The 102,821-nt window shown below is 53.2% G+C and carries 94 protein-coding genes, 1 tRNA gene and 1 riboswitch; of the genes, 60 read left to right on the forward strand and 35 right to left on the reverse strand.

The features are described 5' to 3' along the window. The first annotated feature begins 1 nt into the window (after position 1). Both BMY11_RS29390 and BMY11_RS29740 read left to right on the forward strand, forming a co-directional pair. A complete protein-coding gene (locus BMY11_RS29390) occupies positions 2-136 on the forward strand; it encodes a response regulator transcription factor (protein WP_177182695.1) in 135 nt (44 codons plus the stop codon). Further along, entirely contained in the window at positions 108-227 is a 120-nt protein-coding gene (locus BMY11_RS29740; RefSeq protein ID WP_090579613.1) for an RNA polymerase sigma factor, read from the forward strand. The genes BMY11_RS29390 and BMY11_RS29740 overlap by 29 nt, the downstream gene beginning before the upstream one ends. A 192-nt stretch (positions 228-419) precedes the next feature. Here the strand turns inward: BMY11_RS29740 and BMY11_RS18975 are convergent, their stop codons facing one another. From BMY11_RS18975 to BMY11_RS18990, 4 genes are all read right to left on the reverse strand, one after another. Continuing rightward, positions 420-1,130 (reverse strand): PspA/IM30 family protein, encoded by a 711-nt coding sequence (locus BMY11_RS18975; protein WP_090579615.1) that lies wholly within the window; start codon positions 1,128-1,130, stop codon positions 420-422. 281 nt (positions 1,131-1,411) lie between these two features. Then, the gene (locus BMY11_RS18980) at positions 1,412-1,645 is read right to left on the reverse strand and encodes a PspC domain-containing protein (RefSeq protein ID WP_090579618.1); all 234 of its coding nucleotides are present in this window, start codon (positions 1,643-1,645) and stop codon (positions 1,412-1,414) included. 678 nt (positions 1,646-2,323) lie between these two features. Beyond that, positions 2,324-3,613 (reverse strand): glycoside hydrolase family 18 protein, encoded by a 1,290-nt coding sequence (locus BMY11_RS18985; RefSeq protein WP_090579621.1) that lies wholly within the window; start codon positions 3,611-3,613, stop codon positions 2,324-2,326. Between the two features lie 125 nt (positions 3,614-3,738). Further along, positions 3,739-4,572, reverse strand: coding sequence for a hypothetical protein (locus tag BMY11_RS18990; RefSeq protein ID WP_090579623.1), 834 nt, complete (start codon positions 4,570-4,572; stop codon positions 3,739-3,741). 294 nt (positions 4,573-4,866) lie between these two features. Here BMY11_RS18990 and BMY11_RS18995 point away from each other — a divergent pair, with 294 nt between their 5' ends. After that, a complete protein-coding gene (locus tag BMY11_RS18995; RefSeq protein WP_090579626.1) occupies positions 4,867-5,454 on the forward strand; it encodes a guanylate kinase in 588 nt (195 codons plus the stop codon). 79 nt (positions 5,455-5,533) lie between these two features. Here the strand turns inward: BMY11_RS18995 and BMY11_RS19000 are convergent, their stop codons facing one another. Then, on the reverse strand, positions 5,534-6,391 hold the full coding sequence (locus tag BMY11_RS19000) for a helix-turn-helix domain-containing protein (protein WP_090579628.1): 858 nt from the start codon (positions 6,389-6,391) through the stop codon (positions 5,534-5,536). An 80-nt stretch (positions 6,392-6,471) separates the two neighbouring features. Here BMY11_RS19000 and BMY11_RS19005 point away from each other — a divergent pair, with 80 nt between their 5' ends. The 6 genes from BMY11_RS19005 to BMY11_RS19030 all read left to right on the forward strand — a co-directional run bounded on the left by BMY11_RS19005 (position 6,472) and on the right by BMY11_RS19030 (position 12,277). Then, a complete protein-coding gene (locus BMY11_RS19005; RefSeq protein ID WP_090579631.1) occupies positions 6,472-7,545 on the forward strand; it encodes a Gfo/Idh/MocA family protein in 1,074 nt (357 codons plus the stop codon). A gap of 15 nt (positions 7,546-7,560) precedes the next feature. Beyond that, positions 7,561-8,442, forward strand: coding sequence for a sugar phosphate isomerase/epimerase family protein (locus BMY11_RS19010; protein WP_090579633.1), 882 nt, complete (start codon positions 7,561-7,563; stop codon positions 8,440-8,442). A gap of 18 nt (positions 8,443-8,460) precedes the next feature. Beyond that, a complete protein-coding gene (locus tag BMY11_RS19015) occupies positions 8,461-9,303 on the forward strand; it encodes a sugar phosphate isomerase/epimerase family protein (protein ID WP_090579636.1) in 843 nt (280 codons plus the stop codon). Positions 9,304-9,433: 130 nt separating this feature from the next. After that, complete coding sequence (locus BMY11_RS19020) at positions 9,434-11,284, forward strand: stalk domain-containing protein (RefSeq protein WP_090579639.1); 1,851 nt, start codon at positions 9,434-9,436, stop codon at positions 11,282-11,284. Positions 11,285-11,479: 195 nt separating this feature from the next. Continuing rightward, the gene (locus tag BMY11_RS19025; protein ID WP_090579642.1) at positions 11,480-11,761 is read left to right on the forward strand and encodes a hypothetical protein; all 282 of its coding nucleotides are present in this window, start codon (positions 11,480-11,482) and stop codon (positions 11,759-11,761) included. Between the two features lie 30 nt (positions 11,762-11,791). Then, the gene (locus BMY11_RS19030) at positions 11,792-12,277 is read left to right on the forward strand and encodes a glutathione peroxidase (RefSeq protein WP_090579645.1); all 486 of its coding nucleotides are present in this window, start codon (positions 11,792-11,794) and stop codon (positions 12,275-12,277) included. Between the two features lie 57 nt (positions 12,278-12,334). Here BMY11_RS19030 and fdhD read toward each other — a convergent pair whose 3' ends face one another. The 4 genes from fdhD to BMY11_RS19050 all read right to left on the reverse strand — a co-directional run bounded on the left by fdhD (position 12,335) and on the right by BMY11_RS19050 (position 16,432). Then, a complete protein-coding gene (gene fdhD / locus BMY11_RS19035) occupies positions 12,335-13,144 on the reverse strand; it encodes a formate dehydrogenase accessory sulfurtransferase FdhD (protein WP_090579648.1) in 810 nt (269 codons plus the stop codon). A 15-nt stretch (positions 13,145-13,159) separates the two neighbouring features. Next, positions 13,160-15,523, reverse strand: a complete 2,364-nt coding sequence (locus tag BMY11_RS19040) for an FdhF/YdeP family oxidoreductase (RefSeq protein WP_090579651.1) — start codon at positions 15,521-15,523, stop codon at positions 13,160-13,162. A 154-nt stretch (positions 15,524-15,677) separates the two neighbouring features. Beyond that, entirely contained in the window at positions 15,678-16,043 is a 366-nt protein-coding gene (locus BMY11_RS19045) for a Na-translocating system protein MpsC family protein (protein ID WP_090579655.1), read from the reverse strand. A gap of 125 nt (positions 16,044-16,168) precedes the next feature. Beyond that, on the reverse strand, positions 16,169-16,432 hold the full coding sequence (locus tag BMY11_RS19050) for a hypothetical protein (protein ID WP_143069309.1): 264 nt from the start codon (positions 16,430-16,432) through the stop codon (positions 16,169-16,171). Between the two features lie 325 nt (positions 16,433-16,757). Here BMY11_RS19050 and BMY11_RS19055 point away from each other — a divergent pair, with 325 nt between their 5' ends. Further along, positions 16,758-17,294: a PadR family transcriptional regulator gene (locus tag BMY11_RS19055; RefSeq protein ID WP_090579661.1), complete on the forward strand. Its 537-nt coding sequence runs from the start codon at positions 16,758-16,760 to the stop codon at positions 17,292-17,294. A gap of 806 nt (positions 17,295-18,100) precedes the next feature. Here BMY11_RS19055 and BMY11_RS19060 read toward each other — a convergent pair. Beyond that, the gene (locus BMY11_RS19060) at positions 18,101-19,189 is read right to left on the reverse strand and encodes a M24 family metallopeptidase (RefSeq protein WP_090579664.1); all 1,089 of its coding nucleotides are present in this window, start codon (positions 19,187-19,189) and stop codon (positions 18,101-18,103) included. A gap of 219 nt (positions 19,190-19,408) precedes the next feature. Here BMY11_RS19060 and BMY11_RS19065 point away from each other — a divergent pair, with 219 nt between their 5' ends. The 12 genes from BMY11_RS19065 to BMY11_RS19120 all read left to right on the forward strand — a co-directional run bounded on the left by BMY11_RS19065 (position 19,409) and on the right by BMY11_RS19120 (position 31,168). After that, entirely contained in the window at positions 19,409-19,864 is a 456-nt protein-coding gene (locus BMY11_RS19065; RefSeq protein ID WP_090579667.1) for a DUF2269 family protein, read from the forward strand. Between the two features lie 113 nt (positions 19,865-19,977). After that, positions 19,978-20,907, forward strand: coding sequence for a DMT family transporter (locus tag BMY11_RS19070; RefSeq protein WP_090579670.1), 930 nt, complete (start codon positions 19,978-19,980; stop codon positions 20,905-20,907). A 514-nt stretch (positions 20,908-21,421) separates the two neighbouring features. After that, positions 21,422-22,315: an ABC transporter ATP-binding protein gene (locus tag BMY11_RS19075; protein ID WP_090579673.1), complete on the forward strand. Its 894-nt coding sequence runs from the start codon at positions 21,422-21,424 to the stop codon at positions 22,313-22,315. A 45-nt stretch (positions 22,316-22,360) separates the two neighbouring features. After that, positions 22,361-23,113, forward strand: a complete 753-nt coding sequence (locus tag BMY11_RS19080) for an ABC transporter permease (RefSeq protein WP_090579676.1) — start codon at positions 22,361-22,363, stop codon at positions 23,111-23,113. Positions 23,114-23,117: 4 nt separating this feature from the next. Beyond that, positions 23,118-24,296, forward strand: coding sequence for a sensor histidine kinase (locus BMY11_RS19085; RefSeq protein WP_090579678.1), 1,179 nt, complete (start codon positions 23,118-23,120; stop codon positions 24,294-24,296). Then, complete coding sequence (locus tag BMY11_RS19090; protein ID WP_090579681.1) at positions 24,293-24,895, forward strand: response regulator transcription factor; 603 nt, start codon at positions 24,293-24,295, stop codon at positions 24,893-24,895. The genes BMY11_RS19085 and BMY11_RS19090 overlap by 4 nt, the downstream gene beginning before the upstream one ends. A 209-nt stretch (positions 24,896-25,104) precedes the next feature. Further along, entirely contained in the window at positions 25,105-26,541 is a 1,437-nt protein-coding gene (locus BMY11_RS19095) for an S-layer homology domain-containing protein (RefSeq protein ID WP_090579684.1), read from the forward strand. A gap of 39 nt (positions 26,542-26,580) precedes the next feature. Beyond that, positions 26,581-27,540 (forward strand): magnesium/cobalt transporter CorA, encoded by a 960-nt coding sequence (gene corA, locus BMY11_RS19100; protein WP_090579687.1) that lies wholly within the window; start codon positions 26,581-26,583, stop codon positions 27,538-27,540. Between the two features lie 73 nt (positions 27,541-27,613). Continuing rightward, on the forward strand, positions 27,614-27,901 hold the full coding sequence (locus BMY11_RS19105; protein ID WP_090579690.1) for a small, acid-soluble spore protein, alpha/beta type: 288 nt from the start codon (positions 27,614-27,616) through the stop codon (positions 27,899-27,901). Positions 27,902-28,055: 154 nt separating this feature from the next. Further along, on the forward strand, positions 28,056-28,739 hold the full coding sequence (locus tag BMY11_RS19110; protein WP_090579693.1) for a response regulator transcription factor: 684 nt from the start codon (positions 28,056-28,058) through the stop codon (positions 28,737-28,739). Next, positions 28,736-30,241: a sensor histidine kinase gene (locus BMY11_RS19115; RefSeq protein WP_090579698.1), complete on the forward strand. Its 1,506-nt coding sequence runs from the start codon at positions 28,736-28,738 to the stop codon at positions 30,239-30,241. Before BMY11_RS19110 ends, BMY11_RS19115 begins: the two co-directional genes overlap by 4 nt. A 99-nt stretch (positions 30,242-30,340) precedes the next feature. Further along, positions 30,341-31,168: a hypothetical protein gene (locus tag BMY11_RS19120; RefSeq protein ID WP_090579700.1), complete on the forward strand. Its 828-nt coding sequence runs from the start codon at positions 30,341-30,343 to the stop codon at positions 31,166-31,168. 28 nt (positions 31,169-31,196) lie between these two features. On the opposite strand, the gene BMY11_RS19125 is transcribed toward BMY11_RS19120, so the two are convergent. The 4 genes from BMY11_RS19125 to BMY11_RS19140 form a co-directional block, all read right to left on the reverse strand. Next, positions 31,197-31,826: a cyclodeaminase/cyclohydrolase family protein gene (locus tag BMY11_RS19125; protein ID WP_090579715.1), complete on the reverse strand. Its 630-nt coding sequence runs from the start codon at positions 31,824-31,826 to the stop codon at positions 31,197-31,199. Continuing rightward, entirely contained in the window at positions 31,823-32,698 is an 876-nt protein-coding gene (locus BMY11_RS19130; protein ID WP_090579970.1) for a bifunctional 5,10-methylenetetrahydrofolate dehydrogenase/5,10-methenyltetrahydrofolate cyclohydrolase, read from the reverse strand. The genes BMY11_RS19125 and BMY11_RS19130 overlap by 4 nt, the downstream gene beginning before the upstream one ends. A gap of 95 nt (positions 32,699-32,793) precedes the next feature. Next, positions 32,794-32,882: riboswitch (ZMP/ZTP riboswitch) on the reverse strand. A gap of 26 nt (positions 32,883-32,908) precedes the next feature. Continuing rightward, positions 32,909-34,090 carry a copper amine oxidase N-terminal domain-containing protein gene (locus tag BMY11_RS19135; RefSeq protein WP_090579716.1) on the reverse strand — a complete coding sequence of 394 codons (1,182 nt, stop codon included), beginning with the start codon at positions 34,088-34,090 and terminating at the stop codon, positions 32,909-32,911. Between the two features lie 79 nt (positions 34,091-34,169). Continuing rightward, on the reverse strand, positions 34,170-34,610 hold the full coding sequence (locus BMY11_RS19140; RefSeq protein ID WP_090579719.1) for a VOC family protein: 441 nt from the start codon (positions 34,608-34,610) through the stop codon (positions 34,170-34,172). 199 nt (positions 34,611-34,809) lie between these two features. Here BMY11_RS19140 and BMY11_RS19145 point away from each other — a divergent pair, with 199 nt between their 5' ends. Next, positions 34,810-36,714 (forward strand): glycerol-3-phosphate dehydrogenase/oxidase, encoded by a 1,905-nt coding sequence (locus BMY11_RS19145; RefSeq protein ID WP_090579721.1) that lies wholly within the window; start codon positions 34,810-34,812, stop codon positions 36,712-36,714. Positions 36,715-36,746: 32 nt separating this feature from the next. After that, complete coding sequence (locus BMY11_RS29395) at positions 36,747-38,420, forward strand: FGGY family carbohydrate kinase (protein WP_256217653.1); 1,674 nt, start codon at positions 36,747-36,749, stop codon at positions 38,418-38,420. Between the two features lie 692 nt (positions 38,421-39,112). On the opposite strand, the gene BMY11_RS19155 is transcribed toward BMY11_RS29395, so the two are convergent. Further along, positions 39,113-40,627: an arabinosylfuranosidase ArfA gene (locus BMY11_RS19155; protein ID WP_090579727.1), complete on the reverse strand. Its 1,515-nt coding sequence runs from the start codon at positions 40,625-40,627 to the stop codon at positions 39,113-39,115. Between the two features lie 200 nt (positions 40,628-40,827). Here BMY11_RS19155 and BMY11_RS19160 point away from each other — a divergent pair, with 200 nt between their 5' ends. Next, positions 40,828-41,751 (forward strand): ArsR/SmtB family transcription factor, encoded by a 924-nt coding sequence (locus BMY11_RS19160; protein ID WP_090579729.1) that lies wholly within the window; start codon positions 40,828-40,830, stop codon positions 41,749-41,751. Between the two features lie 20 nt (positions 41,752-41,771). Next, positions 41,772-42,755: a TRM11 family SAM-dependent methyltransferase gene (locus tag BMY11_RS19165; RefSeq protein ID WP_090579734.1), complete on the forward strand. Its 984-nt coding sequence runs from the start codon at positions 41,772-41,774 to the stop codon at positions 42,753-42,755. Between the two features lie 288 nt (positions 42,756-43,043). Here BMY11_RS19165 and BMY11_RS19170 read toward each other — a convergent pair whose 3' ends face one another. Continuing rightward, the gene (locus BMY11_RS19170; protein ID WP_090579736.1) at positions 43,044-44,042 is read right to left on the reverse strand and encodes an aldo/keto reductase; all 999 of its coding nucleotides are present in this window, start codon (positions 44,040-44,042) and stop codon (positions 43,044-43,046) included. 133 nt (positions 44,043-44,175) lie between these two features. Beyond that, on the reverse strand, positions 44,176-45,042 hold the full coding sequence (locus BMY11_RS19175; protein ID WP_090579739.1) for an aldose epimerase family protein: 867 nt from the start codon (positions 45,040-45,042) through the stop codon (positions 44,176-44,178). A gap of 201 nt (positions 45,043-45,243) precedes the next feature. Between BMY11_RS19175 and BMY11_RS19180 the strand changes: the two genes are divergently transcribed. The 5 genes from BMY11_RS19180 to BMY11_RS19200 all read left to right on the forward strand — a co-directional run bounded on the left by BMY11_RS19180 (position 45,244) and on the right by BMY11_RS19200 (position 49,618). Next, positions 45,244-45,564, forward strand: a complete 321-nt coding sequence (locus BMY11_RS19180; protein WP_090579743.1) for a PadR family transcriptional regulator — start codon at positions 45,244-45,246, stop codon at positions 45,562-45,564. Beyond that, the gene (locus BMY11_RS19185; protein WP_090579745.1) at positions 45,561-46,118 is read left to right on the forward strand and encodes an HAAS signaling domain-containing protein; all 558 of its coding nucleotides are present in this window, start codon (positions 45,561-45,563) and stop codon (positions 46,116-46,118) included. Before BMY11_RS19180 ends, BMY11_RS19185 begins: the two co-directional genes overlap by 4 nt. Further along, positions 46,115-47,062, forward strand: a complete 948-nt coding sequence (locus BMY11_RS19190) for a DUF4097 family beta strand repeat-containing protein (protein WP_090579748.1) — start codon at positions 46,115-46,117, stop codon at positions 47,060-47,062. The genes BMY11_RS19185 and BMY11_RS19190 overlap by 4 nt, the downstream gene beginning before the upstream one ends. A 179-nt stretch (positions 47,063-47,241) precedes the next feature. Next, the gene (locus BMY11_RS19195; protein WP_090579751.1) at positions 47,242-48,132 is read left to right on the forward strand and encodes a multicopper oxidase family protein; all 891 of its coding nucleotides are present in this window, start codon (positions 47,242-47,244) and stop codon (positions 48,130-48,132) included. Between the two features lie 31 nt (positions 48,133-48,163). Continuing rightward, positions 48,164-49,618, forward strand: coding sequence for an HD-GYP domain-containing protein (locus tag BMY11_RS19200; RefSeq protein ID WP_090579754.1), 1,455 nt, complete (start codon positions 48,164-48,166; stop codon positions 49,616-49,618). Between the two features lie 1,215 nt (positions 49,619-50,833). Here BMY11_RS19200 and BMY11_RS19210 read toward each other — a convergent pair. Then, positions 50,834-51,718 carry a helix-turn-helix domain-containing protein gene (locus BMY11_RS19210; RefSeq protein ID WP_090579760.1) on the reverse strand — a complete coding sequence of 295 codons (885 nt, stop codon included), beginning with the start codon at positions 51,716-51,718 and terminating at the stop codon, positions 50,834-50,836. A gap of 289 nt (positions 51,719-52,007) precedes the next feature. Here BMY11_RS19210 and BMY11_RS19215 point away from each other — a divergent pair, with 289 nt between their 5' ends. The 4 genes from BMY11_RS19215 (at position 52,008) to BMY11_RS19230 (ending at position 58,600) form a co-directional block, all read left to right on the forward strand. Then, positions 52,008-52,250 (forward strand): hypothetical protein, encoded by a 243-nt coding sequence (locus BMY11_RS19215; protein ID WP_090579762.1) that lies wholly within the window; start codon positions 52,008-52,010, stop codon positions 52,248-52,250. 110 nt (positions 52,251-52,360) lie between these two features. Then, positions 52,361-56,248, forward strand: coding sequence for a response regulator (locus tag BMY11_RS19220; protein WP_090579765.1), 3,888 nt, complete (start codon positions 52,361-52,363; stop codon positions 56,246-56,248). 101 nt (positions 56,249-56,349) lie between these two features. Then, on the forward strand, positions 56,350-57,066 hold the full coding sequence (locus tag BMY11_RS19225) for a response regulator transcription factor (RefSeq protein ID WP_090579768.1): 717 nt from the start codon (positions 56,350-56,352) through the stop codon (positions 57,064-57,066). Positions 57,067-57,244: 178 nt separating this feature from the next. After that, positions 57,245-58,600, forward strand: coding sequence for a putative bifunctional diguanylate cyclase/phosphodiesterase (locus BMY11_RS19230; protein ID WP_090579771.1), 1,356 nt, complete (start codon positions 57,245-57,247; stop codon positions 58,598-58,600). A 115-nt stretch (positions 58,601-58,715) separates the two neighbouring features. Here BMY11_RS19230 and BMY11_RS19235 read toward each other — a convergent pair whose 3' ends face one another. Next, positions 58,716-58,934 (reverse strand): hypothetical protein, encoded by a 219-nt coding sequence (locus BMY11_RS19235; protein ID WP_090579775.1) that lies wholly within the window; start codon positions 58,932-58,934, stop codon positions 58,716-58,718. Positions 58,935-59,183: 249 nt separating this feature from the next. On the opposite strand from BMY11_RS19235, the gene BMY11_RS19240 reads away from it, so the two are divergent. The 7 genes from BMY11_RS19240 to BMY11_RS19275 all read left to right on the forward strand — a co-directional run bounded on the left by BMY11_RS19240 (position 59,184) and on the right by BMY11_RS19275 (position 63,750). Further along, positions 59,184-60,752, forward strand: a complete 1,569-nt coding sequence (locus BMY11_RS19240) for a sensor histidine kinase (protein ID WP_090579777.1) — start codon at positions 59,184-59,186, stop codon at positions 60,750-60,752. Positions 60,753-60,956: 204 nt separating this feature from the next. Next, a complete protein-coding gene (locus BMY11_RS19245; RefSeq protein ID WP_090579779.1) occupies positions 60,957-61,211 on the forward strand; it encodes a hypothetical protein in 255 nt (84 codons plus the stop codon). Positions 61,212-61,287: 76 nt separating this feature from the next. After that, positions 61,288-61,359: transfer RNA gene (locus tag BMY11_RS19250), tRNA-Thr, on the forward strand. 416 nt (positions 61,360-61,775) lie between these two features. Then, a complete protein-coding gene (locus BMY11_RS19260; protein WP_090579785.1) occupies positions 61,776-62,141 on the forward strand; it encodes a hypothetical protein in 366 nt (121 codons plus the stop codon). A 111-nt stretch (positions 62,142-62,252) separates the two neighbouring features. Beyond that, positions 62,253-62,720 (forward strand): Imm26 family immunity protein, encoded by a 468-nt coding sequence (locus BMY11_RS19265; protein ID WP_090579788.1) that lies wholly within the window; start codon positions 62,253-62,255, stop codon positions 62,718-62,720. A gap of 258 nt (positions 62,721-62,978) precedes the next feature. Then, positions 62,979-63,341, forward strand: coding sequence for a MarR family transcriptional regulator (locus tag BMY11_RS19270; RefSeq protein ID WP_090579790.1), 363 nt, complete (start codon positions 62,979-62,981; stop codon positions 63,339-63,341). A gap of 133 nt (positions 63,342-63,474) precedes the next feature. Continuing rightward, positions 63,475-63,750: a hypothetical protein gene (locus tag BMY11_RS19275; RefSeq protein ID WP_090579792.1), complete on the forward strand. Its 276-nt coding sequence runs from the start codon at positions 63,475-63,477 to the stop codon at positions 63,748-63,750. 176 nt (positions 63,751-63,926) lie between these two features. On the opposite strand, the gene BMY11_RS19280 is transcribed toward BMY11_RS19275, so the two are convergent. Next, entirely contained in the window at positions 63,927-64,673 is a 747-nt protein-coding gene (locus BMY11_RS19280) for a stalk domain-containing protein (protein ID WP_090579795.1), read from the reverse strand. A gap of 618 nt (positions 64,674-65,291) precedes the next feature. On the opposite strand from BMY11_RS19280, the gene BMY11_RS19285 reads away from it, so the two are divergent. After that, entirely contained in the window at positions 65,292-70,592 is a 5,301-nt protein-coding gene (locus tag BMY11_RS19285) for a fibronectin type III domain-containing protein (RefSeq protein ID WP_090579798.1), read from the forward strand. 189 nt (positions 70,593-70,781) lie between these two features. Here the strand turns inward: BMY11_RS19285 and BMY11_RS19290 are convergent, their stop codons facing one another. The 6 genes from BMY11_RS19290 to BMY11_RS19315 all read right to left on the reverse strand — a co-directional run bounded on the left by BMY11_RS19290 (position 70,782) and on the right by BMY11_RS19315 (position 74,988). Beyond that, complete coding sequence (locus BMY11_RS19290) at positions 70,782-71,174, reverse strand: hypothetical protein (RefSeq protein WP_090579800.1); 393 nt, start codon at positions 71,172-71,174, stop codon at positions 70,782-70,784. Positions 71,175-71,347: 173 nt separating this feature from the next. After that, positions 71,348-71,572: a hypothetical protein gene (locus tag BMY11_RS19295; RefSeq protein WP_090579803.1), complete on the reverse strand. Its 225-nt coding sequence runs from the start codon at positions 71,570-71,572 to the stop codon at positions 71,348-71,350. 655 nt (positions 71,573-72,227) lie between these two features. Beyond that, positions 72,228-72,770: a hypothetical protein gene (locus BMY11_RS19300; protein ID WP_090579806.1), complete on the reverse strand. Its 543-nt coding sequence runs from the start codon at positions 72,768-72,770 to the stop codon at positions 72,228-72,230. A 19-nt stretch (positions 72,771-72,789) separates the two neighbouring features. Then, complete coding sequence (locus BMY11_RS19305) at positions 72,790-73,479, reverse strand: NUDIX hydrolase (RefSeq protein WP_090579812.1); 690 nt, start codon at positions 73,477-73,479, stop codon at positions 72,790-72,792. Between the two features lie 3 nt (positions 73,480-73,482). Next, positions 73,483-73,980: a large conductance mechanosensitive channel protein MscL gene (mscL, locus tag BMY11_RS19310; RefSeq protein WP_090579815.1), complete on the reverse strand. Its 498-nt coding sequence runs from the start codon at positions 73,978-73,980 to the stop codon at positions 73,483-73,485. 54 nt (positions 73,981-74,034) lie between these two features. Then, positions 74,035-74,988, reverse strand: a complete 954-nt coding sequence (locus BMY11_RS19315) for a diacylglycerol/lipid kinase family protein (protein ID WP_177182716.1) — start codon at positions 74,986-74,988, stop codon at positions 74,035-74,037. Positions 74,989-75,098: 110 nt separating this feature from the next. Here BMY11_RS19315 and BMY11_RS19320 point away from each other — a divergent pair, with 110 nt between their 5' ends. Together BMY11_RS19320 and BMY11_RS19325 are read left to right on the forward strand one after the other, a co-directional pair. Beyond that, on the forward strand, positions 75,099-76,238 hold the full coding sequence (locus tag BMY11_RS19320; RefSeq protein ID WP_090579821.1) for a DNA alkylation repair protein: 1,140 nt from the start codon (positions 75,099-75,101) through the stop codon (positions 76,236-76,238). Next, a complete protein-coding gene (locus tag BMY11_RS19325; protein WP_090579824.1) occupies positions 76,235-77,275 on the forward strand; it encodes an aromatic acid exporter family protein in 1,041 nt (346 codons plus the stop codon). The genes BMY11_RS19320 and BMY11_RS19325 overlap by 4 nt, the downstream gene beginning before the upstream one ends. Positions 77,276-77,494: 219 nt before the next feature. Here the strand turns inward: BMY11_RS19325 and BMY11_RS19330 are convergent, their stop codons facing one another. The 6 genes from BMY11_RS19330 to ilvA all read right to left on the reverse strand — a co-directional run bounded on the left by BMY11_RS19330 (position 77,495) and on the right by ilvA (position 81,827). Further along, positions 77,495-77,782: a transposase gene (locus BMY11_RS19330; protein WP_090579827.1), complete on the reverse strand. Its 288-nt coding sequence runs from the start codon at positions 77,780-77,782 to the stop codon at positions 77,495-77,497. Between the two features lie 40 nt (positions 77,783-77,822). Further along, a complete protein-coding gene (locus tag BMY11_RS28955; protein ID WP_177182717.1) occupies positions 77,823-77,966 on the reverse strand; it encodes a hypothetical protein in 144 nt (47 codons plus the stop codon). Between the two features lie 125 nt (positions 77,967-78,091). After that, the gene (locus BMY11_RS19335) at positions 78,092-78,415 is read right to left on the reverse strand and encodes a zinc ribbon domain-containing protein (RefSeq protein ID WP_090579833.1); all 324 of its coding nucleotides are present in this window, start codon (positions 78,413-78,415) and stop codon (positions 78,092-78,094) included. Positions 78,416-78,458: 43 nt separating this feature from the next. Further along, positions 78,459-79,064 (reverse strand): TVP38/TMEM64 family protein, encoded by a 606-nt coding sequence (locus BMY11_RS19340; protein WP_090579836.1) that lies wholly within the window; start codon positions 79,062-79,064, stop codon positions 78,459-78,461. Positions 79,065-79,111: 47 nt separating this feature from the next. After that, complete coding sequence (locus tag BMY11_RS19345) at positions 79,112-80,290, reverse strand: MFS transporter (protein WP_090579839.1); 1,179 nt, start codon at positions 80,288-80,290, stop codon at positions 79,112-79,114. A gap of 262 nt (positions 80,291-80,552) precedes the next feature. Further along, positions 80,553-81,827 carry a threonine ammonia-lyase IlvA gene (gene ilvA / locus BMY11_RS19350; RefSeq protein WP_371262883.1) on the reverse strand — a complete coding sequence of 425 codons (1,275 nt, stop codon included), beginning with the start codon at positions 81,825-81,827 and terminating at the stop codon, positions 80,553-80,555. 418 nt (positions 81,828-82,245) lie between these two features. Between ilvA and BMY11_RS19355 the strand changes: the two genes are divergently transcribed. The 4 genes from BMY11_RS19355 to BMY11_RS19370 all read left to right on the forward strand — a co-directional run bounded on the left by BMY11_RS19355 (position 82,246) and on the right by BMY11_RS19370 (position 84,296). Then, the gene (locus BMY11_RS19355; RefSeq protein ID WP_090579846.1) at positions 82,246-82,890 is read left to right on the forward strand and encodes a DUF2238 domain-containing protein; all 645 of its coding nucleotides are present in this window, start codon (positions 82,246-82,248) and stop codon (positions 82,888-82,890) included. Between the two features lie 29 nt (positions 82,891-82,919). Further along, entirely contained in the window at positions 82,920-83,495 is a 576-nt protein-coding gene (locus BMY11_RS19360) for a histidine phosphatase family protein (protein ID WP_090579850.1), read from the forward strand. Next, on the forward strand, positions 83,486-83,905 hold the full coding sequence (locus tag BMY11_RS19365) for a GNAT family N-acetyltransferase (RefSeq protein ID WP_090579853.1): 420 nt from the start codon (positions 83,486-83,488) through the stop codon (positions 83,903-83,905). The genes BMY11_RS19360 and BMY11_RS19365 overlap by 10 nt, the downstream gene beginning before the upstream one ends. 79 nt (positions 83,906-83,984) lie before the next feature. Beyond that, positions 83,985-84,296 carry a Dabb family protein gene (locus BMY11_RS19370; protein ID WP_090579855.1) on the forward strand — a complete coding sequence of 104 codons (312 nt, stop codon included), beginning with the start codon at positions 83,985-83,987 and terminating at the stop codon, positions 84,294-84,296. A 710-nt stretch (positions 84,297-85,006) separates the two neighbouring features. Here BMY11_RS19370 and BMY11_RS19380 read toward each other — a convergent pair. Together BMY11_RS19380 and BMY11_RS19385 are read right to left on the reverse strand one after the other, a co-directional pair. Next, positions 85,007-86,032, reverse strand: a complete 1,026-nt coding sequence (locus tag BMY11_RS19380) for an electron transfer flavoprotein subunit alpha/FixB family protein (RefSeq protein WP_090579861.1) — start codon at positions 86,030-86,032, stop codon at positions 85,007-85,009. A gap of 20 nt (positions 86,033-86,052) precedes the next feature. Further along, positions 86,053-86,934 (reverse strand): electron transfer flavoprotein subunit beta/FixA family protein, encoded by an 882-nt coding sequence (locus BMY11_RS19385; protein ID WP_090579864.1) that lies wholly within the window; start codon positions 86,932-86,934, stop codon positions 86,053-86,055. A gap of 311 nt (positions 86,935-87,245) precedes the next feature. Here BMY11_RS19385 and BMY11_RS19390 point away from each other — a divergent pair, with 311 nt between their 5' ends. From BMY11_RS19390 to map, 10 genes are all read left to right on the forward strand, one after another. Continuing rightward, positions 87,246-89,540 carry a (Fe-S)-binding protein gene (locus tag BMY11_RS19390; protein ID WP_090579974.1) on the forward strand — a complete coding sequence of 765 codons (2,295 nt, stop codon included), beginning with the start codon at positions 87,246-87,248 and terminating at the stop codon, positions 89,538-89,540. Positions 89,541-90,149: 609 nt separating this feature from the next. Further along, positions 90,150-92,570, forward strand: a complete 2,421-nt coding sequence (locus tag BMY11_RS19395; protein ID WP_256217647.1) for a 3-hydroxyacyl-CoA dehydrogenase/enoyl-CoA hydratase family protein — start codon at positions 90,150-90,152, stop codon at positions 92,568-92,570. A 129-nt stretch (positions 92,571-92,699) separates the two neighbouring features. After that, positions 92,700-93,908 (forward strand): acetyl-CoA C-acyltransferase, encoded by a 1,209-nt coding sequence (locus BMY11_RS19400; protein WP_090579867.1) that lies wholly within the window; start codon positions 92,700-92,702, stop codon positions 93,906-93,908. Positions 93,909-94,686: 778 nt separating this feature from the next. Beyond that, a complete protein-coding gene (locus tag BMY11_RS19405) occupies positions 94,687-95,028 on the forward strand; it encodes a hypothetical protein (RefSeq protein WP_090579869.1) in 342 nt (113 codons plus the stop codon). A gap of 278 nt (positions 95,029-95,306) precedes the next feature. Continuing rightward, positions 95,307-97,100, forward strand: coding sequence for an acyl-CoA dehydrogenase family protein (locus BMY11_RS19410; protein WP_090579872.1), 1,794 nt, complete (start codon positions 95,307-95,309; stop codon positions 97,098-97,100). A 17-nt stretch (positions 97,101-97,117) separates the two neighbouring features. After that, positions 97,118-98,848 (forward strand): long-chain-fatty-acid--CoA ligase, encoded by a 1,731-nt coding sequence (locus tag BMY11_RS19415; RefSeq protein WP_090579875.1) that lies wholly within the window; start codon positions 97,118-97,120, stop codon positions 98,846-98,848. Next, complete coding sequence (locus BMY11_RS19420) at positions 98,811-99,248, forward strand: PaaI family thioesterase (RefSeq protein WP_090579878.1); 438 nt, start codon at positions 98,811-98,813, stop codon at positions 99,246-99,248. The genes BMY11_RS19415 and BMY11_RS19420 overlap by 38 nt, the downstream gene beginning before the upstream one ends. A 114-nt stretch (positions 99,249-99,362) precedes the next feature. Then, positions 99,363-99,587: a hypothetical protein gene (locus tag BMY11_RS19425; RefSeq protein WP_090579881.1), complete on the forward strand. Its 225-nt coding sequence runs from the start codon at positions 99,363-99,365 to the stop codon at positions 99,585-99,587. 287 nt (positions 99,588-99,874) lie between these two features. Then, entirely contained in the window at positions 99,875-100,063 is a 189-nt protein-coding gene (locus tag BMY11_RS19430) for a hypothetical protein (RefSeq protein WP_090579883.1), read from the forward strand. 91 nt (positions 100,064-100,154) lie between these two features. After that, positions 100,155-100,898: a type I methionyl aminopeptidase gene (map, locus tag BMY11_RS19435; RefSeq protein WP_090579886.1), complete on the forward strand. Its 744-nt coding sequence runs from the start codon at positions 100,155-100,157 to the stop codon at positions 100,896-100,898. On the opposite strand, the gene BMY11_RS19440 is transcribed toward map, so the two are convergent. Beyond that, positions 100,882-101,916: a helix-turn-helix domain-containing protein gene (locus BMY11_RS19440; RefSeq protein WP_090579889.1), complete on the reverse strand. Its 1,035-nt coding sequence runs from the start codon at positions 101,914-101,916 to the stop codon at positions 100,882-100,884. The two genes, map and BMY11_RS19440, sit on opposite strands and share 17 nt — an antisense overlap. Positions 101,917-102,042: 126 nt before the next feature. Between BMY11_RS19440 and BMY11_RS19445 the strand changes: the two genes are divergently transcribed. Next, entirely contained in the window at positions 102,043-102,690 is a 648-nt protein-coding gene (locus BMY11_RS19445) for an SOS response-associated peptidase family protein (RefSeq protein ID WP_177182718.1), read from the forward strand. Positions 102,691-102,821 lie beyond the last annotated feature (131 nt).

Genomic DNA, 102,821 nt, shown 5'->3' on the forward strand with positions numbered 1-102,821 from the left:
TTTGCGAATTTTAATTGTGGAAGATGACAGCCCGCTGCGCGATGCGATAGCGATGGTGTTAAGAGAAGAAGCGGCGTCTCAAGCCGCTTACTCGCGCTGCGCTCTATTTGCGAATATTCAAGCAATCAAGCTATAGTGAAATCGCCGGCCAGCTCGGCTGCAATGAGAACACCGTTAAGACGCAGATCAGGCGCGGCAGGGCGCAGCTGGCGGAGTGGATGGCTTAGTATTGGAAGAGCACCTGGAAGAGCACTGGAAGAAGCACTGGAAGAGCACTGGAAGAACACCGAAAGAACACCGAAAGAACACCGAAAGAACACTGGTACACTGGCGTAACACTGGTATAACAAGCAAACAACCTGACTTTCCGCTTTTTCAGCGAGAGGTCAGGTTGTTATTTTTTGCAAGGATGGCTATCATTATTCGTTTTCGTTTGGCAGCTTCTTGCGAAGTAACTCCATTTGCTCATCAACCAGCGATTGATTTGTGGTTTGCGGTGCTGCGCCGGACGGCGTGCCATATGCGCTCGCGCTTGAACCTGTGCCGTATGGGCCGCGGCGGTTTAGCTCCAGGTGAGCTTCCCATTGCGCGATCTTTTCTTCGATGCGCTGGAAGCCGCGCGATGCGAAGCCGCCTTCAAAGTCATTGCGGCCGAAGCTGAAGTTCGGCATCGCGGAGCGTGTTTTGGTTGCTGCCTGCTGAATCCGGGCTTGCAGTTCTTCGCGCTTCTTCAGCAACTTCTCATGCTCCTCATGTGCAAGCTCCAGTTGACGGGTCAGCTCGGCAACACGCTGTTTTGCACTCTCGTGCCACTGCGTATACTCCTTCGCTTTCTCCACATAATGGAGCTTGGCGGCTAGCGATTCGCGCGCCTGTCCTTCAAGCCCGGCTCTCATCGAATCCATCGCTTTGGCTTCGCAGTGCTCCGCCATCACGGACGCTTCCTGTGCTTGCTGCGCCATGTTCTTTGCAGTCGCTTCTTGCTTAACTAGTTCCTGTTCAGTCTTCGCAATATCATCATTCATGCCGCGAACGTATTGATTCAGCATCATCGCGGGACTTTCCAACTTATCGAGCAGCTCATTGGCAGCGGCCTGTGTAATATTGAACAAACGGTTTAACAAACTCATGTGAACATCTCCTAATTGATAAAGTAGTGGTGGTTCTGCTCAGGAGGGCATTGTCTGTCTACCCTACAGTGAGCGGATTTGTTGGTTTTATGCTCAAGAGGGGTAGTGAGAACCCCGCATGGAGCGAATTAGTTGTTCTTTTGCTCAAGAGGAGTAGAAGGTACCCTGCATGGAGCGAATTTGTTTGGTTTTTTGCTCGGGAGGTGTATTGCGTACCCTTCATGAGCTCATGTCGCTGATCTTTTCTCAAGTGGACTACCTACCGCTCTCATTAGTCTCGATTATCCAAAGTAACGGTACGAACCGCTTGGAGGCGGAGGAATAACCTCGAACTGCGCCTTTGGAACAAGTAAGCTGGTGATGATGTACAGCAGCAGCGTCGTGCCAAAGCTGAATACGCCAGAAACGATGAGCACGAGCCGGACGATCGTCGGATCAACGCCAAGCCAATCTCCAATCCCGCCGGCAAGACCAGTAATTTTGCGATCCAAGGTTGAACGGTAAAGCTTCTTCATGTGAATACATCTCCTTATTCGTTGTCGTTGTGTTCTTCTATAGTGAGTGTGCTGATTGATTTAAAGTGCGGTGTGTATTGCGTCAACCGATATCCTTAGTTTAAAGATCTGCGGCGTTCTTCGTAACCGTCCAGCGGCTGTTTCTGAAGCTGGCCTTAAGGCGGGGGACCACTCCGACCTAAGGCGGCTGTGCCGAGTAGGGACCTCGGCGGTTGAGAGATATGCTGAGAGATCATATGTGTGCTCTCAGCAGATTTTTAGCGCGATCTCGGAGCTGAGAGAACGTACTTGCTCTCTCAGCATCAGCGGAGTCGTTAGTTAGTGTGGTTTGGCGCTGAGAGATCATATGAGTGCTCTCAGCAGATTTTTAGGCGCGATTTCGGAGCTGAGAGAGCGTATTTGCTCTCTCAGCATCAGCGGAGTCGTTAGTTAGTGTGGTTTGGCAGCTGAGAGATCATATGAGTGCTCTCAGCAGATTTTTAGTTCGAATTGGAAGCTGAGAGAGCGTATTTGCTCTCTCAGCTCCGAACCCGCAGCGAATCGAGGGGCAGACTCAAGCTGAGAGAGGATATTGCTGCACTCAAGAGCCCGACCGGCAGTTTTATGGAGGTGACACAAGCAAAAAACCGCCACCTGAGCACACAATGCTCAAGCGGCGGTTTACATTCTAAGTTCCTATTAAAGCAGCTTCGTCACGTTGAAGTTATCCTCCAACAGCAGCCAGTTCTGCGGGAAGCTAAGACCGAGCTTCCAGTAGCTGATGCCGCGCAGATTGAGCTCTTTCAGCAGATTGAACTTTGCTTGGATGGAGCGCGCATCCTCGAACCAGACTCGATGTTCCTTGCGGTTGTCGTCCCAGTACGTAAAGTGCGGCGCCTGCGCGGTGTAATCGTACTGGATGTTCGCCCCGCGCTCCCTGGCGAGGGCAATCGCCGCCTGTGGGCTGATCGCTTTCGCATAAGCTCCGCCGGGCACGTAAGGGAGTGTCCAGTCGTAGCCGTACAGGTTCTGGCCCATCATGATCTTGTTCGCCGGAATTTCGGTGAGCGCATATTCAAGCACGGTGCGAACCGGTCCGATCGGCGAGACCGGCATCGGCGGCCCGCCGCTGTAGCCCCACTCGTAAGTCATAATGATGACGAAGTCGGCGATTTGCCCATGCGCCTTGTAGTCATGCGCGGTATACCACGCCCCTTGCTGGCTGGCGCTCGTCTTCGGCGCGAGTGCGGTGGACATCGAGAGCCCTGCTGCATGAATCGGAACGACCGCTTTGCGCAGGAAGCGGTTGTAGGCTTCCCGATCCTCCGGGCGAAGATGCTCGATGTCAAAATGGATATCGCGGTAACCAAGCCTCTTCGCCATTTCCAAAATATTCGCGATCAGCTTATCCTGCAGCGCCGTATCGTTCAGGATCAGCTCGCCAAGCTCCGCGCTAAACTGATCGTTCTCCGTATTCGTAACGGTCATCATCATCGCAACGCGCTGACTTCGAGCAATAGACGATAGATTATCAAGCGGCGGTGGTGCAAGCGTGCCGTCGCGCTTAATGCGGAAGTTCGCCGGGGCGAGGTAGGTCAAGTGAGGCGCAGCATCGCGGGCAGCCTGAAGGAGCGCATCTGATACGCTTCCGCCTCGCGGCTCGATGTACGCGTTCACGGCAGCGTTACGTTTAGGAGCCGGCGGAATATAAAGCCGAAGCCCCAACTTCAACGGCGCAGTCAGCGAGATTCGGTTCGCGGTCGCGATCGCAGACGCAGTCGTGCCGAATCTGCGAGCGATAGAAGTAAGGGTGTCGCCTTGCTGCACCCAATAATACTGCCCGACGATTGGGATAACTAATGCCTGTCCAATTACGAGTGCATTGCTGGCGGATATCTCATTCGTTTCGGTAATGGATTCTACCGGTACGCCGTACGTTTGGGCGATCCGGTAAAGCGTCTGTCCCACCTGAACAACATGAATCTGCAAGCTATCTCCTCCTTATGTACAACCAAGAATAGCCGTGCGTACGCAGTTCGCCTTCTACATGCTATTCATGACAATTGCCATACATGTCAGAGCGTTAGAGGTTACTGCTCAATCCTAGCAGCCAATTATGATTTGGCAGGAATTTGCGCATTCGTTGCAGTAATAATGCCGCTGATGCGGCTCTCAAAGCTACTAATCCGCTGCTTCTGTTCGACTATGGTTCGCGACAGTGAGACGAGCGTCGTCAGCGATTGCAGCGTCCCTTCAAAGGTACCGTTCTTCATTGACGCGTTCAGTGTCGTGACGACAGGCGAGATGTTCTTCTTCGTGCCGGAAATGACCGCATGCACCGAACTAATCTGATCGCGCAGCGGAGTGATCTCGGCGAGCATCGCGCGCAGATGCTTTACTTTACTAGCGACTGCTGCTTTGGCGACCCTCAGCGCATCATCTCGCGCGCGGATATCGGCGCGGGCAAGCGTCACGGCCAGCTTCAATCCGTCAGCCTGAGCCTGCAACAAGGAAGCGAGTGTCTTCAGCTTCAGAGACTTTGCGTCTTTGATCTGCGTATTGAGCGACGTATATAACGATAGCAAAGGCTTATATTTCTCGCGCGTAGAAGCAGCATCCTGAGCGAGCTTGCTCAGCCTATCGGCATCAATCCCTTTAATCCGTTCGCGAACGGCAGTAAGCGCATTGCCATTGTTGTCGTGCAGCGTCTTAATCTGCTTATCGAGCGTATCCTCGGACTGCTGCAGGACCGACAGGACCAGCGATTGTGCCTGCAGCTTGTCTCTCATCTGCGGGCTAGCCGCGGCGATCTGTTTCCCAAGCGAAGCTTGTGCCGCAGACGTTAGCTTGACAGATGAAGCTGCGGCCGCACCGGGCAATACCCCAATCACCGCAATAAGAATAATTAGCAAGGCTGAAAACGCTTTTCCCTTCATAACATGTAACATAGGACTCATTCCTCCTTGTGTGTAAATGCCCGGAAAACGCAAAAAACCCGCAAGAAAGGCTGCATAAAGAGCCTATGCTTACGGGTGCTTCCGACGTAAGAAAATCCGGTTTATATGATTTTTGTAAAATATATCCGATTTAATAGAAATAGTCAAGTATCGCGGCAATAGAACGATTGATGGATTAATTTGGTTTAAGTTATAATAGAAATGATATACCTTGCCATGCCTGACTCTGTAACACTTTGTTGCAAGAAACGTACCTAAAATCGGTAAGTTCAGGAGGTTGTGCGAATGGTTGAACAGCAAGAACGCGAGCTGATTTTTGTATTTACGGGACCTGACGGCTCCGGACGCAAGACGGTCGCAGACAGTGTAGGCGCAACGCTCGGCATTGCAAAGGTAATCTCTTTTGCAACGCGCAGGCCTCGGCTCGGAGAGATTAACGGCCAAGATTATCATTTCATCACACCTGAGCTTTATGAGCAATTTGACTCGGACGGCGATTTTATTGAAAGCGTATCCGTGAACGAGAACCGTTATGGCTTGCGGGCGAAGGATATTGCGTACCACCTGAAGAGGAACGGAAGCATTTATCTGATTCTTAACCCTGAAGGCGCCCATGCGCTGAAGGATACGTACGGCGATAGGGTCGTTCGCATCTTCATCTACGCTGACCGGCGGACGGTGCAGCAGCGCCAAAGCGAGGCGGGGATCGATCCTGCAATCATCGCATCTAATTTGAATCAATACGAAACCGCGATACGGTACCAGGCAAGCTGCGAGCATGCTTTTGAAAACTACGATTTGGCCCATACCGTCTTCGATATTTCGAACACGCTGGAGAGCTACCTGCAGCGTAACCTTGAAGAACGTGATTAGCAGATACGCTGTTCATCTTAGGCTCGCCCCTTCAACATAAGAAGAGGGCGGGCTTATTTGTTTGGTCGCCAGGCGCCAGTCAGCCCATGCGTCCCCGATACGTTCGCGGGGCAGTATCGGTCATCTTCTTGAACACGCGTGAAAAATAAAACATATCTGAATAGCCGAGCATCGACGCGATCTCATTCACGGTTTTGTCCGTGCTGACGAGCAGCTTCTTCGCTTCCGCTACCTTGAGTCGGTGAAGATATTCGCCAAGCGGATATCCAGTATACCCATGCACGATGCGGCGCAGCGTCGGGATGGAGATATGATGGCGCGCCGCAAGCGCAGCAGTGTCGAGCGGTTGATAGATCGACTCGGACAAGTCGTCAATGACCTTGTGAACGAACAGCGAGCGGCTGTCTGTCTCAGGGCTGTCAAAGCGGAGCATCATGTCAAACAGCAGCGACTCCAGCGCGAGGGCTGCGCGATCCTGGTTGGCGGGTACAGCGCTGTCGATAAGCTGGAAGATGAGCTCGATTTTGCTGAAAAAGCTTTCGTCCGTTCCAATATGCTTGACTAGCTCCGGCTGCTTATACCAGTTGGCGACCCACTCCTGGATGCGCTCTCCTTCTATGGTGAAATAGTATTCGTCCCAGAAGCCGTTCCTCTCGGGACCGTATTGGAACACTTCGCCGGGATAGAAGCAGAAGAGCGATCCGGCTTCAACGGTCTGCCGTTCTCCGTCGCCTGCTTGGTAGTAACCGCGGCCTGCGCTAATATAGACGAACGCCCAATGATCAAATTTCGTCTTCCCTCGCTGCAACGTTCGTCCTGGCAAATGCCCGGCATGAACAATCGTAAGCGATTTGACGCGCAGCTTCGTAATATCGACCATCGAGTCGAATAGCCGAAGTGGCAAAGGACTGATCATATTGTCCATATAGGTTGGCATGCTGTGCATTCTCCCATCTGAAATGACAAGTTAAACTCATTATATCGAAACCGATTACATATAGGAAAGGTTGGCTAATAATGACGAATACACAAGAGAAGCTTAACATTGGCGTTGTCGGGGCGGGTTCCATCTCCGGCGCGCATCTAGGTGCATATGCAGCGAATCCGAATGTAGTGCTAGTAGCGATTTGCGATAAGAATGAAGAGCGCGCGCGCGCGGCGGCGGACAAGTATGGCGCAGCCAAAGTGTACACCGATTATAGAGAACTGCTCGCTGACCCGGGTATTGATGCGATTAGCGTATGTACTTGGAACAACACACATGCGGAAATCACCATTGCGGCGCTCGAAGCGGGCAAGCATGTGCTTTGCGAGAAGCCACTTACGAAGACCGTTGAAGACGCGGAACGCGTTGCCGCTGCTGTAGAAGCATCGGGTCGCTTGCTGCAGGTTGGCTTCGTACGCCGCTATGCTTCCAGCGTCGAAGTGCTGAAGCGCTTCATTGACGCAGGTGATCTTGGCGAAATCTACTATGCGAAGGCGACTTGCCTGCGCAGACTTGGTAACCCAGGCGGTTGGTTCTCCGATAAGGAGCGCTCCGGCGGCGGACCGCTGATTGATCTTGGCGTTCATATTATTGATATTTGCTGGTACCTGATGGGCCGTCCGAAGGTGAAATCGGTCACTGGCAATACGTATAAGAAGCTTGGCAACCGTTCGCATATTAAGAACCTCGGCTTCTACAAAGCGGCTGACTACGACGCGGAGCGCAATGATGTTGAAGATTTGGCGAATGCGATCATCCGCTTCGAGAACGGCGCTTCCTTGATGGTAGACGTCAGCTTCACGCTGCATGCGCAGAAGGACGAGATATCTGTGAAAATTTTCGGTGATAAGGGCGGCGCAGAGGTTGAGCCAGCACTTGTCATTATGGGCGAGCAGCACGATACGATCGTGAATCTGACTCCGCAAATTGATCATAAGACATTCGACTTCGAGGATGCGTTCGGACGCGAGATCGGTCATTTCGTAAACAGCTGCCTAGGCAAAGTGGAGACGCTGAGCCCGGTTCAAGACGGCGTTGAAGTGACGCGTATGCTGTGTGCCATTTATGAGTCGGCTGCTACTGGAAAAGAAATTACTTTTGAATAGTGAGGGCGTAAAGATATGACGATTCAACTGGCGAACAAAATCGGCGTTATCGTTGACAGCTTCGGCATTGGCGTACGTGACGGATTGTTGAAAGCGAAGGAAGTCGGCGCGGAGGGCGTACAAATCTATGCCGTATCCGGCGAGATGGACCCTGCGAATTTGAATGCGGCGGCAAGACGCGAGCTGCGTTCGTATATTGATGGACTTGGCCTGGAAATTTCGGCGCTGTGCGGTGACCTTGGCGGCCACGGCTTCCAGGATGGAGCGGCTAATGCAGAGAAAGTCGAGCAGTCGAAGCGGATTCTCGATCTTGCCGTTGACCTCGGTACGAACGTCGTAACGACGCATATCGGCATCGTGCCGGATGACCGGGATGGCGCGATTTACACGGCGATGCAGCAAGCTTGCGAGGAGCTTGGCCAGTATGCGAAGAGCCTGAATTCTTACTTTGCAATTGAGACAGGGCCGGAGCCGGCTACCCACCTCAAGAGCTTCCTCGATACGCTTAGCACGAACGGCGTGTCGGTTAACTTTGATCCGGCGAACATGGTCATGGTGACAGGCGACGACCCGGTGCAGGGCGTCATTACGCTCAAAGATTATATTGTGCATACACATGTGAAGGACGGCAAGCGGATGCGTGTCGTTGATCCGCGCCAAGTTTATGGCTTCCTCGGCTATCAAAAAATGACGCATGAGCATATTGCCGAGATGGCTGCTGCCGGTGCGGACTTTGAAGAAGTGCCGCTTGGCGAGGGCGGCGTTGATTTTGACGCTTATTTTGCCGCGCTGCAGTCGATCGGTTATAAAGGTTATCTGACGATTGAGCGTGAGGTTGGCGCAAAGCCGGAGCTTGATATTCGCAAAGCGGTTGAATTTATTAAAAGGTATCGTTAAGAGGAGGCTTGTCAGGTTATGAAAATCGCAGTAAGTGTGTGGAGCTGCCACAAATATCTGTACGACGGCTCTTGGCAAAATGCCGACTTCATCGACTATGTAGCATCAATCGGCGCAGGCGGTGTGGAGCTGCTGAGCGTGTTCTGGAATACGGAGCGTGATCTGCCTGCAGTGCGCGAGGCGCTTGCGCGCAATAATGTGAAGCTGGCTTGCTTCGGCGCATGCAATGACTTCGTTAAGCTGACGGCTGAAGAGCGTGAAGCACAGCTAGACGATATTAAGCTGGCCGTTGATATGGCGGTTGAGCTTGGCGCAGAAGTGGTACGCGTCTTCGCGGGCGACCGCAAGGAAGGCATCAGCTTCGAGCAGGGCAAGGGCTGGATTGTGGAAGGACTGGCAGCCGGTGCGGCATATGCGCTAGAGAAAGGCGTAGTGCTTTGCCTCGAGAACCATGGCGTGTTCGCGGGCAAATCGGAGCAAGTGGAAGAGATCATCGCTGCAGTTGCATCGCCTGCACTGCGCAGCACGTTCGATATGGGCAATTTCCTGCTCGTCGACGATGTGCCGCAGACGGCATTCGAAGCGCTGAAGCCGTTCATCCGCCACGTGCATGCGAAGGACTTCAAGCTTGTCGGTCCGGAAGTGACCGAGGGTGTATATCGTTCATTGGACGGAGTGCCGTTCGTCGGTTCCGTACCAACAGAGGGCAGCGTCGATGTTGCTGACATCGTCGGACGTCTGGCAGGAGCGAGCTACGGCGGCTGGATGAGCGTCGAGTATGAAGGGTTGGAGGAGCAGAAGACCGGTACGGCAAGAGCGGTTGAATTGCTTCGTAAGAGCGTGGAAGGTACGCGCGTGTAATAGAGTATGGAGTCCCCGAGCTGTCGGCAGATGCTGATGGTTTGGGGACTTTTTTGTATGCTTGCAACCTTACGTCGATGGAAGCGTCTGTAAAAACAGTGAGTTTACTGTGAAAGGAAGGTTGGGACAGATGACAAGGAATAGGAAGTGGACAAGATTGATGCTGCTTGCGGCAGGGTTGTTCGTGGCGGCGGCAGATGGGGCAGGAGCAGAGGCAGCGGCTGGAACTGGAGCAGAGGCTGAGGCCGGTATTGGAACTGGGACTGAAACTGGAGCGCCGCCGCGGTTAACATACTCTGGGAAACCGATGCTTGATCCGGGATTCGGGTATTATACGCATTTTACGAGTGCGCTGGCGGAGCAGCTGTACAAGGAGAGTCCGGTCACGGCGTATTTGCCGACGCGGCTGCCGGATTCAGGCTGGCAGTACTACGGGATGCAGAGTCAGCTGACAGCGGATGGTTATGAACTGACGGCCTACCGTTTGGCAAAGCCGGCTGAGACGAGGCTGCTAGCTGCTGGCGATCAGGCTGGCGTGCAGCCGGAGACTGCGGATGTGCTGTACCGGCTTAAGGCAGGGAAGGCGAGCGAAGCGGGATTGGCCGTGCCGACGAGCGCGAAGCAACTAGCGAGCAGTGGAGCAGGTTGGAAGTTCTGGGGTGATGGTGTAGGTGCTGAGCTATCGAAGCAGCTAAGCGATAAGTTTGCTTCGATGATAAAGCCGGGTGCGCCGGTGAGCGGCTCGACAGGCACGGTGCTTGTTTCAAGCTCGGTCGCAGGGAAAGTGACGTATTCGGCGAGCTGGACGAATGACGACAGCACGTACTACTCATTCGTCAGCTATGGCTCGCTTGATGATTTTGCCTCGATGCTAACCAGCTTCCGGCCTGTTCTGAACCTGCTCGACTCGGCGGATATCGTGCTGCTGCCCGTTGATATGCAGCTGAACCTGCAGGCGGGACGCGATGAGATGTTCAAGCCGTTCGAGAATAAGTTTGTACCGCTGGCGCAGGCTCCTTTTGTAAAGGAGGGTATTGCTTACTTACCGCTGCGGGATATTGCGCACATTATTGGCGGGGAGATCCAGTTTGTTGCCGCGGATGGGGCAGGCGGTGCTGTTTACGTCTCCCAGAACGGCTGGCTCAATGAGCTGAAGCTCCAACTGCGTACAGGCGAAGTCTTCCGAAATAAGGAGAAGGTGGCGACCGTGCCGCTGGTGGTGAAGGATGGCACGACTCTAGTGCCGCTTCGGTTCATGACCGAGCAATTCGGCCTGCCTGTCAGCTATGATTCTGCGGCGAAATCGATCACGGTGCATTATTCGCACTGGGCAACCAATTCCATCGTGCCGCCTGTTAGCAGCACCGCGGACTATCAGACATCGGTGCTCAGCATTGGCGGACCGCCGTTCACCTATTACAACGAGCGGCTCGGGCCAGGGACAGGATGGAGCTATGAGCAGCAGAAGCCTCCAGTTGGATATAACAGCTTGAAGTACCAATTATACAAAGTGGGCGTGCATTTGGTACCGGGGGAAAATGCTTTTGTCTTGCGCGATATGCAGACGAAGCGTGTCATCAACAGTATCCCGCTTCAGACGACGATCAAGGCTGCAGATGTGCCGTTTCGTACGGATGGCTCAATTTTCACGGATAATGTGAAGGTTGAGATGAAGCTGACGAGCAGCAACGGGAAAGTGTGGCCGAACGGTTATGCGGAGATGAGTAACGGCGCGGCGATTGATATTGCCGGGGAAATTAAAGGAATGGGCTTCGACTCGGTTCAAATTGGCTATCGCGTGGGCAGTTTGGAGAGTAAACTTGTCAGCATTCCCGTTAAGGATGGTAAGTTCACGTACCAGCTGACTCCAAACAAAGAACCGGGTACCTATGTGGTGACGCTGTACAGTCCCCCGGGCAGCGTCCCAGGGTTCAGCGGCAGCTGGTCGACGCTTGTGAGCTATGTGGTTGTTGTTATCTAGGCGGCACACAAGCTGACCATCGAATGAGGATGTACGAGTAGCAGGTTGCTTGGCCCCGATCTCGCCTTGATGGCGGGATAGGGGCTTTCTTTTGTTGGAGAGGAGAGGGTATTTCCTGGGCTGACGGAGAAAGAAGCTGGTTTGGTGGACTACATTGACGGAATTCCGGTCTAAAGTGATAAAGAAGCTGGTTTGGTGGACTACATTGACGGAATTCCGGTCAAAAGTGAGAAAGAAGCTGGTTTGGTGGACTACATTGACGGAATTCCGGCCAAAAGTGAGAAAGAAGCTGGTTTGGTGGACTACATTGACGTAATTCCGGTCAAAAGTGAGAAAGAAGCTGGTTTGGTGGACTACATTGACGGAATTCCGGCCAAAAGTGAGAAAGAAGCTGGTTTGGTGGACTACATGGGTGGGACTGCGTGCGGCGGATTATTTTTCTGCTTCCCAACGCATTCTGAATTGTGTAAAATATAATTGTGTAAAATATAAATGAGGTGACGAACCATGAGCGTATACGATTTCCAGGTGAAGACATCGAGAGGCGAGCAGAAGTCGCTGGCGGACTATAGCGGCAAGGTGCTTCTCATTGTAAATACGGCGACCAAATGCGGCCTCGCTCCACAATTCAACGATTTGCAGCGGCTGCATGAGACTTATCAGAACGAGGGCTTAGCGGTACTTGGCTTCCCGTGCAATCAGTTCGCGAATCAAGAGCCGGTAAAGGACAACGAAATGGCGCAAGCGTGTCAGCTGGGCTTCGGCGTAACGTTCCCGCTGCTCGGCAAAATCGATGTGAACGGGCAGGATGCTGACCCGCTCTACAAGTACTTGAAGCAGAAGGCACCAGGCTTCCTTGGTTCCCGCATCAAGTGGAACTTCACGAAGTTCCTCGTTGACTCCGAAGGACGAGTCGTCAAACGGTTCGCTCCGGCGACGAAACCGATGAAGATCGAGGCTGAGATCAAGAAGCTGCTTGAGAAGGCGAAATAACGTCGAAGCAACGAAGCAAGTCGTGCGAATTGCGAACATACAAAAGGGGCTAAAGCGCTACTCAGCGCTCGAGCCCCTATTTTCTATTATCCGATAACCATGCGTATACACGTTCATCTCGCTGCCCCGGATGAATCCGACGCAGGTGATGCCGAGATCGTCGGCGAGCTTCAGCGCGAGATCGGTCGGCGCGGATTTGGAGAGCATGATGCCGACGCCGATTTTGGCGGCTTTCAGCACGACCTCGGAAGAGAGGCGTCCGCTGAAGGCGATGATTTTGTCAGTGATCGGGAGCCGCTGCTGCAGCGCGTAGCCGAACAGCTTGTCGAGCGCATTGTGCCGGCCGATATCGGTACGGACAGCGAGTAGCTCAGTAGGGGTGCAGAGGGCAGCGTTATGCACGCCGCCGGTCAGCTTGAACTCGCTCGAGCTGCTCTGCAGCTGCCGCATGAGAGAGGTGCATTCTGCTGGCGTTATCGTCGTGCGGCTCATCGAGGTGCGCGCGGTACGAACATCATTTTGAAAATAAAACTGTCTGCTCTTGCCGCAGCACGAGCCGATGAACCGCCGCGCGTAATCATTCTTGTTCGTGGACTGCTCGTGTACCAGCTCGACGTAGACGAAGCCGCGTTCCTCGTCAATGCGCAGCTCCTTGATCTCGTTCGTCCCACGGATGACGCCTTCGGAGGCGAGGAAGCCAACCGTCATCTCCTCAAGGTCGGTCGGCGAGCAGACAATCGTCGCAAACTCCTCATCGCCAAGCCGGATCGTCAGCGGATATTCGGTCGCAATATCATCCTCTTGCTGCGCGACGGCACCATCGCTGATGCGGGTAATGCGCCATCTCGTCGTTATTTTTGGCAGCATGTTTGCAGGACCTCCTTACGCTTCCTCATCGTTCATTTCATGATCGAGCTCGGCAATGCGTTTCTCCACATAGCGCGTATCTTTGAGCGCATGGTACGTCTCCGCCTTCTCCATCACCACTGCTGTATTGTACTCGGGGATTCCCGCGAATGGTTCATACACTTTCTTCGGCAGCAAAGCATTGCACTCCGGCCAGTACAGCTCGAGGTTTCCAACAGCTATATCTGCAAAACGCGCCCTGCCGTGGAACGTGCCGCAGCTGTTGTACAGCACAATGGCGTCGCCCTCCACAATGCCCTGCTTCGCACCGTCATTCGGACTTAGCAGCACATCATAACGATCTGCGTTGTTAAAAGGGTCCTTCGTGCTGTAAATCATCGAATTGAACTGCTTGCCCCGACGCGAGGTGATGTAGTAATGCCCTTCTGGCTTGCGCAGCTCCGGCAGCTCGACCTTGATCAGCTGGCCGCGGCCGCTCGGCGTCGGGCAGATGCCGTCCTCGCATAGGAATGCGCCGCCCCATTGGAAGACGTCGCCTTTGTTCTTCAGCTTCTGCACGCCGTCGTAATTCGGCGCGGCGACCGCCATCTCTTCGCGCAGCTCCTGCGCGTCCTTGAACCGGACGAGTGCGGCACGCTCCGGATCAACCCGCGACGCGAGGTCGCAGTAGATCTGCCATTCCGTGCGCGCTTCTTCGATGCGCGGGCCGGCAATCTCCGGCGAGAAGTACACCATCCGCTCCGTGGAGGTGGACGTGCCGCCGCCTGGCTGCTCGTAGCGTGTCATCGCAGGCAGCACGATGACTGCTTCCTTCGCATCGGCGAGCGTCGATGTGTTGAGCACGATGTCCTGATGGACGCGAATCGCCACGGATTCGAGGCAGCCGCGAATGAAGTCCGGGTCCGGCATCGTCTCGAGGAAATTGCCGCCTGACGTATAGAACAGCTTCAGCTTCCGTTCGTGATCCTCCGGCAGCACGGCGTTCTCGAGTGTCACGCCTACGATGTCGCCTTGCCATTTCGGCAGCTCGAAGCCCCATACCTTCTCGATGCGCGGAATGTCTGCACCTTTGAACTCGCCGCCCGGCAGGCTGAACGGGTCGGCTCCCATCTCACCTGAGCCTTGCACACCGCTGTGCCCGCGAATTGGCATGAGGCCGCAGTGCTCACGGCCGAGAAACCCGCGCAGCAGCGCAAGATTGGCGACCTGCGAAATATTGTCCGTGCCGAAGCGGTGCTGCGTGAGCCCCATGCTCCAGACGAACACGCCGGACTTCGAGGCGGCGAGCAGCTCAGCGAACTCTTCCATCCGCTGGCGCGACAAGCCGGAAGAGCGCTCCAGCTGTGCCCAGTCCTGCTGCTTCACATGCTGGCGCAGCTCTTCATAGCCACTCACATGCTCGGCGACAAACTTACGATCAATCGCGGAGCCGGGTTTCTCGAGCTCCATCACGAACCAATGCTTCATCACGCCATGCATGAAGGCGATGTCGCCGCCAATGTTCACTTGATAGAAATCATCGGCAATGCGCGTACCGAACAACGCCGACTCGGCTATGGAAGGGACCCAGTAGCCGTCCATCGCCGGCTCGCGATACGGGTTAATGACGATAATCTTCGTCCCTTTCCGCTTCGCGGCGTACATATATTTGGTCGACACCGGTTGATTGTTCGCTGCAACGCTGCCCCAGAAGATAAGCACATCGGTACCAATCCAGTCTTTGTAGCTGCAACTGGAAGCGCCAATACCCACTGACCGCTTCATCGCGGTCTTCGACGGCGAATGGCAGATCCGCGACGCGTTGTCGATGTTGTTCGTCCCTAGGAAGCGGGCGACTTTCGCCGCCGCATAGTAAGACTCATTCGTAATGCCGCGCGCGGTCAGGTAGAAAGCGAGCTGCTTCGGATCAATTGCGCGAATCCGCTCCGCGACCAGATCAAGCGCCGCATCCCAAGATAGGCGGCTGAACGACCGCTCGCCCTTGCGACGAATGAGCGGATACGGGATGCGCCCGAGCTTGCGCAGCTGAGTGCTGTCCATCGTCCGCAGCTCATCAATGTCCGCATGCAGCACAGCGGGCTTGATTGCCGGCATCGTATTGAGGCGCAGCAGATTAAGCCGTGTCGTGCACACATGCGGCCCCGCCAGCGTCTGGTCGTATAAGCCCGAGACGCCAAGCGCGCAGCCGTCGCACACGCCTTGCGTCAGAATGCGGAACGCGTAAGGGAGGTTATCGCGGTTATCGACCATCACTTTCATCGTATCGCGGATATGATGCGGCTTCACTTTGCCAAGACCGAACGGCATCTTACTCACCCAAAGCTTCGGGTCCGGCTTGCTGGGCAGATTAATTGGCCCGGTATGTTTCGTTTTTCCCACTTTCCATCGTCCTCTCCGGTTTAAAAGGAAATAAAAAACCGCGAAGAAACACGCGATCATCTCCTTCTAAGCAAGAAAATCGTTCGTCTCTATCGCGGTTAGTCTCTCGCAGGTTCGCTGCCAAGCGCCAACGGCTAATGTCTATCATCGTATGCTAACGGCTGCTGCCAAATTTGCGCTCAATGTCCTGATCGAACACGAACACCGACATGCCGAAATCTTTGTCGATATCAATATCTACGAATAAGTCCACGAATCGCGCCCCAAGCAGCGCCTCCATCTCCGTCGGGGGATGGTTCTTATAAATCTCTTTCACCCACTGCGTGCGCGCTTCACGAAGCATCTGCTTGCCGTCGCTTGCTCCTGCAATGAATTTCTCGACAGGAGAGAGGTTGCCGTCCATCTCACAGATGGCCCAGTGCTTGCAGAACGTCGTCGTGATGCGGCTCGGGCCTTTACCCATATGCCGCTTGCGGAACGCTTTGACCAAATTGCTGAATTCCGCTTCCGTTTGGTTCATTCGATATCCCTCATTTGATCCGCAAAATCGGTAGCAGGGCCACTGCTCCGTATCAAAGCGGAATTACCCGTCATGCTTCCCTTCATCTTAGCAAGAAAGCGCAATCATGGCAACGGCGATATAGCCTAACGATTGATCAGCACGATCGAGATCATGAATAGAATCAGTGGTCCAAACAAGAACGAATTTACCGCTTGCAACACTGTGTTTTTCCGCAGTTGACTAGCCAGCACGACATCAATGAGGTAGTAAACGAGAGCCGAGTACAGCCCGATTTCGCCAAAAAATCGCAAGTGAATGCCAAGCAGCAACCATATTCCGAAGTATCCGCAACCCGCATGTAGCAGACCGGACAGGAGAAGGCGTAGCCAGCGTATTTTGAGGAGCACCCTTGCAATCACAAAGTAACGAGGTCGGAAAGCCGATTATGTAGATGAAAGGTGCTGCATAGAGTAAAAAGATGTGAAACGATGGTGCGAAACGTTCTGGTGACCATAGAGTGGCAAACAGGATGGCGGCTATGCCTGAGGTAATTGCTGCGGTTGTGAGCTTCCGATAAATAAGCGGCATGTAGCTGGATAACATGTTTGCATCGCCTCTTATGTTGATTTCCCACTATTATACATGTTTGGAAGCTGATGCGATGCGTTATTTGCGCTTTGTATGATATGATCGAGGGCAGATATATAGCGATTCTGGGAGGTTTATTGTAACGTGAATGCATTGTCATATGCTTTGCTCAGCATGCTGATGCGCAAATCTTGTTCTGGCTATGAACTGATGAAGCTGCTTCAAGCTTTCTGGCAGGCAAAGCACAGCCAAATCTATCCGCTGCTAGCGAAGCTGGAGAAGGAACAGCTTGTCACTTTCGAGCACATTGGGCAGACCGGAAAGCCGGATAAGAAAATATACAGCATTACAGAGGCTGGCACTGCTGCGCTTCGGGAGTGGATTGATAACCAGCCGGCCTCGCTGCAGCTGGAACGGGACGAATTCCTCATTAAGCTGTACGCAATTGGCCTAACCGAGCCGCAGACAGCAATCAAACTGATCGAGGAGCGGCGCGAAGCGATGCTTGTACGATTGCAACGCCTGGAGACGGAGATGAAGCTGATGGAGAGTGAGCCTGTGCCGGTGACGAGTTATATGTCCAAGCAGTTCGGGCGGTATTTGCTCTATCAGCGGCGGGTGAGGCTGCTGCGGGAAGAGATGGCCTGGATCGAGTGGGTTTTGCCGCTGCTAGTGAGATAATTTAGATACTCCGCTCATTTTCTGCCCGCTCTCAGCAAAAGATCGGCCGATTGAAGCCCTGAGCGTGCAGATTCAGCACTCTCAGATAAGGAACCAGCCGAAATCGGCAGCTTGGCGGAGCTGAGAGAGCGTAATACGTACGCTCAGCGCGAAAATCTGCCGATTGAAGCACTGAGCGTGCAGATTCAGCACTCTCAGATAAGGAACCAGCTGAAATCGGCAGCTTGGCGGAGCTGAGAGAGCGTAATACGTACGCTCAGCAAGAAAATCGACTGACTGAAGCCCTGAGCGTGCAGATTCAGCACTCTCAGATAAGGAACCAACCGAAATCGGCAGCTTGGCGGAGCTGAGAGAGCGTAATACGTACGCTCAGCAAGAAAATCGGCCGATTGAAGCGACACTCTCTTATAGCTTGCACTGCCATCTGCACTGCCTCCCCCGGCTAACGAATCGTGTAGCGCTTATTTAGCCGTTTTCGGCGGATTTAATCGGCTAACGAACTGGAGGCACGCTATTGCCTCAATTATGCCACCCAAATGGCTTAAATGTGCGGAATAACGTTACCTGAATTCGTTAGAATATCAAACCTGTCCAATTCGCTGGGATAACGTCATCTGAGTTCGTTAGAGGGGAGCACGTCGTTAGCTTGTGACGACGCTACCTGTCGCCACGATGACATAGATCGCCGCCATGAATGCTTACTTCAAGATGTTTCTTCTTCGGAATGGATCGCAATTTCATTTCTAACATAAAACAGCCACTGACCTCAATAAGTCAGTGGCTGTTTACATTCCCGTTCTATCGATCTACCCGATCACCGTAAGCTCCTTCGGGAAGCTCGTCAGCACTTCCACGCCGCTATCCGTGACGAGCACGTCGTCTTCGATGCGCACGCCGCCGACGGCCGGCACGTAGATGCCCGGCTCGATCGTGAACACCATGCCGCTGCGCAGAAGCTCCTGATTCTGTCCGTGCACGGAAGGGTACTCGTGCACATCCAAGCCAAGCCCGTGGCCGAGCCTATGCATGAAATACTCGCCATAGCCGGCTGCTGTAATATGCTCGCGTGCAGCTTGGTCGAGGCTCGCGAGTGTCACGCCTGGGCGTGTCGCTGCGATGGCGCGCAGGTTCCCCTGCAGCACCGTGTCATAGATCTTCGCCTGCTCCTCCGAAATATCGCCGACTGCGAACGTCCGCGTAATATCTGATGCATAACCATCCGCATATACGCCAAGATCAAATAAGAGCAACTCACCAGATCGAATTGCTCGCGCACCAGGCTCACCGTGCGGCATCGCCGACTTTTCGCCCGCGAGCACCATCGTGGAGAACGAAGGGCCGCTCGCGCCGAGCTTCTTCATCTGGTATTCCAGCTCCGCCACCAGCTCGATCTCCGTGACGCCAGGCTTCACTTGCGCGATGCCCGCGCGGAGCACATCTTCAATGATGCGAACCGCATGCTTCATGCGTACGATCTCATCGGCCGTCTTAATGACACGCATCTCACGCAGCGGCTCGTCGATATCGGCATAGCGAGTCGCGCCGATTGCTTCGCTGAGCGCTTCGTACCGGCTAACGGTCAGGTAGCCTTTTTCAAGTCCGAGCGTCTGAATGCCTGCAGGCAAATGCTTCTTCAACACCTCATACGGGTTATCTGTATCGGTGTGGGTGTAGATGAGCTTTACGTCAGAAGCCGCTTGCGCCGCTTCGAGATCAAGCGCGGGAACGAGCAGGAACGGCTCTGCTTGGCGCGGGATAATGAGGCCGAGGAACCGCTCATGCGGGTCTGAAGAGAATCCGGTTAGGTAATAGACATGCTTCGGCATATTAACAAGCACAGCGTCTAGCGCATGCTGATCCATATACGTATAAAGCTGATTTATCCGAGCATTCATGCGGGAATCATTCCTTTCAACAGGGAGATGGACATAAACAATGCTATTGTAGCCGAAGCGCCGCCAAAAGTCGAAGCGTCCGCCTCGTATAGCCATGACGAATTGGAAGGAATAGGTGTAATAGATACGTAATATAGCTGTAAGTGGCTGTGTGTTATTATGGTCATTATTTACATATGTACCTGTTTTTCCAAAATGAATAACGAGGTGATTCGAGGAATGAAATTTCTAGTACTCCTTCACGTCATGTCAGCCATCATTGGGGTAGGCCCAACCTTCTTTATCCACACTCTCTTTGGCAAAAAAGATAACGTAGGCGAGCTGCGCAGCGCCTTCAAGCTCGGTAGCAAGCTGGAGCTATTCCCGAAGACTGGCGGCTCCATGGCAGTTGTAACGGGGCTCATTCTCGTCTTCTCAGATGGCTGGGAGTTCGTCAGCTTCTGGATCATTGGCTCGCTTGTGCTGTACGTCGCCATTCAAGTGCTAGTCATCGGCTTTGCAGCCCCGGTCACGAAGCAGCTCGGCAAGCTGCTTGCCGAGACGAAGCTGTCGTCTGATCAGCCTGTGCCTGACGATCAGAAACAGCTGCTTGCCAAGGCGAACAAACTGTACTACGGTGCGACGGCAATGGGATCGCTCCTGTTCATCCTCATGATACTCAAGCCATTTTACTAACAAGCCGGTCGGCGCTCTTTACGGGCGCCGATTTTTTTGTATTGTATTTCCTCGGCGAATCCGTCAAACTGTGAGCGAGATTACAATTCATGGAATGGGGTATATAAGAAACAATGAAACAGGATCGTAAATGGTTATATTATTTGGGGCTCGTTCTCGTTGCAGCGGTTTGGGGAGCGAATTTCGGCGTTACACGCAAGGCGATGGAGACGTTTGACCCGATTTTATTCGCGTTTATCCGGTTCGCACTTTCACTGCCGCTATTCATTCTCCTGCTCAAAATCAGAGAAGGCCGCATAGGCATCGCGCCAAAAGCTATGCTGCAGACGGCTATTATCGGACTTGTTGGCGTTACCGGGCTCGAAATTATCGTCGTGTATTCGATTAAATATACGACGCTGGCGAATGCTTCGCTGCTGAATGTAGCGCCTTGGCCGATCTTCGCAGCGCTGTTCGGGCCTTTGTTTATGAGAGAGCGCATCTCCCGGCGGCTAGTAACTGGAGGCGCGGCAGCGATGATTGGCGTGTGCTTCGTCATTCTTGGCGGCAGCGAAGGGTTCAATATGTCATCGGATCATATGATCGGCAATTTGCTTGCGTTTTGCGTGAGTATCATCGGGGCGTTATATAATCTTGCTTGCATGCCGCTCATGAAACAGTACTCCGCGCTGAGGGTCAGCACTTGGATTATCATCTTCGGCGTCCTGTTCATGTTCCCGCTTACGCTTGGCTCTTGGGGCAAAGTGGACTGGAGCGGGTTGACTGCCAGCCACTACTCGGCAATCCTGTATAATGTGGTGATCTGTACGGTCATTGCGTTCATCGTCTGGAATGACAGCATGTTCCGCATCGGCGCGGCGCGTGCGAACTTCTTCCGTTATGTCGTTCCGGCGGCAGCGGTGGCGGTCGGCTACCTATTCTTTGATGAGAGCATCAGCCTTTGGCAGTTCGCGGGAACGCTGTTCATGGCAGCGGGACTCGTGTGGATCAGCTTAGAAAAGAAAGACGCCGAAGCGGTGCCTTTGATCAATAAAGCCGTATAAATTGGACGACCCTCGCTTCATCTCGAAGCGAGGGTCTGTTGTGTAATGCTATGCAGGCGAATGATTCCGCGCCTCATATATAATAAGCGTAACCGCTAATGTCTTCCTACTTTCATAATAAATACTTATGCACGAAAGCAACGAAAGCCCTAACCTCTCTAACGTCCTTGCGGCTCCTCGGCCGCGCCAGTTTGAATCCGTGTTTCCTTTAAAGCAGCCGTTGAGAATAAAAAGGAAAACTATGTGGTGATCTGGAGGGTAAACAACACATCTATGAGGAAAAAACCAGAGGTTACACTTGATACAATAATCGATTATACGCGCTTGTCACATAATTGTCAAACAACTGCCTAATAAGACATTTGTCAAATGAAAGGAATCGCCTTCCTACATCCCTATCACATGACATATGTCATACGAAAAGCATTACATTCATAAATTCCCTCATTAAGGGCGGGAAGGTATGCTTAGAACAGATCAAATGAGCGAATAGAGAAGGAGCGAGGACGAATCCATGAAACCAGCGATACAGCTAACAGGCGTCAGTAAAGTGTATAAGGACAAGAAAGCTGTCGATGATTTGACGCTGTCAATTGCAGAGGGAACCGTTGTGGCGCTGCTCGGGCCCAATGGCGCAGGCAAAACAACGACGGTGTCGATGATTCTCGGTATGCATCAGCCGACGAAAGGAACCGTGAAGCTGCTCGGCGACGATCCGCGAAAGCAGCATGTAAGGGATCGGATCGGCGCGATGCTGCAGGATGTCAGCGTCATCGACGGACTCAAGGTCGGGGAGACGATTGAGCTGTTCCGCAGCTACTATGAGAAGCCGCTTGCGCTCGACTACTTGCTTAAAGTGTCGAACCTCGAAGCGGAGAAAGGTAAGTTAGCAACGGCTTTGTCGGGCGGACAGCAACGCCGCCTCGGATTCGCGCTTGCGCTGGCAGGAGATCCGGAAGTGATTTTTCTCGATGAACCGACGGTTGGGATGGACGTTACTTCACGGCAGCTGTTCTGGGACACGGTGCGAGCGATGGCAGGCCGTGGCCGGACGATTGTGCTTACTACGCACTACTTGGATGAAGCGGACAGTGTGGCTGACCGAATCGTCGTAATCAATAATGGCCGGATTATTGCAGACGGAACGCCGAGCGAAATCAAAGCAGAGACAACCGGACGTGTTATTTCATTCATCGCAGGTCCATCTGTGACGACGGAATCGCTGCAAGAGCTGCCGGGCATCACGAGTATCGAGTGGAGCGGTCGCAGGGTGAAGCTGTCGAGCGGGAATACGGATAAGCTCATAACGCTCCTTGTTGAGAAACGATTCGAGATGAGTGATATCGAGATTCAAAGCGGCGGTCTGGAGAGTGCGTTCCAAGCGCTTGTGCAGCAAGCTAATCAATAATTGGCGATTCGTACGGATAAAATATATGGAGGAGTTGAGCATACGGTGAATTCAACGATGCTTCGGGCGACGATCGCCCAGTGTAAAGCAGAACTGCTAAGAACGGTTCGAAATAAACGGTTTGTTATTTTCTCAGTCGTCATGCCAGTCATGTTCTTCTTCTTGTTCTCCAATGTTGTTGGCAATCAGAAGGTCGGCGGCGTAGATTGGTCGGCGTACTACTTGATGTCGATGACCTGTTATGGCATTATCGGCGCGAGCTTCTCTACATTCAGTATTCGGATTGCGCGCGAGCGTTCGCTCGGATGGATCAGGCTGCTCAAGATTACGCCACTACCTTCCTGGGCCTATATCGTTTCGAAAATCGCTGCTCAAGCGATTATCAACCTTGTTATCATCGTGATGATGTTTGTCATCGGAGGCTTAGGAAAACACATCGATTTGTCGGCAGCTCTCTGGATTGAGAGTGGTCTATGGATCTGGATCGGCGGCTTGTCCTTCATGTCGCTTGGAACGCTGTTCGGCTCTATGCGCAATCCTGATGCGGTTCAAGTGCTGAGTACGATTGTTTATATGGCTCTGTCGGTTCTTGGCGGCTTGTGGATGCCGACGGAATCGATGTCAGATACGATGCAAACGATCTCGAAGCTGACGCCTACGTACCGGCTAGGTCAAGGCGCGTGGAACATCATCGGCGGCGGTTCAATCGACTGGCAGGGCGTTCTCATTCTGGTCATCTATGTTGCCGTGTGCATGCGGATTTCCGCTTACATTATGAAGAAACAGGAAGCGGTGTAGCAATATGTCGGAATCATTAAGGCGGTCTCAACAAACTCGTCAGGCTGATCAGGCTCAGTCGGGTCCGCCTATGATTTTCTCTATGGTATGGCTCGTTTATCTTGTGTTTCCGCTCTACTATTTATTCCAGCAGCCGCCTCTTAAGGTGGTTCTTGGCGTTACGGCGGTTGTGTTGTTTATCATCATCTATGTGTGCAGCTTCCGGTTCGAACGGATGCGATTCTATGGCATACTCATGCTTATCGTGCTCGTTGGAATGTTCTGCTTAGCGGATGAAGGCTCCATCTACATGGCATTCTATCCAGCCCCTCTAATTGGCATGCTGATTAACCGCAAGCAGATGTACATGGCGCTTGGCGTGCTGGCAGCTCTGTTGGGTGCGACGATCTGGTACTGGTCGCTGTTCAGCAGCCTAGATGCCATGCTGCAATATTTGCCTGCGATGCTCATTATGCTGTTCATGCCGTTCGCATTCATGATCGGACGCAGATCGAAGGAGCTGAGGAAGCGGCTTAATCTGGCGAATGAAGAAATTGCGAGGCTGTCCAAGAATGAAGAGCGCCAGCGCATCTCGCGCGATCTGCATGATACGCTAGGCCACACTCTCTCGCTCATTACGCTGAAGAGCGAACTGGCCGAGAAGCTTATCCTCAAGCATCCGGAGAGGGCGGTTCAGGAAGTGAAGGACATTCAGGCGACCTCGCGTGCGGCGCTGCGGCAGGTGCGGGAACTCGTCTCGGGCATGAGCGCGCTCACCGTTCGTGATGAGCTTGCCCATGCAAAGCAGATTTTGTCTGCGGCGGGGATTGTACTAGAGGCGGAAAGCAATATGGAGCTAGAGATTCCATCCACGACGATCAACAATATACTTGGCATGTGTCTGCGTGAAGCGGTCACGAATGTCGTCAAACATAGCAAGGCGAAGCTGTGCACCGTTCGTCTGGCTGGAGAAGGCAGCCGGCTGACACTCTCGGTTTCGGACAATGGCGTTGGACTGAGCAAGTCCGACGAGAACGGCGTATGGCTGGATGCTCGCGGTGGGAATGGGATCAAAGGAATGCGGGAGCGCCTCAAGTTAATTGAGGGCAGCTTGGCCGTCGAATCTATTGGACGCGGAACGCGGCTTGTGATGACCGTGCCGCTCGTAGCGAAAGAAGCCGAGAAAGGGGGAATAGGCGGATGAAGGTCATCGTAGCGGAAGATCAAGGAATGCTGCGCGGCGCGCTAAGTGCGCTGCTCGATTTGGAGGACGACATTGAAGTGATCGGGCAAGCGGAGAACGGCAAGCAGGCGCTTGATCTCATTCAGGAACTGGTGCCTGACATTTGCGTCATGGACATTGAGATGCCTGAGATGAGCGGACTGGATGTGGCGGAGAAGCTGAAGGAGCAGGGCCATTCCTGCCGTGTTGTCATCTTGACGACGTTCTCGCGATCCGGGTATTTCCAGCGGGCGATGAAAGCGGGCGTGCGTGGTTTTCTTCTCAAGGACTCGCCGATTGATGAGCTCGGTGCGGCGCTGCGAACTGTACATGCTGGCGGCCGGGCGGTAAGTCCGGAGCTGGCAATGACATTTTGGGACACCGAGAATCCGCTCACAGAGCGGGAGCAAGAGGTGCTGAAGCTGGCGGCTGCAGGACTTACGGCTGGCGATATCGCGAAGCAGCTGTTTCTCTCAGCGGGCACGGTGCGCAATTATTTATCCGAAGCGATTCAGAAGCTGGAGGCGAAGAATCGAATCGACGCGATCGGCATCGCGGAGAAGAACGGCTGGCTGAGCTAGGTTCATACAGAGCCTCCTAGACTAGCTACATAAGCTCGTTTCGACAAGATAAGAACCTCAAGTCCGAGGATCACTAACAGGGACTTGAGGTTTATTTTATGTAGATCTTCATGCAATAAAATGTAAGTCATCCCCAGATCTGTGCTAAACTAGACTAATAGTTTCATAGCTTCATCTTCGATTTAAAGCTGTAGGAGGATCACCGAATCATGAATTACATACAACGAATGAAAAAATATGGGATTACCGTTATCGCTTTCGTCACATTAAGTGTGAGCCAATTGGACGCAAGCCTAGGCCAGGCTAATGCGGCTGCCGCTACCGGCTCTCCGAGCGTGTGGGCGCAGCAAGAGATTCAAGATGCTCTGACAAGCGGGCTCATCCCGTATGGGTTGACGAATAGCTATCAGAAGCCGCTGACCCGCCAGGAATTCAGTGAGATGGCCGTGCAGCTCTATGAGGTGCTGACCGGCGAGAAGCCGCCCGCACCGAAGGCGGATCCGTTCAAGGACACGAACAGCTACCCTGTGCTGCAAGCCTACAGCCTCGGCATTGTTAAAGGCACGAGCGCGAATACCTTCGCCCCATCCGCAAGCATTACGCGGGAGCAGCTGTCGCTCATGCTGTACAACACGCTCGCGATTGCAGGCATGCAAGGCAGGCTGACAGGTGAGCAAGGTGCCGCTCCTGTATTCGCCGATGCCAAGCAGGTTGCGGCATGGTCGAAGGATGCCGTGACGTTACTCGCGGCCAATGGCATTATGAAGGGCAACAGCTACGGCAGCCTGCTGAAATTTATGCCGCGCTCGACAACGACGCGGGAGCAGTCGATTGTGCTGGTTTATCGGATTTACACGCGGTTCGGGACTTATTTTGTAAAGGATGAGCTCGATCTATTGAATGCCTCGAATCAAACACTGCCAGTCGTCATTAAGGACGAACGGGCAAGAGCGGTTGATGTCAAAGCGAAGCAAATTCTCGCAAACATTCTGAAGCCTGACATGACAGAATATGACCGGGAGCTCGCCATCCACAATTATTTACTGCAGCATATCGCTTATGACTACGACAATTACGAGAACAACACGGTCCCGGCGGATTCTTATACAATCTACGGCTCGCTGATGAAAGGAATCGCGGTGTGCCAAGGCTATGCTTACTCGGCGCAGCTGCTCCTTACGATGGCGGGCATTGAATCGAATATTGTGACGGGTTCGGTCGATGGCGTCGCGCATGCATGGAATAAAGTGAGGATTGGCGGAGCCTACTACAATCTGGACGTTACCTGGGATGATCCAGTACCGGATGTCGAAGGCCGCCTGACCTATGGATACTTCAACGTGACGGATGAGGAGCTTCACCGTGACCATGTCTGGTCCGATCAGCTGCCTAAAGCAACGGCGATCATTTATAACTATTACACGTACAACGGGCTGACTGTGGATACGCCGCAGCAATTCGAAGAGCGGATTGAAGCGGCAATTAGAGTGAAGGCGGATTCCATTACGCTGAAGCGGCAGTATGCCGACAGCCAAGGTGCGAATGCGTGGAGTCCGATCATGCAGAAGCATGCAGCGGAAATTAGCGGCTATTCGTACACGATGGATAAGAGCGGTGTCGTCAGCTTTAAGTTTCGTTACCGATAATGCTACAATGGATGCAAAAAGAGACGGAGCGCCGCCATCATGATGCGAATAATGCTGATTACGAAGGACCATCGCGTGATGCAGCTGTCAAACCTCTCGGAGCTAGACGACCCGAAGGCCCATATCCAGTGGTACTGGGTTGATTTCTGCGAACCGACTGCAGAGGAATCGAAGCTGCTGGATGACTATTTTCATTTTCATCCGCTCGCAATCGAAGACTGTATGCTCTACCTGCAAAGGCCGAAGATGGATCATTATGAAGATGTCCACTTCTTCGTCCTTCATGCGATTGACGAGCGTACGCTCGAAGCAACGGAAGTAGATCTGTTCATCGGCAAAAACTTTCTCGTCAGCTACCACCTCCAGACGCATCACGAGATCGATCAAGCTTGGGAGAAGGTTCGCCATAAGCCGCACACCGAAGTGCATGGCAATTTGCATGCGGCTTATGCGGTGATGGATGAGCTGGTGGATCAGTATTTTCCGGCATTGCAGGCGATCGAAGATCAGTTGCTGGAGTTTGAGACGGAAGGGACGAATGAGCAAGGCTTCCGCTCGAATTTGAACCATGTGTTCGATATTCGCAACAAGCTGCTGAAGCTGCGCAAAACATTCGTTCCAATGCGGGATCTGCTCTACCGGCTGCTGAACACGCAACGAATCGAGGCTTTGCCACATTATCATCTGTTCTTCACGGATATCTATGATCATCTGCTGAAGCTCGCAGAGATGGTCGATTCCAACCGCGATATGACGTCGGATCTGCGTGATCACTATATGTCGATCAATTCCAACCGGATGAACGAGATTATGAAGACGCTGACGGTCATTACGGTAATCTTCATGCCGCTCACGTTCATTGCCGGGATTTACGGAATGAATTTCTCGAATATGCCGGAGCTGCAATGGCATGCCGGGTATTTTATCATTCTTATTGTAATGGCTATCCTGTCTGTCGGCATGTATGCCTGGTTCAAGGTTAAAGGTTGGTTCGAATGAGTGCCTGAATAGAACATTTCGCCATGGGGTACGGTAAGCGGTAGATACTCCAGAAGGAGGCGGATAGGTCAAAATGGCACGAAGAAGTCGAAGAAAGCATCTTGTCCCAGCAGCGGATGCGCAGATGAGCGCGTTCAAAGCCGAGGTGATGCGGAGGGAAGGCTACGTCGTTAATCCGAGCCGTCCTGACGATGTGAAGTACGAGGTGGCGAAATCGCTTGGGATTCCACTTGAGCATGGGTATAACGGTCAGCTCTCGACGGAGTCTGCCGGTCAAATCGGCGGTCAGATCGGCGGCGCGATGGTCAAGGAGTTAGTCCGCATGGCGCAAGAGAAGCTGGCGAATGAGGGCAGGCAATAGGAGCAATAACAGAGGCATGAACTGACGGACTGACACTGCGGCAATATAGCGGTGTCAGTTTTTTTCGTTCACCTCTTTTTTAGCCCATATTCATATTCCTTTCATATTCAACAGGTATGCTTAGAGTAACTTATTAGGATGGGGGATTGCTGCTATGCCAGCCGCTATTCTCGTTGTCGAAGACGATTATTATATTCAAGAGCTTATTGCCGAGTTTCTGCGCGCGCAGAGCTATGAGGTAGATGTAGCAAGCGATGGTTTGGAGGGCTGGAAGAAGTTTCAGCAGGCCAATTACGATCTGGTTATACTCGATTTGATGCTGCCGTCGATGAACGGCTATGAAGTGTGCCGTTTAATCCGAGAGAAATCCGATACGCCGGTCATCGTGCTTACGGCGCTCAGCGAGGAGAAGGATCAGCTGAAGGCGTTCGAGGAAGAGGCGGACGATTACGTGACGAAGCCGTTCTCGTTCCATGTGCTCATGAAGCGGGTCGAAGCGGTGCTTCGGCGCACGCGGGGCGGACAGTCGGGCGAGCTGCTGTTTGATGGCAGACTGAGACTTGATGCCGATGCATACAAGGTGTATGTCGATGGCAAGCCGATTGATACGACGACGAAGGAATTTGATATTTTGAACACGCTCATCCATAATGCCGGGCGCATTCTGACAAGGGACATGCTGCTCGACAAAGTGTGGGGCTACGACTATTACGGCGATTCCCGCATTGTCGACGCTCATATTAAGAACATTCGGAAGAAGCTCGGCATCTCCGTTATTCGTACGGTCAAAGGAGTCGGGTACTCGCTTGAAACGGAAGTCACGGCGGTGGAAGGATGACACGACGCAAAGGCATTCGGTTCAAAATCTTCCTCGTCACGACAGCGCTCCTCGTCATGTTCGCGCTGGTCATTTACTTGACGCTCTACTTCATGCTGCCGAGTTACTATAAATTAATCAAACAGGATCGTCTCGAGAGTGGCGTCAGTGAACTCGTGAAGGGCATCGACGGCAAAAGCACTACAGATGCCATTCCGCTTATGGCTCAGTTCGGTCAGGAGCATAACGCCATGATGATGCTGCGCGACAGCGACGGGAACGGGTACTACATTCCGCCGAATTTCCGCACGATGAAGAACTGGATAGGGACCGGTGACAGCTACCTCGGCCTTCGCAAGCAAATGCAGGCGGGAAGGTTTGAGGCCGGCAGCAGGGACCCTAGCGATCGAGGCATGCATCTGCTCAGCGTAGAGAGAAAAATCAAATTCGCCGAGAGCGATGAAGTATTCACGCTGTACGTGGATGCGCCGCTGCAACCGGTTGGCGAGGCTGCAGGCGTCATCCTGCTATTCCTGCCTTATATGCTCATTCCGATCCTGCTCATCGCAATTGGCGGAGCGCTCATCTATTCAAGGCTTATTGCAAAGCCGCTGCTTTCGCTGAACAAGGTTGCAAGACGTCTTGCGAAGCTGGACTTCTCCGCAACGGAGCCGGCGCTGAAGACGCGTGATGAGCTAGGGGAGCTGTCACTTAGCCTCAGCAGGCTCGCCGTTAATCTGCAATCAACGATGGGCGAGCTGCAGGAAGCGAACACGCAGCTCAAGAGCGACATTGAACGGGAGCGCGAGCAGGAATCCAAAAGGCGCGAGTTCGTGGCAACGATCTCGCATGAGCTGAAGACGCCGATTACCGCAGTGAGTGGACAGCTCGAGGCCATGATCGCGAACGTTGGGGCGTTCCGGGATCGAGACACGTATTTGCGCAAGTCCTATACGATCATGCAGGATATGGACAAGCTCGTTCATGAGATATTAGAGCTGTCTAAGCTTGAGAGTCGCGACTTCCTGCCGCTTATGCGGGAGGTGGATCTTGTGGAGCTTATCCGCGAATCGGTCGGTCATGTAAGCTACTTAGCCAATGTGAAGAACATGACGCTCGATTGCGAGCTGCCGGATGAAGCGATCATTACGGCAGATGAGCGGCTCATGTCCAAAGCGGTCTCGAATATCATTACGAATGCAGTGCAATATTCCGGTGATGAGGAGCGGGTCATTGTACGTTTGTGGGAAGAGCCAGTGAGCATAAGCGCGGATGGCGTCCGGCCGCGAATGATGTATCGGCTTGAGGTGCTCAACACAGGGGTGGCGATTGATGAGCCGAAGCTGCCGCGACTGTTCGAGCCATTCTACCGCGCGGAGCAATCGCGAAGCCGCTCAACCGGAGGCAGCGGGCTAGGATTGTATATCGTAAGCAAAGTGCTGGATGCCCACGGAGCGCAGTACAGCATAACGAATACACCGGAAGGCGTCAGGTTTAGCGTACTGCTACAAGGAGCGGCGTAACTGGCGATAGGTGCATTTCTGCTAGGCAATTGGAAGGGATTGGCGAGCTCATACCGAAATAGTAGGGGAGTAAAAGAAGCCAATTGGAGGTTAGCGCGCATGTCGGTATCCGTCGACCTTGCAAGACAATTTGTATATGCAAACGGGCTATTGTGGGAGCAAGCGTTGTTCAGCTATTTATTTGACGGCGGCTCCATCGAGCGTCTGCATAGCTGTCTGTTGAACTATAAGAACGAGGACGGAGGCTGGGCGCACGGTCTTGAACATGATATCAAATGCCCGGACTCGCATCCGCTGGCGCTAGAGTTTCTGCTGAATATTAACCGGGATACCGGAGCGCCTCTAGTTCCGCTGCTTGAGGGTACGGCGGGGTGGGTGGAGCGTAATCGCGAAGCGGACGGTTCCTTACGCAATCCAGATTCGCTGATGAAATACCCGCTCGCGCCATGGTGGAGTGGAGGCGGGCAGACGAAGCCGGATTCGATTACAGGAAATTTGATTCGGCTGGGAGTTTGTTCGGACGAGCTCAAGGCATCTACTGCCCGGTGGGCAAGCGAGGAGCTGGACATAGCGCAAATCGAGGCGAATGAGTGGCTGTTCATGGCTTATCACGCCTTTGATTACTATGTGAATACGCCAGCAACGCAGGAGCTTGCGCTGCACAGGGAAGCTGCGATTGCGAACATTATTGCTTGCGCATCCAAGGCGGAGCCGAAGCAGTACTTCTCGTACTTCTCTTTCGCCCAGACGCCGGACTCCCCGGTTGCGCAAGCGACGCCGCCAGAGCTTATAATCAAGTTCCTCGACCACCTCGCATCCTCGCAGCGCGAGGATGGAGGCTGGAATGATGAGCATGATTTGAAGCATTGGCAGGCCTATACGACTACGGTTGTGCTGAACGTGCTGCGCAATTACGGAAGGCTGTAGCTGGAATAAGATTCGAAAGAGCCGGACATTAGATTCTGTCGCGAACGACAGCTAATGTCCGGTTTTTTATTTGCTCGATGTCGGCAATCAGCGTGCTTGCAGTTGTGTTGAGTTCCTCGCCGAGCGGGTCGTCCTTGAGCGCAGCCAGGTTGATCTGCACCGTGAGCAGTGCCGACTGTGCAGCCGCTTCAAGCAAGATCGCGCCAATGCCGAGATCCGAGATGACATGCGGGTTCGTGCAGGCAGCAATGCCCTGGGTCGCTTGCAGACCGGAGCGGCATACGCGCATCAAGCGGAGCGGTACATCAATGGCGCTGATCGTTGCATCGTGAAGCACTGCCTTGCGGCGAAGCTTCTCATCGATGGTGGCTCTCGGCAGCTTGAGCGCCGCCATGTATTGATCGAATGCGCGAATATCTGCAGCAAGCAGCTCCTCGCATTCGGAGGACAGCCACGTGAGCTGATCCAGTGCTGGCGTGATGAGGTGCTGCACTTCGGCGAATTTGTCGCCCTGCGTCAGATGGCTAGCCATCGCTGACATGGCAGTGCCGAGCGCTGCGGCAACCGCAGCGGCGCTTCCGCCGCCTGGCGTTGGATCGGCGCTTGCCGCTCTCTCCAGAAAGCGGCGCAAAGAATCGTCCCAGCCTACCGTTGTCATCGGTTATTCTCCTCTCTAGTTGCTTGAAGTTGAAGCTGAATCGCATCCATCAGATTGCGAAAGAGCACAGCGGTCGTGAGCGTGCCGACGCCGCCCGGAACCGGCGATACAGCTGATGCCGCTTCGTTCACGTCAGCAGCGGCATCGCCAATGATGGAGCCGTCGGCTATTTCATTGATACCGGCATCAATGACAACGAGATCGGGATTCGGCTGCACCATCTCGCGAGTGATGATGCCCGGCTTGCCTGCGGCGACGATGGCAATATCCGCATGCCGCAGATGCGAGGCGATATCCGGCGTGCGCGAATGGCAGACGGTGACGGTCGCCTGTTCGCGCTGCAGCAGATGAAACAGCGGCAGTCCGACCGTCTGGCCTCTGCCGATCAAGGTGACGTTGCGACCTTCAAGCGGATAGCCGTAGTGCCGAAGCAGCTCGATGCAGGCTTGCGGAGTTGCCGGGTAGAGGCCCGCTTCACCTGTTAGCGTAGCCAGCTTATTGGCGGGCGTGACGCCGTCAATATCTTTGAGCGGAGAGATGTGCGCCACGATGGTTGTAACGGACAGATGCTTCGGCAGCGGCAGCTCCAGCATTATGCCATGAATCCGCTCGTCCGTGTTCAGAGACTGAATCAAGCCGGTCAGTTCATCAGCCGTAATGTCAGCTTTGAGGCTGTGCAGGTCGAACGCGATGCCGAGCTTCTCAGCCATGCGCTGCTTTGACTTGGCGTAATAAGCCGATGCCGGGTCGCCCTCAATGAGCAGTGTCGCCATACGCGGCTGGATTTCATTCCTCTGATGCTCCGAGGAGCGCGCCCGGATGCCGGCGTAGACGAGATCTGCCGCTTCTTTTGCCTTGAGCAGTCGTGCCATTGTCATGTTGATCCATTCTCCTTTATCCGTGGAATAAAAAAAGTATTCGCGCTAGGGCGCCCCTGTCTAAGAAGACAAAGGGGTGCCAAGCGCAAATACTTTACCCAGGCGAACGGTAGATGTGCCGAATGTATGCTTCCCCGTGGTTGATTCCACGTTTTTCTCGCCAGTCGCATACAGCATGATTTTGACAATAGTTTACCACAGAATCTAAGCGCCACCAATCCCGTACGAGAGAATTTCATGATGGCCATCCATGTTAGACGCTACTTCAAAGTAGAGCTTATTCCCGTCCTGCTCCTTGAATGTGATTCCGTCATAGAAGGGGGCGAGCTGCTTCGGATCGAGCTTGAATGTTTGATAGAGCGTCGTCGTCTTGCCGGATTTGAAATCGGCGATGTACAGCCACCCCTCGGTTGAGCGAAATAGCAGGAAGTCGCTATGTACAGACTCAATATCAAAAGTGGCAGCTCCCCCTGCTAGCCCTGCGAGCTCAGGGAGCGAATAGCGTCGGACAATTTGGGCGTCGCCGTTCACGAGCTGCACGTTGCGGCCATCCGTCATGACTGCCAGGTCGCCTGCTGTTACTATATTTCGAGGCGAGAACTGCCAATAGTGCGCTTGCATCTGATGAACGATTACGCCATTTCTCACGAACAAGGTGTATTCTTCGTCGTTGATTAATGGTTCCCCATGGATATGGCTAATCGTAATTAGCTCACTGTCTTTGCCGATCGAGATGACGCTCATCGTTGCCATCGGAATGTAGCCGAGGTTTAGCTTCGCGATGCTCTTGCCGATTAGCTTCTGCTGCTGACCTTTCATTTTGAAATAAAGCGCGCCTGTTGTGCCATCAAGCCGGTACTGACCGCCCTTGCCATTCGCCGTAACATATTGCGAGCCGAAGATGGATGCAATCCGGTATTTCGCGTCCCAAAGAATCGTTCCGCCGATTGCAGCGACCGCGAAGCGGGCAGGGACGTAGATGCGCTTGTTGAGCAGAACGGCTTTGCCGGCAAAAGTCATGCTGTGACCGTCCACCGTGCCTGACTGTTCACCAATACGAAGACTACCCTTGTGCGTATCGTAGGAGGCATAGATCGTTTGGCTGGCGGTGTCAAAAGAGAACGAAGCACCTGGGATGCCGCCGAGCAGACCCAGCGGGAGCAGCAGGTTGCCGTCCTTAATAATCGCTGTTGTATCCGAGGTGGTCAGCTGCATGCTGTTGAAGTAGACGAAGATCGGCTTTGTTTGCTGTGGAGCAATGTTGGCTTCTGCTTCTGCTTTGGCAGAGGCTAGTCCGGTCGGTGGTGCGGCGGCAATGCAAGTGGTTATGGCTCCGGCGATGATCATAGTTGCGGTAGCACGTTTTACGAAGGAATTGAGCTTCATTGTTGGCGCATCTCCCAATCATTGGTATAAGTTCGTATGATCGGATAGACGCACTGGGTTGGGAAAAGGTTACAGAAGGTTACAGTGTGATATATTCCATAAATTCGAGTCGATTGCCCCAAGGGTCGCTCACATAGAAACGGCGGATGGAGCCGTAAGTGTAACGGCTGATTTTATCCAGACGGCACTTAGCGGCAGACTCCGAGCTCCGTGCATCATCGTTGATTACAGTGATGCCTGCGGCAGTGATATGGCTGTGCAGCGCATCGAGCTGGTGAACGAGGAAGGCCGGATGTGCCTTTAGCGCCGGGACAAAATGCTGCTGCACCCCAATATGTACCTGATGCGAGCCGCACTGAAACCAGACTCCGCCGCGCTTCTGCAGCTCGACTGGCTTGGGAACCTCCGTCCAGCCAAGGATGCCCGCATAAAATTCCCTAGCTGCATTCTCGCAGCCTGGTGGTGCAGCAAGCTGAATGTGGTCAATTCCTTCGAACGAGAATGATTGTGCCGTGGTCATCGATGTTGTGCCTCCTTGTTGGTGAAAGTTTTATTCAGTGAAACTAAGTTTCGTAAATTATTAATATCATATATGCTGACAACTGGTATGAAATTCCTCCTGCGTTTATACTGATAAAAGAGACGATTCCGTAGGTCATATCAGCATGTAATGAAGCATATCTTGTGGAGTTTTTGCTCATAAGGAGGGCTTGCAGGCAATGAACGAACCTTTCTCGGCATCGGCACGAACGATGTATTTGGAACGAATGGCATCTGAACTATTGGATGTGCTTATCATTGGAGGGGGCATTACAGGGGCGGGCATCGCCTGGGACGCTTCGCGGCGCGGGCTGCGGGCTGGTCTCGTTGAGATGGGCGATTACGCGCAAGGTACGAGCAGTCGGTCGACGAAGCTTGTGCATGGCGGGCTGCGTTATCTTAAGCAGGGTGAAGTGAGACTGGTCGCGGAAGTGGGCCGGGAACGTGCGCTGCTGCATCGACATGCGCCGCATGTTGTTATGCCTGCGCCGATGCTGATGCCGGTGTACAAGGGCGGTACCTTCGGCTACTACGCCTCCTCCATTGGTTTATATATTTATGATCGGCTGGCAAGAGTGAAACATGCGGAGCGGCGGCGTATGTATAGGCGCGAGCAGACGGAAGCGCTGGAGCCGCTTTTGAAGCGTGAAGGTCTTCGAGGCAGCGGTCGTTACTACGAGTATCGAACAGATGATGCGCGACTGACGCTGGAAGTGATGAAGACGGCGCATCGCCACGGCGCTTCCATTGTGAATTATGCGAAGGCAGAGGAAATGCTTTATCGGGATGGCGTCATCTGCGGAGCAAGAGTGAAGGATATTCGCAGCGGGAAGAGCTACGACATCTATGCGCGTAAAATCGTCAATGCAGCAGGACCGTGGGCCGATCACGTGCGCAGCATGGATGGCAAGATTGAAGGGAAGCGGCTCATGCTGACCAAGGGAGTCCATCTTGTAGTAGACTATGCCAAGCTGCCTGTGAAGCAGGCGATTTATATAGATGTGTCTGATGGAAGAATGATTTTTATAATCCCGCGTGATGGGAAGACGTATTTCGGAACGACGGATACCTTTTATAACGACGATCCTGGCGATGTTATTACGACGCGCGCTGACCGCGATTATTTATTGACGGCGGTGAACGCGGCTTTTCCAACGGCTGCGCTGACTAGCGCAGATATTGAGTCAAGCTGGGCAGGAGTTCGGCCGCTCGTTCACGAAGACGGGAAGAGCCCATCGGAGATTTCGCGTAAGGATGAGATCTTCATATCGGACAAAGGGCTCGTTACGATTGCAGGCGGGAAGCTGACCGGTTTTCGCAAAATGGCGGAGAAGGTCGTGGATCTCGTCGCAGCGGATGTCAAAGAGGGAACCGGACGCAAGTTCAAAGGTTGCACGACGCATAAGGAAGTGCTCTCTGGCGGCGACTACAGCGGCTATCCGACCTTTGAAGCAATGTGCGAAGCACTGCTTCTGGATGGAGAGCGCCAGGGCGTACCGAAGGAATCACTGAGTGGCTGGGTTGCGCGATACGGCAGTAATGCGCCGAAGCTGCTTGCGCGATACGCCGCGTATGAACGTGCGGAAGCAAATGAGCAACGGGCTGCTGCTTCTGCGGGAGCAGGGTTGCCCGTTGCGGCTGCGAGCGAGGACGTTCGAGCGGGTGTTGGCGGAGCGGGTGGTGCCAGTGGCGTGAGTGGTGCAGGGAGTGCTGGTGGAGCAGGTGGTGCCGGCGGAGCTGGTGGAGCGAGTGGTGCAGGTGAAGCGGGTAGTGCGGCTGCTGGGCGGCGGATTACCGTCGCAGTTGGTCGTGCGGAGGCATTGCATAATGCGCGGCTGGAGTGGGCGCTGCGTGCGGAGCTTGATTTTGCGGTGGAAGAGGAAATGACGTGCAGCGCGGTAGACTTCTTGATGCGACGCACGGGGATGATCTTGTTCGACCGGGGGCGTGCGGAGAAGTTGACGGGCGCGGTCGTACGGCTGCTTGGGCAGCGGTTCGGATGGAATGAGGAGAAACGGGGGACGGAGCTGGCGAGTGTGCAGGCAGAACTGCATGCGGCGGCGGCTTTTCCAGATATGACGTGAGCTGGCTGGAGGAGGCATCGTTGACGATGGAGATGGAGAAGGGCGAGTATATATTGGCGCTTGATGAGGGGACAACGTCCTGCAGAGCGATATTATTCGATCGGCAGGGGCGGGTAGCGGCCTTCGCGCAGCAGGAATTTGCTTCGGTGTTTCCGCAGGCCGGCTGGGTGGAGCAGGATGCGGATGAAATATGGCGTACGCAGCTTGCGGTAATGCAAGAGGCAGCCAGTGGTGTGTCCGCGGATCAAATTAGTGCGATCGGCATTACAAATCAGCGTGAAACGCTGGTTGTTTGGGATGCGGAGACGGGCGAGCCGCTGCACCCGGCAATCGTGTGGCAGTGCCGCCGGACGAGCGCGATATGCGAGTCGCTGAAAGCGGAGGGCTGGGAAGCCGAGGTCCGTGCGAGGACAGGGCTTGTCCTTGACCCGTATTTCTCGGGGACGAAGCTGAAGTGGCTGCTCGATGAGGTGCCTGGGCTTCGAGCGAAAGCGGAGGCAGGGCGCGCGCTTGCCGGTACAATTGATACCTGGCTAATTTGGAAGCTGACAGAAGGCGCAGTCCATGCAACGGATGTATCGAATGCTTCGCGGACGATGCTGTTCAATATTCACTCGTTGGCTTGGGATGAAGAGATCTTGGTGAAGCTAGGTATTCCGGCTGCAATGCTGCCGGAGGTGAAGCAATCGAGCGGGATTTTTGGCTATACGCGTCTGCTCGATGCGGATGGGGCCGGGGCCGGCGTGGTTGGTGAGGCAGATAGTGCGGCTGAGTTGGATAAAGCGGATAATGCGGCTAAGTTCGAAAGAGCGGTTAAGGCTGATAAAGCCGATAATGAGGATAAAGCAGATAAAGCAGATAAAGCTGATAAAGCAGATAAAGCAGATAAAGCTGATAATGCGGAAATAGACGATAGAACCTTGCGCGGTATTCCTATTGCTGGTGTTGCAGGCGACCAACAGGCGGCATTGTTCGGCCAGGGGTGCTTCGAGTCGGGAATGGCGAAGAATACGTATGGGACAGGCTGTTTTCTTCTGACGAATACCGGCGAGGCGCCGGTTGCATCGGAGAAAGGGCTGCTCACGACGATCGCATGGCAGCTGAACGGTAGGACGACCTATGCGCTGGAGGGCAGCGTCTTTACGGCGGGCTCCGTCATCCAATGGCTGCGCGACGGGCTTGGCCTGATTGCCCATGCATCCGAGAGCGAGGCGCTGGCGGATTCGGTTGCGGACACGCTCGGCGTGTACGTTGTCCCGGCGTTCACGGGGCTTGGTACGCCGTATTGGAATGCCGAGGCGCGCGGCATGATAACGGGCTTGACGCGCGGTGTCACTTCCGCGCATCTGGTGCGCGCGGCGCTGGAGTCCATCGCGTATCAAACCGCGGATGTGCTCGGCACGGTGGCGGCAGAATCCGGCCTGCGGCTGAAGGAGCTGCGGGTCGATGGCGGTGCGGTCGCGAACAGCATGCTCATGCAGTTCCAAGCCGACCTGCTCGGCGTATCCGTCATCCGCCCGGTCATGCTGGAGACGACAGCACTCGGCGCGGCGTTCCTCGCTGGCCTCGGCGTCGGCTTCTGGAGCGGCACGGACGAGCTCCGCGCGCTGTGGGAGCTGGACCGCACCTTCGTCCCAGAGCGTGACGAAGCCTGGCGCGCCGGCGTATATGGCGGCTGGCAGAAGGCGGTTGGGTATCAGTTGTAAGTTGTTGGTTGGACGAGCGAGCGGAGCAGGGAGGGAATCCTTGCTCCGCCTTTTTGTGTTGTTGTTGGCAGTTGTGGGCTGAGAGCACATATGTGTTCTCTCGACGTTCGAAGCCGGAGAAAAGTCTGTCGAGAGCACATATAGGATCTCTCAGCGCCGAAGTGGCAGCGAGTAACTCGATTAATGCTGTTGAGAGCACGTATGTGTTCTCTCGGTGTTCGATTCCGGCGAAAAGTCTGTCGAGAGCACATATAGGATCTCTCACCGCCGAAGTGGAGCCAAGTAACTCGATTAATGCTACTGAGAGCACGTATGTGTTCTCTCGGTGTTCGATACCGAAGAAAAGTCTGTCGAGAGCACATATAGGATCTCTCAGCAACGAAGTGGAACCAAGTAACTCGATTAATGCTACTGAGAGCACGTATGTGTTCTCTCGGCGTTCGAAACCGGAGAAAAGTCTGTCGAGAGCACATATAGGATCTCTCAACGTCGAAGTGACACCGAACAACCTGTATATCACTACTGAGAGCGGGAATAGCCGCTCACAGTCACAAAAAAGAGGCATTCCCCCGCCGAATAGCGGGTTAAGCCTCTCAATACAGTAATCGGGCCCAATATGCCCGATTGAATCGCTGAGAGCGGGGAATAGCCTCTCTCAGCCCGTCTGCCTACCTCTCACCCAGCCCCGCACACTACCCCAGTTTCACGCGGATCACGTTCCACGACGCCTTGCCGAGCGAGGCGACGAGACCGCCGCCGTTGCTCTCGACCACAGCGTTGCCGCGCGTATGCGGCGTGACGTTGTTCGGAACGGCCTTCGTGTTGGCCGCCTTCAAATCGTCCGACTCGAGCACGATATGCTCGATCAGACGGAAGCTGCCGAAGCTGCGCAGATCGACCGACAGCGGCAGCGATTCGCTCAAATGACGGTTCACGGCGAACACCGTCACCTCGCCGGCTTCGGCATTGTGAACCGCGATTGCGTCTAGGTACGGAACGTCGGTGTAGTCTTTTGCATCATATTTCGGCGACTCCACCAGCGGAACGAGCACCGTGCCGCGGCCAAAAATACTCGTATGCATGTACGGGTAAAAAATCGTCTGCTTCCACGCACCGCCGCCGGTTTCTGTCATGATTGGGGCGATAACGTTGACGAGCTGCGCCATGCACGCCATTTTGACCCGATCCGCACGTTTCAAGATGCTGATGAGCATGCTGCCGACAAGCAGCGCGTCCTCGTGATTGTACACATCCTCGAGCTGCGGTGGCGCCACCGACCACGGTTCGATGCGGGAATCTGCGTCATTGGAATGATACCAAACGTTCCACTCGTCGAAGGAGAGGTGAACCTTCTTCTTGCTGCGCTTCTTCGCCTGAATATAGTCGCATGTCGCAATAACGGAGCCGATGAAAGCGTCCATGCCCATGGATTGCGCCAGGAAATTCGCCGTATCCTTGTCGCGATTGCCATAATACTGATGCAGCGAAATATAATCCACCTCGTTATAGCTCAGGTCCAGCACCGTACGCTCCCATTCCGGGAATGTAGGCATGCCGAGGCCAGAGCTTCCGCAGGCAACCAGCTCAATGCTCGGATCGACCCATTTCATCACCTTCGCCGTTTCAGCGGCGACGCGGCCGTATTCCTCCGCCGTCTTGGCGCCGATCTGCCATGGGCCGTCCATTTCGTTGCCGAGGCACCACGTCTTAATCGCATGCGGAGCCTTATGCCCGTGCTGCACGCGAAGATCGCTCCAATACGTGCCGGATGGATGGTTCGCATACTCGATCAGCTGCCGTGCTTCCTCTGGACCACGTGTCCCGAGGTTGACCGCCATCATCGGCTCTGTACCCGCTTTACGGCACCAATCCACGAACTCGCCAAGCCCGAATAAGTTAGGCTCTAACGTCCGCCATGCCAACTCCAGTCGCTTAGGGCGCAGTTCTATCGGTCCAACTCCATCCTCCCAGTTGTAACCAGAGACGAAGTTACCCCCAGGATAGCGCACGATCGGCACGTCGATGCCGCGAATCAGCTCCATAACATCACCGCGAAACCCTTGCTCATCCGCAGACGGATGCCCCGGTTCATAGATGCCGCCATATACGGCGCGTCCCAAATGCTCGATAAAAGAGCCATAAATTCGCTTATCGACCTCACCAATCGTAAAATCTTTATCCACAATTAGTTTCGCTTGCATTGACATCATGGTCACCTCTTGGTTTAATGAATATATTAATTAGTTAACAAAATAACACCACACCATTATTAAAACGCATCATGGCGGTTCCGCGCAAGTATTTCTTTTGCCAGCGGGCAGTCGCGATTTGACCGCTGTCAACTGGACCTATATACTGGCATTCGCAGACAATCGGCTATACCAGCCAAGATACGGAGTGAACGACGATGATTCGTGCAAGCTTAGACCGCAAATGGCTCCCCCTCTACGAAGCGCTTGCAAGCGATGTGAGATTGCACATCCTAGAGCTGCTCGCGGTGCAGCCGATGAATATAAAGGAACTTGCGGCGGGACTTGGCCTCAGCAGCGCAATCGTGACCATGCATGCGAAGAAGCTGGAGAAGGGCGGGCTTATTGAGACGAAGCTCGTCCGGCGGGGCGGCGGGACACATAAGATTTGCTCGCTTGCCGAAGGTCAAGTCGAGATTACGATTCCGCAAACTGCGCAGCAGAAGCGGGAGTGCCACGAGGTATCGGTGCCGGTTGGCCACTACACCAGCTTCGATATTCATCCGACCTGCGGCCTTGCTACAAGCGAGCATATGATTGGGCAGTTTGACGACCCGCGTTATTTTCACGATCCAGAGCGAATGCATGCGCAAATTCTTTGGTTCGGCAAAGGTTACGTGGAATATCGGATCCCGAATTACGTGCTGCTCGGGCAGTCGTTGGAGGAGATCGAGATAACGCTTGAGATTGGCTCCGAGGCGCCAGGTGTGCGCGTCGATTGGCCGTCCGACATTCATTTCCACCTCAATAATACGCTGCTTGGGGCATGGACAAGTCCCGGTGACTCCGGTGAAGGACGGGGCAAGCTGACCCCGGCCTGGTGGAGCAACAACTTGAACCAATACGGGTGGCTTAAGATTATCCGCATAACGAATGACGGCACTTACCTCGACGGTCAGCGGCTGTCTGATGTGAAGCTATCTGATATCGTCATGACGCGCAACAACTGGCTGCTGCGCCTCGCAGTTCCTGATGAAGCCGAGCATGTTGGCGGGCTTACCATCTATGGTGAAGGGTTTGGAAACTACAATCAGTCGATTGTATTTCGGACCTATCGTGCTGCTAGCGGCGGCCATGAATAGCGGGTTTAAGGAGTACTATAATGAGTGAAAATGTGCAAAATATTCCAAGCAAAGAAACAAGCTTCTATGCCGTATCCTGCCACGAGGATGAACAAGATTTATGCGGGATGGAGATGCGCTCGCTGTTTGGATCCGACCCGCGACATGGTTGTGTGATTTCAGATAAAAATATAAATCCGAGCAGGAGCCCATTTATCCGGGGGAAGCTTGCTATATTGCTAACAGCGGACGATTCGGCTGGTATCGCTGCGCAGGTGGGTGAGGCTGTAGCGCTTGAGGGGCGAACGTTCAAGGTCTCGTTCGTCGGCAGTGACATTCCGGTCGACTTCGAACGTCAGCGGTCGATCGAGAAGGAGATTGGCTGGCGAATCGTTGGCAAGGCTGAGATGCGCCAGCCTGATCGATTGTTCGGCGTCGCCATCGTAGACGGGCGTTACCTGTTTGGAGAATTCGAGAAGAGCGAAGCGCTCTGGCTGAAGCATAATGAGAAGCCTCAGCCGTACTCGACGGCGCTCAGCACGCGGGTTGCGCGGGCGGTTGTGAACATCGCAGCTCCTGATATTACTGCAGAGCTGCGCGTTATCGATCCGTGCTGCGGTATTGGTACGGTCCTTATCGAAGCGCTATCGATGGGAATCCCTATCGTTGGCTATGACTTAAATCCGCTCGCGCTGAAAGGAGCCCGCGTCAATCTCGCTCACTTCGGCATGCCAGACGTTGTGCGCAAAGCGGACATGACGCAGCTGCAGCTAGGCGCTGCTTCGGGTGAGCCGCCCTACGATGCTGCGATCATCGACTTGCCGTACAATTTGTGCTCGAAGCTTTCGTCCGAGGAGCGGCTCGCAATGCTGCAGAGCGCCCGCCGCCTGGCGGTTAATGTCGTTATCGTCTCTACCGAGACGATTGACGAAGATATCGCCGCGGCACGCCTCGTTGTTACGGACCGCTGCGTCGTCCGTAAAGGCAAATTCGAGCGGCAGGTTATCGCTTGCCGGCATGCCTAAAGCTATGCTGCACTTGCAAATGGACGGCGGGCGGTTGCGCCTTGAATAAAAGGGATTGCGAACTCCGCTTCAAGAGCGGGGTAAGCAATCCCTTTTCTGACCCGAGGCAATCAGGGCGTTACATTCATGAACGAACTGAAGTGGTAGCTTAGGTGCGGGTGCAGCCAGCCAAAGTATGGCTGGCTGCACCATCGCGGGGATAAGCTGCTGCAATGCGTCAGCTACCGCCGCATGCAGCGATCCGCGAACTCTGCTAGCCCTATCGGCTCGTTGCCGTTAAGCTGCACTCTACCGCTTGCAGCGGTCCGCCAGCTCGCCGAGCTCCAGCAGCTCGGAGCCGCTGAGCTTGAACGCCATTGCATGCACATTCTCCTGTGCATGCTTCGGCTTTGAAGCGCCTGGAATGGCGAACACCGTATCGCCATTCGCATGAATGAGCCAGTTCAGTGCGACCTGGCTCGGGGAAGCGTCGTACTTGCCAGCAAGCTCGGCAAGCCGGTCAACTAAAGGCCGCGTCCGCGCCAGTGCAGCGGGCTTGAAGCTGCCGCTCAGCTTGCGGCCGGCGGCAATCCCGCGCACGAGCTCGGGATTGCTGTGGAACTTGCCCGTCAGCACGCCCTGTTCCAGTGGCGAGTACGCGATAATGGCAACGCCAAGTTCCTTGGCGGTATCGAGCACGCCATTATGCTCGATGCGGCGGTCGAGCAGGTTGTATTTCACCTGATTGGACGTAAGCCGCAGCCCGTGCGCTCGCAGCGCTTTGTCCGCTTCGCGCATGCGCGCCGCAGAGAAATTGCTCACGCCGATGTGGCGGATCTTGCCCTGTTGCACCAGCTTCGCCATCTCGTTCATCTCGGCCGCAGCCGAGGAGAACGAGTACGGCTGATGCACTTGGTGCAGGTCGATAGGCCAGCCCTTCAATCGGCGCAGCCGCTCATCAATCGTGCGCGAAATGCTGCCGGCTGCCCGCATAATCGGCCACCACTTCGTCGCCACATGCGCACCGCGAGCGGCATCGCCAAGCGCGTTTAACGCGTCCGCGAGCGCTTCCTCCGACTTGCCGCCGCCGTACACCTCGGCGGTATCAAACCAGTTGATGCCCCCGTCAAGACTTGTTCGGACGATGCCGAGAATGTCCTCATCCGAGAGCACGGGCCAGAACTTGCCGACCATTCCGCTTCCCTTGCTGAACTGCCAGCAGCCGAGACCGAGCGGGGAAAGCTCCAAATCTGAATTGCCAAGCCGCCGACGCAGCTGGTCATTCGCTTCTATCGTTTGCTTCGCCATAGCACCAATTGCCCCTCTCTATGCTCAAACGTCCATTTTCCTCCATGCACCCATCGCTATCTCTGACGTCACGTCGCCGATATCTCCAGGATGTGTGGCGCACAGGTGGCTCTTTTCACGCGCTCCATCTGCTCTACTTCTCAAGAGCAATCGACAACTCCAGCTGCTGCTTCGAACCTGCCGTGAGCATCGGCAGCTCGTCCTTCCGGTTCAGCTCGCCGTTCAGCGCCATCCATGGCTCAACGCATACGAATGGAGAACCGTTCACCTGCCACAGCACCACATATCTGAACGCATCGCTGTAGCGCAAAGTTACTTTGCCGCTGCCATCCGGACCTGGGAACGAGATGTGAGGCACGGTTGCATCCAGCAATGCGACCGATTCTTTTAACCCGGTGAGTACAATCTCTCCCTGCACGTCTTTGACAATATTATCGTTGTAATCGAGGAATTGCGAGGCATCCGTGCCATAGACGATATCCTTCGACTCGCTGCGGAAGTACGGGTGGAAGCCTGCATAATACGGCATAGCCGAATCTGATAAGTTGCTGTACGTCTGGCGGATGTACAGCTCGCCGCCAACTAGCGCGTAGGTGAATAGCAGCTCAAAATCCCACGGGAACTCGTCTCTCGTGCTTGCATCGCTCCGAAGGCGCAGCGTAATGGATGCTTCACCGTCCCCGGTCGTTGAAACGACCTCCCAAGGACGATTGCGTGCAACGCCGTGGTTACGCATCGTGTACTCTGTACCTTCCCATTCATACCGGCCCTCCATGAGCTGACCGCAGATCGGGAACAGAATCGGGTTGCCGCCGCGAATATTCGCAGTAGGATCGAGTAGCGTCGCCTTTTCCAAGTAGAACAGCTCCACGCCGCCAAGGATGCAGCTGATGGCAATGCCCCCGCGTTCCGGACAGACTGTAACAGAGGAGTTCGACTCCGTGTCAATCAACGTAAACAGCTCATATGTATCTACCGATTGCTTCACTTCATAGCTCATTACTTTAGGACTCCCATCATCAGGTTATATGCGATCAGCATACCATAATGTGGGCAGCGTACTAAAGTGAACGCATTATTCAATTCACTATCTTGCATTGTAGAATAGCTGGTGATATAGTATAGCTGTAAGGCGATATTTTTTTGACTCACTATTCTACAATGCTTAATACCTAACGATATGGTATAGGGGTGCTTGATTATGAATGTTCAATTTAAGAAAGGCGTGCTGGACTTATGCGTGCTTGCGCTGACCGCATGGGAAGACAGGTATGGCTATGAGCTTGCAGTCAACATGTCTTCAAAGTTTGAGGTCGCTGTCGGTAGTGTGTATCCGCTGCTGAGCCGATTGACGCAAGAAGGTTATTTTTCAACTTACTTGAGAGAATCCTCGGAAGGGCCGCCGCGCAAATATTACAAGCTTACGCCTGAGGGGCATAAACATCTGATGGAGCTGATTTGTGAGTGGAAGTCCTTCTCCGTTGCGGTCGACGAAATTATTAAGGAAGGTGTAGAGCGATGATCAGGAATCAATATTTACAGCAGCTGTGGGAGCTTCTGGCGCCAGTACCAGAGCGGATTCGGCGGGAGTGGATGTACGATTATGAGGAACATTTTCGCATGGCAGCGGAGCATGGCAAGTCGGAAGTAGAAGCGGCGCATGAGCTGGGAGATCCGCGTCTGATCGCCAAAGAACTGCTCCTCACCTACCGCGTCGACCAAGCAGAGACGAAGAGTGGAAGTATTACACTCGTCTCACGCGCTGTGCTGGCTGCGGTAAGCCTTGGGTTCTTTAATTTGATTTTTGTGCTAGGTCCTTATGTTGCTCTGCTTGGCGTACTTGTCGCGCTGTGGGCAACGGCAATTGGCGTCGGATTGTCATCCCTAATGGCACTTTATGAAGGTGTGTATGGCGGTGGCGTGACGATGACGCAAGGGATATTCATCGCGATGGTGCTGTTGGGGCTTGGCATGCTCATCGGTGCAGGCACGCAATGGCTAACGAAGGCATTCTTGAAGATGACGCTTGCTTACTTGAAGTTTAATTCCAGAGTGATAAGGGTGAAGAAAAAATGAGAAACTGGGTTGTGATTGCACTCATCCTGGTCGTTGTTGGTCTCATCGGTGCGTTCGGGACATTCCGAGGTGACTTCTCTTTCGGTACGGAAAAAATCGACCAGCAGCAGTGGATGGCAGTGGACGGCGTCTCTGATATTATTGTCAAAAGCGGCAGTATGGATGTGACGATTGTCCCAGGCAGTGAACAAAAGATTAAAGCAAAGCTGTCCGGCCGAGCAAGCCGCAAATACCGCGACAAGCTGAAGCTTACCCTTGAACGCAAGGGGGATCAGCTGAACGTCTCGCTGGAAGACAATGTCGGTTTCACGATCGGGCTGAACTTCCGCAGCGTAGACTTAACGCTGGAGCTGCCGCAGCAGATGTACCGCAAGCTGGTGCTGGATACAGGCAGCGGCGATGCCGAATTGAAGCAAATTCAGGCGGACCGTATCGAGCTCGACATGGGCTCCGGCGATGTTAGCCTGCAGCAGCTTACTGCTACGACAGTGAGCGCTGATATCGGAAGCGGCGATTTGCACGCTACGGATATAACTGCGAATGAGTCGGCAGAGCTGAAAGCAGGGTCTGGCGATATTACAGTGGATGGACTGAAGTCAAAGCAGCTTACGGCGAAGACTGGCAGCGGTGACATTGCTTTGAATGATGTGGATGCGGCGATCAAAGGTGAAGCAAGAAGCGGCGACATCGATCTCGCACTGGATGCACTGAATCAGACGGTTGATCTGGAAACAGGCAGCGGTGATGTGTCCATCATGACGCGCGAGGAGCCGCAAGATGCGCATATTACGTACAGCAGTGGTAGTGGTGATCTGGACAACGATTGGGATGGGGCGCAGAAAATGACCGATGAGGATGAACGTGATAATCTCGTATTCGGCAGCGGAAGCATTCCCGTGCATGTTCATACAGGCTCCGGCAATTTGGATGTAGGCGCTCGCTAGAAATGAAGGTTCCTTTTGCTGTAGCAGCAGACGGAGCCTTTTTTTTGTTTAAAAAACTACACTAATGAGAAAGAATTGCCGATATAATTAGTGCTACTTGTTTTTTTTCTGGCTGGTACAGTCATGATTCGGTTAAAGCCCGCATAAACTTCGTTGTTTGTAAACGGGGGGAGATGCGTATGGTGGAATCGCCGGATTTGCCGCTTGCACCTTATCGGATCGAGAACGGGATGAAATGCTTCGAATTAGTTGCTGAACCGGTGCTGCAAGAGCTGCTGCCGGATATTTACATGCAAGGCTACGGATATAACGGTTCTATTCCCGGACCTACGATTGTTGTAGAGACTGGCGACTGGGTGCGCATTCGTGTCATTAATAAGCTGCCAGAGGCGACGAGTGTTCATTGGCATGGGCTGGACGTTCCTAATACGATGGACGGGGTACCTCCGATTGAGCCATCGCCGCTCATTGAGCCGGGCTATGGAATGGATTATATATTCCAAATTATTAACCCGCCCGGAACGCATATGTATCACAGCCATTACCAAACGCTCCGTCAAGAAATGCTGGGTCTATGCGGATTATTCATTATTCAGAACAAACAGGAGAAGCACATTCACCTTGATATCGCATATATGCTTCAGGAATTTCATCTGAGCGGGCTGCCTAGAGGTGAGCTGCACCCAGGTGTTTACACCATCGACCCGTTGTCGGACGGGTTTAACTTCTTTACGATGAACGGGCGCTGCTTTCCCAATACTTCGCCGGTACAGGTTCGTTTAGGCGAACGCGTACGGATTCGCTTGGCGAATATAGGGATGCAGGGCCATCCGATGCATCTGCATGGTGTGCAAATGCTGGAGACGGCTTATGACGGCAACGAAGTACCGCCATGGAGACAGCTCCGCAGAAGCACTGTGTTTGTTGCACCGGGCGAGACGCGCGATGTGCAGTTCGATGCGTGGAACCCGGGGCACTGGCCGTTTCATTGCCATATTCCACATCATACATCCAACAACTTTACGATACCAATTGGAGGCATGTTTACGACCATTCAAGTTGCCCGTTAGTTCGAGTATATGTAGCAGAGGAGCTAGTAACATGCAGCTTAAAGGTAAATCTGTCATTGGCCCTATTTTATCTGTAGTATTGCCAATTGGCGTATTTGAATGGGTACGTTCGCTAGGAACGAAAGATGTTTCCATTGTTGTACCGGCGGGACATTTTCACATTGTAACGATCGTCGCTGCGCTAGCGATGCTAGTTGCCATCGGTGTCGGTATAACAGGTCATCGGCTTCGTAACATTAAAGTCGGGTTTATGTCGATCGCGTACTTGTCGCTGTCGGGCGTTTTCTTCCTGCATGGACTTACAACACCTGGCTTTCTGATGCATGAAGATTACATGCCGAAGATTTTTGCACAGCTGAGTGTGCTGCTGACGTCGATTTGGCTGGCGTTGTCGGCAGTGAGCTCAGACCATTGGAGCGTGCGGCAGCTGTCCAAATCGCGTGTCTGGCTCCTCCCCGGTTGGCTTATCCTGCTCGGTGCTTTATGCGCGTTAACCATTGGTTTTCCGGATGCAATTGATCATCTTCCTCTCAACATCAATCCGTACAAATGGATTGCGGCTGCTGCTACATGCGCGGCTTGTCTATGGACGATGTACCGCTATTGGCGAGCAAATCAGCATGCGCGGATCCCGCTTCAGCAGGCGATCGTATATAGCACGGGATTTATCGTTGCGGCGCAATACATCATTCTTATGGGCTCGGCGTGGAAGCTAAGCTGGTGGTTGTACCACTTCCTGCTGCTCGGCTCCTTGCTCACGATGCTGCTCGGTCTTGTCCGGCAGTATTTCTCCAAAGGATCTTTCAGCACGTCGCTGCGCATACTGTTCCAATCCGATCCGCGCGCTTGGCTGGAAGCATGGATAACGCCGAGCGTTCACGCGCTCATCATGGCGACGGAAGCGCGTGACTCGTACACGGCAGGCCACAACAAGCGTGTTGCGCTCTATGCGCTGCGGCTTGGGGAAGTGATGGGCTTGTCGAAGCATCAGCTGCAGGCGATTGCCCACGGCGGCGTCGTGCATGATGTCGGCAAGCTGCGCGTGCCGGATGCGATTCTGAATAAGAAAGGCAAGCTCACGGCGGAGGAGCGGCTCGTTATCGAACGCCATCCGGTCTCAGGCTATGAGATATGCCGGCAGCTCGGCTTCCTCAAGGATGAGCTATCCATTATCCGTTCGCATCATGAAAAATGGGACGGAACCGGCTATCCCGACCGACTCAGCGGCGAGGGCATTCCACTGCTTGCGCGAATTGCCGCGGTCGCAGACGTTTACGATGCGCTGACCTCATCGCGCTCCTATCGCCTCGCGATGTCGCATGAGGATGCGATGGAAATCATTCTGACCGGCAGCGGCGTTCACTTCGACCCCGTTTGCGTGAAGGCGTGGGAGAAGCTTGCATCCATCGACGCGCAGTTCTTCCTCGAAATCGCAGCGAGCGACAGAACACTGCGGCTCGCGCATACGCATAAGGCTGCGCAATAATACAGAAGGCTGCTTCTCGCAAGTCACATGTTGGATGTGTGGCTTGCGAGGGCAGCCTTTATTGTTAGGAGGGCGATGGTCGCCGGTGGGCTGGGAGCAGCGCTTGGGGAAGCTGAGAGAACACATAGAGAGTGTCGATTCAATCGGCCACTCGCTATTATGCTCTCTTTCAGCTTCACCATGTTGCCGAATTCGGTTGCTTCTTGTCTGAGAGTGCTGATTTTGGACTCTCAGAGCATGAATCGGCCGATTTTCATGCTGAGGGCTCATATACGCTCTCTCAGCTCCGCCAAGCTACCGATTTCGGCTGTTTCCTTGTCTGAGAGTGCTAAATCTGGACTCTCAGAGGATCAATCGGCCGATTTTCATACTGAGAGCTCATATACGCTCTCTCAGCTCCGCCAAGCTACCGATTTCGGCTGTTTCCTTATCTGAGAGTGCTGAATCTGGACTCTCAGAGCATGAATCGGCCGATTTTCATGCTGAGAGCTCATATACGCTCTCTCAGCTCCGCCAAGCTACCGATTTCGGTCGTTACCTTATCTGAGAGTGCTGAATCTGGACTCTCAGAGCATGAATCGGCCGATTTTCATACTGAGAGCTCATATTACGCTCTCTCATCTCCGACAAGCTACCGATTTCGGCTGTTTCCTTATCTGAGAGTGCTGAATCTGGACTCTCAGAGCATGAATCGGCCGATTTTCATGCTGAGAGCTCATATACGCTCTCTCAGCTCCGCCAAGCTACCGATTTCGGTTGCTTATCTGAGAGTGTTGAATCTGGACTCTCAGAGGATCAATCGGCCGATTTTCATACTGAGAGCTCACATACGCTCTCTCAGCTCCGCCAAGCTACCGATTTCGGCTGTTTCCTTATCTGAGAGTGCTGAATCTGGACTCTCAGAGGATCAATCGGCTGATTTTCATGCTGAGAGTACTTATTACGCTCTCTCAGCTTTTCCAAGCTACCGATTTCGGCCGTTTCCTTATCTGAGAGTGCTGAGTCTGGACTCTCAGAGGATCAATCGGCCGATTTTCATGCTGAGAGCTCATGTACGCTCTCTCATCTCCGGCAAGCTACCGATTTCGGCTGTTTCCTTAGCCGAGAGTCCCTAATCGTACCTCTCAACCGCCAAAAAAACCTCTCCTTGAGGAATGGTCAGCGCTTCTGCGCGAGCCCGTTTTCCAAGGAGAGGTTTTTATTTCGATCCCGCTGCTAAGGCCATATATCCTGTGGCAGCACGTTCAGCTGAGACGCGATGAGAAGCGCCGTCTGCCGCTGGGGCTTGCCGATCTTGCCGTTGCGCAGCTTGGAGATCGTTTGCAACGAGATGCCCGTCGCAAGCGACAGCTGCTGAGCGGATATATAGCAGCGGGCCATGAGCACCTTGAGCGTCACGGACGGATCAGCTGGTTCAGAGACAGAATGTATGTTAGTTATAATGAAGCCGTAGTGAAGCAAGCTACCGTCGCCATTGAAGAACGGGCAAAACGTAATATGCAGCTCTAGTTGCACGTTATTCGCAAGTGGCTTGGTTTGAACGACAATTTGATCCATTCTTTGGTGAAGGGTGGCATGCTTAATCGCAGATACTAACCGTTCCTGGTCTGCGTCGTCAAAAAACTTTTGGAGAGACTCTTCTTCAATGCGCAGGTTCGGATCGAGAATCGGAGACGTAGTGCTGCGAAAATATCGCTCGATAACGAGATTTTCATTCAAAATACCGGATTGCAGTACCCGTTCGGTCTTGCTCATTGCATCGATCCACGTTCTGGCGGAGATATCCTCGGCCGTCAGCAAGTAAGCAGCTTCAGTGGTATCAGCAACCTCATCAATCGTTAACAGCAGATGCTGTGGTTCTCGCGGCCTGGAAGTCTGTCTCAGCATGAAGATTTCCGATCGTTCGGTAACCATTAGCGCTTCTTCGTTCCATGAGGAGAATAGCCTACTTGGCGGGAGCCCCTTGAGCTCATCCTCCGAGCAGCCAACAAGATCTGAGAAAGCTTTATTTACGCGATCAAATTGCATGCTTGCACCTCGTCCTGTTATGACGGCGAGCGGCGTCTTGAGCGTATGAAAGACAGCGGCAAACAGAGACATCGGGCTTCCCTCACAATCAATAAGCGGCTAGTTTATAGAACAGTATATGAAAGGAAGTCTGAATTTTCAATGATTATTTATAAGTTGTCGCGATTATTTATAAATTCAGACAGCTTTCACTCCGCATTTCGGACTGAACCGCCGGGCACGGGCACAGCCGCCTTACCACTAAAATGTTACAATTACCTGTGAAATACAGTTCCAGGGAACTTTCCAAAGAGAGCACTTTCATTCATAATAATACACAGATCAGCATCTAGGTTTTGACAACGGGGGAGAGTAATTTTATATGGCTAACTGTACGGTAGATGAATGTGACAAACCGGTAAAAGCAAAGCAAATGTGCTCGATGCATCATCAGCGCTGGCGCAGGCACGGGGACCCAGTAGTAACGAAGGTTCGCCAATCCACTGAGCCGACCACTTGTAAGTGGGTGAACTGTGACAGACTTACAGTAAGCAAAGGACTTTGCTCGAAGCATTACTACATTTACCGGATGCAAAATGTGCAGAAGGTGCATATAAACTCTTAATTCATTGCTTGGTAGCTACCAATTATCGACACGATCTTCTATCATGCTATATCTGCCCGAGGTATAATGGTAACAACTACAACTATTGTTCCTTCAGGAGGGCCTAGGCTTTGGGGAGTTTTTCGCTTCGGACGAAAGTGCTCGTGTTAATACTTTTTGTAACGTCAGGCGCGCTGTCGATTGTCGGCTATGGCAACTATACGCTTGCCAAGCAAACGATTATGGATACGCTGGTCGAGAAGGCGAATGCGAAGGTTCAGAACACGGCTAATGATTTGGCATCTTGGATCGAGACCCGGCGTGCTGAGGTGGAAGTGATGAGCCGCACGGATCAAGTTCGTTTCGGTTCGGACAACCAGCGTGAGATTTATTTTAGCACGGAAACGCATCGGCCCAATTCCCCCTATGTATCGCTAGGGTTTGCAGACTTGACCGGACGCATGCATCTTCCTAATAGTGCCTATATTAATATATTGGACGAGCCTTCCTTTACGAGAGCGATTAGAGGCAATGTCGTCGTAACTGATCCGATGGAAGGGCGTCAGAATAAGACGGAAATTATCGTCATTCAAGTGCCGGTATTCGGCGTAGGCAATAAAGTGATCGGCGTTGTGGATGCCTCTTTGCTTGCGGACCGGATGTACCAAGAGCATCTTAATATTCATGTCGGGGCAAACGACTCGCTGTTTTTGTATAACGACAACGCTCGTATTATTGAAGCTTCAATGAAGCTGCCTTCCCAATCTATACATTCGGCGGAGCTTCCTTTTCAATCGGTTGCTTCGGATATGCTTGTCAGTGATTACGGATACGATACGCTGCATGGACCATCAGGCGCCTCCATCCTGTTCTACGCAGCAATTAAAGGGACATCTTGGCATATTGCCCTTAATGTGCCGCTGGATGATATTGGAGCTCCACTCAAAGCGATCAAATGGCGCGCGATCTTAACGATTGCTATCGCGGAAGCGCTGCTGACGATACTCTTCTTCTTATTCTCCGATCATATTATTCGGCGCATCAAGCGCATCCTCCAGGTTACGGAGGCAGCGGCTGCAGGCCGGTTTGACGTGAACAATGTGAATGATGACAGCGGCGACGAAATTTCACAGCTTGCCCAATCAGTGAACCAAATGAAAGTGCATTTGAGCGGTTTGTTCGGCCGTATGGATGCGATTATTAACCAGAACCAATTCGCATTTATCGTACTCGATGACCAGTACCGCGTCACCTATTTCAGCAAGGCTGCGGAGAAGATGCTCGGATACAAGTCCGAAGAAGTCATAAACAAGGCGACAGCGCTCTTGTTTATTGCTCCTGAAGATGTTAGGAGGGAGTCGAAACGACTCAGTAACAAATTTAACCGCCATGTGCCGCCGGATATTACCGTGTTCGAAATGCTGCGCAGTGAGAGCTTCTCTTATGAGCGGGAATGGAATTACATCCGTAAGGACGGGACAAGCTTTCCAGTCGCGCACAGCTCAAACGGCATGAGCGACCGCGAAGGGCGCTTTATTGGCGTAGCCGGTATCGCCCGCGACATTACAGGTCAGAAGCAGGCGGAGAAAGCGCGCAGCCAGCAGCTGAAGGTGATGGGCGCCGCGAAGGACTTGATCGCAACGTTTGACGATCAGGGCCAGCTGCTGTACATCAATGCGGCAGGACGAGTGCTGCTTGGTATTCATGATTCCCATAGCGATACGGATCCCATGCCGATGCGCACAATCGGCGAATTGCTTGATGGTATTGATGATGCGCGCACGGTTGGCTTCCAGGAGAAGGAAGTGCTACTGCGCACGATACAGGGCGCTTTTATTCCCGTGTCGAAGATCCTCGTCGTTCATCATGATGATCAGACTGGCGAGACGTTCTACTCCTGTATCGCCCGTGATATTTCGGAGACGAAGCGGGTCCAGCTGGAGCTGGAGCAAGCAAGGGGGGAGGCGGTGAGCGCGAACCTTGCGAAGAGCCATTTCCTCGCCCAAATCAGCCACGAGATCCGTACGCCGCTTGCCGGCATTATCGGGCTTACAGGTCTCTTGCAGAAGACGGAGCTTACATCGCTGCAACTTGAGTATCTCCATAAGACGAGAGATTCGTCCGAGGCGCTGCTGCTCATTATTAACGATATTCTTGACTTTGCGAAAGTCGAAGCAGGCAAGATTGAGCTGGATGAGGTGCCCTTCGATCCTTACAGCATGATACATAAACTGTCAGAGCTGCTTAGCGTGTTCGTCGGCGGCAAGGAAAGGTTCCAGTTTATCGTAGAGACGCCGAATACCTTGCCTTCGCTGCTTATTGGGGATTGGCTCCGAATGGAGCAGATCCTGCTCAATCTATGTATCAATGCGATAAAGTTTACCGAGCGCGGTCATGTGAGGCTGCAGGTTCAGCTGCTGCAGAGCAGCAAGCCGGGTGGCGATGCGATGGTTGCCTTCATCGTCGAGGATACTGGCATTGGCATGAAGGAAGAACAGCTTGCTAAGCTGTTTAAGCCGTTCATGCAGGCAGATGCGGCGACGAACCGCAAGTATGGCGGGACCGGCCTTGGCCTTGTCATCGTGAAGCGTTTGGTGGAGCTTATGGGCGGCACGATACAGGTACAGAGCGAGTATGGAAAAGGCAGTCAGTTCACGGTTGTTCTCGATCTGGCGGTGGCGGAAGAAGCGCAGTCAGACCGCTTCCGGATTGACCGAAGTGATCGGAGCGGGGAGCATTCCGTCTGGGTTGTAGAGGATTATGCGCCGATGAGCCAGCGGCTGTGCGTAGCGCTTGAAGACAGCGGGCTTACACCAATACCGCTGAACTCATGGAAGGTCGCGCATGAGCGCTTGCTGCGTTCGGGCATTGGCGTTCGTCCGTTCGCGGTGCTGCTCGACTTTGAAATGCCGGATATGTATGGAGAAGAAACCTGGAACGATATGCAGGCAGCGGCCAAGGATGCAGGCGTGAAAACGATCGCCCTGACGACGGCCTACGGACGCGAGGAGCTGCTGAAGCTGCCGCTCGAACATCGTCCAGATGCGATTCTGGTGAAGCCAGCGACACGTGTTAGCCTGAATCAAATGCTGCTGACACTGTTCCCTCGGGAGGAGCAGCCGGTCGCGGAGGCGGATGTCGAAGCGGCAGCGGCGCTAGCACTGCTGCCGAAGCAGACGAAAGGCACGATTCTCCTTGCCGAAGATAATCACATTAACCAGCTTGTCGCCGTGGAGCAGCTGCGCGAGTGGGGCTTTAAGGTCGATGTGGTGGAGACCGGCACTGAGGTGCTGAAGCGCATCACGACCAAGCGCTATGATCTCATTCTCATGGATATTCATATGCCGGAGATGGACGGAGACGATGCGGCGCGCATTATCCGGCAGGACTCCAAGTATGATCGTCTGCCCATTGTGGCGCTGACGGCGAATATTATTCAGGAGGATCATGACCGGTATATGCAGCTGGGCATGAACGATGTTCTTACAAAGCCGATTCCGCCGGATAAGCTCCTCCAAATCATTACCAAGTGGCTCCGTTATGGCGGAGAGCTGCGTGTCGACCAGGCGAAATCGAAGCCGAAGGAGCGCGATTCGGTAGCCACAGCTTATATGCCGGTGCAGGCGCTAGATGATGAATGGCTGGCAAAAGGCATTAAAGGTCTTAATCTCGAAGAAGCACTGCAGCGGGTCAATGGTAAAAAGGATATTTTGACGCATATGCTGAAGCTGTTTGTGAAGGATTACAGCACGTTCGATGAACGGCTGGCTGAGGCGCTCGAGGGGCATGATTACACGTTGGCACGCCGTATGGCGCATACGCTCAAAGGCGTTGCTAGCAACCTGTCGGCAGCTAAGCTCGCCATGCTGGCGCAGCAGCTCGAGCAACAGCTGAAAGCGACTGAGCCTGATCTGGAAGTTGGTCTCATTTATGAGGCAGCAGCAACGGTAAGTGAGGAGCTTCGACAAATTGTTTCAAGACTTGTGACGGAGATGACGGAATTCGACACGAAATCCTAACATTTTTCTAACAATCTATTGTTGGGTTGATCTTCCTATTGTATAGTAGTAGAAGAAGGTTTTTGTACGAATCACGACTCCCTTCACGAGGTGAAGAATGCATGTACAAGATATTGGTTATCGAAGATGATGTAATGATGAGCGATATGCTATCGATGTACATGTCTGAAGAAGGCTACGTCATTAAGCAGGCTGCTACTGGTGAGCAAGGATTGAAGCTGCTCGAGCAGTTCAACCCGGATGTCGTATTGCTGGATTTGATGCTTCCGGATTGGGATGGCACAGAGTTGTGCTTGAAGATACGGCAGACATCTTCCGTTCCGATTATGATTGTGTCTATGAAATCGGAAGTTTCCGAACGTGTACAAGCACTGCGCGCAGGCGCAGATGACTACTTATGCAAGCCGTTCAGCATGCATGAGCTGAGTGCGAGGGTGGAAGCGTTAATTCGCAGAGCACGACTGATGCAGACGGCTGCAGCTGGTGCGGAAGTGGACGAGCTAGAGCAATCGGAGACCGCCATACGGCTCGATACCGAGCGGAGATTGCTGCTCGTACGCGGGACGCAAGTCGAGACGACTTTCTCTGAGTTTGAGCTCATGAAGCTGTTTCTTACCCATCCAGGTAAAGTGTTTAGCCGTGAAGATCTGATCAACGCGATCCGTGGATTTGATTCGTTCGTAACAGATCGGGCTATCGATGTTCATATTGTGAATCTTCGCCGCAAAGTCGAGCGTAACCCGAAGGAGCCGCATTTTATCCGCACCGTATGGGGTGTAGGGTACAAATACGTCTCAGAGGCTGAACCGGCGCATTAATAAACGATAGAGGCTCTCTGGTGCATATTTATGCGCTGGGGGGCTTTTTTTGTATGAAAATATTCACTTTAGCATAATTTTAACGTTTAAAGTGTCCAAACTCTATTTCCTTTCCTGTCGATTTATGTGAGAATTTACCTAAGGAATTTATGGGTCGAAAGGATGAAAGGTAACGCATATGGAACTATTAGATCCTATCATTCAAGAGGAAACAATGCCTCGCCGTATGAATGCGCCAACGACGCAGATGTACGATACCTTGACTGGACTGCCTGGCCGGAAGGCGGCATTCGCCATGCTGGCTAGAGCGATCTCATTAGCGAAGAAGTGCGGCAGGGGTGTGCTTGCGGGGCTTGTAGATATGGACCGGTTTTATTTGATTAACGAAACGAGGGGAACGGCGTTTGGCGATGAGGCGCTGCGGCAGATGGCGAATCGTCTCTATGAGCTGAGCCACTGGTCTTGCTCGGTCTATCGTTTGAGTGGTAACACCTTTCTTCTGTTCCGGATGCTTCAGCTGGATACGGCATCGAAGGAATCGGAGAGGCTTATTGAAGAGCTTAAAAGCTCGGTAGAAAGCTTGCTGCATGTCAGAGGACAGCAGCTATACACGTTCTGCAGCATTGGCGTAAGCAGCTTCCCGGCTGATGGCGATACGGCGGAGCTAATCGTGCGTCATGCAGACACGGCTCTTCGCCAGGCGAAGGCGGCTGGCGGCAACCAGGTTGCGGTCTATATCGAAGATGATGTGGCGCATATCAATCGGATGGAAGAGCTGCGCAGGGCACTCAGAACCATTCTTCCAAGTGAGCATCTGTCGCTACATTACCAACCGATTTACGATGCTGCAGGCCGTCTGAGAGGTTTGGAAGCGCTCCTACGGTGGCATCACGAACTGCTCGGGAATATACCACCGGGAGAATTCATAACACTCGCAGAGCAGAGCGGCCAAATCGTGGAGATTGGCGAATGGGTGCTAAGCGAGGTATGCCGGATGATTCACCGGACGCGGAGCAAAGGGCTGAACGATATTATCATTTCCGTGAATCTGTCTCCGATGCAAATTACAGCCCCTGGATTCGTCGAGACGCTGCAATGTATACTCGCGCTGACAAATACGCCGGCGGAATGCTTGGAATTCGAAATTACAGAAAGTATTATGATTGTTTCGAGTAAGCACACAACGACGGTGCTGAATGCACTGCGGGCAATGGGCGTGCGCATTGCACTGGATGATTTCGGCATCGGGTATGCTTCGCTGACTTACTTGCGAGAGCTGCCACTGCATACGCTCAAGCTTGATCGTTCGTTTATTTGCCATATTACCGAGCAGCATGCCGAGGCGGCGATTGTGAAGGCAATGATCTCACTCGTTCATGAGCTAGGGTTTGAAGCGGTAGCGGAAGGTGTCGAGACGAAGGAGCAGTTCGAGCTGCTTCGCAGCTGGGGCTGTAACCTGTATCAAGGCTACTTGCTCGGCAAGCCGATGCAGGAAGATGCGATCTGTGCGAAGCTGCAGCAGGCAGCGCTATAGCGAACGTGAAGCGTTGAGACGTAAAAGAGCAGTTTGCACCTATGCGGGAGTTTTGGATGACCGAGCTTCCCGCTATGTACAAACTGCTCTTTATGTTTGTGACTCGTTCCGATGATTAGCATACTTCAAGGTAAAGTTTGGTGCCGTCGCTGTATTGCAGGATAGCCACGTCGCGAACCATTTCGACAGACTTAATTCGTTTCCATTTTTTGCGAAAATCAAAGTTGAATTCCATTTCCAGTAATTTATTGCGTAGAAGCTCCATGTATGAAAGCTGCTCGGATGGGTAGTGGACTGGAACAGTACGATTCTTGAAGGTAATGACTTTAGTCATCGTTGTAGCGCCTCCGTATATTTGATATCTCCATTGTAATTAAAATCATTTAGTCCCTTATAAAATGGAAATGAGTCTTCTGTTTGATTTACTTAAGCTTTTCTAACAAATTCATGCAACATTCGCGCATTTTAAGGGTGTGGCGCTCGTGGTATTATTTGCTCAAATGTGCGGAATAATCCTCATGCTGTGTCATGCACCCCAAAAACGGGTAATGACCTGCAGAAGATCGGCGGGAGGGCTTGTAAATTGGCAAACGCGAAAGCGCTACTAACCAATATTTGTTTGCTTATTGCGCTGGCTTATTTGTTCGACTTGGGGTATCGGTACCTCTTTCAATATGCATCCAATCGGGCAAAATATTGGCTGACGACAGCTATGTTTATACTGGGCGGGTGGACGGCGATGGCTTTCGGCATTAAGACCGATGGCCTATATTTGCTTGATCTGCGATTCGTACCGCTTATTATCGCGGTGCTCGTGATTCAACAGCCGGTGACGATCGCGCTAATCGGATTCGGCATCGGAGTGGGGCGGCTGTTTCTCGCTGTCGATGAAGCCGCAATAGCCGCGTTTTTGAATATGACTGTTGTAGGCTTAGTCAGTGCTTGGTTATGCGCGTATCTGCGCTGGAAGCCGTGGCGCTTCGAATATAAGAGCATCGTTACGGTGCTTGCTGTGAATTTATTGTATGCCCTGAATACAACGCTGACACTGGAAACGCTCGACTTAATGCCACTCGGCACCTACTGGCGGGAGTTTGGCTACTATTCGCTGCCGATTCGCATTGTGCTAAGCGGATTCTTGATCTATATCATTCGGGATTTCCAGAAGGAGCAGCAGCGCGTGGACGAGCTGCGGACGATGAACATGCTGCTTCGCAGGCAGACGCGGGAGCTGCGCGAGGCGAAGCGGGATGTTGAAGAGAAGGCGCGGGAGCTTACGCTTGCGAGCAAATACAAGTCAGAGTTTCTTGCGAACATGTCGCATGAATTGAAGACACCGCTGAACAGCATTATTTTGTTATCACAGCTGCTACAAGAGAGCGACGGCGAAGGGGTCAGCACGGAGGACGTGCGGTACGCAGAGCTTATCAACGGGGCTGGGAATGACTTGCTGCAGCTGATCAACGACATCTTAGACCTGTCGAAGGTGGAAGCAGGCAAAATGGACGTCTACTTCGAGCCGTTATCGACGCGTGAACTTGTCCAGACATTGCTGGAGCAATATACGCCGCTTGCAAGCAGGAAGAATCTCGACTTCGAGACGGAGATTGCCCCGAACGTGCCGGAAGTGATGCAGAGTGACGCGCTGCGGGTCAATCAGATATTGCGGAATCTGCTTGTGAATGCGTTCAAGTTCACAGAGCGGGGGGGCGTCAAGCTAGTCGTGAAACTGGAGGGCAGCGTGCCGCTTGACCCTGCTGCTCTGAGGAAGCGCCGGCTTCGCAGCTGGAATCCGGTCGCTTGGGGCCGGCCTGCGGTGCGGATCACCTCGCCGCAGCGTATATCTTTCTCCATTATGGATACGGGAATTGGTATTGAGCTTGAGAGGCAGAAGCTCATCTTCGAGGCGTTCCAGCAGGAGGACGGTTCGATCAATCGCAACTACGGTGGTACAGGGCTAGGGCTGTCTATCAGCTTGCAGCTCGCACGGCTGCTCGAAGGGACGCTGTCGCTCGTTAGTCAGAAAGGCGAGGGCAGCACGTTCACTCTCTATCTCCCGGTTTCTCCGCAAGTGACAAGCAGCGTTGCGCTCGGCGACAACGGCCAGCCGGAGCCTCCGGATAAGGGGAATCGGCGCTTGTCCCGTGCCTGATGGGCAGGTGATGGTGCGAATTATTGAAGTGCAGGCGCTCTCCTTCGTGGGGGGCGCTTTTGCGTTCTATATACTGCAATAAATACGTATTCTTTATTACATGTAGTTGAAAATTGTACGTGGAAGGGTTTACATTATATGTAATCCACCTTTAAACTTAATAGTATCTGAATCATGCTAATTAAGTGGAAAGGGGATGCGGATTTGCGAAAGACGCAAAGGGTAAGCCAAGCTGTAGAACTAACGGTTATTGCCACCGTACTGACGTTCCTGACCGTATTTATTAGCATTCAGCTATACGGCGTTCATTATTTTGACCAGTCGATTAAGTCGATCAACCAGCTCAGCAAAGCGTTTACTCATTGGTACTACCCCGAAGATACTGACCAGCATACGTTTTACGGTGGCCCTTTTAACGTCAAGGGAGAGAAACCGCCTGCGGGAAACAACGGCGATTGACCTTCGGTTCAGGTGATACGAGCGATTCTGCGGTATGTAGGGGCTTAATGCGTTAAGGTAATGAAGTTTCTATTGCGCTGGTGTAGCTCAGGGGTAGAGCAACGCACTCGTAATGCGTAGGTCGGGGGTTCGATTCCCTTCACCAGCATCATACAAAGTCAGCAATGGCGCGCTTTCGGATACTTGAGCTAGAAGCGAAGCTAAAGCTTGCTTTCGATCAATGTTTCACAAAAGATGTTGAAGCAAGTCGAATTTCTCCAATTGAAAAGGTATTGAAAATACGAGGGTATTCAAAAGCTACAAAAAATAGGAAGTTTGTTCTAGTCGAGTGGAAGAAAACGAAAGGGTACCTTGTATCGCCAACCGTTCGAACCAAAGGCTATGAGTTTCTGCCTGAACAGGATATTATGCTGCCGTTGAAATATGCAGAAAACGAGTTGGCAGAGGCGGTAATGAAAGCAATTAACAATTCGAAATGCTAATAAGTTGTTTCTCAGAGTCATTTCTCAGAGTCATTCAGCTAACGGAGAACTATAGTTCAACCGATCTTGGAGCAGTATGCCAGTGGCAGCTGTTCTTTTTTCGTTTACGCTAACGGAGGATAGTTCTATCGTTTCGCGAATTACTTTCATGCATAGAAATTTAAGAAATTCGGCTTTTCGGCGTAGAGGAGGAATTGTTGTTAATTCTCAAAGAGATGAAGTACATAAAATACATAAAATAATTGCAGAATGGGATCCGTATAATTCAAAGATCTACGGTATCGAAAGTTATGAAATACTAAAGTACATTCGCTCTAGCGGGTCAAGGGATCCTGAGCAAATAGCTGGTTTTATTGAAGCTATGCTTGGACATTTGGATCCTTCGCGTAAACTAAATAAAAGTGAATGTTTATTAATTGCTAAAAAAATTATTGTGATATTGGAGTGAATTTAAGTCATTCCGCTAACGGGTACATTGATAGTTGAACGAATCATGAGCAGTTTGCCAGTGGCGAATGCTCCATTTTCATTGCGCTAACATTCTATAAGGAGGAAAACAATGCCTAGAAGAATTAAGTATAATATTGGCGATCTCATTTTGATACCAATTGCTGGACGGGAAGATAAGTTGGTTGGAAGGATTTTGGCTAAGGATGAAGCAACAGTGCTTATTGAAGTGTTTACTATGGAGCCGATAATGGCAGTGTCCGAGTTTGATTATGAAAAGGTAAAGTTGAAAAAAAGATTAGTAACGGAATGGTGTTATGACAGTGCTATAAAGCGTGGGGAATGGGGAATTATTTCCAATGAACTTGAGCCGTTAACAAACTACGGGGGTATTAATTATTGGACACTAGACGCAAATGGTAAATTTTATCTTGTAAAAGGAACTGATAAGGTGGATGGGGAATATACAGGAATTGAGATATCGAGAGAAGAGGTATCCAATTGCAATCCATATGGAATCGGCAGCGTAACAAGTTTGCCAATTTACATTTCAAAGTTGCTAGAAAAAAGAAAGAAATGAGATAGAAGGTTCTATACGAGTTATAAAGTGAATGTTTATTTATTGTCAAAATAAATTATTGAGATAATGGAGTGAATATAAGTCATTCCACTAATGGGCACGGCACGATAGTTCAACAAACACACGAAGGCAGCCTGCCAAAGATGAACGGCTGCCGTTTCTGTCTTTAGTGTGCAGGTCGTCGTGGATAACCACATGAATGTCTTGGTATACTCTAATTGGTTAATCATATAACTACAAGTTAGGAGAGATCGGTAAATGGGAGCATGGGGGACTGGTATTTTCGATGATGATACAACATGTGATGTACGTGATGAGTATAGTGCTTTATTAGAGGAGGGCTTGTCAGCTGAAGATGCTAGTAAAAGTCTACTCGATAATTATCATGATGAGTTCGAAGATGAGGAAGATGTAGAAGTCATGTCACTAGTATACATAGGACTAGCTGGTGCTCAATTGGAGAAGAATCATCTTCTAAATGAAATAAGAGTGAAAACAATTGAATTGATCGAAAAAGGCGCAGACCTTAGTCTGTGGGAGGACTCAGAAGAGGAAGACCTTAAAGAAAGAAAACTTGTCTTATCTGAGTTCAAACAAAAATTACTTAATTCCAAATACTGAAGTGTTAAAATAACGGGAACGATAGCACATCAATGAATAGGCTGCCGATCGGCGGCCTGTTGCGCTAACGGGCAGGATACTTCAGTCAATCCTCGAATACTTCAGTAAAGGTAAAAGTATGGAGGTAAATGGAATGTGCAATAGATGCGATGGTTTTTCAGAGAGAATAAATATCGCTCATCCATATGAATACTTTAATATTGTTGAACAAGTGAAGGAAGTCCTTAAACAAGGAACACTGGAGATTATCAAAGGTAACTGTGACTTTTTTTCTCTTCAAAAAGGACAGCCTTTTCCAGATGATGTTTTATATCACTTGTTTAAATGTACTTCATGTAACAGAAAGTTTGAGTTAAGTGTTGAGACCTATCATGGCTCAGGTGGAGCCTGGGATGTATCGAAATTGTGATTCCATATTCAGGTAAACGATTAAGCTAACGGGCACATTAGTTCAACAAAAACCGAAGGCATCCGATAATAATAATCGGATGCCTTTATTCAGCTAAGAGTCATTCTAATGTTTATTTGTATCAAAAAAGCCGTTGATGACCAATCCAAACGGCTTTTTATTCGTTGTATTGTCTATTACGGCTTCATCCAAACTCCACCGCTACCATCGTACTCTCTGTCGAATGTAATGAGTGGATTTTGGTCGTCCTTCTTAACTATAAATGCTACATAACCACTGTCGGATGCGCCAACGTAAAGGTTTGAGTTCAATTCGTCAGGAGTTACAACACTGTGGCGGTCGTAGTCTTTTCCTTGGGATGAAACAAGTGTAAAGTCAAAATAGCTAATACGTACAGAAGTATCTGTATCCTGGTTAGAAACAACTTTCGCACCAATTTTGGCAAGCATGTATTCGTAGCCTTCAGGTGCAGGGTCGTTAAATTGATTCTCTTGTAGAATGAGTCTCCATGCTTCATCGCCTCGAATCACTTCTTCGAGTGTTAGAGCAATCGTGTATTTGCCGGAGTATTTGTCTACTTTATAATTCACTTCACTACCAAGAGGTGCCGGCTTACTCCGACTTAATCCAATTGTGCTAGTAGGCTGAGTAGGTGTTTTGTTGGAACCTGTAGAAGTCCCAGAGGATGCTTTGCTTGTTACATTTACTGTTTTGCTAGATGCATCGTATTGCACACTAGCACCTAGGAGCGTTCCGATGTCCTTGAGTGGGAGGTAGGTGACTCCATTGATTACTTTTGCATCTGTGTTTGCTACAGCACCATTTACTTTAATAGTGAACTTGGTAGCGGCGTAGGCCCCGAGTGCGGTGGAAGCTGCGATTACGGTTGTGAGTGCGGTTGCGATTAGGATTTTCTTTTTCATAGTGATATCCTCCTACGGTCATATGCAATTCTAGTAATATTTTATCACAAAATGTAGGAAAAGGAAGAAATAAAAGGGTGGCTCGTGGCTTCCAATCTATGGCTATTTTCTTAATCTCTTCTAATAATTCCGCACTCATGCTTGCTGCAGTTTAATCACTTTTAAATGACGGAAATTCAACTAACGGGCACGTTAGCTCATTAAGCAAAAAGTCAGTTAGTCATAGTATATGATCAGCTGCTCGAAGGGTTTTCATCTACCCGTTCATCTACCGCCATAAAAATTCCTCCCGAACCTTAACGGTCTTTATAGGCTAAGATACAGCTTGTAGAACCATACGGAACCTACGTAAACTCGGTTGAAACGCACTCGTAATGCGTGTAGGCCGGGGGTTCAATTCCCTTCACCAGCACCATCTAAATATAATAATAGCGCGGTTTCCGAGAGGCTGGGAATCGCGCTTTTTATTGTTATTTGGCGAATGAAGAATAGCATTTCCTTATAATTGGTATTTATAGAAGTTACTATTTTTTCTATCAAATTATCCAACCCATTTCCTATTCCTTCATGTATGATAGGGTCTAGTAGAATATTCCTATTTTTGAAAGGAAGGAAAGTATGAAACGTTTTTTTGCGAGAATTGTAACACCAATGCTAGTTTTATCGTTATCATTCCCTGCGTTTACATTTGCCGCTGCGGATAACACCGATAGTAAGCCGAAGGAATCAGGAGACTCTTTTTCAATTAGTACTCCCGACTCCCGATTAATTCAAGACAGCTTTTCCGGAACTGTTCCGGGAGATACGGATGTTCTACACTTCCTTACATTGAATAAAGAGAAGCTATCCTTATCTAGCAAAGCCGTTAGCAGTAAACAATCTTTCATTATGAGTAAGAAGAACAAAGATGAGGTTGGCAAAACGCACTACGTCTATCAACAATCGCTAAGCGGCGTTCCGGTCTACGGAAGCTATGCTCAAGTCAATGTGGATAGCGCCAGAAAAGTATATGCTGTGCAAAATAGTGTGGATACAGAGCTCGATCTATCCACTGTAAATACGAAACCTAAGCTAGCAGGTGAGGCAGCATTACAAGCATTCAAGAAAGATTTAGAGATAGACTACAAGCAATCGATTGAGCTAGAGACCAAGCTTGAAACGAAAGGGGGTAGCATTCAGTATCCTAAGCCGACTGCCAAGCTGATTATTTATCCTTATCAAGACAAGATTTATTTGGCTTATGAAGTGAATATGAGCTTTATCCACCCTGCTCACGCGAACTGGGTAGGTTATGTGGATGCTAATACTGGGGCGGTTATTGATAAGTATAATAAGCTTCAAGAGACAAACTCACCGATGACGGGTACAGGTTACGGCTATAACGGAGCTTCCAAGTCGTTGAATATTATTAAATATACATATGGAAGCTATACAGATTATGAGTTAGTCAACCTCACGCATCCTGGTATGATTTTCACAGGAAGTTGGTACGAGTTGGATGGAAATGGCGTGCCTGCAACGTGGAGTAAGACAACTACATTCAGAGATAATACTTTGTTTCCTCCGCACTATTACAGTGCAGCGGTCGATGCGCATTATAACACAAACCTAGTCTATAACTATTACAAGAATACATTAGGTAGAGATAGTATTGACGGCAATGGGATGGATATTTTTTCGTTAGTTAACGTACCCGATAATGGCTATCTGATGGATAATGCCTTCTGGGACGGAAGTGCGATGTATTACGGCGATGGGTCTGGTGTTTCCAATGGAGGTATGAATTGTACGTCCTGTGCCCTTGATATCGTTGCTCACGAGATTACGCACGGCGTTACCCAATACACGAGCGGCCTTGAATATCGGAATCAGTCTGGCGCATTAAACGAATCCTTCTCTGACATTATGGGAGTCGTTATCGATTCCAATGACTGGGATATGGGTGAGGATTCCGGAATGATCGGCCGAAGCCTACAATATCCAGCCCGGTATGGCCAACCGGGAAAAATGTCAGACAGCACCTATTGGCCGGAATCCAATGAGGAAGATAATGGCGGCGTACATACGAACAGCGGCATTCCGAATCACGCAGCTTATTTAATGGTTAGTAAAATCGATGGTGCAGGCCTTTCTTTAAATGGCAGAACTACTTTGGGTAAACTCACCTACGCTGCAATGCAGTACTTATTTCCTACAGCTGATTTCATGGATGCAAGATTCGCTTACTTGATGGCAGTAGACTCTCTGCCTGGGCTTACCTCGCAGCAAGTCAAGAAGCTGAAGTCTATCGTAATTGATGCATGGGCTGAGGTAGGCATCTCTTATTCCGTTTACGATTTCTCGGGTATCTTTTATGACACTACTATGTCTGCGACCTTTAACTGGTCGATTGGCTCAGGGGCTACGAGCGTAGCGGTTCAACAATCCACTGATGGAGGATACAATTGGACAAGCGCTGCAACCAGTACTTTGACTACTGCTGCAACAACGGCGACAGTTAGTCATTTACTTCCTGGAAAGCACTATTTATTCCGCTTAGTCGTGGTTGGTGGCAATAGTGCCGGTAATTCTAATTTGCTCTCCCTTGATACGCCAAATGCTAAATTAAATTCATTCACGAACACAGCCAAGAATGCAACAACGGCAAGCTTTGCATGGACGGAAGCGTCTGATGCAAGCGCAGTGGAAATTCAGAAATCCACCGATGGAGGCACCAATTGGACGAAGGCTTCGACACTCGATGCAATCGTTCCAAATGCAACAGGTGCAACGGTTACTAATTTGACTCCGAATACAGCTTATAAATTCCGTCTTCTAGTTACTGGAGGCGGTTATGGGGGCGATTCTAACGTCGTAGATGTCAAAACGGATGTTATCCCCATTACAGATTTAAAAGTTTCAAGCAAAACAGGCTCCAGCTTAACTTTCAGTTGGACAGCGGCAACAGGTGCGACAAGTGTCATTTTGCAGCAATCTACGAATGGCACAACATGGACAACGGCTACTACAAGCGCGCTGAATGCAACATCAACGAGTGCTACAGTTACTGGCCTTCTAGCTGGCACAGCACTTAAATTCCGGCTGTCCGTAACGAACGGCTACAGTGCCGGGTATTCCAACGTCCTGGACGAGACGACGCTTACTGTACCCGTAGCGAGCTTTGCGCTAAAAGCTGCTGCTACGACGACAAGCGCGTCGTTCACATGGGCTGCAGCTGTTCGTGCAACAAGCATCGTTATTGAGCAATCTGCCGATGACGGCGAGAATTGGAAGACAGCAACAGCGAGTAAAATCGCGACTTCCGCTACAACCGCGACAGTTACGGGTTTAACACCGAATACGAGCTACCAGTTCCGGTTGAAAGTAGTAGGCGGCGGTAATGCCGGTACATCTACTGCGGTAGGAGCAAAGACTGTTCCAGTGACGATTACAACTTTTGCAAATACGGCCAAAGCAGCAACTACCGCTTCGTTTAAATGGACGCCAAGCGCAGGCTCTATCGCCACAACGATTAATGTAGAGCAGTCCACCGACCTCTCTACATGGGTAACGTCAACGACAGATACGCCGATAGCATCCAATTCGGCAGTCGCTACGGTTACAAACCTAATACCGAATAAAGCGTACAGCTTCAGGCTGAAAGTAGACGGCGGTATGAATGAGGGTATCTCGAACGTGACGGCGGTTACTACCATTCCGCAGCCGATTGCGGGCCTGGCGAGAAAGACTGCAACAACCACGAGCATCTCGATGGAATGGACTCCGGCTATCGGTGCAACAGCGGTAGTCGTTCAGCAGTCCACGAATGGAACGTCATGGACGGCAGCAGCAACGGCAGCAGCAACAGGTCCACTTAATGCGAATGCATCGTCAGCCACAGTAACCGGCTTGCTGCAGGGCGCTCCGTATAAGTTCCGACTGCTCGTTACCGGTGGGCAAAACGCAGGTAATTCTGCTGTTCTGGACGCGACGACGGAATCCGTACCTGTAGCGAACTTTACGCTGAAAGGCGCGGCGGCGACAACAAGTGCGTCGTTCACATGGACGGCAGCTGTTCGTGCAACTAGCATCGTCATTGAACAGTCTGAAGACGGCGGATCAAGTTGGAAAACAGCGACGAGCGCCAAGATTTCAGCTACGGCAACAACAGCTACGGTTACGGGCTTAAAGCCGAATACCGCATATAAGTTCCGGTTGAAAGTGGTAGGCGGCGCTAACGACGGTACGTCTGTTGCTGCTGTGGCGAAGACTGTTCCGGTGCCGATTACAACCTTTGCGAATACGGCCAAAGCAGCGACCACTGCTTCGTTCAAATGGACGCCAAGCGCGGGTTCAATCGCCACAACGATTACTGTAGAGCAGTCCACGGACCTCACTACGTGGGTGACCTCAACAACAGATACGCCGATTGCATCCAACGGCGCAGTCGCAACGGTTACAGGCTTGACGCCGAACAAACTGTACAGCTTCCGGCTGAAAATAGACGGCGGTATGAACGAAGGCATCTCGAACGTGACGGCGGTTACAACCATTCCTCAGCCGATTGCGGACCTGGCGAGAAAGACTGCAACGCTCACGGAAATCTCGTTGGAATGGACTCCAGCTATCGGTGCATCAGCGGTAGTCGTTCAGCAGTCCACGGACGGTACGAAATGGACGACAGCAGCAACAACAGTCACACTTAATGCGAATGCATCGTCAGCAACAGTAACTGGCTTGCTGCAAGGCGCTCCGTATAAGTTCCGCCTGCTCGTTACTGGCGGGCAGAACGTAGGCAATTCTGCTGTTCTGGAAGCGACGACGCAAACGATCCCAGTAGAGAACTTTGTGCTGAAAGGCGCGGCGGCGGCGACAAGTGCATCGTTCACGTGGAAAGCAGCTGTTCGTGCAACAAGCATCGTTATTGAGCAATCTGAAGACGGCGGCGAGAATTGGAAAACAGCGACGAGCTCCAAGATTTCAGCTACGGCAACAACAGCGACGGTTACGGGCTTAAAGCCGAATACCATCTATCAATTCCGGTTGAAAGTAGTAGGCGGCGCTAACGGAGGTACGACTACTGCTGTTGTTGAGGCGAAGACTGCTCCTCTGCCGATTACAACCTTTGCAAACACGGCCAAAACAGCGACTACCGTATCGTTCAATTGGACGCCAAGTACGGGCTCAATTGCCACAACAATTACCGTAGAGCAGTCCACGGACCTCACTACGTGGGTACCGTCAACAACAGATACGCCGATTGCATCCAACGGCGCAGTAGCAACGGTTACAGGTTTGACGCCGAACAAGCCGTACAGCTTCCGGCTGAGAATAGACGGTGGTATGAACGAAGGCATCTCGAACGTGACGGCGGTCACGACCAATCCGCAGCCGATCACAGATCTGGCAATAGAGACCGCAGCGACCACGAGCATCTCGCTTCATTGGACTCCTGCTATCGGTGCTACCGCGGTGATCATTCAGCAGTCGACGAACGGTACGACATGGAAGTCAGCCACAACAGCAACGCTTAGTGTTGATGCATCGTCAGCAACAGTAACCGGCTTGCTGCAGGGCGCTCCGTATAAGTTCCGCCTGGTCGTTACTGGCGGACAGAACGCAGGCAACTCTGCCGTTCTGGACGCGACGACGGCATCCGTACCCGTAGCGAACTTTGCTCTGAAGAGTGCTGCGACGAAGACTAGCGTAATATTCACGTGGACAGCTGCCGTGCGTGCAACAAGCATCGTCATTGAGCAATCTACCGACGGTGGAGTGAGTTGGAAAACAGCGAAGAGCTCCACGATTTCAACATCGGTAACAACAGCGACGGTTACAGGCTTAACGGCGAATACCGCTTATCAGTTCCGGTTGAAAGTAGTAGGCGGCGCTAATGCAGGCACGTCTACTAGTGTTGTTGAGACGAAGACAAGCACCTAATCGTTTCAAGCGTTCTATGATTCGTCAAGGCGCGGTTCCCGAGTAGTCGGGGATCGCGCTTCTTTGTGTGTTTCATGGAATCGGATGCAGACAGCTTCGCAATAGTTTCTTGGCTGTTACTGGGCGCATGCTCGTCCTAAATTCGACGAAGCGCTGAAGCGCTCCGCCGGAAACGGAAGCACCCGTCAGCTAGATAATTTTGCTATACCAATCTAATAGAGCATTTTTAACTGCGGTCTTAATCTCTTTCTCGATGAAACTTCCTGAGTATATTCGGGTCGAAATCGAATCAAACACAGCATCGATGTTGATGCTATCTAAGTGGGTTGCCGACACCCATAGCCCATATATCCTTGCGTTTGCATACGAGAGATAAATAGCTCGAAATGTATTGGATTGTATTTCTAAAGTACGATCAGTTTCAACAAATGCTCTAATAACTGGCATCATTTCAGACTTTACACGCTCTATCACATCGGTAACATCATCTTGATCCCAGTGGTTTTTGTTCATTTTCTCTTGCTTCAACTTTTTAATTCGGTCTCGGAAGTCTACGAAATCGAAATCATCTTCTTTATTCATTCCTAGCTATTCTCCTTTCAAAAATGTATTGCCCTTGGCAGGGCTGCGCATCACATAGTGGTCTGTATCGACGACTTGATGCCCATAGATTTTCAATAAAAAGGGGTACGGATCAAATTCCGTACCCTCGCCGGCTATAGATTGGATTTGACCTAGCGATCTACACATTCATTTCAATTATGAATCGAGATTGCTTGAATACTACGAGGATTAATAAACAAGACTTCATTATTGACCAAGAACAGTGCGGAATTCCCTTCAAATCCAAGGAAAGTAGCTCGAATCCCTTGTGGACCAGTGTGATCGAACACAACGTCTACACGTACCCCTGGAGAGAGACGGAACAAAATGCTTGGAGCTCCTCCAAACCCTCTATCGAAACCAAAACCACAACTCATATCTTTTTCCTCCCTTCAATGAATCTCATATACAATATGAGAGTCTGTTTGCAAATGACAAGGCTAATCTACTAATGAATTAATGAATTTTGTGAGATTGAGAGATTTGCAACGTTACATAATGGAGATCTGACTTAACATGATTTACGAGATGAATGCAACGAGATGGCTTGAATGCTGCGAGGATTAATGTACAAGACTCTGCAATTAGCCAAGAACAGTGCGGAATTCCCTACAAATCCGAGGAATGTAGCCTGAAGCCCTTGTGGGCCAGTGTGGTCAAATACAACGTCTACACGTACCCCAGGCGAGAGACGGAATAGAATGCTTGGAACTCCATTAAAGCCTCTACCAAAACCTCCACAAAAACCACAACTCATATATTTAGCCTCCTTTCAATGATTCTCAATTACAATATGAAAGTTTATTAGCAAACGGCAAGGCTAACTTACTAATACAATAATGGAGTTTAAGAGGGTACCCCCTTTATTTCTAGACACCGAGGAGGGTATCTAAGAGAGGTCGCTTGTTAAAGTGGAGGCAATCTGTATTGTTGTGAACCGATGTTGGCGAGGCGGCATAAAATGGGAGTAAATGGACGTATGTCTACGGAGGTGAGGGTATGCCGTTTATACCGAATTTCCCGCGAGCCTTATTAGATGAGCATATGCGCTGGCACCATACTCATCATCATGATAACCCAGCTCTGCTGCCGCCTGGCTACGGGCAGGAGTTTATGCAATTCCACCGGTATTTTATTCGAAAAGCACTGCAGTGGTATAACGCTCAGGGCTACGATCCGCAGCTTGTGGCGGCTTGGCCGCGTGTACCTGAAGTCATTCGTAACGCCCCATGCTACAACCGTGCGGCTGAAGCCCGCGTAGTGAATAACCCGCAATCCTTCGCGACGCTGGATCAGCTGGGTTTGTTTATTGAAGGCTCGAACTTGCACGGCTGCATTCATCAAGAGGCGGCGAGGTGGTTTAACGAGGATGCACTGAACGACTTCGACATTGCGCCTTCCACGACGATGTTTTACAAAATCCACTGGCTGATCGATCAGTGGTATACGAACTGGGAACGTGCAACGGGTCAACCGAACGCAGGCCGAGGCGGCATCGAGGCTGGCATCGCCGCCGTCCCACAGCCGCAGCCTCAGTCCCAGGCGAAGTCGAAGAATCGTGGAAAAGGTACCCATAAAAAAAGCGCCCTACTGCTCAAAGCGAGAGCAGTAAAGCGCGGAATACATCGGAATAATAGCTTGCGGGCCTTGGCACGAAATCCGAAGCCTTTACTTGAACGGAAGCCGCTAATGGCTGCTGATCAGAGCCAAGTCGGAACCCGGCCGCCGCTGCGTGATCCTGCCGCCCCTCAAACAGCGCAATCATCGCTTCGAGATCGGCTTCGTAAATCCCGGCCACTTCTTCCGGCTGCAGCGTTAGTGAAGCGAGCGGTTCGTCGTAAATAAAGCCGAATACTTCGCTCGCCTCGCGGTCGATGAAGTCCACGCCTTTGGCGAAGCCCGCCGTTTCCTTGCGGGCTTCACCAAGCGGGATGAGCGCATCGAACGGCACATAGGCGCCGAGCTCTTCTTCGATTTCCCGAGCGGCATCGCGCATCGTTTCGCCGGCACTTAGATGGCCGGCTGCTGTAATGTCGAAGTGGCTCGGGAACGTGTCTTTATCTTCACAGCGCTGCTGAAACAGGACAAGCTTGCGCTCGCCATCCCGCCGCGTCAGCCAACAATGAATAGAGCGATGCCACAGCCCGCGCGCATGTACGTCGCTGCGGCTTGCCGTACCTAGCCAGTTACCGGCTTCGTCGTAGTAGTCGAACTGCTCTTCCTCAGCGGAGGAAACGGGACCAGCTGCGTCACCTCCATTGTCGTTCGATTCGTGCGCTGCCAACGGTTAGGCCAAGCCTTCCTGTACGCCATCTGGCGTATCCGTCAGATGCGAAGTACAGTGACCGCAGCGCGTTGCTTTAATCGGAACCTTGGTCAAGCAGTACGGGCAGTCCTTATCGGTCGGTTCCGGGTTTACAACGACCTCAGGTTCCTTGGTGCCGATACGGCGAAGCGTATTAGCCCCTTTCACGATCATGAAGATACAGAAAGCGACAATGGTGAAATCGAGTACAACGTTAATAAAATTGCCGTATGCAATGACGGAGACAGATGCTTTCTGTGCATCTAATAACGTCTTGGGACGTTCGTCCACATGGGACAGCAAGAAAAACTGATCAACGAGATTAACGTTGCCCATAAGCTTGCTGATCGGCGGCATAATGATATCGTTCACGAGTGAGGTGACGATTTTGCCAAACGCACCGCCTATGATTACCCCGACAGCAAGATCGAGCACATTGCCTCGGACGGCGAACTCTCTAAATTCTTTTATTATTTTCATGATGTGATCACTCCTTCTGCCCTATTATATCGAAATCGAGAGAACGTTCAACGTTTATCTCACCAAAAGAAGCCGATTTGAAACAGCTTCCACCTCAAGCGGCACCTCGGAGGTCGGTTCGCCATCACCAAACGCGGAGATAGGCGCAGCTCCCTCTACGGACTCGGCGGTAACCGATACGCGCTGTCCGCGCAGCATCGTCACGAACGGTAGTCGGACATGCTTACCCGTAAGCAGTGTCGGGAAAAGGCGAAGCAGCTGCAACGGCGTGCACGTATGCACGATGCAAATATCAAGTAAACCGTCGGAAGGCGATGCCTCCGGGCAGATGCGCAGGCCGCCTCCGTAAGCGGGCACGTTGCAGATCGCAGCCATCCAACCACGCTTGTACACATGTGGCGTACCATCTATCGTCACCGTCATCTGGCGAGGGCGATAAGTCAGCAGCATGTGAAAGAGGGCGATGACATAGGCAAGCGAGCCGACGCCAAGCTTATTACATAGCTTTTTATAGGAAGAGCGATTCACCGCGGACGCGATTGCTGCGTCGAAGCCGACGGCGAGCGCTGTCAGAATGGGTCTCGGTAGATTGCTGCCATCGCCAAGCATAATGATGTCGATCGGCATAGCCTCACCTTGAAGCACGCGTTCCAGCGCTGCAAGCGGCTGCTTCGGAATATCGAAGGCGCACGCTGTATCGTTGCCGGAGCCGGACGGGATGAGACCGAGCGGAACGCCGCTGCCTTGCAGCGCAGGGAGGATACTATGGACCGTGCCGTCGCCGCCGATCACTGTAACCGCTCGCACTTCCGAGAGTGAGTCATTGCTGTTCGCGCGATTTTGGCTCCGAGCAAGCAAGTTTCGCACTTCCTCGCACGCAGTCTCAGCTGAAGCCGCTATGACCGCTTGATACGGAAGGCTTCTGCGCTGTAGCTCAGCTTCAACAAGCTTCCATATTGTGTTCCCACGGCCGCTTCCGGCTCGTTCATTAACGACGAATATCCACATGACGCGACTCCTCCTCTGACTTGCACTCATTATAAGGGGCGGCAGAGGGGCTCGCCAACTTCTTTTTGCAGCAGAATCGGCTATAATAACGGAAGGAGGTAAGACAAGATATGGCTGAACCGTTAAAAGCAATGTATGACCTGCCGTTCCTGCGGCAATTCGCGGCGCGCGTCGCCTCCGCGTGGGCACCTTTTGAGCAAGAGGCGTTTATCCGGCTCGTCATGGGAGACGGCTGGGAGGCGCTTGAGCTGAAGGGCCGAATTCGGCGCATTACGCACGCACTTGGGGCAACTTTGCCTGCATCATACCCGGAGGCACTCGGTGTATTGCTTGCCATTCATGAGCAGTGCGCAGGCTTCCCGTACTTATTTTTCCCCGATTTCGTAGAGGTGTATGGTCTAGAAGAGCAGCATCACGAGCGTTCGTTGGACGCGCTTGCGCGCTTCACGGTGCAGTCCTCAGCCGAGTTCGCAATCAGGCCGTTCCTGATGCAAGCGCCAGGGCGCACGCTCGCGCGCATGATGGAATGGGCGCTGAGCCCGAATGAGCATGTGCGCCGGCTGGCCAGCGAAGGCTGCAGACCGCGCCTGCCGTGGGCGCCGGCTTTGACGATATACAAGAAGGATCCGTCACCGATTGTGCCGCTGCTCGAGCTGCTGAAGTGCGATCCGTCGCTGTATGTACGAAAGAGTGTCGCTAATAATTTGAACGATATCGCGAAGGATCATCCAACGATTGTGCGAGAAATCGCAAAGCGCTGGAGCGGTCATCACCAGTGGACGGACTGGATCGTCCGTCATGGCTGCCGCACGCTCATTAAAGCGGCGGACCCGGAAATCATGGCGCTGTTCGGCTATGAGGAGCACAGCGTGGACGCGGAAGGCTTCGTCGAGCACGCAGAGCTGCAGACGCTCTCGCAGGAAGTTCGCATTGGCGAAGAGAGCGAGCTTCGCTACGAAGTGAAGCTGCGCCAGTCGCAAAGCGCAGAACTGCTGCGTCTTCGCGTGGAGCTTGGCGTCTTCTATGTGAAATCCGGCGGCAAGGTGTCGGAGAAACGGTTCCTTGTAACCGATAAGAAAGCTGCGCCGGGGACCAGCTTCTCAGGCGCGAAGAAGTTAAGCTGGAAGGAATTATCGACACGTAAGCATTATGAGGGGCTACATAGGCTGACGCTTGTGGTGAACGGCCTTGCGGTCGCCGAGACGAACATTCAGTTGTCTGAGTCTGTCATAAGGAGCGGTGTGGAATGACAATTGGCGCACGAGTTCTGAAGACGGGGCTTGCCGTCGCTCTGGCTGTCTACCTGAGCAATCTGCTCGGCTTTTCATCCCCGATCATCGCAGCCGTTGCTTCGATCTTTACCATTCAGCCGTCCATTTCTCGTTCCTGGCAGCAGGTCGTCGATCAGCTCCAAACCAATTTGCTCGGCGCAGCTGTCGCACTGGCGGCGGTCCGTCTGTTCGGGACGACGCCGATTGCAGTCGGACTTGTTTGTATTCTTGTCATTCTTATAAGCATTAAGCTGCGGATGGAGAGCACGATAGGTCTTACGCTGGTTACGGTTGTAGCGGTTATGGAAGCGAATCAGGGAGGCTGGACGTTCGCGCTCGACCGCGTCCTCATGGTGCTGACAGGGATGGCGGCTGCTTTTGCCGTGAACACGCTCATTATTCCGCCGCGTCCGCGCAAGCAGTTCGTTAGCCAAGTTCAGGAGGCCTACAACCAGCTATCTCTCCTGCTGCGCCTCGCCATCTCGAATGAGATGAAGGAGGATGTGCATCGCAGGGAGAAGGAGAAGCTGGTCGGCATTCTGCGCAAGCTAGATGAGGCGTACTTGCTGTTTGAGGAGGAGCGCTCGCTGCTTCCGAAGCGTAAGGTAGCGCGAGCGAGGCAGCTCATTCTGTCCAAGCATCTCATTAAAGCGCTGCACAAAGGTGTCGATCTGCTTGAAGTCGTAGAGGAGCATTATTTCTCAGCAGCGGATGCAGAGATGTGGGCGAAGCGGTTCGACGCCCAAATCGAGGAGCTGGCGAAGTATCACGAGCATATCCTGCTCAAGCTTGCCGGCAAAATGAAGCCGTTCGCGACGATTGAGCCTGAGCAGGAGCGGGAGGATCGGCTAATTGAGCAGCTGACGAATTACCTGCATGAGGAACACGGGCATAACAAGCGCCTTGTATTCGTTGCATCGTCGATGCTGGAGTACGGTTATCATCTACGCCGACTCGACAAAGTAGCGGATCAGGTACAACAGCGCGAAGGTGCTGCAGAGCTGAGCCTGCAATAACATTATTAAAGCTGCTGACAAAATGACAAAAAACGCCCTTGTATCCGCGATTGCGAAAGAGCAACTACTGCTCATCGCCGACAGGTACAAGGGCGTTTATCGTTAACATTATAGAATTTATAAGTTTGCTCCTATTCATTTCTATAATGTCTCCGGATTGAAACGCGCTACTACGCCAAAAGGACAGCGACAGCCGTTTCACCTTGAGCGGTTTAGCAATTATTTATCAACATCATCCGGATGTCTGCGCGGATGCTGCAGATGCGCTTCATGCTGCGTAATTTCCTTCTTCGGCGTAAGCCGCTCATCGGTCTTGCCTTCATGGTGATTATCGAAGTCGAGCTGGATGAGCTCCCATTCCGTCGTCCCGATCGATGGGTCAGCGGGGAAGACGTCATTGCGCTTCAGATGCTCTTCACGACCAATCTCGTTCTTATAAACACCATCTACCTCAACGGGTTCACCTGACATCGGGTCCATCTGATTATGCCCTAATTGTTCGTTCATCACGTTCTCCTCCTGAAAAGTCTCATCGGTCAGCCGCAGCCTACAGGCCATGCTTAGGAACAGCGGCGCGGTCGGCAGCGGATTGTGCTGCGCTCGCCTCAGCTTTGCTTGCGCCTGTCCGATCGGCTTTCGACTGCGCCTTGCTCGCTTTCACTTGCAGGTGGGAAGGTTGTTCGCCTGACATATGGTGGCCTCCTGATCGATAGGTCATAATTATTGAAATGCCTTTCTCAGTGTGCCACGAGGGAGGTGAAACTATGTAGAATAGGTGAGGATCAAGGCTGTAGCAGCTTGTTGCAGCAGCCGTTATCATTGTGGCGACAGCAGCCGCAGTCCGCAGGATGGACAATCGACATCTTGATGAGTGACGGGATCGCCGCAGGCGGGACACGGCTCCGTGAAAGGCTGCTTGGCCGCTGCTTGCAAGGCGATGGCTTTCTCAGCCTGTCGCTCTTCAGGCGTCTCTTTGCTAGCCGCAAGAGACGCAGACCCGCCAAAAAGCGCTTCCACGAACTGCTTTAAATCGGTATGCTTACCGGAGTCGTCACCGGAGATTCGGATCATGACGATCATCGCCGCAACGAGCGCGCCGGCAACGGCAAGAACAATAGCTGTAGCAATCGTATTCATCATGGCAGAGGTTCCCCATTTCGTTCATTTCACGTTCATTCGCTTATTACTTAAGATGATAGCGCGCCTCCAGCTTCTTGCCGCCCAGCCACATCACAACGAGCAGTACGAGGGCAAGAATGATCCGCCAAGGCTGCTCGGTCAGATCGCCGATATCGAAGCTGAGCACCGATACGCTGAGAATCATGACGGCTTTACCGAGCAGAATCGCGAGGACGAATGAACCGAAGGAGATACGGCTAAGTCCGGAGACGACATTAATGATCGCCGAAGGCGAGAAAGGAAAGCAAGCGAATAGAAACACCGGTGTGAAGCCGCGTTTCTCAATAAACACGAGCAGCTTCGAGGCGCGCGGAAACTTGCGGCGGATCCAGCCGCTTAGATGGCCTCCGAGCCTGCGCGAGATCCAGAACAGCAGAAGCGAGCCGCTGCAGACGCCGATCCAGGATAGTAAGGATCCTAGCCACAGCCCATAAATATTAGCGTTGGCAGCGACAAATACGAGCAGCGGCAGCACCGGCAGGAACGATTCCGCCAAGGGGAGTAGAATGCCCGGCAGCGGGCCATATGCCTTATAGCTCTCAAGCGTCCGCTGTAGATGCTCAAGGTCTAGATTTTTAAGTGAGTGAATCCAATCTCGAAAATAATCCATGCGTTTAACTCTCCCCTAACCTTATCCCAGTAAACCGTATCGTGGCCTCATGACACTTCTTTCTCTCTAAACGCACGGAATGGGAACCAAATATAGAAAAATCCAATAACGGCGTACATAATGCCGCTATACCACAGCACAGCCGACTGACCCTGCCAAGTAGCAAGCGTACCGCCGATGACAGGCCCGATCATACCGCCAATGCCTTCAACAGTGGAGAAGATGCCCCATCCGAGCCCTTGCTGTTTCGGGGGCACATAGTTGGCGAGCAGCGCATTCCAAGCAGGCAGCAGCGTCGCATACGAAAGGCCGAGCACGCCGGTTAAGACGATGCACTCCCACATCGGCGGTGCGAGCGAGAGCATGTACAGCGAGACACCAATGAAGACGAAGCCGAGCACAAGAAACCATTTCTTACCGCCAAGGATGTCCGACAAGCGGCCAAGCGGAATGAGACCAAGCACCGTGCAGGCGCCTCCTGCCGTCAGAAGCAGCGAATATTGCGCTCCGTTCATGCCAAGCTTGTTCTCGGCGAAGCTAGGCAGGATGGGAACGAGCATCCCAGCGCCCATCGTCTGCAGCACCATGCCAGGCAGCAGCAGGCGCATATGGCGCAGCCGGTCTTTCAGAATGACGAACTGCTCTCGAAGCGGAAGTGAGGTTGCTGCGCCTGGCGCCTTGCTGTTGTTAATAAATAGCGAGAGCAGCCAGCAGAGCAGCGCGAACCCGAGGAGCAGATAGTAGGTGAAGGACTTGCTATAATCGAGCAGCAGGTTGCTGACGATCGGTCCGGCACCGATGCCGATGAACCAGATCGTATAGAGGAAGCCCATTTGCATCGCTCGGCGATCATCCGACACTTTCGTTAAGCAGACGATCCAGATTGGCGAAATGCCTACTCCGTATAATGCTGCGGCGACAATGAAGAGCCACGGAACATGTGCGAAAGGGACGAGAAATATGCCGATGAGCGAGACAAACAAGCCGGTATGTACGACGAAACGAATCGAGAACCGGTCGAGCAAATAACCGATCGCCATCTTCAAAGCGGTATCGGTTAAGTAGTGGGCGGTTATCGCAATTCCGATAATATCGAGCGATAAACCGAGCATTTTTTCCCCGTAGATGGGCAGGAAGCTGATGAGTGCAGCCCCGCGCACGAATTCGACGAAGAACAGAATGACGGAGAACAGAATAATTTCGCGTGAGAATAATCGTTTAGGCATGTGTCTGAATCCCCCTTTGCATCCATGATTCGGGAACAACGGGCGGGCTGACTTCTTCATTATATGCAAGCTGGTACAAAAATCCAACCAAGCCATGCAGCCAGCATATTTATCGAAGAGTCATTGTCCCTCCATTTACGAATCGGATGATCAGTACGTTTCACAAAGTATTATCAGGATTCCCCTAAACACGCCAAAACATTGCAATAAAAAAGCCCGTCCACTCCGTTAGGAGCAGCCGGGCATTCGGTATAAGCAAGTATTAGATGAGCAGATTGAACAGGACAGGGTCTTTGTTCAGCTCCACGAAATTGAGGCCTTTCTTGTTCATCCGTTCGACGAGCGGTTCATAATCCTGACGGTTCTTCAGCTCAATGCCGACAAGGGCAGGGCCGTTATCCTTATTATGCTTCTTCGTATATTCAAACCGCGTGATGTCATCGTCCGGTCCAAGCACCTCATCGAGAAACTCGCGAAGGGCGCCAGCACGCTGCGGGAAGCTGACCATAAAATAATGCTTTAGCCCTTCGAAGACGAGCGAGCGCTCCTTAATTTCTTGCATCCGGTCGACGTCGTTGTTGCCGCCGCTAATGACACAGACGACTGTTTTGCCAGCGATTTGTTCGCGGTATAGGTCAAGCGCAGCAATCGGCAGCGAGCCTGCCGGTTCTACCACAATCGCGTTCTCGTTGTACAGATCGAGCATCGCCGTACAAGCTTTGCCTTCCGGCACGATAATAATATCGTCGAGCATTTCGCGGCACATGCGGAACGTCAGCTCGCCGACCCGCTTCACTGCGGCTCCGTCGACGAACTTGTCGATCGTATCCAGCGTCAGCACTTCGCCTGCATCCAGCGACGCTCGCATCGAAGGCGCGCCTTCTGGCTCGATGCCGATAATCTTCGTGCTCGGAGATACAGCCTTCACATAAGCGGCGACACCTGCAGCAAGACCACCGCCGCCGATCGTGACGAATACGAAGTCTGGTGCGGTATCGACCGCCTCCATAATCTCTTTGCCGATTGTCCCGTTGCCTGCAATAATCTTCGGATCGTCGAAAGGATGGATGAAGGCGAGATCATCCTTGCGGCTAGCTTTGATTGCCTCATTGAACGCATCGTCGAAGGTGTCACCTGTCAGGATGATTTCCACATCCGATCCGCCGAAGAACGCCACTTGGGTGACCTTCTGACGCGGCGTCGTGCTCGGCATGTAGATTTTACCAGGAATGCCAAGCGTACGACAGGAGTACGCAACGCCTTGCGCGTGGTTGCCTGCGCTTGCGCAGACGACGCCGCGGAGCAGACGCTCCTCTGGCAGCGACTTAATCAGATGATAAGCGCCGCGCAGCTTGAAGGAGCGAACGACCTGCAGGTCTTCTCGTTTCAGCAGCACATTGCAGCCATAACGCTCCGACAGCACCCGATTCTGCTGCAGCGGCGTGCGTGCCGCCACTTCTTTTACATGCATTTGCGCCTGTGCGATCTCCGTCAGTCCAACGGTGTGTGTGCCGCTGTAGTCCCATTCATTAGTCATAGCCTTCATGCTCCTTTCATCCTCTCCCTATCACGACCTTCGCAAATAAAAAAATCCCGCCCCGAAAGGGACGAGATTCATTCTCGCGTTACCACCCTAATTCCGTATGCGCATCACACCTAATGGCTGACTGCTACATAACGGCTCCTTTGTCACGTACGATCATACGTGCTCCGTGTAACGGCGGATTCCGTCCGTGCTTACAGTTAGTGGTTCGGCACGGATTCTCGGGGAGGATACAGCAAATGCTTGGCAAACGCCGGCTTTCAGCAGGTACCGGCTCTCTGGGGGATGCCTTCTCGCAAATGCGCGTGTTCCCGTCAGTAGAATTTTCATAATTTCGAATTATTCTTGTTATACTCCCCAGAAGGGGCAATTGTCAACGGGTTTGTTCGTGACATGAATTGGAGGGGTGAAATTGTCATTTCGTCGCAATTATGTGCTGCACATCGAGATCGTTCTTTTCCTCATCTTCTGGGTGCTGCTCGCGATTCACCCGAATAGCGTGCTCGACTGGTGGATGGAAAATATATTGAACTTTGTCGCGATCATTGTGCTCGCAATCAGCTATCGCTGGTTTAAATTCAGCAGGCTGTCTTATACGCTGATTCTTCTGTTGATCGTGCTTCATACGATTGGCGCTCATTATGCGTATCAAGAGACGCCGGTCGATCGGTGGATGAAGTCGCTGTTTCATTTGAAGCGGAACATGTATGACCGTATCGTCCATTGCGGCTTCGGCCTGCTGCTCAGCTATCCTGCAATTGAGCTGCTCACCCGTGTTGCACGCACGCGCCGACTATGGGCGTATCTCCTTACGCCGTGGATTCTGCTCGGCTTCGGTGCGCTCTATGAAATCGGGGAGATGTACGTCGTATTCCTCGCGCCAAAGAAGGAAGGGCAAGATTTTCTCGGGATGCAGGGGGACATATGGGATTCACAGCATGACATGGAGATGACGCTGTATGGGGCAATACTCGCAGTAGTTGTAATCGTATTATGCAGAAAGCTTTGGAGGAAAAAATCAGATACACCGCTCACCGAAATGGAATATAATGAGTGAAACATTTCATTAATAGGGAGGGGAAGTTGGTGCGAACAAAGCTGATTTTCGTTAGACATGCAGAGTCCACCGGCCCTTTTGTGCCTGAGCTTGACCGGACGCGAGGACTGTCTGAGCGTGGACAAGCCTCCTTGATCCGTATGGGTGAGATGATGGGTGAAGTGCAGATCGATCATGTCGTCTCCAGTCCATATCAGAGGGCGATGCTTACGGTGCAAGGGCTGGCGGATGCTCGTGGTCTGCCGGTTGTCTGCTATGACGCGCTTAGGGAACGCCAACTGCATGGTTCCGAATATCCGCTTGCCGGGGAAGAGTTCCACGGGGCGATTCAGCAGTCCTTCGAGGACAAACACTTCGCGCTGCCAGGGGGAGAGTCGTTCGAGGAGGCCCAACAGCGGGCTCTGCCGGTCATTAAGCAGCTGCTTCGCGAGCATCAAGGCCAAACCGTTGTCATCGGGACGCATGGCAACATTATGGTCATGCTGCTGAATGCGTTCGATGAACGGTACGATTATACGTTCTGGCGAAGCACGACGATGCCAGATTTGTATGAAGCGGAGTTTGAAGGTGAGCAGCTGATGGAGGTGAGAAGGCTATGGAGTTAATCTATCGGGAAATGACGGTTGGCGATTACGAGGCCGCTTACTCGCTCTGGACGAAGACCGAAGGGATGGTGCTCAGCAGCGCCGACTCCAAGGAAGAGGTTGAAGCGTATTTGCTGCGTAATCCAGGCTGCAGCTTCGTTTGCGAGGGGGAAGGCGAGCTGCTAGGCACGATACTAGGCGGTCACGATGGTCGGCGCGGGTTTATCTATCATGTTGCCGTGTCACCGATTACGCGAGGAAGAGGCGTCGGACAGCGATTGGTGCAGCAATCGCTCGGCAGGCTGCGCGAAGCGGGCATAGCCAAATGCCACCTTTTCGTATTGGAGGACAATGCAATCGGAGGACGGTTCTGGGCTCGGACGGGCTGGCAGAAGCGGGAAGGGATTTTGCTGTTTTCGAAGGATACATAGGGCTGGTAGGGAGCGAGAGGGAAGCGAGAGAATTTCTCATTAGCTACTATTCAGTCAAACAATCGAGGAGGAACAGAAAATGGAAAACAACAGCATTCAACATATGGTGATTTTTGATTTGAAGCATGCAGCAGGATCGGTGGAGGCCGAGCGGTTTCTAAAGGATGGCGAGCGCCTGCTGACGTCTATCCCAGTCGTGCGTAACTTCCAGGTGTTCAACCAAGTGAGCGTGAAGAACGACTATCAATATGGTTTCTCCATGGTGTTCGATAGCCAAGCGGATTACGATGCATACAATGCTCACCCGGTTCACGTTGATTTCGTAGAAGGCCGCTGGGTGCCGGAAGTGGCGCGGTTTTTGGAGATAGATTTTAAGAATTATGGTGCATAGCTTAACTGCTAACTCTGAGAGATCACATACGTCCTCTCAACTTACCGATTGAAGCCTAATTAATGCTGAGAGATCATATTTGCTCTCTCGGGAGGACTCAGACAGCGAAAATAGTCGATTTCACCTCTGAGTGGTCATATACGTTCTCTCAGCGTAACTTAGTAGCAAAGTGATGGGTGGAAACATCCCACATAGGCGTAAGGAGAGAAGTGGAGGATTAGAATGGCATTGCGGCAGTTTGCGAGTGGTTTGACTGGTGCGTTGGTTGTGCGTTGGTTGTGCCTTGGTTCATCTACTTCGCGCTAAATTATTACGTCGATCATAGGAACCGAGCTCTCCAAGATTATGCGTATCATGACAGCTATTTCTTGGCGGTGAATATTGGGTGGATCGGGTACTTTGTTCTCGTTATCGTGCTGCTCGCGTTATACAGCATCGTAGTTGCGAGCTTCAATTGGATAGGGAAAAGAAGAAAACCAGGCCGCCGTTAGGGGCCTGGTTTTCTTCTGTTGCGGGCTAACGAACCGTAATGACCTTATTCGGCTAAAATCGGGACTTTTGAAATTCTAACGAACTCCAGTGACGCTATTGAGCTCTTTCTGGGGCAAAAGAGGATCGTTTGGCAGCAATAGCGAGCCTGTGGTTCGTTAAAAATTTGAGACGAGTAATTCTCGCCAAATAGCGATTCTGTAGTTCGTCAGAGCGACGAGTTAGGGACCGGGCTTCTGCAATATCGCTCGGAATTGCTCGGTCAGCAGAGGGACGACCTCGAACAGGTCTCCGACGATGCCGTAGTCGGCGACGCCGAAGATCGGGGCTTCGGGGTCTTTGTTGATCGCGACGATGACGCGGGATTGGCTCATACCTGCCAAGTGCTGGATTGCGCCACTGATACCGCAGGCGATGTAGAGCTTCGGCGTGACTGTCTTGCCCGTCTGCCCAATCTGCAGGGAGTAATCGCAGTAGCTGGCATCGCAGGCGCCTCGTGATGCGCCGACCGCGCCGCCGACGACGGCGGCAAGCTCCTCAAGCGGCGCGAAGCCCTCCGCGCTGCGTACTCCTCTGCCGCCGGAGACGATAATGTCGGCCTCGGCGAGATCAATCCGTCCGCTCGCTTTGCGCACAACGTCGCGGACGATGGTCCATAGTGGCGGCGCCGTGTACGGCAGCGCCGCGATCATGCCCTCGCTGCCGGGAGCGACCGGCTCCGCGACGGGCAGATTGTTCGGGCGCACCGTAATGACCTGCGTTGCGCCGGGGAGAAACCGCCGCTGCTCGAACGCCTTGCCGGCGTAGAGCGGGCGCGTGAAGATCGCGGCTGCGCCGCCGTCGTCCTCGAAGTCGACGGCGGTCACATCCGCGATGTGGCCGCCATTTACGGCGGCGGCCACTCGGGGCGCGAGCTCGCGCCCCGCTGCGGTGTGGCCGAGCACGATGATGCTCGGCTGCACCGCAGCAATGGCAGCGCCGATGGCGGCGGCGTACGCCTCCGGCACAAAGCCCGCGAGGGCAGGGTCGTCAACTACGTGGACGACCTCCGCCCCGCGCGCGGCGAGCTCCGCGGCGGCTGCTTGAAGCGCCGCGGACGCTCCGCCGCCGACAACGACGGCGTGCACGCTGCCGCCGTCCCCGGCTAGTCGCCGCGCTGCGCCGAGCGCTTCCAGCGCCACGCGCCGCAAGGCTCCCTCCGCGCACTCGGCATACACGAGTGCCGTTCGTTTCCCTGTATCGCTCATCGCGTTCATACGCCTCCTCTCTAAAACAATTTCGCTTCGCGCTGCAGCAAATCCGCTAGCTGTGCGGCCTGCTCCTGCGGCGTGCCGCCGAGCTTGCGTCCCGCCGCGCGAACCGGTGGTGCGAGCAGAGCTACGCGCTCTGTTCGCGGCGAGAGCTCCGCCGCCGTGAGCCCAAGCTCCGATGCGCTGATCTGCTTCAACGGCTTCTTCTTCGCTTTCATAATGCCCGGCAGCGACGGATAGCGCGGCTCGTTCAGCCCCTGCTGCGCTGTAATGAGAGCGGGGAGGGGAACCTCTACCGTCTCCACGCCCCACTCGGTGTCACGTTCTACGACAGCGACCTGTTTCACTCCGCCACCGTTAGCCCACGAAGCTCCGCTCGAGTGTACGTTGCCGTTTCCAGCACTTCCGCCTGTTGCACCCCCGCTAGCGCGTGCCGCTACCGAGCCGCCAGCATCTCTAACTTCCACCTTCAAAGCTGCCGCCGCTTGCGGCAGTCCGAGCCGTTCCGCGATTTGCAGCGCGACGCTGCCCGCACCGCGGTCAACGGCGAACAGCCCGGCGAGCAATAGGTCTGGCTTCAGCTGCTCCACCACTTTGGCGAGGGCAGCGGCTACAGCATAGCCGTCATCACCTTGCAAGCCGTCCGCAGACAAAAGCACCGCTTCGTCTGCGCCCATGGCAAGCGCAGTTCGAAGCGCCTCAATGGAGCGCTCCGATCCGCAGGAGACGACGATGACTTTCCCGCCGTGCGCCTCACGCAGCCGAAGCGCTTCCTCCAGCGCGTATTCGTCATATGGATTAATGATGAATTTCACATTTTGCTCGTCTGCGGTTCCGTTCACGAGCTCGATTTTTTCCTCCGTATCGAACGTCTGCTTCATCAGAACGACCAGCTGCATCGCTTCGAAAGCACCTCCTGCTGTAACTCTAAATTGACCACATCAGTCATACCGCTGCCGAGCGGCCGAATACGATAAACGAAGCCCTCCATGTCTACTTGCGACTAGTAGTTACCTTATGAACTTGGCCCTTGAAATAGACCGCGGGAGCCCCTGTGACAGGTGCCTATCCGCATGTTCTAAGGCAGAGGGACATATACTGAACCACTCCCGTTATCCAAGGTACAAACGGCTCCAAAGGAGGGATCTTTGTGGGGTTTCTAAGCGCGCATTTGCTCGCTGCGCTCTTGCGGTGGCTGCTGTTCGCAGGGATGACGGCAGGAGCGATCGCGAGCTTTTACCTCGTTGTGAGCAGGAGAATTGGCTACATCCGGCTTGGTCGAAAAGCAGCGCCTAGGAGGCCCGCCCCGCCCTATGACGATGCTGGTGACGAGTATGACGACCGCGAGGGTGAGAGCGAGGAGACAGTCCGTCTATCCTCCTTTTCTGCGAATGCTGCACTTGCATCGGAGGCGGTTGCGAGCCCCGAGGCCCGCGAAAAGCTAGAGTGGGCGTACCAAGTGTTCGGCCACCGCAAGCTGCTGAAGGACATACGCAGTGGACTGATGCATCTGGTCCTGTTCTACGGGTTTATTGTGCTGCAGTTCGGCGCGATGGACATTATTTGGGAAGGAATCAGTGGCTCGCCGCTGCCTTTTCTGGACTATCACTGGTTTGTGTATACGCAGGAGATTACCGTGTCGCTCGTGCTGCTTGCGCTGCTCTACGGCGGCTTCCGACGATATGTGGAGCGGCTTCGCCGTCTGAAAAGAGGCTGGAAGCCCTCTATTGTGCTGTGGTTTATCGGGGGTCTGATGGTGACGGTGCTGTTTACGCAAGCTTTAAACCGCTTGCAGGACGCGCCTTCTGGCAGCGCTTCGCTGTATGCGGGTTACGCCCCTGTATCCTCGGCAATTGCAGAGGCGCTGCGTCAGGTTGATGTTACGCATAGCGTAGCACGCGTGCTCTACGAGCTGTTCTGGTGGCTGCATTATGCAGTGCTGCTGTCGTTTCTGGTGTATGTGCCGCAGTCGAAGCATTTTCATATTCTGACCGCACCGGTCAACCTGTGGCTGCGCCGCCGCTCGCCGCCTGGAAAGCTGACGCCGCTCGATCTCGAGGATGAAGAGGCGGAATCGTTCGGAGTTGGCGAGATTGAGCAGTTTACGCAAAAACAGCTGCTCGACCTCTACGCCTGCGTCGAATGCGGACGCTGCACGAACGTATGCCCGGCATCGAATACCGGCAAGCTGCTGTCGCCGATGCATCTCATTATGAAGCTTCGCGATCACCTGACGGAGAAGGGGGCTGCGATTACGTCAAAATCTCCGTGGGTGCCGACTTTCGGCGGCGTGGGGGTGGCGGCGAGTGCGCATGTGATGCAGAGCGATGCGCCGGTGCTGTGGGTGAAGCAGTCCGAAATTGCGGGTACCGCCGTAACCATTGAACCGACCATGTCTGCGCAAAAAGGGGCGTGGACTCTTCACGGCGGCATCGCTCCCGCGGATGTGGCGCTCATTGGCGACGTGATGACGGAGTCGGAGCTGTGGGCGTGCACGACCTGCCGCAATTGCGAGGACCAGTGCCCCGTAGGCAATGAGCACGTTGACAAAATCATCGATATGCGCCGCTTCCTCGTCCTGACGGAAGGCAAAATCCCGGCAGAGGGCCAGCGTGCGATGAACAATATCGAGCGGCAGGGCAATCCGTGGGGGCTACCTCGTTCGGAGCGAGGGGGCTGGCTCTCGGCGTACAATAGCGCTTTTGCTGTGGAGGGGGTAGCGCCTGTATCCACTATGCAGGAGGCTGCGAAAAGGAGCGAAGGCGAGCGTCCGGAGCTGGTGCTGTGGGCCGGAACGATGGGTGCATATGACCAGCGGAGCCGCAAAGTGTTATTCGCCGTCGTGCGGCTGCTTCAGCATGCAGGCATTCCGTTCGCTGTGCTCGGCGGAGAGGAGCGCAACTCCGGCGATACGGCGCGGCGGCTAGGCAACGAGCTGCTGTTCCAGACGCTGTGCAGCGAGAACATTGCTACGCTCGAACGCTATGGCGTGAAGCGGGTTGTGACGATTTGCCCGCATACGTTCAATGCGTTCAAGAATGAGTATCCGGATTTTGGGCTGAGCAAATCCGTCGTGGTGGAGCATCATACAACACTGCTCGAGCGGCTCGTCGCGCAGCAGTTGATTAAGCCGGTGCATCCGCTTAAAGAGCGAGTCGTGTTTCACGATTCGTGCTACTTGGGTCGCTACAACGGTATCTACGATGCTCCGCGCAATCTCCTTCGCGCGATTCCGGGCGTGAAGCTGCTGGAAATGGAGCGCAATCGTGCTAATGGCATGTGCTGCGGCGCAGGCGGCGGCCTCATGTGGATGGAAGAGCGCAGCGGCGTGCGGGTGAACGAGGCTCGAGCATCGCAAGCGATGGCAACGTCGCCGACCGTCATCGGCTCGGCCTGCCCGTACTGCCTGACGATGATGGAGGACGGCATCAAGCTGCTTGATGCGGAGGATACAGTCCGGGCACGCGACGTCGCGGAGCTGCTGGCAGAGAGTGTGTTTGGGTGAGAGAGTCGCGGTAGTCGAGGACCAACTCCGGTGCGTGCGCCCCCGCTGGTTCTTTGATGCTGAGAGATCAAATATGCTCTCTCAGCACCGAAAACGCGTCAATTCGCTCGCGAGAGAACCAATACGCTCTCTCACGAAGCTAAACCGGCCGCCTCGGCTGTTTTATGCCGCTGAGAGAACAGATACGTGCTCTCAGCGCGAAAATCAGCCGATTGAAGCACTGAGCGTGCAGATTCAGCACTCTCAGATAAGGAACCAGCCGAAATCGGCAGCTTGGCGAAGCTGAGAGTGCGTAATACGTGCTCTCAGCGCGAAAATCGGCCGATTGAAGCACTGAGCGTGCAGATTCAGCACTCTCGGCTAAGGAACCAGCCGAAATCGGCAGCTTGGCGAAGCTGAGAGAGCGTAATACGAACTCTCAGCGCGAAAATCGGCCGATTGAAGCACTGAGAGTACAGATTCAGCACTCTCAGATAAGGGGCCAGCCGAAATCGGCAGCTCTCTCACCAATCCTGCGCCGGTCCGCCGGCACTGAGAGAACACGCGGTGAGCCCGCAAGTTCTCTCGCGACATTTTCAACCTAACTACCTAACTAAAGGAGGGAGCCATGTGGGAGGAAAAACGCCAGGGACCCGCATTAGCCGCGCGGCGGTTATCGGGTCGGGTGTGATGGGAGCGGGTATCGCCGCTCATCTAGCGAATGCGGGCATTAGCGTGCTACTGCTGGATATTCCGCCGGCTGCGCTGACGGAGCAGGAGGAGCGCGCGGGCAGAACACTGCAGGATCCAGCGGTGCGCAATCGTCTTGCAGCCGCCAGCATCGCGAGGCTTACGAACCAACAGCCGCCGGCTTTGTACGATGCTGCTTTCGCAAGGCGGATTACCGCAGGCAACTTGGAGGATGATCTCGCTAAGCTGACCGATATGGAATGGATCGTCGAAGCCGTCGTGGAGCGGATCGACGTGAAGCAGGGCGTGTTCGCACGCATTGAGCCGTGGCTTGGGCCGGAGACGCTTGTCACCACCAACACATCAGGCTTGTCGGCAAGCGCGATGGCGGAGGGGCGCGGCGAACAGTTCCGGCAACATTTTGCCGTCACCCATTTCTTCAACCCGCCTCGTCATATGAAGCTGGTCGAGCTTGTTGCCGGTCCAGATACGGAATCTGCCGTCATGGCAAGGCTAGCGGCCATCTGCGAGCGCCAGCTTGGTAAAGGCGTTGTCACGGCAAAAGACACGCCGAACTTCATTGCTAACCGAATTGGCACGTACGGGATGATGACGACTTTTGCGGCAATGAAGCAGTTCGGGCTGGGCGTCGATGAAGTGGATGCACTGACCGGACCGGCAATGGGACGGCCGAAGACGGCAACGTTCCGCATGCTGGACCTCGTCGGGCTCGATACGCTGCTGCATGTGGTGGACAATGTGCGGGAGCGGAGTGAGGACAGCTTGGATCAGGAAGCTTTTGCAAGACCGCCGGAGCTTGAAGCTCTTGTGGCTAAAGGGTGGATCGGCGAGAAGGCAGGAAGCGGGTTTTACCGCAAAACCAAACGTCCAGGCGGAGGAAGCGACATCGAAACGCTCCAGCTGGATACGATGGAGTATGCACCGCGCCGCAGCGTGAACTCCCCGGTCATTGAGGCCGCGAAGTCGGCAAAAGGTGCCGCAGGCAAGCTCAAGGCGCTCCTTTTCACAGACACGAACGACCGTTACGCCAAGTTCGCTTGGCAGGTGACGAAGACGATGCTGCTCTACTCGGCGCGGCAGCTCGGCGTTGTGGCGGACACGATTGACGATATCGACAAAGCGCTCGTCTGGGGCTTCAACTGGGAGCTTGGGCCGTTCCAGCTGTGGGACGCGATCGGGCTTGAGAAGTCGGTGCAGCGGATGCGGGCAGAAGGCGACGACATACCGGGGTGGCTCAGTGAGTGGCTAGCTTCGGGAAATAAAAGCTTTTACAAGGAGGAGGGGCAGCGCAGATTTTACGTGGACAGAGGCGAATACCGGCAGCTTACGGAGAAGCAAGGTGTCATATCGCTTGCTGCGCTGAAGCGTGCCGGCCGAACAATCCTCGGAAACTCGGGTGCCTCGCTGATAGACATTGGCGATGAAGTCGCATGTCTGGTGTTTCATTCGCCGAACAATGCGATTGGCGGAGATATCCTGAGCGCGATTCGGCAGAGCGCGGACGAGGTTAGTCGGAATTGGCGAGGGCTTGTGCTTGCTAATGAGGGACGGCATTTCTGCGTCGGGGCGAATCTCATGATGCTGCTCATGGAGGCGCAAAACGGCGATTTCGACGAGGTCGATGATATCATCCGCCTGTTCCAGAACAGCATGCTAACGCTGAAGCGGCTCGATCGGCCCGTCGTCGCAGCTCCGCACCGGATGACGCTTGGCGGCGGGGTGGAGGCGTGCCTGCCTGCGGATCGGATTATTTTCTCGGCGGAGACGTATTACGGACTCGTTGAGACTGGGGTTGGTTTGATTCCGGCAGGCGGAGGTTGCAAAGAAGCGGCGGTGATGGCGGCTTCGCGCGCCGGGGCGCTCGGAGATTTGCAGCCGCATGTGAACGCTTTGTTCGAGACGATCGCGATGGCGAAGACGTCAACGAGCGGCTACGATGTGCATCGAACGGGGCTGATGCGGCCTGGGGACCGCGTCATTATGCGTGATGAGACGCGCGTGGCGGAGGCGAAGCGCAGCGTGCTTGAGCTGGATCAGGCGGGATATACGGGGCAGCCGGCGGGGGCTCGCGTCCGCGTTGCGGGCCGCGAAGGGCGCGCAGTGCTGCAGCTTGGCGTGGAGGCGATGCGCCTCGGCGGGCAAATCAGCGAGCACGATGTGAAGATTGGCCGCAAGCTTGCGCATGTGATCGCTGGCGGCGATGCGGCGCCGGGGGCTGAGGTGAGCGAGCAGTATTTGCTCGATCTGGAGCGCGAAGCGTTCCTCAGCCTGTGTGGCGAGCCGCTGACGCAGGCACGAATGCGGCATATGCTCTCGACGGGCAAGCCGCTTCGGAACTAGGTGCGAGCGCAGTAATGACAAAGGAGTAGCGAGAAAGCAATCGCGCCGAGGGAGTAACGAGACAGTTACGACAAAGCAGTAGCGTCAAAGCGAATATGCGATGCCACTACTTAAAGGAGGTGAGCGCCTATGGCAAGTGCGAATCAGAATCATCCGCTCGACGCTGTCATTGTGTCGGCGGTTCGAACGGCTGTCGGCAAGGCGAAGAAAGGCAGCCTTGGCGACACGAGAGCTGAAGATTTAGGCCGCGCAGTTCTGCGCGCGGCGGTGGACCGCGTCCCCGGACTTACATACGGGGACGTGCAGGATGTTGTCATCGGCTGCGCGATGCCCGAAGGGGAGCAAGGTCTGAACTTTGCCCGCATCATGACGTTGTATGCGGGCTTTCCAGTGACGACGCCGGCCGTCACCGTCAATCGGTTTTGCGCCTCCGGCCTGCAGGCGATTGCCTATGCAGCGGAGCGCATCCGGCTCGGCGAGGCCGACGTCGTGCTCGCCGGAGGTGTTGAAAGCATGAGCCACGTCCCGATGACGGGCTTCAAGCTTTCGCCGCATCCGGGCATTGCCGACGCGATGCCGGAGGTGTATATGGGCATGGGGCATACCGCCGAGGAGGTGGCGAGGCGGTATGGGATTAGCCGCGAGGCGCAGGATGCTTTTGCTGCGGCGAGCCATGCGAAGGCAGCGGCAGCGCAGGCAGCCGGCCGCTTCGCGGAGGAGATCGTTCCGCTGCATGTACAGCGCGAGGGCGTCGATGACAACGGCCGGCCTTGGTCGCGCAGCTTCGTGTTTGAGCAAGACGAAGGCGTACGCGCCGATACGACGCCGGAGGTGCTCGCGAAGCTGAAGCCGTCCTTCGCGCGCGAAGGCACCGTCACCGCGGGAAATGCTTCGCAGATGAGCGACGGCGCAGCAGCCGTCGTCGTGATGAGCCGCGCTCGCGCTGAGCAGCTTGGCGTGAAGCCGCTCGCGGTTTTCCGCGCGTACAGCGTTGCCGGGGTCGCGCCAGAGGTGATGGGGATCGGTCCGATTGAGGCGATCCCCAAGGCGCTGGCGCGTGCGGGTATTACGCTCGAACAAGTGAAGTTGTTCGAGCTGAACGAGGCGTTCGCGGCGCAGTGCTTGCCGATTGTTCAACGGCTCGGGATCAACCCCGAGCTCGTGAACGTGAACGGCGGCGCGATTGCGCTCGGCCATCCGCTCGGCTGCACGGGGACGAAGCTCAGCGTCTCCCTTATTCATGAGCTGCAGCGCCGCGGCGGTGGACTCGGCATCGTCTCCATGTGCGTCGGCGGCGGCATGGGCGCCGCGGGCGTGTTTGAGGTACCTTCGGCTTAGGTGTGCGCGTGATGTGGGGTGCCCAGTACCCCACATCGGCGGAAATTGGTCTGAGATGGTGAAAGAGGAGTACCAGGAATCCTACATTAGTGGAAATCGGCGTGAAACGGTGAAAGAAGGGTAGCAGGAACCCTACATTAGTGGAAATCGGCGTGAAACGGTGGAAGAGGGGGAGCAGATACCCTACATTAGTGGAATTCAGCGTGAAACGGTGGAAGAGGGGTAGCAGATACCCTACTTTAGTGGAAATCTGCTTGAAATGGTGAAAGAGGGGTAGCAGGTACCCTACATTAGTGGAATTCAGCGTGAAACGGTGGAAGAGGGGTAGCAGATACCCTACTTTAGTGGAAATCGGCGTGAAATGGTGAAAGTGAGGTAGCAGGTACCCTACATTAGTGGAATTCTGCTTGAAATGGTGAAAGAGGGTAGCAGGTACCCTGCATTAGCGGAAATCGGCGTGAAACGGTGAAAGAAGGATGGCAGGAACACCCTAAATTAGTGAAAATCGGTCTGGAATGATGAAAGAGGGGTAGCAGATACCCTACATTAGGGGAAATCGGTGTGAAATGGTGAAAGAGGGGTAGCAGGTACCCTGCATTAGCGGAAATCGGCGTGAAACGGTGGAAGAGGGGGAGCAGATACCCTACATTAGCGGAAATCGGTCTGGAATTGTGAAAGAGGGGTAGTAGGTTTCCCACATCGACGTCGTCGAGAGCAAGAAGCTGGTTTACTGGACTACATTGGCGGGAATCCGCTCAAACGAGCGCAAGAAGCTGGTTTGCTGGACTACATTGGCGGAAATCCGCTCAAACGAGCGCAAGAAGCTGGTTTACTGGACTACATTGGCGGAAATCCGGTCAAACGAGCACAAGAAGCTGGTTTACTGGACTACATTGGCGGAAATTCGGTCAAACGAGCACAAGAAGCTGGTTTACTGGACTACATTGGCGGAAATCCGGTCAAACGAGCACAAGAAGCTGGTTTACTGGACTACATTGGCGGGAATCCGCTCAAACGAGCGCAAGAAGCTGGTTTGCTGGACTACATTGGCGGAAATCCGCTCAAACGAGCGCAAGAAGCTGGTTTACTGGACTACATTGGCGGGAATCCGCTCAAATGAGCGCAAGAAGCTGGTTTACTGGACTACATTCACGGAAATCCGCACAAACGAGAGCAAGAAGCTGGTCTGGTGGACTACAGCTACGAAAGAGTATCCCTAGGGAATCACATTAGCGGAAAGCAGCCAAAACGGCGAAAGAGTATCCCCCAGGGATCTACATTGAACCACCAGCCTTGATTAATACAGTCTCAATCGTAACTCGTAACTCGTCTAACTCGTAACTCGTCTAACTCGTCTAACTCGTTACTCGTGCTTCTCCTAGAAAGGAGTGAACAAATATGGCGCAAAACAATCGTTGGGGCGGGCGCTTCGTGGTGGAGGATATTACGCCGGAGGCGATCGTCACGCCGGAGGACTTCACCGATGAGCAGCGGATGATCGCGGATGCGGCGCGCGCTTTTCTTGCAGGTGAGGTGCGGCCGCGCGATGCGGAAATTGAGGCGCTCAATTATGAGCTCACCACGCAGCTGCTGCGCAAAGCCGGCGACCTCGGCCTGCTCGGCGCGGACGTGCCGGAAGCGTACGGCGGGCTCGGCCTCGATAAAGTGAGCTCGACGCTGCTTGCCGAGACGTTCTCCGAGGCGTCCTCATTCGCGCTCTCGATCGGCGCGCATGTCGGAATCGGTACGCTGCCGATCGTCTTCTTCGGTACCCCCGAGCAGAAGCAGCGCTACTTGCCCGACCTCGCCACCGCCAAGTTGATTGCCGCTTACTGTCTGACGGAACCGGCATCCGGCTCCGATGCGCTCGGCGCAAGGACGACGGCGCGGCTGTCGCCGGACGGTAAGCATTACATCTTGAACGGCTCCAAGCTGTACATTACGAACTCCGGGTTCGCGGATGTGTTCATCGTGTACGCGAAGGTGAACGGGGACCATTTTACCGCATTCATTGTGGAGCGCGGCTACTCGGGCTTTAGCATCGGACCGGAGGAGCACAAGATGGGCATCAAAGGCTCGTCGACCTGTCCGATCTTCTTCGAGGATACGCCGGTGCCCGTGGAGAACGTGCTTGGCGAGATCGGCAAAGGCCATCTCATCGCGTTCAACATTCTCAACATCGGACGCTTCAAGCTCGCTGCTGGCTGCGTCGGCGGTGCGAAGGAAACGATCGGACTCGCTTCCAAATATGCCAACCAGCGTAAACAGTTCGGGCGCTCCATCTCCTCTTTTCCACTCATCGGGGCGAAGCTGGCTGATATGAATATTGCCACATATGTACTCGAAAGTATGGTGTACCGCACTGCTGGCTGGATAGACGCGCTGCTGCAAGAGAGTGAAGCGGAAGGCGGTTCGGACGAGAACGCCGGAGCCAGAGCGGCCAAAGCGATCTCCGAATACGCGCTCGAATGCTCGATTAACAAAGTATTCGCTACGGAAGTGCTCGACTATGTCGCGGACGAAGGGGTTCAGATTCACGGCGGCTACGGCTACATTCGTGATTACAAGGTGGAGCGGATTTACCGGGACTCGCGGATTAACCGGATTTTTGAAGGGACGAACGAGATTAACCGCATGCTCATCCCCGGCACCTTGATGAAAAAAGCGCTCAAAGGCGAGCTGCCACTTCTGCGCAAAGCGCGCGCCCTCCAAGCGGAGCTGCTGCAGCCGATGCCGCTTCCTTCGTTCGATGAGCCGCTTTCCAAGGAGACGTACCGGATTCAGCAGTCGAAGAAGATTTTTCTCGCGGTCGGTGGTCTTGCCGTGCAGAAGTATGGGTTAGCGCTCGAACAGCAGCAAGAGGTGCTCTGCCTGCTTGCGGATATGATGATCCAAGTGTTCGCCATGGAAAGTGCCAACCTCCGCACACGCAAAATGCTTCAAAAAGCCGATCCAGCCGCCGCGGCCCGCATCAAAAACGCAACTGAAATGACCGTTGTTTTCGTGCAAGAAGCGATGGAGAGAATTGAACGCTACGCGAAGACAGCGCTGTCCGCACTGGAGGAAGGCGACTCGCTCCAAACGCAGCTCTCGGTGCTGAAGAAGCTGACGCGCGCACCGCTCTCCGATACCATCGCGCTTAAACGCGGCATTGCCGCTCGTGTCATCCGCAGCGAACAGTACACGTTGTAGGAGGAGGCGCACGCGTTATGGATCAGGCGCAAGCATATCCATGGTTTCGAAATTACCCTGGCGAAGTGCCGCATACGCTCGATATTCCGAACATTAGCATCAGTGATCTGCTGCTTCAGACGGCAGCCAAATATCCGAGTAATGAAGCGCTGCACTTTTATGGCAAGCGAACGACGTTCCGCGAGCTGCTGGCTGCTGCGAATCGGATGGCGGCTGGCTTGCAAGCGGTTGGCATTACTAAGGGCGACCGTGTTGCGATCATGCTGCCGAACTGCCCGCAGACCGTCATCGCTTACTACGGTGTCCTGCTCGCAGGCGGGATTGCCGTCATGACGAACCCGCTCTATGTGGAGCGTGAGCTGACGCATCAGCTGAAGGACAGCGGCGCGCGGTGCATCATTACGCTCGACTTGCTCTATCCACGGCTGGCGCGGGTGCGCGGTGAGGCACCGGAGGAAGGTCCGGTGCCACAGCTGCGCACCGTGCTCGTCACTTCGATTCAAGATGAGCTTCCTTTCCCGAAGAATATACTCTACCCGATCAAGCAGCGCCGCGCCGGTCATAACCCAAGCATTCCATACGGCAAGCATGGCGTCACAAGGTACACCTCATTTCTATCCAAAGCCCCGAAGCTGCCGGCTGAAGCTGCAGTCAACCCGGAAACCGATACGGCGCAGCTGCAATATACCGGCGGAACGACCGGGCTTGCGAAGGGCGTAATCCTCACACACCGAAATTTAGTCGCCAATGTGATGCAGAGCGCCGCTTGGTTCTATCGCGTGGACGAGGGCAAGGAGCGCTTTCTTGCCGCACTGCCGCTCTTCCACGTCTTTGGTTTAACAGCACTCATGAACTTGTCTGTCATGAAAGCAGGCTCCCTTATCCTTCTTCCCCGTTTTGAAGTTGAAACTGTTCTACAGACGATACGCAAACAGAAGCCAACTGTTTTCCCCGGAGCCCCAACGATGTATATCGCTTTGCTTAATCATCCCGATGTGAAGAAATATGATCTCTCTTCGATAAAAGTTTGCGTTAGCGGCTCGTCGCCGCTGCCACTTGAGGTACAGACGAAGTTTGAAGAGTTGACCGGAGGCAGGCTCATTGAGGGCTACGGCTTAACGGAGGCATCGCCCGTTACCCACGTGAATCCAATCTGGACGAAGCGCCGGATCGGGTCCATCGGCCTGCCGCTGCCGAACACCGAGGCGCGTATTACGGATATGGAGACAGGCGAGGATGTGCCAGATGGCGAGATCGGTGAGCTGCTCGTTCGAGGTCCGCAGGTGATGAAGGGCTATTGGAACAATACGGCTGCGACAGAGGCGACGTTCCGTGGTGAATGGCTGCGGACCGGGGACTTGGCGCAGGTCGATCGCGACGGCTTCTTTGCGATCGTGGATCGCATCAAGGACATCATTATCGCGAGCGGATTTAACGTTTATCCGCGTGAGATCGAAGAAGTGCTCTACGAGCATCCAGGTGTCCGAGATGCATGTGTGCTCGGGGTGAAGGATGAGTACCGTGGAGAGACGGTCAAAGCGTACGTCGTGCTGCGCAAAGATGTGAACGTATCGGCGATGCAGTTGGACCGCTGGTGTCGCGATCGGCTAGCTGTCTTTAAAGTGCCGCATCTCTACGAATTCCGTACGGAGCTGCCGATGTCGATGATCGGGAAGGTGCTGCGGCGTAAGCTGCAGGAGGAGGAAACGAATGAACGAGAAGGAACAGGAGGATCCCCGTCACCGTGATGAGCTGGGGGAGCTGAACCAGCTTGCCGAAGCTGCGCAGCCGACGTTCTGGGGCTATCTCGGCTGCGAGCTGGTCCACGCTTCGCCTGGCAAATGTGGCATCTCGCTGCAAGTGAGGCCGGAGCATCTCAATCTCGCACATATTGTGCATGGCGGGGTACTCGCTTCGCTGCTCGATAACGCGATGGGACTCGTCGTTATTTTGGAATGTCCGGGGGAGAAGACCGTTACGACGCAGTTGAACGTGCATTATTTGCAAAGCGCAGGGCAAGGTGAAATCCGCTGTGAAGCAGCACTTATTCATAAATCTCGGCGAACGCTCACATTACAAGGCAGCATTGTCGATAATAATGGTGAGCTGCTGGCTTGGGGAAGCGGAACATTCCGCCGAGTAACTTAATTGTAACATGTTACATTTCTGTAGAGGGTCGTCTGCCACATTGAAAGCGCTATCCCTTTCCCCTATAATTAGCCTGTAAATGGAAATCTTTATTGGGGAGATGGAGGGTGCTTAATGGTTAGCCCATGGGTTACGGGCGCGGTCATCCTACTCGGCATCATCGTCGCGGTTGCAGGTGTGATCGCCTACTTGCGAATGTATAAGAACAGCGCTTGGTCAGCCATGACTTCACGCTCGCCGGAATCTGATCCGCAAAGGACGATTATTTTGGGTCCGAAGCAGCGAGAAGAGTCTGCAACTTCCGAAGCGGAAGAAGAGCCTGAAAGGGACGAGAATTGAAATAAATGTAAAGTTTGGGTGTTCGCTTTTAAGTGAAAGTTTAAAATGTTATAATTAATTGATAAATGAAACAATTTTGCATGAGTTGCTGCGCGAGGTTGCTTCGAAAGAAACTATTTGGTGGATGTGATTTGATTTCTAGCTGCTCACAGAGCTTCCTTTTCTCGCCTTCGTTCAAACGGATTGTCAGGCACCAGTGGGGTACCAGCCGCGGTTAAAGTTCCGCCGTGTGCGTTCTCTTACAGTAACTGTTAGGACCAGTAAGCCGATGCTAGGGAGGGGATTTCATGGCGAAACGCAGCCATAATGAAGTCAAAGAAAGCCTCGTGGAGCTGACTCGCATTTTTCAGCCGAAAGATTCACGGAAATTTGTCAGAGAGTATATCCGCAAGTATCGAATCATGGGGGGATATGAGGAAGAATTAACTCTGCTGGTTGAACATGAGATGGGCAGACTCCGGTCGTCCGTCAGCTGAATAAATTAATTATTAACCTTGTCCGGCACGTTAGGACAAGGTTTTTTTGTTATATGCGCCTGTGCTGACGGAGGGGGAGGAAGACTCTAAGATGATACATTACAAGACGGATGATCAGCTGCGCTCCATACGTAAGGCAGGGCGCATCGTTGCGGCGTGCCACAGGGAGATTGCAGCGCGGATTAAGCCCGGTGTGACAACGCTTGAGATCAATCGATTCGTAGATGCCTACATGCGCAGATGCGGTGCTCGGCCGGCGCAGATCGGATATAAGGGATATCCTTTTGCAACTTGTGCATCTGTCTGTGATGCGGTGTGCCATGGCTTTCCGACGGCGACTCCGCTGATGGCAGGGCAGGTTGTGACGATTGATATGGTTGCGGAGCTCGACGGTTGGATGGCGGATTCGGCATGGACTTATGCTGTTGGCAAAGTGAGTCCGGAGGCACAGCGGCTCATGAAGGCGACGAAGCAGGCGCTCTTCCGGGGGATTGCACAGGCGGTCGAGGGCAAGCGGCTCGGTGATATCGGCTATGCGGTGCAGCAGATAGCTGACCGAGAGGGGTACTCAGTCGTGGAGGAGTTCATCGGGCACGGCATCGGACGGAGGATGCACGAGGACCCGCAAGTGCTTCATCGTGGCAAGCCGGGGACGGGCAAATGGCTGCGCAAAGGGATGGTCATTACGATCGAGCCGATCTTTGTTATGGGCGGCCCTCTTGTGAGCATCGATAATGACGGTTGGACGGCGCGTACGATAGACGGCTCATGGAGCGCGCAATATGAGCATACGGTGGCCGTGATGGACGGCGAACCGGTTATTTTGACGAGGTGATGAGTGGCTCGGATCGTTGGGTGGACCGGTATTCGCGCGGCGTCATGCCCGTCTTCTTCTTGAACAGTCTGTTGAAAAATTTCATGTCCTGGTAGCCGGCGCGCAGAGCAATTCGGCTTATCAATTCATCGGTGCTCACCAGCAGCTTGCAGCTAAGGTCGATGCGTGCGCTCTGGACATAGGCGAGGAATGGCATGCCCGTCGCCTTCTGAAAGCTGCGCTGAAATTGGCGCTCGCTGACGCCAAGCTGCGAGGCCATTGCAGTAACGGACAGCTCGGAAGCTGAGCAGTCGGCATGAATGGCTTCAAGGACCTGCTGCATGGAGCTTGGGGGCATCGCTTGCTTAGTCAGCTGCTGCTGGGGCAGCGCTTCGCGTTCGAGCTGCCTGCGGTAGAGCATAATGAGCAGCTCGATAACCGCTGCACACATCGAAGCGGCATAGCCGGGGCGGCGCGTCGTGAATTCTTGGTACAGCTTATGAAACAGCAGTTGACCTTCCTCACCTCGTTCATGCACATGCAGCCACTGTCTCCCGTCGCATAGCTGGCGGTATATGGCCGCGATAGATGGCTCGGCAGGCAGCACTGCGTGCAGCAGCTTGTTCAGCGTCTCCATCGTAAACGTACAGTTGTAGATGATGAGTTGGCGGCTTTTAGCGGTCGATCCAGGGCGAAATACATGCGAGACTCCGACCGGAATGAAGAACAGATCGCCCCTTGCAACCGGCATTTGCTCGTCGCCGATGTAATGGAAGCCCGTACCCTCCGCGACGATGCACACCTCGATGAAATCATGCGCATGCATAAGCAGCTCGAATGTTTCATGTACGCGGTTCACGTAGATTGGCGCTTCATTGTCGCTCTCGAAGAGGGAGGAGAAAGGCAGCAGACGCTCGCCCCTTGAGAACTCCGGCATGGCGGAGGGGTGTTTGTTTGGCACATTCGGCGGTGTACCAGGCGTATTCAGTGGCGTGTTCGACGTATTGGGCACATTCGGCATTTCTGGAATACTCGGCATGAGACGGATCCGCTCCTTTCGTTATGTTTGATTATAACGCACCTGCAGCGAAGTAGGGTGGAACGTTCACACATGATTCTGGCGCATCCAGGCAATAATAGCCGAAATAACTGGAGGTGTTTTCCGATGTGTGAAGCAATTGCCATTACGGCGCAATCATCTGAGCTGACGGATAAGTTCGAGCTCGACAACATTCTGCTTTATATCGCCAACCGAAACGAAGTGACGCCAACCGATACAATATCGGCGATCTTTGAACATAAGGAGTCAGGGCGGATCTTGGATGAGTTCCGCTGGGGAATGGTGCCCTACTGGGCAAAAGATTCCGTACATATGGACCGCAGTCAGCTGTTCCATAAACCGATCTACGAGCGCATTGTGCAGAAGCAGCGCTGTATCATCCCGTGCAACGGCTTCTATGTGACACGGACAATTGGCAAAGAGGTGCATCGTCTTAAGCTCATGATGCGCAGCGGTACCTTTGCGATTGCCGGGCTCTATGATGTGTTCCGCCAAGCATCCGGCTTTGAGATGCGCACCTGCACGATGATGATGACGGAAGCGAATGCGCTCGTCTCTCCCTATCAGCCGCTGATGCCAGCGATTCTCGAGCCTGAGGCTATCGGCGATTGGCTGCATCGCGGGAAGCGCCCGCCCTATGAGCTGCATTCGATGCTGCACCCGATGGACGAGCTGCGCATGATTGGCATTCCGCTCGGCGACGCCGGCGACGAGGAAGTCGAGCTGCAAGCTCCTCGGACGGAATGGGTGTAATGAGGGCGCAGAAAATATAGAAGAAGAGGGACCGCTGTAAACTGGTCCCCATAGACTGGACACTTTGAAAAAAGGTGTTTAGGCTATGGGGGCTTTTTTGTATACTGGTATTGGCATTTAAGGAGGGCATC

The organism is Paenibacillus sp. OV219, from assembly GCF_900110075.1.
In the GTDB taxonomy this organism is placed as follows: Bacteria; Bacillota; Bacilli; order Paenibacillales; family Paenibacillaceae; genus Paenibacillus_Z.

Excerpts from the sequence above, each read along its gene's own strand:
- BMY11_RS19200 (WP_090579754.1), top strand. The coding sequence starts at position 48,164 with ATGCAGCTTAAAGGTAAATCTGTCATTGGCCCTATTTTATCTGTAGTA.
- BMY11_RS19105 (WP_090579690.1), top strand. The coding sequence starts at position 27,614 with ATGGCACGAAGAAGTCGAAGAAAGCATCTTGTCCCAGCAGCGGATGCG.
- BMY11_RS19095 (WP_090579684.1), top strand. The coding sequence starts at position 25,105 with ATGAATTACATACAACGAATGAAAAAATATGGGATTACCGTTATCGCT.
- BMY11_RS19285 (WP_090579798.1), top strand. The coding sequence starts at position 65,292 with ATGAAACGTTTTTTTGCGAGAATTGTAACACCAATGCTAGTTTTATCG.
- BMY11_RS19130 (WP_090579970.1), bottom strand. The coding sequence starts at position 32,698 with ATGGCACGACTGCTCAAGGCAAAAGAAGCGGCAGATCTCGTCTACGCC.
- BMY11_RS19440 (WP_090579889.1), bottom strand. The coding sequence starts at position 101,916 with ATGCCGAGTATTCCAGAAATGCCGAATGTGCCCAATACGTCGAACACG.
- BMY11_RS19165 (WP_090579734.1), top strand. The coding sequence starts at position 41,772 with ATGAGTGAAAATGTGCAAAATATTCCAAGCAAAGAAACAAGCTTCTAT.
- BMY11_RS28955 (WP_177182717.1), bottom strand. The coding sequence starts at position 77,966 with ATGTCAGGCGAACAACCTTCCCACCTGCAAGTGAAAGCGAGCAAGGCG.
- corA (WP_090579687.1), top strand. The coding sequence starts at position 26,581 with ATGATGCGAATAATGCTGATTACGAAGGACCATCGCGTGATGCAGCTG.
- BMY11_RS29395 (WP_256217653.1), top strand. The coding sequence starts at position 36,747 with ATGGAGAAGGGCGAGTATATATTGGCGCTTGATGAGGGGACAACGTCC.
- BMY11_RS19030 (WP_090579645.1), top strand. The coding sequence starts at position 11,792 with ATGAGCGTATACGATTTCCAGGTGAAGACATCGAGAGGCGAGCAGAAG.
- BMY11_RS19315 (WP_177182716.1), bottom strand. The coding sequence starts at position 74,988 with ATGTGGATATTCGTCGTTAATGAACGAGCCGGAAGCGGCCGTGGGAAC.
- BMY11_RS19000 (WP_090579628.1), bottom strand. The coding sequence starts at position 6,391 with ATGCCAACCTATATGGACAATATGATCAGTCCTTTGCCACTTCGGCTA.
- BMY11_RS19160 (WP_090579729.1), top strand. The coding sequence starts at position 40,828 with ATGATTCGTGCAAGCTTAGACCGCAAATGGCTCCCCCTCTACGAAGCG.
- BMY11_RS19125 (WP_090579715.1), bottom strand. The coding sequence starts at position 31,826 with ATGACAACGGTAGGCTGGGACGATTCTTTGCGCCGCTTTCTGGAGAGA.
- BMY11_RS19225 (WP_090579768.1), top strand. The coding sequence starts at position 56,350 with ATGTACAAGATATTGGTTATCGAAGATGATGTAATGATGAGCGATATG.
- BMY11_RS19230 (WP_090579771.1), top strand. The coding sequence starts at position 57,245 with ATGGAACTATTAGATCCTATCATTCAAGAGGAAACAATGCCTCGCCGT.
- BMY11_RS18990 (WP_090579623.1), bottom strand. The coding sequence starts at position 4,572 with ATGTTACATGTTATGAAGGGAAAAGCGTTTTCAGCCTTGCTAATTATT.
- BMY11_RS18995 (WP_090579626.1), top strand. The coding sequence starts at position 4,867 with ATGGTTGAACAGCAAGAACGCGAGCTGATTTTTGTATTTACGGGACCT.
- BMY11_RS19090 (WP_090579681.1), top strand. The coding sequence starts at position 24,293 with ATGAAGGTCATCGTAGCGGAAGATCAAGGAATGCTGCGCGGCGCGCTA.
- BMY11_RS18975 (WP_090579615.1), bottom strand. The coding sequence starts at position 1,130 with ATGAGTTTGTTAAACCGTTTGTTCAATATTACACAGGCCGCTGCCAAT.
- BMY11_RS19235 (WP_090579775.1), bottom strand. The coding sequence starts at position 58,934 with ATGACTAAAGTCATTACCTTCAAGAATCGTACTGTTCCAGTCCACTAC.
- BMY11_RS19325 (WP_090579824.1), top strand. The coding sequence starts at position 76,235 with ATGACAATTGGCGCACGAGTTCTGAAGACGGGGCTTGCCGTCGCTCTG.
- BMY11_RS19370 (WP_090579855.1), top strand. The coding sequence starts at position 83,985 with ATGGAAAACAACAGCATTCAACATATGGTGATTTTTGATTTGAAGCAT.
- BMY11_RS19190 (WP_090579748.1), top strand. The coding sequence starts at position 46,115 with ATGAGAAACTGGGTTGTGATTGCACTCATCCTGGTCGTTGTTGGTCTC.
- BMY11_RS19065 (WP_090579667.1), top strand. The coding sequence starts at position 19,409 with ATGAAATTTCTAGTACTCCTTCACGTCATGTCAGCCATCATTGGGGTA.
- BMY11_RS19015 (WP_090579636.1), top strand. The coding sequence starts at position 8,461 with ATGAAAATCGCAGTAAGTGTGTGGAGCTGCCACAAATATCTGTACGAC.
- BMY11_RS19210 (WP_090579760.1), bottom strand. The coding sequence starts at position 51,718 with ATGTCTCTGTTTGCCGCTGTCTTTCATACGCTCAAGACGCCGCTCGCC.
- BMY11_RS19275 (WP_090579792.1), top strand. The coding sequence starts at position 63,475 with ATGTGCAATAGATGCGATGGTTTTTCAGAGAGAATAAATATCGCTCAT.
- BMY11_RS19380 (WP_090579861.1), bottom strand. The coding sequence starts at position 86,032 with ATGAGCGATACAGGGAAACGAACGGCACTCGTGTATGCCGAGTGCGCG.
- BMY11_RS19115 (WP_090579698.1), top strand. The coding sequence starts at position 28,736 with ATGACACGACGCAAAGGCATTCGGTTCAAAATCTTCCTCGTCACGACA.
- BMY11_RS19070 (WP_090579670.1), top strand. The coding sequence starts at position 19,978 with ATGAAACAGGATCGTAAATGGTTATATTATTTGGGGCTCGTTCTCGTT.
- BMY11_RS19385 (WP_090579864.1), bottom strand. The coding sequence starts at position 86,934 with ATGCAGCTGGTCGTTCTGATGAAGCAGACGTTCGATACGGAGGAAAAA.
- BMY11_RS19390 (WP_090579974.1), top strand. The coding sequence starts at position 87,246 with ATGACGGCAGGAGCGATCGCGAGCTTTTACCTCGTTGTGAGCAGGAGA.
- BMY11_RS19140 (WP_090579719.1), bottom strand. The coding sequence starts at position 34,610 with ATGACCACGGCACAATCATTCTCGTTCGAAGGAATTGACCACATTCAG.
- BMY11_RS19290 (WP_090579800.1), bottom strand. The coding sequence starts at position 71,174 with ATGAATAAAGAAGATGATTTCGATTTCGTAGACTTCCGAGACCGAATT.
- BMY11_RS19075 (WP_090579673.1), top strand. The coding sequence starts at position 21,422 with ATGAAACCAGCGATACAGCTAACAGGCGTCAGTAAAGTGTATAAGGAC.
- map (WP_090579886.1), top strand. The coding sequence starts at position 100,155 with ATGATACATTACAAGACGGATGATCAGCTGCGCTCCATACGTAAGGCA.
- BMY11_RS19120 (WP_090579700.1), top strand. The coding sequence starts at position 30,341 with ATGTCGGTATCCGTCGACCTTGCAAGACAATTTGTATATGCAAACGGG.
- BMY11_RS19060 (WP_090579664.1), bottom strand. The coding sequence starts at position 19,189 with ATGAATGCTCGGATAAATCAGCTTTATACGTATATGGATCAGCATGCG.
- BMY11_RS19335 (WP_090579833.1), bottom strand. The coding sequence starts at position 78,415 with ATGATGAATACGATTGCTACAGCTATTGTTCTTGCCGTTGCCGGCGCG.
- BMY11_RS19415 (WP_090579875.1), top strand. The coding sequence starts at position 97,118 with ATGGATCAGGCGCAAGCATATCCATGGTTTCGAAATTACCCTGGCGAA.
- BMY11_RS19445 (WP_177182718.1), top strand. The coding sequence starts at position 102,043 with ATGTGTGAAGCAATTGCCATTACGGCGCAATCATCTGAGCTGACGGAT.
- BMY11_RS19195 (WP_090579751.1), top strand. The coding sequence starts at position 47,242 with ATGGTGGAATCGCCGGATTTGCCGCTTGCACCTTATCGGATCGAGAAC.
- BMY11_RS19400 (WP_090579867.1), top strand. The coding sequence starts at position 92,700 with ATGGCAAGTGCGAATCAGAATCATCCGCTCGACGCTGTCATTGTGTCG.
- BMY11_RS19020 (WP_090579639.1), top strand. The coding sequence starts at position 9,434 with ATGACAAGGAATAGGAAGTGGACAAGATTGATGCTGCTTGCGGCAGGG.
- ilvA (WP_371262883.1), bottom strand. The coding sequence starts at position 81,827 with ATGACTAATGAATGGGACTACAGCGGCACACACACCGTTGGACTGACG.
- BMY11_RS19420 (WP_090579878.1), top strand. The coding sequence starts at position 98,811 with ATGAACGAGAAGGAACAGGAGGATCCCCGTCACCGTGATGAGCTGGGG.
- BMY11_RS19085 (WP_090579678.1), top strand. The coding sequence starts at position 23,118 with ATGTCGGAATCATTAAGGCGGTCTCAACAAACTCGTCAGGCTGATCAG.
- BMY11_RS19175 (WP_090579739.1), bottom strand. The coding sequence starts at position 45,042 with ATGAGCTATGAAGTGAAGCAATCGGTAGATACATATGAGCTGTTTACG.
- BMY11_RS19180 (WP_090579743.1), top strand. The coding sequence starts at position 45,244 with ATGAATGTTCAATTTAAGAAAGGCGTGCTGGACTTATGCGTGCTTGCG.
- BMY11_RS19330 (WP_090579827.1), bottom strand. The coding sequence starts at position 77,782 with ATGAACGAACAATTAGGGCATAATCAGATGGACCCGATGTCAGGTGAA.
- BMY11_RS19005 (WP_090579631.1), top strand. The coding sequence starts at position 6,472 with ATGACGAATACACAAGAGAAGCTTAACATTGGCGTTGTCGGGGCGGGT.
- BMY11_RS19010 (WP_090579633.1), top strand. The coding sequence starts at position 7,561 with ATGACGATTCAACTGGCGAACAAAATCGGCGTTATCGTTGACAGCTTC.
- fdhD (WP_090579648.1), bottom strand. The coding sequence starts at position 13,144 with ATGCTGCCAAAAATAACGACGAGATGGCGCATTACCCGCATCAGCGAT.
- BMY11_RS19340 (WP_090579836.1), bottom strand. The coding sequence starts at position 79,064 with ATGGATTATTTTCGAGATTGGATTCACTCACTTAAAAATCTAGACCTT.
- mscL (WP_090579815.1), bottom strand. The coding sequence starts at position 73,980 with ATGAAAATAATAAAAGAATTTAGAGAGTTCGCCGTCCGAGGCAATGTG.
- BMY11_RS19155 (WP_090579727.1), bottom strand. The coding sequence starts at position 40,627 with ATGTCAATGCAAGCGAAACTAATTGTGGATAAAGATTTTACGATTGGT.
- BMY11_RS18980 (WP_090579618.1), bottom strand. The coding sequence starts at position 1,645 with ATGAAGAAGCTTTACCGTTCAACCTTGGATCGCAAAATTACTGGTCTT.
- BMY11_RS19110 (WP_090579693.1), top strand. The coding sequence starts at position 28,056 with ATGCCAGCCGCTATTCTCGTTGTCGAAGACGATTATTATATTCAAGAG.
- BMY11_RS19280 (WP_090579795.1), bottom strand. The coding sequence starts at position 64,673 with ATGAAAAAGAAAATCCTAATCGCAACCGCACTCACAACCGTAATCGCA.
- BMY11_RS19430 (WP_090579883.1), top strand. The coding sequence starts at position 99,875 with ATGGCGAAACGCAGCCATAATGAAGTCAAAGAAAGCCTCGTGGAGCTG.
- BMY11_RS19365 (WP_090579853.1), top strand. The coding sequence starts at position 83,486 with ATGGAGTTAATCTATCGGGAAATGACGGTTGGCGATTACGAGGCCGCT.
- BMY11_RS19345 (WP_090579839.1), bottom strand. The coding sequence starts at position 80,290 with ATGCCTAAACGATTATTCTCACGCGAAATTATTCTGTTCTCCGTCATT.
- BMY11_RS19425 (WP_090579881.1), top strand. The coding sequence starts at position 99,363 with ATGGTTAGCCCATGGGTTACGGGCGCGGTCATCCTACTCGGCATCATC.
- BMY11_RS19270 (WP_090579790.1), top strand. The coding sequence starts at position 62,979 with ATGGGAGCATGGGGGACTGGTATTTTCGATGATGATACAACATGTGAT.
- BMY11_RS19265 (WP_090579788.1), top strand. The coding sequence starts at position 62,253 with ATGCCTAGAAGAATTAAGTATAATATTGGCGATCTCATTTTGATACCA.
- BMY11_RS19410 (WP_090579872.1), top strand. The coding sequence starts at position 95,307 with ATGGCGCAAAACAATCGTTGGGGCGGGCGCTTCGTGGTGGAGGATATT.
- BMY11_RS19135 (WP_090579716.1), bottom strand. The coding sequence starts at position 34,090 with ATGAAGCTCAATTCCTTCGTAAAACGTGCTACCGCAACTATGATCATC.
- BMY11_RS19045 (WP_090579655.1), bottom strand. The coding sequence starts at position 16,043 with ATGAACCAAACGGAAGCGGAATTCAGCAATTTGGTCAAAGCGTTCCGC.
- BMY11_RS19215 (WP_090579762.1), top strand. The coding sequence starts at position 52,008 with ATGGCTAACTGTACGGTAGATGAATGTGACAAACCGGTAAAAGCAAAG.
- BMY11_RS19170 (WP_090579736.1), bottom strand. The coding sequence starts at position 44,042 with ATGGCGAAGCAAACGATAGAAGCGAATGACCAGCTGCGTCGGCGGCTT.
- BMY11_RS19300 (WP_090579806.1), bottom strand. The coding sequence starts at position 72,770 with ATGGGTACCTTTTCCACGATTCTTCGACTTCGCCTGGGACTGAGGCTG.
- BMY11_RS19185 (WP_090579745.1), top strand. The coding sequence starts at position 45,561 with ATGATCAGGAATCAATATTTACAGCAGCTGTGGGAGCTTCTGGCGCCA.
- BMY11_RS19145 (WP_090579721.1), top strand. The coding sequence starts at position 34,810 with ATGAACGAACCTTTCTCGGCATCGGCACGAACGATGTATTTGGAACGA.
- BMY11_RS19295 (WP_090579803.1), bottom strand. The coding sequence starts at position 71,572 with ATGAGTTGTGGTTTTGGTTTCGATAGAGGGTTTGGAGGAGCTCCAAGC.
- BMY11_RS19320 (WP_090579821.1), top strand. The coding sequence starts at position 75,099 with ATGGCTGAACCGTTAAAAGCAATGTATGACCTGCCGTTCCTGCGGCAA.